Annotated in this window: 117 protein-coding genes, 3 tRNA genes and 1 pseudogene (1 of these 121 running past the window's edge); 86 read left to right on the top strand and 35 right to left on the bottom strand. The window is 67.7% G+C overall.

Annotated features, from left to right (window positions below; all coding sequences use genetic code 11):
* The 7 genes from murC to lpxC all read left to right on the top strand — a co-directional run.
* On the top strand, positions 1-513 hold the 3' portion of the coding sequence (murC, locus tag D103_RS0108415; RefSeq protein WP_018876475.1) for a UDP-N-acetylmuramate--L-alanine ligase. It extends 918 nt beyond the left edge of the window; 513 of the gene's 1,431 nt are visible here — the last part of the coding sequence; its start codon lies beyond the left edge, outside the window; its stop codon occupies positions 511-513.
* Positions 510-1,472 carry a UDP-N-acetylmuramate dehydrogenase gene (gene murB, locus D103_RS0108410; RefSeq protein ID WP_018876474.1) on the top strand — a complete coding sequence of 321 codons (963 nt, stop codon included), beginning with the start codon at positions 510-512 and terminating at the stop codon, positions 1,470-1,472. The genes murC and murB overlap by 4 nt, the downstream gene beginning before the upstream one ends.
* Complete coding sequence (locus D103_RS0108405) at positions 1,469-2,407, top strand: D-alanine--D-alanine ligase (RefSeq protein ID WP_018865655.1); 939 nt, start codon at positions 1,469-1,471, stop codon at positions 2,405-2,407. The genes murB and D103_RS0108405 overlap by 4 nt, the downstream gene beginning before the upstream one ends.
* 65 nt (positions 2,408-2,472) lie before the next feature.
* On the top strand, positions 2,473-3,195 hold the full coding sequence (locus D103_RS0108400) for a cell division protein FtsQ/DivIB (RefSeq protein WP_026280317.1): 723 nt from the start codon (positions 2,473-2,475) through the stop codon (positions 3,193-3,195).
* A 23-nt stretch (positions 3,196-3,218) separates the two neighbouring features.
* Positions 3,219-4,454 carry a cell division protein FtsA gene (gene ftsA, locus D103_RS0108395; RefSeq protein ID WP_018865657.1) on the top strand — a complete coding sequence of 412 codons (1,236 nt, stop codon included), beginning with the start codon at positions 3,219-3,221 and terminating at the stop codon, positions 4,452-4,454.
* 97 nt (positions 4,455-4,551) lie between these two features.
* Positions 4,552-5,709, top strand: a complete 1,158-nt coding sequence (ftsZ, locus tag D103_RS0108390) for a cell division protein FtsZ (protein WP_017942791.1) — start codon at positions 4,552-4,554, stop codon at positions 5,707-5,709.
* Between the two features lie 124 nt (positions 5,710-5,833).
* Positions 5,834-6,754: a UDP-3-O-acyl-N-acetylglucosamine deacetylase gene (gene lpxC / locus D103_RS0108385; RefSeq protein WP_231366535.1), complete on the top strand. Its 921-nt coding sequence runs from the start codon at positions 5,834-5,836 to the stop codon at positions 6,752-6,754.
* 16 nt (positions 6,755-6,770) lie between these two features.
* On the opposite strand, the gene D103_RS0108380 is transcribed toward lpxC, so the two are convergent.
* Positions 6,771-7,211, bottom strand: coding sequence for a DciA family protein (locus D103_RS0108380; protein ID WP_018876471.1), 441 nt, complete (start codon positions 7,209-7,211; stop codon positions 6,771-6,773).
* A gap of 45 nt (positions 7,212-7,256) precedes the next feature.
* Between D103_RS0108380 and D103_RS0108375 the strand changes: the two genes are divergently transcribed.
* The 4 genes from D103_RS0108375 to D103_RS0108360 all read left to right on the top strand — a co-directional run bounded on the left by D103_RS0108375 (position 7,257) and on the right by D103_RS0108360 (position 13,554).
* Positions 7,257-8,147 (top strand): M23 family metallopeptidase, encoded by an 891-nt coding sequence (locus D103_RS0108375; protein ID WP_026279153.1) that lies wholly within the window; start codon positions 7,257-7,259, stop codon positions 8,145-8,147.
* Positions 8,148-8,573: 426 nt separating this feature from the next.
* Positions 8,574-11,372: a preprotein translocase subunit SecA gene (gene secA, locus D103_RS0108370; RefSeq protein WP_018865661.1), complete on the top strand. Its 2,799-nt coding sequence runs from the start codon at positions 8,574-8,576 to the stop codon at positions 11,370-11,372.
* 12 nt (positions 11,373-11,384) lie between these two features.
* Positions 11,385-12,596, top strand: a complete 1,212-nt coding sequence (gene argJ, locus D103_RS0108365) for a bifunctional glutamate N-acetyltransferase/amino-acid acetyltransferase ArgJ (RefSeq protein ID WP_026280316.1) — start codon at positions 11,385-11,387, stop codon at positions 12,594-12,596.
* Positions 12,577-13,554: a Nudix family hydrolase gene (locus D103_RS0108360; protein ID WP_018865663.1), complete on the top strand. Its 978-nt coding sequence runs from the start codon at positions 12,577-12,579 to the stop codon at positions 13,552-13,554. Before argJ ends, D103_RS0108360 begins: the two co-directional genes overlap by 20 nt.
* Positions 13,555-13,587: 33 nt before the next feature.
* Here D103_RS0108360 and zapD read toward each other — a convergent pair whose 3' ends face one another.
* Genes zapD through pilB form a run of 5 tightly spaced genes read right to left on the bottom strand, consistent with a single transcriptional unit; the run spans position 13,588 to position 18,906 of the window.
* Complete coding sequence (gene zapD, locus D103_RS0108355) at positions 13,588-14,358, bottom strand: cell division protein ZapD (RefSeq protein WP_018865664.1); 771 nt, start codon at positions 14,356-14,358, stop codon at positions 13,588-13,590.
* A gap of 56 nt (positions 14,359-14,414) precedes the next feature.
* Complete coding sequence (coaE, locus tag D103_RS0108350; protein ID WP_018876469.1) at positions 14,415-15,059, bottom strand: dephospho-CoA kinase; 645 nt, start codon at positions 15,057-15,059, stop codon at positions 14,415-14,417.
* A 9-nt stretch (positions 15,060-15,068) separates the two neighbouring features.
* On the bottom strand, positions 15,069-15,932 hold the full coding sequence (locus D103_RS0108345; RefSeq protein ID WP_018865666.1) for an A24 family peptidase: 864 nt from the start codon (positions 15,930-15,932) through the stop codon (positions 15,069-15,071).
* 3 nt (positions 15,933-15,935) lie between these two features.
* Entirely contained in the window at positions 15,936-17,147 is a 1,212-nt protein-coding gene (locus D103_RS0108340) for a type II secretion system F family protein (protein WP_018865667.1), read from the bottom strand.
* Between the two features lie 43 nt (positions 17,148-17,190).
* Complete coding sequence (gene pilB, locus D103_RS0108335) at positions 17,191-18,906, bottom strand: type IV-A pilus assembly ATPase PilB (protein WP_018865668.1); 1,716 nt, start codon at positions 18,904-18,906, stop codon at positions 17,191-17,193.
* Between the two features lie 216 nt (positions 18,907-19,122).
* Between pilB and D103_RS0108330 the strand changes: the two genes are divergently transcribed.
* The 32 genes from D103_RS0108330 (at position 19,123) to rplQ (ending at position 34,207) form a co-directional block, all read left to right on the top strand.
* Positions 19,123-19,207, top strand: a tRNA-Tyr gene (locus D103_RS0108330).
* Between the two features lie 56 nt (positions 19,208-19,263).
* Positions 19,264-19,337: transfer RNA gene (locus D103_RS0108325), tRNA-Gly, on the top strand.
* A gap of 75 nt (positions 19,338-19,412) precedes the next feature.
* A tRNA-Thr gene (locus D103_RS0108320) sits at positions 19,413-19,488 on the top strand.
* A 66-nt stretch (positions 19,489-19,554) separates the two neighbouring features.
* Positions 19,555-20,745, top strand: coding sequence for an elongation factor Tu (gene tuf / locus D103_RS0108315; protein ID WP_018865669.1), 1,191 nt, complete (start codon positions 19,555-19,557; stop codon positions 20,743-20,745).
* Between the two features lie 5 nt (positions 20,746-20,750).
* Complete coding sequence (gene rpsJ / locus D103_RS0108310) at positions 20,751-21,062, top strand: 30S ribosomal protein S10 (RefSeq protein ID WP_018865670.1); 312 nt, start codon at positions 20,751-20,753, stop codon at positions 21,060-21,062.
* A gap of 110 nt (positions 21,063-21,172) precedes the next feature.
* Entirely contained in the window at positions 21,173-21,817 is a 645-nt protein-coding gene (rplC, locus tag D103_RS0108305) for a 50S ribosomal protein L3 (protein ID WP_018865671.1), read from the top strand.
* Positions 21,818-21,821: 4 nt separating this feature from the next.
* The gene (gene rplD, locus D103_RS0108300) at positions 21,822-22,427 is read left to right on the top strand and encodes a 50S ribosomal protein L4 (protein WP_018865672.1); all 606 of its coding nucleotides are present in this window, start codon (positions 21,822-21,824) and stop codon (positions 22,425-22,427) included.
* Positions 22,424-22,720, top strand: a complete 297-nt coding sequence (gene rplW, locus D103_RS0108295) for a 50S ribosomal protein L23 (protein ID WP_017941073.1) — start codon at positions 22,424-22,426, stop codon at positions 22,718-22,720. The genes rplD and rplW overlap by 4 nt, the downstream gene beginning before the upstream one ends.
* A gap of 2 nt (positions 22,721-22,722) precedes the next feature.
* The gene (gene rplB / locus D103_RS0108290; protein WP_018876468.1) at positions 22,723-23,544 is read left to right on the top strand and encodes a 50S ribosomal protein L2; all 822 of its coding nucleotides are present in this window, start codon (positions 22,723-22,725) and stop codon (positions 23,542-23,544) included.
* Between the two features lie 12 nt (positions 23,545-23,556).
* Entirely contained in the window at positions 23,557-23,829 is a 273-nt protein-coding gene (rpsS, locus tag D103_RS0108285) for a 30S ribosomal protein S19 (protein WP_018139876.1), read from the top strand.
* A gap of 9 nt (positions 23,830-23,838) precedes the next feature.
* Positions 23,839-24,180 (top strand): 50S ribosomal protein L22, encoded by a 342-nt coding sequence (gene rplV / locus D103_RS0108280; RefSeq protein ID WP_018865674.1) that lies wholly within the window; start codon positions 23,839-23,841, stop codon positions 24,178-24,180.
* 2 nt (positions 24,181-24,182) lie between these two features.
* The gene (rpsC, locus tag D103_RS0108275) at positions 24,183-24,863 is read left to right on the top strand and encodes a 30S ribosomal protein S3 (RefSeq protein ID WP_018865675.1); all 681 of its coding nucleotides are present in this window, start codon (positions 24,183-24,185) and stop codon (positions 24,861-24,863) included.
* 10 nt (positions 24,864-24,873) lie between these two features.
* On the top strand, positions 24,874-25,287 hold the full coding sequence (gene rplP / locus D103_RS0108270; protein WP_017941078.1) for a 50S ribosomal protein L16: 414 nt from the start codon (positions 24,874-24,876) through the stop codon (positions 25,285-25,287).
* The gene (gene rpmC / locus D103_RS0108265; RefSeq protein ID WP_018865676.1) at positions 25,287-25,481 is read left to right on the top strand and encodes a 50S ribosomal protein L29; all 195 of its coding nucleotides are present in this window, start codon (positions 25,287-25,289) and stop codon (positions 25,479-25,481) included. Before rplP ends, rpmC begins: the two co-directional genes overlap by 1 nt.
* 4 nt (positions 25,482-25,485) lie before the next feature.
* Positions 25,486-25,752 (top strand): 30S ribosomal protein S17, encoded by a 267-nt coding sequence (gene rpsQ / locus D103_RS0108260; RefSeq protein ID WP_018865677.1) that lies wholly within the window; start codon positions 25,486-25,488, stop codon positions 25,750-25,752.
* 22 nt (positions 25,753-25,774) lie between these two features.
* On the top strand, positions 25,775-26,143 hold the full coding sequence (gene rplN, locus D103_RS0108255) for a 50S ribosomal protein L14 (protein WP_017941081.1): 369 nt from the start codon (positions 25,775-25,777) through the stop codon (positions 26,141-26,143).
* Between the two features lie 7 nt (positions 26,144-26,150).
* Entirely contained in the window at positions 26,151-26,465 is a 315-nt protein-coding gene (rplX, locus tag D103_RS0108250; RefSeq protein WP_018865678.1) for a 50S ribosomal protein L24, read from the top strand.
* A 17-nt stretch (positions 26,466-26,482) separates the two neighbouring features.
* Entirely contained in the window at positions 26,483-27,022 is a 540-nt protein-coding gene (gene rplE / locus D103_RS0108245; protein WP_018865679.1) for a 50S ribosomal protein L5, read from the top strand.
* Positions 27,023-27,037: 15 nt separating this feature from the next.
* Positions 27,038-27,343, top strand: a complete 306-nt coding sequence (gene rpsN, locus D103_RS0108240) for a 30S ribosomal protein S14 (protein WP_018865680.1) — start codon at positions 27,038-27,040, stop codon at positions 27,341-27,343.
* Positions 27,344-27,357: 14 nt separating this feature from the next.
* Complete coding sequence (rpsH, locus tag D103_RS0108235; protein ID WP_017941085.1) at positions 27,358-27,750, top strand: 30S ribosomal protein S8; 393 nt, start codon at positions 27,358-27,360, stop codon at positions 27,748-27,750.
* 10 nt (positions 27,751-27,760) lie between these two features.
* Positions 27,761-28,291 (top strand): 50S ribosomal protein L6, encoded by a 531-nt coding sequence (rplF, locus tag D103_RS0108230; RefSeq protein ID WP_018865681.1) that lies wholly within the window; start codon positions 27,761-27,763, stop codon positions 28,289-28,291.
* Between the two features lie 10 nt (positions 28,292-28,301).
* On the top strand, positions 28,302-28,655 hold the full coding sequence (gene rplR, locus D103_RS0108225) for a 50S ribosomal protein L18 (RefSeq protein WP_017941087.1): 354 nt from the start codon (positions 28,302-28,304) through the stop codon (positions 28,653-28,655).
* 26 nt (positions 28,656-28,681) lie between these two features.
* Complete coding sequence (gene rpsE / locus D103_RS0108220) at positions 28,682-29,188, top strand: 30S ribosomal protein S5 (RefSeq protein ID WP_018865682.1); 507 nt, start codon at positions 28,682-28,684, stop codon at positions 29,186-29,188.
* A gap of 3 nt (positions 29,189-29,191) precedes the next feature.
* Entirely contained in the window at positions 29,192-29,371 is a 180-nt protein-coding gene (gene rpmD, locus D103_RS0108215) for a 50S ribosomal protein L30 (protein ID WP_017941089.1), read from the top strand.
* 2 nt (positions 29,372-29,373) lie between these two features.
* Positions 29,374-29,805 (top strand): 50S ribosomal protein L15, encoded by a 432-nt coding sequence (gene rplO / locus D103_RS0108210; RefSeq protein ID WP_018865683.1) that lies wholly within the window; start codon positions 29,374-29,376, stop codon positions 29,803-29,805.
* A gap of 3 nt (positions 29,806-29,808) precedes the next feature.
* A complete protein-coding gene (gene secY / locus D103_RS0108205) occupies positions 29,809-31,155 on the top strand; it encodes a preprotein translocase subunit SecY (protein ID WP_018146441.1) in 1,347 nt (448 codons plus the stop codon).
* 15 nt (positions 31,156-31,170) lie between these two features.
* Positions 31,171-31,284 carry a 50S ribosomal protein L36 gene (gene rpmJ, locus D103_RS13990; protein WP_018881305.1) on the top strand — a complete coding sequence of 38 codons (114 nt, stop codon included), beginning with the start codon at positions 31,171-31,173 and terminating at the stop codon, positions 31,282-31,284.
* 66 nt (positions 31,285-31,350) lie between these two features.
* The gene (gene rpsM, locus D103_RS0108200) at positions 31,351-31,707 is read left to right on the top strand and encodes a 30S ribosomal protein S13 (RefSeq protein WP_017941092.1); all 357 of its coding nucleotides are present in this window, start codon (positions 31,351-31,353) and stop codon (positions 31,705-31,707) included.
* A gap of 21 nt (positions 31,708-31,728) precedes the next feature.
* Complete coding sequence (gene rpsK, locus D103_RS0108195; RefSeq protein ID WP_017941093.1) at positions 31,729-32,118, top strand: 30S ribosomal protein S11; 390 nt, start codon at positions 31,729-31,731, stop codon at positions 32,116-32,118.
* Positions 32,119-32,133: 15 nt separating this feature from the next.
* Positions 32,134-32,754 carry a 30S ribosomal protein S4 gene (rpsD, locus tag D103_RS0108190; protein ID WP_018865685.1) on the top strand — a complete coding sequence of 207 codons (621 nt, stop codon included), beginning with the start codon at positions 32,134-32,136 and terminating at the stop codon, positions 32,752-32,754.
* 30 nt (positions 32,755-32,784) lie between these two features.
* Complete coding sequence (gene rpoA / locus D103_RS0108185) at positions 32,785-33,774, top strand: DNA-directed RNA polymerase subunit alpha (protein WP_018865686.1); 990 nt, start codon at positions 32,785-32,787, stop codon at positions 33,772-33,774.
* A gap of 43 nt (positions 33,775-33,817) precedes the next feature.
* Entirely contained in the window at positions 33,818-34,207 is a 390-nt protein-coding gene (gene rplQ, locus D103_RS0108180; protein WP_018865687.1) for a 50S ribosomal protein L17, read from the top strand.
* 121 nt (positions 34,208-34,328) lie between these two features.
* Here rplQ and uvrA read toward each other — a convergent pair whose 3' ends face one another.
* Positions 34,329-37,181: an excinuclease ABC subunit UvrA gene (uvrA, locus tag D103_RS0108175; protein WP_018876467.1), complete on the bottom strand. Its 2,853-nt coding sequence runs from the start codon at positions 37,179-37,181 to the stop codon at positions 34,329-34,331.
* A gap of 173 nt (positions 37,182-37,354) precedes the next feature.
* Between uvrA and D103_RS0108170 the strand changes: the two genes are divergently transcribed.
* The 7 genes from D103_RS0108170 to lnt all read left to right on the top strand — a co-directional run bounded on the left by D103_RS0108170 (position 37,355) and on the right by lnt (position 44,962).
* Positions 37,355-38,725 carry an MFS transporter gene (locus D103_RS0108170; RefSeq protein WP_018876466.1) on the top strand — a complete coding sequence of 457 codons (1,371 nt, stop codon included), beginning with the start codon at positions 37,355-37,357 and terminating at the stop codon, positions 38,723-38,725.
* 109 nt (positions 38,726-38,834) lie between these two features.
* Entirely contained in the window at positions 38,835-39,311 is a 477-nt protein-coding gene (gene ssb, locus D103_RS0108165) for a single-stranded DNA-binding protein (RefSeq protein WP_018865690.1), read from the top strand.
* A 47-nt stretch (positions 39,312-39,358) separates the two neighbouring features.
* Entirely contained in the window at positions 39,359-40,711 is a 1,353-nt protein-coding gene (gene miaB / locus D103_RS0108160; protein WP_018876465.1) for a tRNA (N6-isopentenyl adenosine(37)-C2)-methylthiotransferase MiaB, read from the top strand.
* A 287-nt stretch (positions 40,712-40,998) separates the two neighbouring features.
* Positions 40,999-42,027 (top strand): PhoH family protein, encoded by a 1,029-nt coding sequence (locus D103_RS0108155; RefSeq protein WP_018865692.1) that lies wholly within the window; start codon positions 40,999-41,001, stop codon positions 42,025-42,027.
* Positions 42,017-42,529, top strand: coding sequence for an rRNA maturation RNase YbeY (gene ybeY / locus D103_RS0108150; RefSeq protein WP_018876464.1), 513 nt, complete (start codon positions 42,017-42,019; stop codon positions 42,527-42,529). The genes D103_RS0108155 and ybeY overlap by 11 nt, the downstream gene beginning before the upstream one ends.
* Positions 42,522-43,454 (top strand): HlyC/CorC family transporter, encoded by a 933-nt coding sequence (locus tag D103_RS0108145; RefSeq protein WP_018865694.1) that lies wholly within the window; start codon positions 42,522-42,524, stop codon positions 43,452-43,454. Before ybeY ends, D103_RS0108145 begins: the two co-directional genes overlap by 8 nt.
* A 5-nt stretch (positions 43,455-43,459) precedes the next feature.
* Entirely contained in the window at positions 43,460-44,962 is a 1,503-nt protein-coding gene (gene lnt / locus D103_RS0108140; RefSeq protein WP_018876463.1) for an apolipoprotein N-acyltransferase, read from the top strand.
* A 17-nt stretch (positions 44,963-44,979) separates the two neighbouring features.
* Here lnt and D103_RS0108135 read toward each other — a convergent pair whose 3' ends face one another.
* Both D103_RS0108135 and D103_RS0108130 read right to left on the bottom strand, forming a co-directional pair.
* Positions 44,980-45,519 carry a zinc ribbon-containing protein gene (locus D103_RS0108135; RefSeq protein ID WP_018865696.1) on the bottom strand — a complete coding sequence of 180 codons (540 nt, stop codon included), beginning with the start codon at positions 45,517-45,519 and terminating at the stop codon, positions 44,980-44,982.
* 109 nt (positions 45,520-45,628) lie between these two features.
* Positions 45,629-46,480 carry a DUF2189 domain-containing protein gene (locus tag D103_RS0108130; protein ID WP_018865697.1) on the bottom strand — a complete coding sequence of 284 codons (852 nt, stop codon included), beginning with the start codon at positions 46,478-46,480 and terminating at the stop codon, positions 45,629-45,631.
* A 246-nt stretch (positions 46,481-46,726) separates the two neighbouring features.
* Between D103_RS0108130 and leuS the strand changes: the two genes are divergently transcribed.
* The 8 genes from leuS to D103_RS0108090 are packed head-to-tail and all read left to right on the top strand — an operon-like array spanning position 46,727 to position 54,373.
* Complete coding sequence (leuS, locus tag D103_RS0108125) at positions 46,727-49,318, top strand: leucine--tRNA ligase (protein ID WP_018876462.1); 2,592 nt, start codon at positions 46,727-46,729, stop codon at positions 49,316-49,318.
* Positions 49,315-49,854: an LPS assembly lipoprotein LptE gene (lptE, locus tag D103_RS0108120; protein ID WP_018876461.1), complete on the top strand. Its 540-nt coding sequence runs from the start codon at positions 49,315-49,317 to the stop codon at positions 49,852-49,854. Before leuS ends, lptE begins: the two co-directional genes overlap by 4 nt.
* Positions 49,854-50,891: a DNA polymerase III subunit delta gene (gene holA, locus D103_RS0108115; RefSeq protein WP_018876460.1), complete on the top strand. Its 1,038-nt coding sequence runs from the start codon at positions 49,854-49,856 to the stop codon at positions 50,889-50,891. Before lptE ends, holA begins: the two co-directional genes overlap by 1 nt.
* Before the next feature lie 4 nt (positions 50,892-50,895).
* Positions 50,896-52,200: a glutamate-5-semialdehyde dehydrogenase gene (locus tag D103_RS0108110; protein ID WP_018876459.1), complete on the top strand. Its 1,305-nt coding sequence runs from the start codon at positions 50,896-50,898 to the stop codon at positions 52,198-52,200.
* A gap of 45 nt (positions 52,201-52,245) precedes the next feature.
* Positions 52,246-52,896 (top strand): nicotinate-nucleotide adenylyltransferase, encoded by a 651-nt coding sequence (nadD, locus tag D103_RS0108105; protein WP_018865702.1) that lies wholly within the window; start codon positions 52,246-52,248, stop codon positions 52,894-52,896.
* An 8-nt stretch (positions 52,897-52,904) separates the two neighbouring features.
* Positions 52,905-53,297, top strand: a complete 393-nt coding sequence (gene rsfS, locus D103_RS0108100) for a ribosome silencing factor (RefSeq protein ID WP_026279156.1) — start codon at positions 52,905-52,907, stop codon at positions 53,295-53,297.
* Positions 53,298-53,312: 15 nt separating this feature from the next.
* Positions 53,313-53,783: a 23S rRNA (pseudouridine(1915)-N(3))-methyltransferase RlmH gene (rlmH, locus tag D103_RS0108095; protein ID WP_018865704.1), complete on the top strand. Its 471-nt coding sequence runs from the start codon at positions 53,313-53,315 to the stop codon at positions 53,781-53,783.
* Positions 53,780-54,373 (top strand): nucleoside triphosphate pyrophosphatase, encoded by a 594-nt coding sequence (locus D103_RS0108090; protein WP_018876458.1) that lies wholly within the window; start codon positions 53,780-53,782, stop codon positions 54,371-54,373. Before rlmH ends, D103_RS0108090 begins: the two co-directional genes overlap by 4 nt.
* 21 nt (positions 54,374-54,394) lie before the next feature.
* On the opposite strand, the gene D103_RS0108085 is transcribed toward D103_RS0108090, so the two are convergent.
* A complete protein-coding gene (locus tag D103_RS0108085) occupies positions 54,395-54,817 on the bottom strand; it encodes a DNA polymerase III subunit chi (protein ID WP_018876457.1) in 423 nt (140 codons plus the stop codon).
* Between the two features lie 16 nt (positions 54,818-54,833).
* The gene (locus tag D103_RS0108080; protein ID WP_018876456.1) at positions 54,834-56,327 is read right to left on the bottom strand and encodes a leucyl aminopeptidase; all 1,494 of its coding nucleotides are present in this window, start codon (positions 56,325-56,327) and stop codon (positions 54,834-54,836) included.
* Positions 56,328-56,415: 88 nt separating this feature from the next.
* On the opposite strand from D103_RS0108080, the gene lptF reads away from it, so the two are divergent.
* From lptF to D103_RS0108065, 3 genes are read left to right on the top strand one after another with little or no spacing between them, the layout of a single operon-like run.
* Positions 56,416-57,522, top strand: a complete 1,107-nt coding sequence (gene lptF, locus D103_RS0108075; protein ID WP_018876455.1) for an LPS export ABC transporter permease LptF — start codon at positions 56,416-56,418, stop codon at positions 57,520-57,522.
* Positions 57,519-58,592 (top strand): LPS export ABC transporter permease LptG, encoded by a 1,074-nt coding sequence (gene lptG, locus D103_RS0108070; protein ID WP_018876454.1) that lies wholly within the window; start codon positions 57,519-57,521, stop codon positions 58,590-58,592. Before lptF ends, lptG begins: the two co-directional genes overlap by 4 nt.
* On the top strand, positions 58,589-59,233 hold the full coding sequence (locus tag D103_RS0108065) for a GDSL-type esterase/lipase family protein (protein ID WP_018876453.1): 645 nt from the start codon (positions 58,589-58,591) through the stop codon (positions 59,231-59,233). The genes lptG and D103_RS0108065 overlap by 4 nt, the downstream gene beginning before the upstream one ends.
* Positions 59,234-59,554: 321 nt before the next feature.
* On the opposite strand, the gene D103_RS0108060 is transcribed toward D103_RS0108065, so the two are convergent.
* Entirely contained in the window at positions 59,555-60,094 is a 540-nt protein-coding gene (locus tag D103_RS0108060; protein WP_018865711.1) for an RDD family protein, read from the bottom strand.
* A 59-nt stretch (positions 60,095-60,153) separates the two neighbouring features.
* Here D103_RS0108060 and D103_RS0108055 point away from each other — a divergent pair, with 59 nt between their 5' ends.
* On the top strand, positions 60,154-60,507 hold the full coding sequence (locus tag D103_RS0108055; RefSeq protein WP_018865712.1) for a PilZ domain-containing protein: 354 nt from the start codon (positions 60,154-60,156) through the stop codon (positions 60,505-60,507).
* Between the two features lie 7 nt (positions 60,508-60,514).
* Here D103_RS0108055 and glp read toward each other — a convergent pair whose 3' ends face one another.
* The 3 genes from glp to mobA all read right to left on the bottom strand — a co-directional run bounded on the left by glp (position 60,515) and on the right by mobA (position 62,978).
* On the bottom strand, positions 60,515-61,771 hold the full coding sequence (gene glp / locus D103_RS0108050) for a gephyrin-like molybdotransferase Glp (RefSeq protein WP_018876452.1): 1,257 nt from the start codon (positions 61,769-61,771) through the stop codon (positions 60,515-60,517).
* A 13-nt stretch (positions 61,772-61,784) separates the two neighbouring features.
* On the bottom strand, positions 61,785-62,321 hold the full coding sequence (gene mobB, locus D103_RS0108045; protein WP_018876451.1) for a molybdopterin-guanine dinucleotide biosynthesis protein B: 537 nt from the start codon (positions 62,319-62,321) through the stop codon (positions 61,785-61,787).
* Positions 62,322-62,384: 63 nt separating this feature from the next.
* Positions 62,385-62,978 (bottom strand): molybdenum cofactor guanylyltransferase MobA, encoded by a 594-nt coding sequence (gene mobA, locus D103_RS0108040; protein ID WP_018876450.1) that lies wholly within the window; start codon positions 62,976-62,978, stop codon positions 62,385-62,387.
* Between the two features lie 115 nt (positions 62,979-63,093).
* Here mobA and D103_RS0108035 point away from each other — a divergent pair, with 115 nt between their 5' ends.
* From D103_RS0108035 to D103_RS0108020, 4 genes are all read left to right on the top strand, one after another.
* Complete coding sequence (locus D103_RS0108035) at positions 63,094-64,656, top strand: nodulation protein NfeD (protein WP_026280312.1); 1,563 nt, start codon at positions 63,094-63,096, stop codon at positions 64,654-64,656.
* A gap of 39 nt (positions 64,657-64,695) precedes the next feature.
* On the top strand, positions 64,696-65,508 hold the full coding sequence (locus D103_RS0108030) for a slipin family protein (RefSeq protein WP_018865717.1): 813 nt from the start codon (positions 64,696-64,698) through the stop codon (positions 65,506-65,508).
* A gap of 3 nt (positions 65,509-65,511) precedes the next feature.
* On the top strand, positions 65,512-66,417 hold the full coding sequence (gene xerD / locus D103_RS0108025; protein ID WP_018876448.1) for a site-specific tyrosine recombinase XerD: 906 nt from the start codon (positions 65,512-65,514) through the stop codon (positions 66,415-66,417).
* A 92-nt stretch (positions 66,418-66,509) separates the two neighbouring features.
* Positions 66,510-67,223, top strand: coding sequence for a DsbC family protein (locus tag D103_RS0108020; protein ID WP_018876447.1), 714 nt, complete (start codon positions 66,510-66,512; stop codon positions 67,221-67,223).
* Positions 67,224-67,514: 291 nt separating this feature from the next.
* Here D103_RS0108020 and trxA read toward each other — a convergent pair whose 3' ends face one another.
* A complete protein-coding gene (gene trxA / locus D103_RS0108015) occupies positions 67,515-68,390 on the bottom strand; it encodes a thioredoxin (RefSeq protein WP_018865720.1) in 876 nt (291 codons plus the stop codon).
* Between the two features lie 467 nt (positions 68,391-68,857).
* Here trxA and parE point away from each other — a divergent pair, with 467 nt between their 5' ends.
* A complete protein-coding gene (gene parE / locus D103_RS0108010) occupies positions 68,858-70,744 on the top strand; it encodes a DNA topoisomerase IV subunit B (protein ID WP_018876446.1) in 1,887 nt (628 codons plus the stop codon).
* Positions 70,745-70,868: 124 nt separating this feature from the next.
* The gene (locus D103_RS0108005) at positions 70,869-72,083 is read left to right on the top strand and encodes a hypothetical protein (protein ID WP_231366600.1); all 1,215 of its coding nucleotides are present in this window, start codon (positions 70,869-70,871) and stop codon (positions 72,081-72,083) included.
* Between the two features lie 92 nt (positions 72,084-72,175).
* Here the strand turns inward: D103_RS0108005 and D103_RS0108000 are convergent, their stop codons facing one another.
* The 4 genes from D103_RS0108000 to D103_RS0107985 all read right to left on the bottom strand — a co-directional run bounded on the left by D103_RS0108000 (position 72,176) and on the right by D103_RS0107985 (position 77,027).
* Positions 72,176-72,916, bottom strand: coding sequence for a PEP-CTERM sorting domain-containing protein (locus tag D103_RS0108000; protein WP_018876445.1), 741 nt, complete (start codon positions 72,914-72,916; stop codon positions 72,176-72,178).
* Between the two features lie 376 nt (positions 72,917-73,292).
* Positions 73,293-74,396: an alkene reductase gene (locus D103_RS0107995; RefSeq protein ID WP_018876444.1), complete on the bottom strand. Its 1,104-nt coding sequence runs from the start codon at positions 74,394-74,396 to the stop codon at positions 73,293-73,295.
* 77 nt (positions 74,397-74,473) lie between these two features.
* The gene (locus D103_RS0107990) at positions 74,474-75,622 is read right to left on the bottom strand and encodes a glycerate kinase (RefSeq protein WP_018876443.1); all 1,149 of its coding nucleotides are present in this window, start codon (positions 75,620-75,622) and stop codon (positions 74,474-74,476) included.
* Positions 75,623-75,665: 43 nt separating this feature from the next.
* Positions 75,666-77,027, bottom strand: a complete 1,362-nt coding sequence (locus tag D103_RS0107985; protein ID WP_018876442.1) for a GntP family permease — start codon at positions 77,025-77,027, stop codon at positions 75,666-75,668.
* 127 nt (positions 77,028-77,154) lie between these two features.
* Between D103_RS0107985 and D103_RS0107980 the strand changes: the two genes are divergently transcribed.
* From D103_RS0107980 to putP, 4 genes are all read left to right on the top strand, one after another.
* Positions 77,155-77,757: a Spy/CpxP family protein refolding chaperone gene (locus tag D103_RS0107980; RefSeq protein ID WP_369772234.1), complete on the top strand. Its 603-nt coding sequence runs from the start codon at positions 77,155-77,157 to the stop codon at positions 77,755-77,757.
* 69 nt (positions 77,758-77,826) lie between these two features.
* The gene (locus tag D103_RS0107975) at positions 77,827-78,477 is read left to right on the top strand and encodes a cupin domain-containing protein (RefSeq protein WP_018876440.1); all 651 of its coding nucleotides are present in this window, start codon (positions 77,827-77,829) and stop codon (positions 78,475-78,477) included.
* A gap of 96 nt (positions 78,478-78,573) precedes the next feature.
* Positions 78,574-82,269 carry a bifunctional proline dehydrogenase/L-glutamate gamma-semialdehyde dehydrogenase PutA gene (gene putA, locus D103_RS0107970; RefSeq protein ID WP_018876439.1) on the top strand — a complete coding sequence of 1,232 codons (3,696 nt, stop codon included), beginning with the start codon at positions 78,574-78,576 and terminating at the stop codon, positions 82,267-82,269.
* A 131-nt stretch (positions 82,270-82,400) separates the two neighbouring features.
* A complete protein-coding gene (putP, locus tag D103_RS0107965) occupies positions 82,401-83,876 on the top strand; it encodes a sodium/proline symporter PutP (RefSeq protein WP_018865730.1) in 1,476 nt (491 codons plus the stop codon).
* Here the strand turns inward: putP and D103_RS0107960 are convergent, their stop codons facing one another.
* Positions 83,877-84,215 carry a GIY-YIG nuclease family protein gene (locus D103_RS0107960; protein ID WP_018878065.1) on the bottom strand — a complete coding sequence of 113 codons (339 nt, stop codon included), beginning with the start codon at positions 84,213-84,215 and terminating at the stop codon, positions 83,877-83,879.
* Between the two features lie 14 nt (positions 84,216-84,229).
* Positions 84,230-84,556: a DUF3634 family protein gene (locus D103_RS0107955; RefSeq protein ID WP_018876437.1), complete on the bottom strand. Its 327-nt coding sequence runs from the start codon at positions 84,554-84,556 to the stop codon at positions 84,230-84,232.
* Positions 84,557-84,906: 350 nt separating this feature from the next.
* On the opposite strand from D103_RS0107955, the gene D103_RS14305 reads away from it, so the two are divergent.
* Positions 84,907-85,353 carry a hypothetical protein gene (locus D103_RS14305; protein WP_018876436.1) on the top strand — a complete coding sequence of 149 codons (447 nt, stop codon included), beginning with the start codon at positions 84,907-84,909 and terminating at the stop codon, positions 85,351-85,353.
* A gap of 94 nt (positions 85,354-85,447) precedes the next feature.
* Here D103_RS14305 and D103_RS0107945 read toward each other — a convergent pair.
* From D103_RS0107945 to D103_RS0107915, 7 genes and pseudogenes are all read right to left on the bottom strand, one after another.
* A pseudogene (locus D103_RS0107945) lies at positions 85,448-85,621 on the bottom strand (pirin-like C-terminal cupin domain-containing protein); the annotation flags it as partial.
* 4 nt (positions 85,622-85,625) lie between these two features.
* On the bottom strand, positions 85,626-85,958 hold the full coding sequence (locus D103_RS0107940; protein ID WP_026280307.1) for a DUF3634 family protein: 333 nt from the start codon (positions 85,956-85,958) through the stop codon (positions 85,626-85,628).
* Between the two features lie 107 nt (positions 85,959-86,065).
* A complete protein-coding gene (locus D103_RS0107935; protein WP_018876433.1) occupies positions 86,066-87,013 on the bottom strand; it encodes a nitroreductase family protein in 948 nt (315 codons plus the stop codon).
* A 120-nt stretch (positions 87,014-87,133) separates the two neighbouring features.
* Positions 87,134-87,973: a hypothetical protein gene (locus tag D103_RS0107930; protein ID WP_018876432.1), complete on the bottom strand. Its 840-nt coding sequence runs from the start codon at positions 87,971-87,973 to the stop codon at positions 87,134-87,136.
* A 2-nt stretch (positions 87,974-87,975) separates the two neighbouring features.
* Complete coding sequence (locus D103_RS0107925; RefSeq protein WP_018876431.1) at positions 87,976-90,087, bottom strand: molybdopterin-dependent oxidoreductase; 2,112 nt, start codon at positions 90,085-90,087, stop codon at positions 87,976-87,978.
* A 179-nt stretch (positions 90,088-90,266) separates the two neighbouring features.
* Positions 90,267-91,985 (bottom strand): TrkA family potassium uptake protein, encoded by a 1,719-nt coding sequence (locus tag D103_RS0107920; RefSeq protein WP_018876430.1) that lies wholly within the window; start codon positions 91,983-91,985, stop codon positions 90,267-90,269.
* A gap of 10 nt (positions 91,986-91,995) precedes the next feature.
* Entirely contained in the window at positions 91,996-92,379 is a 384-nt protein-coding gene (locus D103_RS0107915; RefSeq protein WP_018876429.1) for a DUF6394 family protein, read from the bottom strand.
* A 224-nt stretch (positions 92,380-92,603) separates the two neighbouring features.
* Here D103_RS0107915 and D103_RS0107910 point away from each other — a divergent pair, with 224 nt between their 5' ends.
* On the top strand, positions 92,604-92,921 hold the full coding sequence (locus D103_RS0107910; protein ID WP_026280306.1) for a nucleotide pyrophosphohydrolase: 318 nt from the start codon (positions 92,604-92,606) through the stop codon (positions 92,919-92,921).
* Between the two features lie 234 nt (positions 92,922-93,155).
* On the top strand, positions 93,156-93,524 hold the full coding sequence (locus tag D103_RS0107905) for a rhodanese-like domain-containing protein (RefSeq protein WP_018876427.1): 369 nt from the start codon (positions 93,156-93,158) through the stop codon (positions 93,522-93,524).
* Between the two features lie 77 nt (positions 93,525-93,601).
* Here the strand turns inward: D103_RS0107905 and D103_RS0107900 are convergent, their stop codons facing one another.
* The gene (locus D103_RS0107900; protein WP_018876426.1) at positions 93,602-93,808 is read right to left on the bottom strand and encodes a hypothetical protein; all 207 of its coding nucleotides are present in this window, start codon (positions 93,806-93,808) and stop codon (positions 93,602-93,604) included.
* A 199-nt stretch (positions 93,809-94,007) separates the two neighbouring features.
* Here D103_RS0107900 and D103_RS0107895 point away from each other — a divergent pair, with 199 nt between their 5' ends.
* The 3 genes from D103_RS0107895 to D103_RS14380 all read left to right on the top strand — a co-directional run bounded on the left by D103_RS0107895 (position 94,008) and on the right by D103_RS14380 (position 97,887).
* Positions 94,008-94,556 (top strand): glutathione peroxidase, encoded by a 549-nt coding sequence (locus tag D103_RS0107895; protein WP_018867938.1) that lies wholly within the window; start codon positions 94,008-94,010, stop codon positions 94,554-94,556.
* Positions 94,557-94,801: 245 nt separating this feature from the next.
* Positions 94,802-96,982, top strand: coding sequence for a catalase/peroxidase HPI (gene katG, locus D103_RS0107885; protein ID WP_018876425.1), 2,181 nt, complete (start codon positions 94,802-94,804; stop codon positions 96,980-96,982).
* Between the two features lie 581 nt (positions 96,983-97,563).
* Positions 97,564-97,887: a hypothetical protein gene (locus D103_RS14380; protein WP_018867940.1), complete on the top strand. Its 324-nt coding sequence runs from the start codon at positions 97,564-97,566 to the stop codon at positions 97,885-97,887.
* Positions 97,888-98,125: 238 nt separating this feature from the next.
* Here D103_RS14380 and D103_RS0107875 read toward each other — a convergent pair whose 3' ends face one another.
* Both D103_RS0107875 and corA read right to left on the bottom strand, forming a co-directional pair.
* Positions 98,126-98,494, bottom strand: a complete 369-nt coding sequence (locus D103_RS0107875) for a nucleotide pyrophosphohydrolase (protein ID WP_018876424.1) — start codon at positions 98,492-98,494, stop codon at positions 98,126-98,128.
* Positions 98,495-98,816: 322 nt separating this feature from the next.
* Positions 98,817-99,899 carry a magnesium/cobalt transporter CorA gene (corA, locus tag D103_RS0107870; protein ID WP_018876423.1) on the bottom strand — a complete coding sequence of 361 codons (1,083 nt, stop codon included), beginning with the start codon at positions 99,897-99,899 and terminating at the stop codon, positions 98,817-98,819.
* Between the two features lie 182 nt (positions 99,900-100,081).
* Between corA and D103_RS0107865 the strand changes: the two genes are divergently transcribed.
* Positions 100,082-100,567, top strand: a complete 486-nt coding sequence (locus tag D103_RS0107865; protein WP_018867943.1) for a universal stress protein — start codon at positions 100,082-100,084, stop codon at positions 100,565-100,567.
* A gap of 16 nt (positions 100,568-100,583) precedes the next feature.
* The gene (locus tag D103_RS0107860; protein WP_018867944.1) at positions 100,584-100,838 is read left to right on the top strand and encodes a Smr/MutS family protein; all 255 of its coding nucleotides are present in this window, start codon (positions 100,584-100,586) and stop codon (positions 100,836-100,838) included.
* Positions 100,839-100,943: 105 nt separating this feature from the next.
* On the opposite strand, the gene D103_RS0107855 is transcribed toward D103_RS0107860, so the two are convergent.
* Both D103_RS0107855 and D103_RS0107850 read right to left on the bottom strand, forming a co-directional pair.
* Positions 100,944-101,906 (bottom strand): patatin-like phospholipase family protein, encoded by a 963-nt coding sequence (locus D103_RS0107855; protein WP_018876422.1) that lies wholly within the window; start codon positions 101,904-101,906, stop codon positions 100,944-100,946.
* A 250-nt stretch (positions 101,907-102,156) separates the two neighbouring features.
* Positions 102,157-102,594, bottom strand: a complete 438-nt coding sequence (locus D103_RS0107850) for a hypothetical protein (RefSeq protein ID WP_018867946.1) — start codon at positions 102,592-102,594, stop codon at positions 102,157-102,159.
* Between the two features lie 116 nt (positions 102,595-102,710).
* On the opposite strand from D103_RS0107850, the gene D103_RS0107845 reads away from it, so the two are divergent.
* The 3 genes from D103_RS0107845 (at position 102,711) to D103_RS0107835 (ending at position 103,892) form a co-directional block, all read left to right on the top strand.
* Positions 102,711-103,187: a YbhB/YbcL family Raf kinase inhibitor-like protein gene (locus tag D103_RS0107845; RefSeq protein ID WP_018867947.1), complete on the top strand. Its 477-nt coding sequence runs from the start codon at positions 102,711-102,713 to the stop codon at positions 103,185-103,187.
* 193 nt (positions 103,188-103,380) lie between these two features.
* Positions 103,381-103,641: a type II toxin-antitoxin system Phd/YefM family antitoxin gene (locus D103_RS0107840; RefSeq protein ID WP_018146344.1), complete on the top strand. Its 261-nt coding sequence runs from the start codon at positions 103,381-103,383 to the stop codon at positions 103,639-103,641.
* Entirely contained in the window at positions 103,638-103,892 is a 255-nt protein-coding gene (locus D103_RS0107835; protein ID WP_017940358.1) for a type II toxin-antitoxin system mRNA interferase toxin, RelE/StbE family, read from the top strand. Before D103_RS0107840 ends, D103_RS0107835 begins: the two co-directional genes overlap by 4 nt.
* A gap of 201 nt (positions 103,893-104,093) precedes the next feature.
* Here D103_RS0107835 and D103_RS0107830 read toward each other — a convergent pair whose 3' ends face one another.
* Positions 104,094-105,026, bottom strand: coding sequence for a carbohydrate kinase family protein (locus D103_RS0107830; protein WP_018876421.1), 933 nt, complete (start codon positions 105,024-105,026; stop codon positions 104,094-104,096).
* A gap of 590 nt (positions 105,027-105,616) precedes the next feature.
* On the opposite strand from D103_RS0107830, the gene D103_RS14245 reads away from it, so the two are divergent.
* Genes D103_RS14245 through D103_RS0107815 form a run of 3 tightly spaced genes read left to right on the top strand, consistent with a single transcriptional unit; the run spans position 105,617 to position 108,912 of the window.
* Positions 105,617-105,790 (top strand): hypothetical protein, encoded by a 174-nt coding sequence (locus tag D103_RS14245; protein WP_018876420.1) that lies wholly within the window; start codon positions 105,617-105,619, stop codon positions 105,788-105,790.
* Entirely contained in the window at positions 105,787-106,536 is a 750-nt protein-coding gene (locus D103_RS0107820; RefSeq protein ID WP_051074665.1) for an ABC transporter ATP-binding protein, read from the top strand. The genes D103_RS14245 and D103_RS0107820 overlap by 4 nt, the downstream gene beginning before the upstream one ends.
* A gap of 15 nt (positions 106,537-106,551) precedes the next feature.
* Positions 106,552-108,912 carry an ABC transporter permease gene (locus tag D103_RS0107815; protein WP_018876418.1) on the top strand — a complete coding sequence of 787 codons (2,361 nt, stop codon included), beginning with the start codon at positions 106,552-106,554 and terminating at the stop codon, positions 108,910-108,912.
* Positions 108,913-109,328: the final 416 nt, after the last annotated feature.

Raw genomic sequence — 109,328 nt, 5'->3', positions numbered from 1 at the left:
ACCGCGATCCAGGCCGCGCTGGAGCGTTTCCAGGGCATCGGCCGGCGCTTCCAGGTCCAGTCCTGGCAGGCCCCCAGCGGCCCGGTGACCCTGGTCGACGACTACGGCCATCACCCGCGGGAGATCGCCGCGACTCAGGCCGCCGCGCGCGATGCCTGGCCGGATCGGCGGCGCATCACGATCTTCCAGCCGCATCGCTATACCCGCACGCGCGACCTGTTCGAGGACTTTGTCGAGGCGCTGTCAGAGACCGATGTGCTGATCCTGCTGGAGGTGTATGCCGCCGGCGAGGAGCCGATCCCCAGTGCCGACGGCCGCAGCCTGGCGCGGGCCATCCGCTTGCGCGGTCAGGTCGAACCGGTGTTTGTCGAGCGGGCCGACGACGTCGTCGATGTCCTCGGGCGCATGCTGCGCGCGGATGACGTGGTCATTGCCCAGGGCGCCGGCGACATTGGCCGCCTGGCCGGTCTGCTCCCCGAACAGCTGAGCGCGTCCGGCGAGGGGGGCACATGATGGCGGCGCGCGAGATCGAGCCGATGGCGACGCCGTTCGCCGGGGAGCCGCGCGGGCGGCTGCAGGCCCGGGTGCCGCTGGCCGGGCTCACGTCGTGGCGGGTCGGCGGGCCGGCCGACTGGCTGTTCCAGCCGGTCGACCTCGACGACCTGGTGGCCGCGTTGCGCGACCACGCGACCCACGCCCCGCAGATGCCGGTGACCTTCCTCGGGCTTGGCAGCAACGTGCTGATCCGCGACGGGGGTGTCGAGGGGCTGGTGGTGCACCTGTCGGGTGTCCTCAACGAGCGCCGGCGTCTGGACGGTGATCGTCTCCTGCTGGGCGCCGGGCTGGCCTGTGCCCAGGCCGCGCGCTTCGGGGCCCGCGAGGGGCTGGTCGGGGCCGAGTTCCTGGCCGGCATCCCGGGCACGGTGGGGGGCGCGCTGTACATGAATGCGGGGGCCTGGGGCGGCGAGATCTGGCCGCTGGTGGAATCGGTGGCCACGGTGGATGTGCGCGGTGAACTGCATACCCGCACGCCGGCGGGTTACTCCATCGGCTACCGCAGTGTCCGGGGCCCGGAAGACGAATGGTTCACCGGCTGCGTGCTGCGGCTGGCCCCGGGCGACCCCGAAGCCGGAACCCGACGCATCCGCGAACTCCTGCGCGAGCGCTCGGCGAAGCAGCCGCTGGGTCTGCCGTCCTGCGGTTCGGTCTTCCGTAATCCGGAGGGGGATCACGCGGCGCGTCTGGTGGAGGCGGCCGGGTTGAAGGGCCTGCGCCGCGGCGCGGCGGAGATCTCGCCCAAGCACGCCAATTTCATCACCCACGACGGGACGGCCCGCGCCGCCGATATCGAATGGCTGTTGCGCCATGCCCAGGACGAAGTGGAGCGGCGCTTCGGGGTGCACCTGGAGCCGGAGGTCCGGGTGCTGGGCCGCGCCGCGGGTGCGAACGAGACAAGCGAGGGAACGGCATGAGCAAGCGAAGCGCACAAGACTACGGCCGGGTCGCGGTCCTGATGGGGGGCTGGTCCGGCGAGCGCGACATCTCGCTCCAGAGTGGCCAGGCCGTGCTGGCGGCTCTGCAGCGCCAGGGTGTGGATGCCCACCCGCTGGACCTGACCCGCGAGAGTGCTCGCTGCCTGGCGCTGGAGGGCTTCGACCGGGTGTTTATCGTGCTCCACGGCGAATGTGGCGAGGACGGCACGTTGCAGGGCTGCCTCGACATGGCGGGTGTGCCATACACCGGGACCGGCGTGCTCGGCTCCGCGCTGGGCATGGACAAGCTGGCCTGCAAGCGGCTGTGGGCGGGCAGCAATCTGCCCAGCGCGCCCTACCGCCTGCTGACACCCGGTTTCGATCCGGAGGCGGTCGCCGAGGCCCTGGGCCTGCCGCTGATCGTGAAGCCGGCCCGCGGGGGCTCCAGCCTCGGCATCACGCGGGTCGATCGCGTCGCCGATCTGCCGGCGGCGTTCGAGGCGGCCCGGCTGCAGCCGGGCCAGGTGTTCGCCGAGCAGTGGATCCGCGGGCGCGAGTACACCGTCGCGATCCTTGGCAACGAGCCGCTGCCCGTGGTGGAGATCCGTACCCCGGGTGGGTTCTACGACTACCACGCCAAGTACGAGGCCGATGATACCGGCTACGTCTGCCCGCCCCCGCTGGATTCGAGCGCGCTTCTGGAGCTGCAGTCCCTGGCGATCGCGGCCTTCGCGACGCTGGAGGGCTGCGGCTGGGGCCGGGTGGACATCCTGCAGGACGAGCACGGCGAGAACTTCCTGATCGAGGTGAACACCATCCCGGGCATGACCGATCACTCGCTGGTGCCCAAGGCGGCCGCGCAGGCCGGGATCGACTTCGACGAGCTGTGCCTGCGCATCCTCGATTCCAGTTTCGAGTGTGGAGGGCTGCGTTGAACGCACGGCGTACAACCCGACCCGCGCGCCGGCCGCAGTCGCAGGGGCCGTCGCCCTTGCGCCGCCTGGCCGGCCCGGGGCTGCGCCTGATGGCCGGCATGGGCCTTGCCGGGATGCTGGTGCTGGGCGCGCTGGCCTGGCTGCAGTTCGACCCGGATGCCTGGCTGCCGATCGAGCGCATCGAGGTGACCGGCAACCCGCAGCACGCGGATGTCGCGGCCGTGCAGGAGCTGGCCCGCGCCCATGCATCGGGCTTTGTCGGGGTCGAGCTGGAGCGCCTGCGCACGGCGCTGGAGGCCCAGCCCTGGGTGGACACGGTGCGCCTGCGCCGCCAGTGGCCGGACACGCTGGTGGTCGAGATCCGCGAGCCGGTGCCGGTGGCGCAATGGGGCGACGATCACCTGGTCGACCGCCACGGCCGGCTTTTCGGGCCGGTGGCGCTGGATGACTGGGAGGGGCTGCCGGCCCTCGCAGGGACGGATGGGCGGCAGGTGGTGCTGATGCACCGCTACCTGGAGGTCTCCGCGCGCCTGGCCGATGCCGGGCTGGAGGTCACCGGGCTGCAGGAAGGGGCGCGCCATGACTGGAGCATCCACCTGGCGGACGGCGTGCGCGTGCTGATGGGGCGGGATGCCGATCTGAGCCGCCTGGGTCAGCTGGTCCGCGCGGTGCCGGCGATTCGCGACTATCGCGATGCCCCGGTGGAACGGATCGACCTGCGTTATCCGCACGGGCTTGCGGTGGCCTGGGCGGATGCGGCGGATGACGGTGCGGGAGACGCCCGATGACACGAACGACAGGACGCAGAAAGATGATGGCAAAGAAGTCGGAACCCGGTCTGATCGTCGGCCTGGACGTCGGGACCTCGAAGATCGAGGCGGTGGTCGGGGAGCTGACCGAGGAAGGCGAGATCGAGATCATCGGGATCGGCTCCTCCCCTTCGCGCGGGCTGAAGAAGGGCGTGGTGGTGAACATCGAGTCCACCGTCCAGTCGATCCAGCGCGCGGTGGAGGAGGCCGAGCTGATGGCCGGCTGCGAGATCCACTCGGTCTACACCGGGATCGCCGGCTCTCACATCAAGAGCTACAACTCCACCGGCGTGGTTGCGATCAAGGACGGCGAGGTGGTCGCGGGCGACGTCGACCGGGTGATCGACGCCGCGCGCGCGATCGCGATCCCGGCCGACCAGCGCATCCTCCACGTGCTGCCGCAGGAATACATCATCGACGAGCAGGAGGGCATCCGCGAGCCGATCGGGATGTCCGGGGTGCGGCTGGAGGCCAAGGTGCACCTGGTCACCGGCGCGGTGTCCGCGGCGCAGAACATCGTCAAGTGCGTGGAGCGCTGCGGGCTGCGGGTGGACGACATCATCCTGGAACAGCTCGCCTCCAGCTATTCGGTGCTCAGCGAGGACGAGAAGGACCTGGGTGTCTGCCTGGTGGACATCGGCGGTGGCACCACCGACATCGCGGTGTTTGCCCATGGCGCGATCATGCACACCGCGGTGATCCCGATTGCCGGGGATCAGGTGACCAACGACATCGCGGTCGCCCTGCGCACGCCGACCCAGTACGCCGACGAACTCAAGATCAAGTACGCCTGCGCGCTGCGCTCGCTGGCCGACCCGGGCGAGAGCATCGAGGTGCCCGGGGTGGGCGATCGGGCCGCGCGCCGGCTGTCGCGCCAGACGCTCGCCTCCGTGGTCGAGCCGCGCTACGAGGAACTGCTGCAGCTGGTGCAGGCGGAGCTGCGCCGCAGCGGCACCGAGGAAATGATCGCCGCCGGGGTCGTGCTGACCGGCGGATCGTCTCGAATGGAAGGTGTGGTGGACCTCGCCGAAGAGGTCTTCCACATGCCCGTACGCCTGGGGGTGCCGCAACGCGTCACCGGGCTCCTGGATGTGGTGAAGAATCCGATCCACGCGACGGGAGTGGGGCTGCTGCTCTACGCCCGCGAGTCGCGTGCGGAGCAGGAGGCCCGGCCCGTGAGCAGCGGGTTCCAGGGCGTATGGGCGCGCATGAAGCGCTGGTTTTCCGGGCAGTTCTGATGACCAGGACACCGGAATCTTTGGGGGTCGGACCGCTCTCCGGCCATGACGCAGGCCAACAGAAGTACCTGTACACACGCAACGAGAGGACGCAATCATGACGTTCGAACTGATGGATACCTATAGCCAGAACGCGACGATCAAGGTCGTCGGCGTCGGGGGCGGCGGCGGCAACGCCGTGCAGCACATGGTCAACTCGCAACTGGAGGGCGTGGACTTCATCTGCGCCAATACCGATGCCCAGGCCCTGAAGAGCCTGGATTCCAAGACGCTGCTGCAACTGGGTGGCGACATCACCAAGGGCCTGGGGGCCGGGGCGGATCCCTCCGTGGGCCGCGAGGCCGCGCTGGAGGATCGCGAGCGCATCCAGGACCTGCTGCAGGGCGCGGACATGGTCTTCATTACCGCCGGCATGGGCGGTGGTACGGGTACCGGGGCCGCGCCGGTGGTGGCGCAGATCGCCAAGGAGATGAACATCCTGACCGTGGCGGTGGTCACCAAGCCGTTCCCGTTCGAGGGCAAGCGCCGCATGCAGGTGGCCATGTCCGGGATCAAGGCCCTGACCGAGCAGGTCGACTCGCTGATCACCATTCCCAACGAGAAGCTGCTGACGGTGCTGGGCAAGAACACCACCCTGCTGGACGCCTTCAAGGCCGCCAATGACGTGCTGTTCGGCGCGGTGCAGGGCATTGCCGAGCTGATCACCCGCCCGGGCCTGATCAACGTCGACTTCGCCGACGTGCGCAACGTGATGCGCGAGATGGGTATGGCGATGATGGGGACCGGCTCCGGTTCCGGCGAGGACCGTGCCCGCGAGGCGGCCGAAGCCGCGATCGCCAGCCCGTTGCTGGAGGACATCGATATCTCCGGCGCGCGCGGCATCCTGGTGAACGTGACCGGCGGCATGGATGTCGGTATCGGCGAGTTCGAGGAAGTCGGGGAGGCGGTGAAGGCCCTGGCCTCGGAAGACGCCAACGTCGTCGTCGGGACGGTGATCGACCCCGAGATGACCGACGAGCTGCGGGTCACCCTGGTGGCGACCGGCCTGGGGGCCCCGGCCTCGCAGTCCGAACGTCCGCAGGTGCGGGTGGTCGATGCCCAGCCGAAGAAGGCCGTCGGTTCCGACGTCGAAGTCGACCTCGACCAGCCGACCGTCAAGCGCCGCGGTGGCGACAACCTGGCGGTGGACTACAACCAGCAGCAAGGCATTGATGTGCTGGATATTCCGGCCTTTCTGCGCAAACAGGCGGACTGAGAGCGCCGGCACATGCAGGACGAGCGGAATCCTGCAATAATGCGGCAATCGTTGTGTGCATGAGGAGCCCGGGAGGGCCCGGGCTCCCCTTATGCGCTCTCCTGAAAGAGAGAGGCTCAATTCGTTGATCAGGCAAAGAACGCTCAAGAACAGCATTCGGGCGACCGGGGTAGGACTGCATACCGGAGAAAAGGTGGTGCTGACCCTGCGGCCGGCCCCGGTGAACACCGGGATTGTGTTCCATCGCTGCGATCTTGATCCGTCCGTGGAGATTCGCGCCTGTGCCGACAATGTCGGCGACACGCGGCTTTCGACCACGCTGGTCAATGGCGATGTCCGGGTCTCGACCGTGGAGCATCTGCTCTCGGCCATAGCCGGACTGGGCATCGACAACCTGCACGTCGACGTGAGCGCCGCCGAGGTGCCCATCATGGATGGCAGTGCCGGTCCCTTCGTGTTTCTGCTGCAGTCCGCCGGGCTGAAAGAGCAGGACGCGCCCAAGGAATTCATTCGGGTCAAGCGCAGCGTGGAAGTCCGCGAGGGCGACAAATGGGTGCGCTTCGATCCCTACGAGGGGTTCAAGGTCGGTTTCTGCATCGACTTCGAACACCCGATGTTCACCGACGGGAGCCAGCGCGCCGAGCTGGATTTCTCGTCCACCTCCTTCGTGAAGGAGGTCTCGCGTGCCCGAACCTTCGGGTTCATGCGCGACATCGAGGCCCTGCGGGCCAACCAGCTGGCGCTGGGCGGCAGCCTGGACAATGCCGTGGTGCTCGATGACTACAAGATCCTGAACGAGAACGGTCTGCGCTACGACAACGAGCTGGTCAAGCACAAGATCCTCGACGTGGTCGGGGACCTGTACCTGCTCGGCCACAGCCTGATCGGCGCCTTCACCGGGCACAAGTCCGGGCATGCACTGAACAATCAGCTGATCCGCCAACTCGCGGCCGACGAGACGGCCTGGGAAAAGGTCACCTTCGAGGACCCGAACGAGCGCCTGCCGATCTCCTTCGGCCAGCTGGCACCGACGCCGGCGGGCTGAATACCGCGGCGCCGGTTCAGTCCGGCTTCGGCGGGGACGGGCGCGCCGCGCGGGCGAGCCGATCCAGCGCACCGGCCAGTTCGGGATCCTGAATGCGAGAGGCGGTGTCGGCGAGGATCTGCCGGGCCGCTTCCGGGATCTCGCGCCGTTCCAGCCGCGCGGCCGGTTCGGCAGGGCGGGGCACCCGGGACAGCCGGATGCGCATCTGCTCGATGCCCTCGAAGCCCGCGGCACGCAGGGTCTTGAGCAGTTCGCGTTGCTGGAAACGCAGCTCCGTCGCCAGGCCGCGGTCCGCGCAGATCGCGACCAAGGTGTCCTCGCGCAGGGTGAACGCCAGTCGCCGCGCCTTCAGCGCATTGCCGGCGAGGCCCTCGAGGGCGCGCTCCACGCCGCGGTCGCGGCCGGAGTGCGCGGACCAGTCGCGGGCGATGAAACGGGTGATCCGCTGCGGTGTCATCCCGGTAACCCGGTGGCGCAAGGCGGAGAGAACAAGAGGATTCGCATGCAGTTGATCGTACTACGTCCGGACGGCCTTTGTGCACGCCTGCCCCTGTGGGCGATGGCCGTGTCGGGGGGCGTGCTGGTGCTGCTGATGGCGGCCGCGGTGGTGGCGGCCTATCTGGTCGGCCAGAGCCAGCGCGAGGTGGTCCGGATTCCGGTGACCAATACCCTGGATCCCGTGGCCGTCGAGACGGTGGAGCGCGAAGCCGCCCGCGAGGGCCTGAATCATCTGGTTGAACGGGTCGTGGCGCTGGAACGCCAGTTGTCGCGTGTGGATCTGCGCATCCGGTCGGTGGGCGACTCCCTGGGACTGGACGTGGCCGATCTGGCGCCGGAGACCGGGGGCCAGGGCGGACCCCTGCTGGAAGGACCGGATTCACCGCTGGAGGTGCACGACCGCCTGCTGGCGCTGGAGCACCTGCTGGGTCGGCACAGCGCCGCGGTGGACCTCGTGGGCTCCGAGCTGCGCCTGGATGCCTCGCGCGAGGCCCTGTCGCCGCGGCTTCGTCCGGTCGAGGATGATGCCTGGATCAGCTCGGCGTTTGGCTACCGCGAGGATCCGTTCACCGGCAATCGGCGGTTCCACTCAGGGATGGACTTTGCCGGTCGGCCCGGCTCCGAGATCCGCGCGGCCGGTGGCGGTCTGGTGGTGTTCGCGGGGCGGCGCAGCAGCTTCGGTAACCTGGTCGAGATCGCCCACGGCGGCGGCCTGAACACGCGCTACGCCCACAATGCGGAGATCCTGGTCGAGGCTGGCGAGCGCGTGGAGGCCGGCCAGGTGATCGCGACCATGGGCCGCACCGGCCGCGCGACCGACACCCACCTGCACTACGAGGTGGTGGATGCCGGCAAGGCCCTCAACCCCTACAACTTCCTTCCCGATCGGGACTGACACCTAGGGAGACGCTGATCGAATCGCACGTCCGCGCTCGAGTCGCTTTTGCGTGCGAACAAAGCGCGGTGACTGCCGTGCAGTCACTCTGCACAAGGGAACCGCAACGCTGTGCGCGCGCCCGTTTTTGATCAACAACGGGCGTCCGAGCCCCTGCTTTCAGTGGCTTGTGGGGTTGGTGCCCCCTGTTCCCCGATCCTGCGTTGCGCCCCTTGCGGGTAGAACCACTACCCGCTGCACGACGCGCCTTGTCTCGGAAAACAGGGGGCACCAACGCGGACGTGCGATTCAATCAGCGTCTCCCTAGTGGCTGCGCGGCGCGGGATTCGGCGTCGGCGACCTCCCGAAAAGACGTTTCCCCGGCACAGCGTTTCCCCGGCGGATCGTTTATCCTAGGCGGGTTTCAGCCAACCCTTACGGATCCCCATGGTCAAGCAGCTCGTTCAGAAGATCTTCGGTAGTCGCAACGATCGCATCCTCAAGCGCTATACCCGCGCGGTGGAACGCATCAATGCCCTGGCCGACTCCACCGAGGCGCTGTCGCGGGACGAGCTGCGCCACAAGACCCGGGAATTCCAGCGCCGCCTGGGCGAGGGCGAGGACCTGGAGAAGCTCCTGCCGGAAGCCTTTGCCGTGTGCCGCGCGATGAGCGCGCAGGTGATGGGCCTGCGCCATTTCGACGTGCAGTTGATCGGCGGCATGGTCCTGAACGACGGCCGCATTGCCGAGATGCGTACCGGCGAGGGGAAGACCCTGGTCGCGACCCTGCCGGCCTATCTCAACGCACTGACCGGCGACGGGGTGCACGTGGTCACGGTGAACGACTACCTGGCCCGGCGCGATGCTGCCTGGATGGGGCGTCTCTATCACGCGCTGGGGCTCTCGGTGGGCGTGGTCAACAGCTCCGGCGGCCTGGGCGTGGACTCCGCCTCCTATCTCTTCGATCCGGATTATCACGCCGAGGAGGGCGGGTTCGAGCACCTGCGCCCGGTCACCCGTCGGGAGGCCTACGCGGCGGACATCACCTACGGGACCAACAACGAGTTCGGCTTCGATTACCTGCGCGACAACATGGCCTTCTCGGCCGACCAGCGGGTGCAGCGGGCGCTCAACTTCGCGGTGGTGGACGAGGTCGACTCGATCCTGATCGACGAGGCGCGTACCCCGCTGATCATCTCCGGCCCCAGCGGCGACAGCTCGGAGCTCTACGAGCGGCTGAACACCATCCCGCCGCAGCTCACTCGTCAGGAAGACGAGGAGAGCGAGGGCGACTACTTTGTCGACGAGAAGGCCAAACAGGTCTTCCTCAGCGAAGAGGGTCACGAGAAGGCCGAGGAACTGCTGCGCCAGGCGGGTCTGCTGGAAGAACACCAGACCCTGTACGACTCCGCGAGCATCGCGGTCCTGCATCACCTGAACGCGGCCCTGCGCGCGCACGCCCTGTTCCATCGCGACGTCGACTATCTGGTGCGCGACGACAAGGTCCAGATCATCGACGAGTTCACCGGACGCATCATGGCCGGGCGGCGCTGGTCCGAGGGGCTGCACCAGGCCATCGAGGCGAAGGAAGGCGTGCCGATCCAGCGCGAGAATCAGACGCTCGCCTCGATCACCTTCCAGAACTACTTCCGGCTGTACGACAAACTCGCCGGCATGACTGGTACCGCGGACACCGAGGCATACGAGTTCAAGACCATCTATGACCTGGAAGTGGTCGTGATCCCCGGCAACAAACCGCTGGTGCGCGAAGACATGCAGGACCTGGTGTTCCTGACCCAGGAAGAGAAATACACCGCCATCATCAAGGAGATCCAGTGGTGCGTGGATCGCGGCCAGCCGGTGCTGGTCGGCACTGCATCCGTCGAGGCCTCCGAACGCCTGGCCCAGGCCCTCAAAAAGACCGGCATCGCCTTCGAGGTCCTGAACGCCAAGCAGCACGAGCGCGAGGCCTCGATCATTGCCCAGGCCGGCCGTCCCAAAGCCGTGACCCTGGCGACCAACATGGCCGGGCGTGGCACCGACATCGTCCTGGGCGGCTCGCTGGATGCCGAACTGGCCGAGGTGGATCCGGAGGACACGGCCCGGCAGGAGGCCATCCGGGCCGACTGGCAGCAGCGCCATGATGCCGTGCTCGAGTCCGGCGGTCTGCACATCATCGGCTCCGAGCGCCACGAGTCGCGGCGCATCGACAACCAGCTGCGCGGGCGCTCCGGGCGTCAGGGTGACCCGGGCTCCAGCCGTTTCTTCCTGTCGCTGGAAGACAACCTGATGCGGGTGTTCGCCTCCGAGCGCGTGCGCGGGCTGATGCAGCGCCTGGGCATGAAGGAGGGCGAGGCGATCGAGAACGCCTGGGTCTCCCGCGCCATCGAGAACGCCCAGCGCAAGGTCGAGGCCCACAACTTCGATATCCGCAAGCAGCTGCTGGAATACGACGACGTGGCCAACGACCAGCGCCGGGTGATCTATGACCAGCGCGCCGAACTACTGACCACCGAAGACATCAGCGACACCATCGACACCCTGGTCGAGGACGTCGTCAACGCCCAGATCAGCCAGTACATCCCGCCGGGCTCGATCGAGGACGAGTGGGACGTTGAGGGCCTGCAGCAGGCCCTCAACGGCGAGTTCGGGCTGGACCTGCCGGTGCAGCAGTGGCTGGACGACGAGGACGACCTCCACGAAGAGCCGCTGCGCGAACGCATCGTGGGGCATGCCCGCGAGATGCTGGCCGGCAAGCGCGAGCAGCTGGGCGACGAGACCATGAACCGGCTGCAGCGTGACGTGATGCTGCAGGTCCTGGACAGCCAGTGGAAGGAACACCTGGCCGCGATGGACTACCTGCGCCAGGGCATCGGGCTGCGCGGCTACGCTCAGCGCAACCCGAAGCAGGAGTACAAGAAGGAAGCCTTCGCCATGTTCCAGTCCCTGCTGGAACGCATCAAGCACGATGTCGTGAAGTTCCTGCTGCGCATGCAGCTGCGGTCGCCGGAGGAGGTCGAGGCGCTACAGCCGAAGAAGGCCGCGCCGGCCGAGGACGACCTGCAGTTCCAGCACCAGAACCCCGACAGCGCCCTGAAGCCCGATGCCGAAGGCGAGGCGGAGGGCCGCGAGCCGGTCGCCAGTGGCGAGGCCCCCTATCGTCGCGAGGAGCCCAAGCTGGGACGCAACGAGCCTTGCTGGTGCGGTTCGGGCAAGAAGTTCAAGCACTGCCACGGCAAGCTGTAGGGGACGCCCACAATGGCCGTTGGATTGATCGCCCCGGAGGTCCTTCATCCCGTGCCGGGCATCCGCCTGGCCGCGACCGCAGCCGGCATCCGTTACGCCGGCCGTGACGATCTGGTCCTGATCGACGCCGGCCCGGAAGCGACCATCGCCGCGCTCTACACCACCAATGCCTTCCGCGCGGCGCCCGTGGTGGTGGCCGCCGAGCACCAGGCGCGGGGGCACGCTCGCTGGCTGCTGATCAATGCCGGCAACGCCAATGCCGGTACGGGCGAGCCCGGGCTGGCCGCCGCGCGCGCCTCCTGCGAGGCGGTGGCCGGCCTTACCGGGACCGTCGCGGATGCGGTCCTGCCGTTTTCCACCGGCGTGATCGGGGAGCCGCTGCCGGTCGAGTGGATCGTCGCGGCCCTGCCGGTCCTGTACGCCGGGTTGGCGCCCAATACCTGGATGCAGGCCGGGCGTGCGATCATGACCACCGATACCGTGCTCAAGGGCTGCAGCCGCCGCGTCTCCCTGTCGCAGGGCGAAGTGACCCTGACGGGCATCGCCAAGGGTTCCGGCATGATCCACCCGGACATGGCGACCATGCTGGCCTTCATCGGGACCGATCTCGCCATCGACGCCGCCGAACTCGAGGGCCTGCTGCGCGTGGCCAACCGCGACAGCTTCAATGCGATCACGGTGGACGGCGATACCTCGACCAACGATGCGGTCGTGGTGATGGCCAGTGGCGCCAGCGGCGCTGGGCTCGCCACGCCGGCGGATCGGGAGGCGTTTCTCGCCGCGCTGGCGGCGGTGTGTCTGGAGCTGGCCCAGGCGATCGTGCGCGATGGCGAGGGCGCGACCAAGTTCGTCACCGTGGAGGTGACCGGGGCGCGGGAGCGCGAAGAAGCGGCGCTGGTGGCCGAGACGGTCGCGCTGTCCCCGCTGGTGAAGACCGCGTTGTTCGCCTCGGACCCCAACTGGGGCCGGATCCTGGCGGCGGTGGGGCGCGCCGGTGTGCCGGACCTGGCGATCGAGCGGGTCGCGATCCACGTGAATGATGTGGAGATCGTTCGCGACGGTGGCCGGGCCCCGGCCTATGCAGAGGCCGATGGCCAGCGGGCCTTCGGCGCGGACGAGATTCATGTGCGCATCGACCTCGGCCGGGGCCCCGCGGGCGCGCGCAAGTACACCTGCGACTTCTCCCACGAGTACGTGCGCATCAATGCCGAATACCGGTCCTGAACCGGTTGTCTCCCGGCCGGTCGAGGTCGCGATCGGGCTGATCCTGGATGCCCGGGGCCGCGTGCTCGTCACGCGCCGTGCGCGCGGGCAGCACCTGGCCGGGTTTCGGGAATTCCCCGGGGGCAAGGTGGCCGCGGGGGAATCGCCGGCCACGGCCCTGGCCCGCGAGCTGGATGAGGAACTGGGCGTCCGGGTCGGCGCTGCGGTTCAGTGCCTGACCATTGATCACCGCTATTCGGAGCGCGCCGTGCGCCTGCACGTGTTTCGCGTGAGCACGTGGTCCGGCGAACCCGCGCCGCGCGAGGGCCAGACCATGGCGTGGCTGCGCCCGGACACCCTCGACCCGGCGGATTTCCCGGCGGCCAACCGCGCGATGCTCAACGCGCTGCGGCTCCCCGAGCGCTATCTGATCACCCCGTCCCCGGACGATGCGGGCCAGGCCGACGCGATCGCGGAGCGCGTGGTCCGGGCCCTGCGCGCGGGCCGGGCCGGCATGGTCCAGGTTCGGGCGCCGGCGCTGGACGCGTCGGCCTATCGCGACTTCCTCGCGGCCATCGCCGGGCCCGCCGGTGCGCTGGGTATCCCGGTGCTGGCCAACGCCCCGGCGGACTGGCTGACCGGGTTCCCGGAGGTGGGGCTGCATCTGCCGGAGCGGCGCTGGCGCGAACTGGAGACGCGTCCGGACCGGGGTGGCTGGATCGGCGCGTCGGTGCATGACCGGGCCGGGCTCGCGCGGGTCGCCGCGCTGGGGCTGGATTTCGTGGTCCTCGGGCCGGTGGAGGTGACCGCCACCCACCCCGGGGCCGAGGTGCTGGGCTGGGAGCGCTTCACTGCCTGGACGGCCGGTGCGGGCGTACCGGTTTATGCGCTGGGAGGCATGACCCCGGGGCACCTGGCCCAGGCGCGCCGGGCGGGAGCGCAGGGGATTGCCGGCATTCGCGGGCTGCTGGACGGTTGATCCCGTCGCCGGGCAACGAGCCCGGTCACGGTGTCAGATCGCGCAGCAGCAGAGCTGGAAGGGGACGTCGCGACTGGCCGGAACCGGGCGCTCGCGGAAGTCGCCCGGGGCGAAGAAGCGCACGGTAAAGCGCTGGCGTCCGCCGCTGATCTCCGGATAGACCCCGAGGGTGGGGTCGACGGTCACCCGGATCAGCTGCCAGGCATGGCTGGTGTCCAGGCTGCGCTCGAAGTAGCCCTCCTCCGCTGTGACCGGCTCCGCGTGGCCCGAGCGGCGCATGTAGCGCAGCACCTGGGCGGTCGCCTCGGCGACGGTATTGAGCGGCTCGAACCACTCCAGCAGGAGTTCGCTGCGCGCCTGGCTTGGCTGTGCGAGCCAGTAGTGGTAGATCGGCAGGTCGAAGTCGAAGGCGCCGCCCGGCAGGGCCATGCGCTGGCGTACGCTGGAGAAGAACTCGCTGCCGCGCACGCGGTGATCGAGGGCGCCGGCCTGTTCCTCCAGCGCATCATGGAGCCGCTTCTGCGTGTCCATGGTTTCGCGGAAGCGCTCGGCATCCACGCCCGGCTGGTTGGCCAGGCGGTTCAGGTTGACCGTCTGGCGTTCGATCTCGCCCATCAGCTCGCGTTTGATGTCGACGCGGGTCACCAGCGCGTAGATATCGACCAGGGAGACTAGGGCCTCGTGGTGGTCGAACGGCCGCCCCGACTCCAGTGCGTCGGCGAAGCGCGCGTTCAGGGCCTCCAGTCGCAGCAGGAGGCGCACGCGTTCATGCAGCGGTTGTTCGAAGGTCAGGGTCTGGCTCACGGCGTGCCCGTTCGGCAGGAGGGCTGAAGGTGCATGGCCCGGGAATCCCGGCAGTATCAGGTATTCGGGGGGCCGATTTCCACCCGGGAGGCGGTCGTGGCGGACAGCTCGCGCAGGGCGGCGTCGCGTTCTGCTACCTGGTTCGCCAAGTCGGCCTCCGTTGTGGCTTCGCGATTGCGGATTTCGCTGTCCCCGCGCAGGCGGCGCTCCTCGGGATTCATCTGGGCCGCCAGGATGGCCTCCACCTCGGCGCTGCTGCGGCCGTCACGCTGGGTGACGCGGGCGATCTGCTCGTGGGGCTCGCAGTGGACCACGATCACATGGTCGAAGCGGTTCTCCCAGCCGGCCTCGAACAGCAGTGGAACCACGATCAGGGCGTAGGGCGTGTCGGATGGCAGCGCGGCGAGGTCTTCCTCGATGCGGGCCTCCACCGCGGGGTGGACCAGGGCCTCCAGCGCCTGGCGCTCCCCCGGGTCGGCAAAGATCCGGCTGCGCAGGGCGCCGCGGTCCAGGTGCCCGAGGGCATCCAGGACGCCGGGCCCGAAGCGGTTCACGATGGCAGCGTAGAGGTCGTGTCCCGGTGTCTGCAGCTCGCGGTTGATGGCGTCGGCATCCAGCACCGGCACGCCGAGGCTGGCGAACAACCCCGCGACCCGGCTCTTGCCGCAGCCGATCCCCCCGGTGAGTCCGACCCGCAGCATGCCCGTCGCCTAGAATCCCTGGGGGAAGTAGAGGGCCAGCAGCTCGTCTCCCCAGATCAGCGCGAGCCAGCCGGCGGCGGCGAGATAGGGGCCGAACGGGATCGGGATATTGCGATCACGGCCGCGCAGCAGGATCAACGCAATCCCGACTACGGCGCCGACCAGCGAGGCCAGCAGCAGGATGACCGGCAGGGCCTGCCAGCCCAGCCAGGCGCCCAGCGCGGCCAGCAGCTTGAAGTCCCCGAAGCCCATGCCCTCCTTGCCGGTCAGCAGGCGGAAGCCATGGAAGATCAGCCACAGCACCAGGTAGCCGGCGACGGCGCCAATGACCGCCGACTGCAGGTCGGTGAAGGTCCCCGGGATATTGACCAGCAGGCCCAGCCACAGCAGGGGCAGGGTCAGCTGGTCCGGGAGCAGGGTGGTGCGGGCGTCGATGCCGGCCGCCGCAATCAGCACGCCGGTGAACACCAGGGCCAGGAGGCCTGTGGCGTTCGGCCCCAGGTGCCAGATCGTCACGATGAACAGCAGCGCGGTGAGGGCCTCGACCGCGGGATACTGCCAGCTGATGCGGGTGCCGCAGCCAGGGCAGCGCCCGCGCAGAAGCAGATAGCTGAGGAGGGGCACGTTCTCCAGCGCCCGGATGGGGCGTTGGCATTGCGGGCAGCGCGAGCGCGGGCGCACGAGGTCGAAGCGCTCCTCTGCGCCCGGCGGTTCGTGCTCGAGGATGGCGCGGGCCTCGCGTTCCCAGTCGCGTTCCAGCATCACCGGCAGGCGCGCGATGACCACGTTCAGGAAACTGCCGATCAGCAGCCCGAAGACCCCGGCGATCGGCAGGGCCCACGCGCCCAGTTGCGCACCGGTCTCGGCCAGCATCCCCTAGATCACCTGACCCATCTGGAAGATGGGCAGGTACATGGCGATGACCAGACCGCCGACCAGCACGCCCAGAACCACCATGATCAGCGGTTCCAGCAGGCTGGACAGGCTGTCGACGGCGTTGTCGACCTCGTCCTCGTAGAAGTCCGCGACCTTGGCCAGCATGGAGTCCAGTGAGCCGGATTCCTCGCCGATCGCGACCATCTGCACCACCATGTTGGGGAACACGCCGGTATTGCGCATCGACCATTGCAACTGCCCGCCTGCCTCGGTCTCGTCGCGCATGCGCAGGGTCGCCTCGCGGTAGACCGCGTTGCCGGTGGCGCCGGAGACCGAGGTCAGGGCATCCACCAGCGGGACCCCTGCGGAGAACATGGTCGACAGCGTGCGGGCGAAGCGCGCGATCGCGGCCTTGCGCAGGATCGGCCCGAAGGCCGGGGCCTTGAGGATGATGATGTCGAGGAAGCGGGCGAAACGTGGCGAGCGCCGCTTGGCCTGCACGAAGACGAAGCCGATCGCCACCATGACCCCGAGGATCGCCCACCACCAGCTCTGGGTGAACTCCGAGAGGTCCACCACCATCCGTGTGAACACCGGCAGGTCGGCACCGAAGCCCTGGAACAGGGCCTCGAACTGCGGGACCACGTAGATCAGCAGGATCGCGGTGACCACGATGGCCACCACGACGACCGCGGCGGGGTAGAACAGGGCCTTCTTGATCTTGGCCTTCAGGGCCTCGGTCTTTTCCTTGTAGGTGGCGATCTTATCCAGCAGGGTCTCGAGCGTCCCCGCCTGCTCGCCCGCCTCGACGAGGTTGGTGACCAGGTCGTCGAAGTGACGCGGGTGCTTGGACAGGGCCTTGGCAAAGGTCTCGCCGCCTTCCACGTCCGCCTTCAGTTTCAGAACGAGGTCGCGCATCGCGGGTTTCTCGTTCCCGCGGCCGACGATCTCGAACGCCTGCACCAGCGGTACACCGGACTGCAGCATCGTGGTCATCTGCCGCAGGAAGTAGGCGATGTCGGCCGGCACGATCTTCTTGTTGCCGCCGGAGAACAGCGACTTCGGCTTCTTGCGGATCTTGACGACGTTAATGCCGTTCTTGCGCAGTTCGGCGCGCGCGGTGGCCTCGTTGTCGGCCGGGGTCTCGCCCTTGACCCGGTCGCCGTTCTTGTTCAGTCCTTCCCAGGTGTAGATCGTCCCGGAGTCGGCCATCCCCCTGTCCCCCTGTAGCTGGTGACCCGTGCCCCTTGCGGCACTAGTCCTTGGTCACGCGATTGACTTCCTCGAGGCTGGTCAGCCCCGCCATTACCTTCATCAGACCGGCGCGGCGCAGGTCCTCGATGCCTTCCTTTTCTGCCTGTTCCGCCAGCTGCATGGAGTTGTAGCCCTCCAGGATGCCGCGCTGCATCTCCTCGCTGATGGGCATGACCTGGTAGATCCCGAGGCGGCCCTTGTAGCCGTTGGTGCACTGGTCACATCCCACCGCGCGATAGGCAGTCACCCCGGCCTGGATATCGGCGTCGGTGAAGCCCTCCTTGCGCAGGACCTCTTCCGGCAGCTGTTCCGGTTCCTTGCAGTTCGGACACAGGCGCCGCGCCAGGCGCTGGGCGATGATCAGCAGGATCGACGACGCGATGTTGTACGGTGGCACGCCCATGTTGGCGAGGCGGGTCAGCGTCTGCGGCGCGTCGTTGGTATGCAGGGTAGAGAGCACCAGGTGGCCGGTCTGCGCGGCCTTGATCGCGATCTCGGCGGTCTCGAGGTCACGGATCTCCCCGACCATGATCACGTCCGGATCCTGGCGCAGGAAGGCGCGCAGGGCGCTGGCGAAGGTCAGGCCGACCTTCGGGTTCACGTTGACCTGGTTGACCCCGGGCATGTTGATTTCCGACGGGTCTTCGGCGGTGGAGATGTTGCGGTCCGCGGTGTTCAGGATGCCGAGGCCGGTATAGAGGGATACGGTCTTGCCCGACCCGGTGGGGCCGGTCACCAGGATCATCCCGTAGGGCCGGCTGAGCGCCTGCAGATAGGCTTCCTTCTGATGTTCCTCGTAGCCCAGTTGGTCGATCCCCATCGACGCGCTGCTGGGGTCGAGGATACGCATCACGATCTTCTCGCCGTACAGCGTCGGCAGGGTGCTGACACGAAAGTCGATCGCCCGCGTCCGTGACAGCTTCAGCTTGATCCGTCCATCCTGGGGTACGCGGCGTTCGGCGATGTCCATGCGCGACATCACCTTGACCCGCGCGGTGATTCGCGGTGCCAGGGAGTTCGGCGGGTGGGCCACTTCGTGCAACACGCCGTCGATGCGAAAGCGCACGCGGAAGTCCTTCTCGAAGGGCTCGAGATGGATGTCGGAGGCCTTGCGGTTGATGGCGTCCATCAACAGCTTGTTGACGAAGCGCACTACCGGGGCATCGTCCGCCCCTTCGGCGGTGTCCGAGCTGTCCTTGTCGTCGTCGCCCGATTCGATTGCCAGGCTGTCGAGGCCGTCGTCCCCCAGGTCGTCCATCAGCGACGAGGCGGCGCTCAGGGCGCTGTCGATCAAGCGGTCGAGCTTGTGCGACTCGACCAGCACGGCCTCCACCGGCATGCCCGTGGCGAACTTGAACTCGTCGGTGGCGCCAAGATTGGTCGGGTCGGAGACGGCGATGTAGAGCCGGTTGCCGCGCACCATCAGCGGGAGGGCGTGATGCTTCTGGATCAGCTTCTCGTTCAGATGATCCTTGGGCAGCAGTTCCGGCTCGAAGGTCGCGAGGTCGAATACCGGCAGCCCGAATTCCTCGGCGGCGGCCTCCGCGAGCCGGGCCTCCGCCACCTGGCCCTTGCTGGCCAGCAGGGTCATCAGGGGGGTCTGCTGGGACTGGGCCTCCTCGACCAGCTGGGAGGCGATGTCCTCCGCGATCAGGCCGGCCTCGACCAGGCGTTTGGCCAGCCCGGGGAGCCGCGGTGCCGTAGTGGTGTTCGCCATGGGCCTCTGCGTATACAAACCAGTGATGGGCCACACAATACGTGCGTCCGCGGCGGAAGGGAAACGCCCTGGCGGACCACTGGCGCCCCCCGCTGTGCCCCCGATCATAGGAATCAACCCCGCAGAAGACAAGGCTGTTGCGCCGCGGCCGGAAGCGAATGCTCGAGGCGCTTGACGCTGCGCTTCGCGCTGGTTCAGAATACGCGGCTTGATCGAGGAGGGATACCCAAGCGGTCAACGGGGGCAGACTGTAAATCTGCTGGCTCAGCCTTCGGAGGTTCGAATCCTCCTCCCTCCACCATCGAGTTTTTGAAGCCAGCGGCCATAGTGGGCGGTGGTCAGGCAAGCCAGGGTTCTGCGGGTGTAGTTCAATGGTAGAACCTCAGCCTTCCAAGCTGATGATGTGGGTTCGATTCCCATCACCCGCTCCACGTTTGGCCTGTTGTGGTGCGTCCTTGCGGGCGGCCCGGCCGAGGCCCTGGCAGCCATAGCAATAGAGTTATCCGGCTCATGTAGCTCAGTCGGTAGAGCACTTCCTTGGTAAGGAAGAGGTCACCGGTTCGAATCCGGTCATGAGCTCCATATTAATGTCAGCGTACAACCTGCGTCGCTGTTGAGTTTTAGCGTCACGATCCGGGGAAGCGAGAAATGTCCAAGGAAAAGTTCGAGCGTAAGAAGCCGCATGTGAATGTGGGGACGATTGGTCATGTGGACCATGGGAAAACGACGCTGACGGCGGCGATGACGGCGGTGCTGGGCAAGAAGTACGGGAGCGAAGCCCGTGCGTTTGACCAGATCGACAATGCGCCGGAAGAGAAGGCGCGCGGGATCACGATTGCGACCGCGCACGTCGAATACGAAAGCGACATTCGCCACTATGCGCACGTCGACTGCCCCGGGCACGCGGACTATGTGAAGAACATGATCACGGGTGCGGCGCAGATGGACGGCGCGATCCTGGTGGTGTCGGCGGCCGATGGCCCGATGCCGCAGACCCGCGAGCACATCCTGCTGGCGCGTCAGGTCGGTGTGCCGTACATCGTGGTGTTCCTGAACAAGGCCGACATGGTCGACGATCCGGAGCTGCTGGAGCTGGTCGAGATGGAAGTTCGCGACCTGCTGTCCTCCTACGACTTCCCGGGTGACGACACCCCGGTGATCACCGGTTCCGCGCTGAAGGCGCTGGAAGGTGACGAAAGCGAAGTGGGCGCCCCGGCGATCTACAAGCTGGTGGAGGCGATGGACAGCTGGATTCCGGAGCCCGAGCGTGCCGTGGACGGCGCGTTCCTGATGCCGGTGGAAGATGTCTTCTCGATCTCCGGTCGTGGCACCGTGGTGACCGGTCGTGTCGAGCGGGGTGTGGTGAAGGTTGGCGAGGAAATCGAGATCGTCGGTATTCGTGACACCCAGAAGACCACCGTCACCGGTGTCGAGATGTTCCGCAAGCTGCTGGACCAGGGCGAGGCGGGCGACAACGTCGGTATCCTGCTGCGTGGCACCAAGCGTGACGACGTGCAGCGCGGTCAGGTGCTGTGCAAGCCGGGTTCGATCACCCCGCACACGCATTTCGAGGCCGAGGTGTACATCCTGGGCAAGGACGAGGGCGGTCGTCATACGCCGTTCTTCAATGGGTACCGCCCGCAGTTCTACTTCCGTACGACCGACGTGACGGGTTCGGTGGAACTGCCGGAAGGCACCGAGATGGTGATGCCGGGCGACAACGTCAAGATGACGGTGTCCCTGATCAACCCGATCGCGATGGAAGACGGGCTGCGCTTTGCGATCCGCGAAGGTGGCCGCACCGTCGGCGCCGGCGTCGTCTCCAAGATTATTGAGTGAACGAGATGGCTAACCAGCGCATTCGAATTCGTCTGAAGGCCTTTGATCATCGACTGATCGACCGCTCCGCGGCCGAGATTGTCGAGACCGCGAAGCGGACCGGCGCCCGGGTCAAAGGGCCGATTCCGCTGCCGACCAAGCGCGAGGCGTACACGGTCCTGGTCTCCCCGCACGTCAACAAGGACGCGCGTGACCAGTACGAGCTGCGTACGCACAAGCGCCTGATGGATATCCTCGATCCGACCGACAAGACCGTGGATGCCCTGATGAAGCTAGATCTGGCCGCGGGCGTCAATGTTCAGATCAGGCTTAACTAACGTTAAATTTTCTGCCATACTATTGGGCTTTCCGTGGCCCGGCGGAATTTTCGCCGGGCCACGGCTTTAGGGCGCTTGATAGCGCCGTCTGATACGGAAGGGGTTTTGTAATGGCTCTTGGACTCATCGGTCGCAAGCTCGGCATGTCGCGCGTCTTTACGGACGACGGCGTCTCCGTGCCGGTCACGGTGCTGGAGGTGGACAACAATCGCGTGGTCCAGATCAAGCGCACTGAAGGCGACGGCTACAACGCGGTCCAGGTGACGGCGGGCTCGCGCAAGCCGTCTCGGGTAAGCAAGCCGGAGGCCGGTCACTTTGCTGCGGCGTCGGTGGAACCGGGTCGTGGTCTGTGGGAATTCCGCGTGGACGAGGCCGATCTGGAAGGCCTGGCCGCCGGTGATGCGATCACCGTTGACCGGTTCGAGGAAGGTCAGATCGTCGACGTGACCGCGCAGAGCAAGGGCAAGGGCTTCCAGGGTGCGGTGAAGCGTCACAACTTCCGCACCCAGGACGCGACCCATGGCAACTCGCTGGCGCACCGTGCCCCGGGTTCCATTGGGCAGAACCAGAGCCCCGGCCGTGTGTTCAAGGGCAAGAAGATGGCCGGCCACATGGGCGCGGAGCGCAAGACCATCCAGAACCTCAAGGTGGTGCGTGTCGACGCCGATCGCAGTCTGGTCCTGGTTCAGGGTGCCGTGCCGGGCGCGCCGAGTTCCGACGTGATGATTCGTCCGGCCGTGAAGGCGAAGGGTTAAGACAATGCAAGTAACGACTGCCGATACCGGGGCCAGCGTCGAGCTGTCCGCCGTCTGCTTCGAGCGGGAATTCAACGAATCCCTGGTGCATCAGAGCGTGGTCGCGCAGCTCGCCGGAGCCCGCAGCGGCACCCGTGCGCAAAAGACGCGCGCCCAGGTGAGCGGCGGCGGCATCAAGCCGTTCCGTCAGAAGGGCACCGGCCGTGCGCGTGCCGGCACCATCCGCAGCCCGCTGTGGACCGGGGGCGGCAAGGTATTCGCGGCGCGCACCCAGGATTTCTCGCAGAAGCTCAACAAGAAGATGTATCGCGCCGCGATGGCGTCGATCCTCTCCGAACTGCTGCGCCAGGATCGCCTGAAGGTGGTGGCGGGCTTTGCCGTTGAATCCGGCAAGACCCGCGACGGCGTCGCGAAGCTGAAGGAACTGGGCCTGGAGAAGGGTCTGGTGGTCCTGGCCGAAGAGGACGCGATGACCGCCCGCGCCCTCGGCAACGTGCCGCACGTGGACGTGATCGACGTCAACGGCGTCAATCCTGCCAACCTGGTCGGGGCCGAGACGGTCGTGATCACGGAAGGCGCCATCCGCAAGCTCGAGGAGTGGCTGGCATGAATTCGCGTCTGATGCAGATTATTCAGGGTCCGGTGGTGTCCGAGAAATCGACCAACGCCGGGGAAGTCGGGCAGTACGTGTTTCGCGTGCTGCCGGATGCCGACAAGGCCGAGATCAAGGCCGCGATCGAGAAGCTGTTCGAGGTTCGTGTCCAGCAGGTCCGCACGCTGAACCAGCAGGGCAAGAACAAGCGCTTCGGTCGCCAGTTCGGTCGTCGTAACCACTGGAAGAAGGCCTATGTCGCGCTCGCCGAGGGCGAGAGCATCGACATGGGTGAAGGAGAACAGGTCTAGTCATGGCGATTATCAAGACCAATCCGACGTCGGCCGGACGCCGTCACGCGGTTCAGATCCGCGGTGACGGTCTGCACAAGGGCGCCCCGCATGCGGCGCTGGTGGAGAAGCAGACGCGCACGGGCGGCCGAAACAATTCCGGGCGCATCACCACGCGTCACGTGGGTGGTGGGCACAAGCAGCGCTATCGCATCGTCGACTTCAAGCGGAACAAGGACAACGTGCCGGGCAAGGTTGAACGGCTCGAATATGACCCGAACCGTAGCGCTCATCTCGCACTGGTGCTGTACGCGGACGGCGAACGCCGGTACATTATCGCGCCTCGCGGCCTGAAGCAGGGTGACGCGGTGCACAGCGGCTCGCAGGCGCCGATTCGTGTCGGTAACTCCATGCCGTTGCGCTCGATCCCGGTCGGTACGGTGATTCACTGCATCGAGATGAAGCCGGGCAAGGGCGCCCAGATCGCCCGTTCCGCCGGTGCCTCGGCCCAGGTCGTGGCCCGCGAAGGCGCCCACGCCACCATCCGGCTGCGCTCCGGCGAGATGCGTCGCATCCCGTCCGAATGCCGCGCCACGGTGGGCGAGGTCGGGCATACGGAGCACAGCCTGAAGAAGTTCGGGAAGGCCGGTGCCAAGCGCTGGACGGGCGTGCGCCCGACCGTGCGCGGCACCGCGATGAACCCGGTCGACCATCCGCATGGTGGTGGTGAAGGGCGCAACTTCGGGCGTCACCCGGTGACCCCGTGGGGCCGTCCGACCAAGGGTTACAAGACCCGCAACAACAAACGTACCGACGGCATGATCGTGCGTCGGCGCAAGAAGTAACGGAGTGCCAGCATGCCGCGTTCACTGAAAAAAGGCCCGTTCGTCGACCACCACCTGCGCAAGAAGGTGGAAGAGGCGCGCGAGAAGAACGATCGCCGGCCGATCAAGACCTGGTCGCGTCGCTCGATGATTATCCCGCAGATGGTGGGTCTCACCCTCGCGGTTCACAACGGGCGTCAGCATGTTCCGGTGCTGGTCAACGAAAACATGGTCGGCCACAAGCTGGGCGAGTTTGCGTTGACGCGGACCTTCAAGGGTCACATCGCCAACAAGAAGTCGCGCTGAGGACGAACGATGGAGACGATTGCAAAACTGCGCTACGCGCGCATCTCGCCGCAGAAAACGCGGCTGGTCGCCGACCAGGTTCGTGGTATGCGCGTGGAAGAGGCCCTGAACGAGCTGACCTTCAGCCCGAAGAAGCCGGCCGCCATCGTGAAAAAGGTGCTGGAATCCGCGATCGCCAATGCGGAGAACAACGACGGCGCCGACATCGACGAGCTGCGCATCTCGCGCATCCAGGTCGACGAGGGCCCCGTGCTCAAGCGCATGCAGGCGCGTGCCAAGGGCCGCGGCAACCGCATCATGAAGCGCACCAGTCACATCGTGATTGGCGTTAGCGAGAAGGGAGCGAACTAACCATGGGTCAGAAAGTACATCCAACCGGCATCCGGCTGGGCATTTCTCGCCCGTGGTCGGCGACCTGGTACGCCGACGGTCGTGAATTTGGCGAGACGCTGAACAACGACATCAAGCTGCGCGAATTCCTGCAGAAGAAACTCGCGCACGCGTCGGTGAGCCGCATTACTATCGAGCGTCCGGCCAAGGCCGCGCACATCACGATCCATACGGCGCGTCCGGGGATCGTGATCGGCAAGAAGGGCGAGGACATCGAGAAGCTGCGTCGTGAAGTCGCGGCGGAGACGGGCCTGGACCAGGGCAACGTCAAGATCAATATCGAGGAAGTGCGCAAGCCCGAGATCGAGGCCCAGCTGGTGGCGGAAGGGATTGCCCAGCAGCTCGAGCGCCGCATCATGTTCCGCCGTGCGATGAAGCGCGCCGTCGGCAATGCCATGCGCCTGGGTGCCCAGGGGATCAAGGTGCACGTCTCCGGCCGTCTGAACGGCGCCGAGATCGCGCGTTCCGAGTGGTACCGGGAAGGGCGTGTGCCGCTGCACACCCTGCGTGCCGATATCGACTACGGCTTCGCCGAGGCCCGTACGACCTACGGGATCATCGGTGTGAAGGTGTGGATCTTCAAGGGCGAAGTCTTCGGTCTCGAGCCGGTCGAAGGGACGCGCGCTGCGGCCAACGCGAGCTAGGACATAGACCATGTTGCAGCCAAAAAGAACCAAATTCCGCAAGCAGTTCAAGGGCCGGAACCGGGGCATGGCCTCGACCGGTGCCAAGGTCAGCTTCGGCGAGTACGGCCTGCAGGCCGTTGAACGCGGTCGCATTACCGCGCGCCAGATCGAGGCCGCGCGTCGTGCGATGGTGCGTCACATCAAGCGTGGCGGGAAGATCTGGATCCGGGTGTTCCCGGACGTGCCGGTGACCAAGAAGCCGCTTGAAGTGCGTATGGGCAAGGGCAAGGGTGGCGTGGAGTACTGGGTTTGCAAGATTCAGCCCGGCCGCGTGCTCTACGAGATGGAAGGCGTTCACGAGGACGTGGCCCGCGAGGCTATGCGCCTGGCCGCCGCCAAGCTCCCGGTCAAGACGGTCTTCACCCGTCGGCAGGTGATGTAATGAAAGCAGAAGAACTCAGAAAGAAGTCGGATGACGATCTGAACCAGGAGCTGGAAGCGCTCTACAAGGAGCAGTTCGGCCTCCGTATGCAGAAGGCGATCGGACAGCTCGCGCGCCCGGATCGCGTCGGCAAGGTGCGGCGCGAGATCGCGCAGATCAAGACGCTGATGAATGAACGCAGAAGGGCAGGCTAAGAAGATGACCGAAGAAGGTTCCAAGACTCAGCGTTCCGTCGTGGGGCGGGTGATCAGCGACAAGATGGACAAGACCCGGACGGTCCTGGTCGAGCGTCGCGTGCGTCATCCGCTGTACGGCAAGTTCATCCGCCGCAGCACGAAACTGCACGTCCACGACGAGGAGAACGTTTCCCGCATGGGCGATCGGGTTCGTATCCGTGAATGCCGGCCGGTTTCCAAGCAGAAGCGCTTTGCCCTGATCGAAGTGGTCGGGCAGGACGCGCTCTGAATCGGCTGCCAGGAGATAAGTCATGATTCAAATGCAGACCGTGCTCGAGGCCGCCGACAACAGCGGCGCCCGACGCATCCAGTGCATCAAGGTGCTGGGCGGCTCGCACCGCCGGTACGCCCGCGTGGGCGATGTCATCAAGGTGAGCGTCAAGGACGCGATCCCGCGTGGCAAGGTCAAGAAGGGCGATGTGTACGACGCCGTCGTGGTGCGTACCGCCTCCGGCGTGCGGCGCCCGGATGGTTCGATCATCCGCTTCGACCGCAACGCCGCGGTCCTGCTGAACAACCAGCACCAGCCGATCGGCACCCGTATCTTCGGGCCGGTGACGCGTGAACTGCGAGGGGAGAAGTACATGAAGATTATCTCCCTCGCCCCGGAAGTGCTGTGAGGACGTGATGAACAAGATTCGCAAGGGCGACGATGTCGTCGTGATCGCGGGCAAGGACAAGGGTCGCCGCGGGACCATCATCAAGGTCCTGGACGGCAAGGTCCTGGTCCAGAACATCAACATGGTGAAGAAGCATCAGAAGCCGAACCCGCAGCAGGGTGTCGGTGGCGGGATCATCGAGAAGGAAATGCCGATCGATGTCTCCAACGTGATGCTCTTCAACCCGGCAACCGACAAGGGTGATCGCGTGTCGTTCAAGACCCTGGAAGACGGCCGCAAGGTGCGGGTCTTTCGCTCGAACGGCGAGGTCGTGGACGCATAACGCGGGACGGACGGTTTATGGAACGCTTGAGAGAAGAATACGAATCCAACGTGAAGCAGGCCCTGCGCGAGCAGTTCGGCTATGCCAACGTGATGGAGATTCCGCGCATCACCAAAGTGACCCTCAATATGGGTCTCGGCGATGCGGTCGCGGACAAGAAGGTGATCGAACACGCGGTCGGTGATATGACCGCGATCGCCGGGCAGAAGCCGGTGGTCACCAAGGCACGCAAGTCGATTGCGGGGTTCAAGATCCGTGATGATTATCCCATCGGCTGCAAGGTGACCCTGCGGCGCCGGCAGATGTACGAATTCCTGGATCGCCTGATCAATGTGGCGCTGCCCCGGGTACGCGACTTCCGCGGTTTTTCCGCGAAGGCGTTCGACGGCCGCGGCAACTACAGCCTGGGCATCAAGGAACAGATCATCTTTCCGGAGATTGACTACGACCGTGTCGACAAGCTGCGCGGCATGGACATCACCATCACAACCAGCGCAAAGACGGACGCGGAAGCCAAGGCCCTTCTGGAGGCCTTCCGATTCCCGTTCCGGCAGTAAACGAGGTAGGCGCACATGGCGAAGGTATCGATGGTCGAGCGCGAGAAAAAGCGCGAACGACTGGTAAAGAAGTACGCGGCCAAGCGGGCCGAACTCAAGGCAATCCTGGTGGACGACACCAAGTCCTCCGAGGAACGTCTGGCGGCCATGCATGCGCTGCAGAAACTGCCGCGTGATTCGTCGCGCGTGCGTCAGAAGAACCGCTGTGGCGTGACCGGCCGGCCGAAGGGCTATTACCGCCGGTTTGGCCTGGGGCGCAACAAGCTGCGGGAATACGCCATGAAGGGCGAGATTCCGGGCCTGCGCAAGGCGAGCTGGTAAGGAGATTTGAAGCGATGATGACCGATCCGATTTCCGACATGCTCACCCGCGTGCGCAATGCGCAGCGCGCGAACAAGGAGCAGGTCGCCATTCCCTACAGCAAGGCCAAGGAGCGCATCCTGAAGGTCTTCGCGGAAGAGGGTTTCGTGGGCGACATGCAGGTCGAGGGCGAAGCCGCACAGAAGAAGCTGGTGGTGAAGCTGAAGTATTTCGAGGGACGGCCGGTCATCGAGACCGTCGAACGGATTTCCCGCCCGGGTCTGCGGATCTATCGCGGCAAGGACGAACTGCCGCGGATCAACGCGGGCCTTGGTGTCGCGGTGATCTCCACGCCGCAGGGTGTTATGAGTGACCGCGCAGCCCGGGCCGCTGGCCAGGGTGGCGAGGTCCTCTGCAAGATCTACTGAGGAATCAGCCATGTCGCGCATTGCAAATCTGCCGATCCAGCTGCCGAGCGGTGTGTCCGTGGAGCAGACGGACAGCGAGATCAAGATCAAGGGCCCGAAGGGCGAGCTTCAGCTCACCTGCCCGGAGGCGGTGACGGTTACCGTCGAGGACGGCGTCGTGCGGGTGAAGGCCGCCGAGAATGCGAAGAACGTCGCGCTCGCCGGCACCATCCGTGCTCTGCTCGGGAATCACGTCCACGGTGTCAGCCAGGGGTTCGAACGGGCCCTGGAGCTGGTGGGTGTCGGCTACCGCGCGCAGATGCAGGGCGCGAAGCTGAACCTGACCCTCGGGTATTCGCATCCGATCGACTTCGAGATCCCCGAGGGTGTGACGGTGGAAACGCCGACCCCGACCGAGGTCGTGGTCAAGGGGACCGATCGCCAGAAGGTGGGCCAGGTGGCCGCGAATATTCGCGCCTTCCGCCCGCCTGAGCCCTACAAGGGCAAGGGCGTGAAGTACAAAGACGAGCGCATTGTGCGCAAAGAAGCCAAGAAGAAGTAGGTAGGCACCAGTGGACAAGAAAGAGGCCAGACTTAAGAGGGCGCGTCGCGCACGGTTCAAGATCCGTGAGCTGGGGGTGCATCGTCTCTGTATCCACCGGACGCCCCGCCACATGTACGCGCAGATCATTGCCCCGTCCGGCGACGCGGTACTCGCCGCGGCGTCAACGGTGGAGAAGGATCTGAAGAATGCCGGCGGTTCGACCGGGAACGCCGAGGCGGCGGCCCGTGTGGGGCAGGCGATTGCCGAGCGCGCGCGCAAGGCCGGTATTGAACAGGTCGCGTTTGACCGCGCGGGTTTCCGTTATCACGGACGGGTGAAGGCTCTGGCCGACGCCGCACGTGAAAACGGCCTGCAGTTCTAGTCAAACGGGATCGAGCGGAGAGAGATATGGCACGTAACGATGTAAGCGAAGCGCAAGACGGCCTGCAGGAAAAGCTGATTGGCGTGAACCGCGTGGCCAAGGTGGTCAAGGGCGGTCGCCAGTTCCGGTTTGCCGCACTGACGGTGGTGGGCGACGGAGAAGGTCGCGTGGGCTATGGCTATGCCAAGGCGCGCGAGGTTCCGGCCGCGATCCAGAAGGCAATGCAGCAGGCGCGGATGGAGATGCGCAACGTGGCCCTGCACGAAGGGACCCTGCACTACGCGGTCAATGGCCGCCACGGTGCCGCGAACGTCTACATGCAGCCCGCCTCGGAAGGTACCGGGATCATCGCCGGCGGGGCCATGCGTGCCGTGCTGGAAGTGGCCGGGGTGCGTAACGTGCTTGCCAAGTGCGTGGGATCACGCAATCCGATTAACGTCGTGCAGGCCACGATCGACGGGCTCACCACGGTGAGCTCGCCGGAGCGCGTGGCGGCCAAGCGCGGCAAGACCGTTGACGAAGTGACGAGCTAAGCCATGAGCAAGCTGAAACTGACCCTGGTACGCAGCACCGCCGGCCGCATCGCATCGCACAAGGCGTGCGTCCGCGGCTTGGGGCTGCGCAAGACCCACAGCACCTCGACGGTCGAGGCCACCCCGGAAAATCTGGGCATGGTCAAGAAGGTGTCGTACCTGCTGAAGGTAGAGGAAGTCTAACGATGCGACTGAATGAGATTGCAAGCCCCGACGGCGCCCGCAAGCCGGGCAAGCGCGTCGGTCGTGGCATTGGTTCCGGTCTGGGCAAGACTGGCGGCCGTGGCCACAAGGGCCAGAAGTCCCGCTCCGGCGGCTTCACCAAGGTCGGCTTCGAAGGCGGCCAGATGCCGTTGCAGCGGCGCCTGCCGAAGGTGGGCTTCCGCTCCCGCAAGCAGCAGTACGCGGCCGAAGTGCGCCTGAGCGAGCTGGCCAAGGTGGACGGCGACGTGACCCTGGAAAGCCTCAAGGCCGCCGGTGTCGTGCGCAGCGACGCCCAGAGCGCGAAGATCTTCGCCTCCGGTGAAGTCTCCCGTGCCTGCGCCGTGAAGGGCGTGGGTGTGACCAAGGGTGCGCGGGCCGCGATCGAAGCGGCCGGCGGGAGCGTCGAGGCCTAAATAATGGCGCGTGGAGCGACAGCACGTTCCGGTGGCGGACTCACCGGTTTTACCGAGTTACGCCAACGCTTGCTGTTCGTGCTGGGCGCCCTGGTGGTGTACCGCATCGGGACGTTCATCCCCGTGCCGGGCATCAACCCGGTCGCGGTCTCGCAGTTCTTCGAGCAACAAAGCGGCACGATCTTGGACATGTTCAACATGTTCTCGGGCGGGGCGCTGGAACGGCTGTCGATCTTTGCCCTCGGGGTGATGCCCTATATCTCCGCCGCGATCATCATGCAGCTGCTCGCGGCCACCGTGCCGGCCCTGCAGCAGCTGAAGAAGGAAGGCGAGCAGGGGCGGCGCAAGATCACGCAGTACACGCGCTACGGGACCGTGGCGCTGGCGCTGTTTCAGAGTATCGGGATCGGGATTGCGCTGAATGGACAGACCATTCAGGGCATGCCGATGGCGCTGAACCCGGGGCCGATCTTTATCTTTACGGTGGTCGTCTCGCTGGTGACCGGTACCCTGTTCCTGATGTGGCTGGGCGAGCAGATCACCGAGCGCGGCATCGGGAACGGGATCTCGATCATTATTTTCGCGGGGATCGTGGCGGGGCTGCCGGGGGCCATTGGCGGCACCCTGGAGCTGGCGCGGACCGGCGAACTGGCGGCGGCGTTCGTGGTGATCCTGATCGTGCTGGCGCTGGCGGTGACGGCCTTCGTGGTGTTCGTCGAGCGCGGTCAGCGACGCGTGACGATCAATTACGCGAAACGCCAGGTCGGGCGGAAGATGGTGGGCGGGCAGTCCTCCCACCTGCCGCTGAAGTTGAACATGGCCGGGGTGATTCCGCCGATCTTCGCGTCCAGTATCATCCTGTTTCCGTCGACGCTGGGGCAGTGGTTCGGGCAGGCCGAAGGGATGGACTGGCTGCGCGAGATCTCGACGACGCTCGCTCCGGGGCAGCCGCTGTATGTGATGTTCTATGCGGCCGCAATTATTTTCTTCTGCTTCTTCTACACCGCGCTGGTGTTCAACTCCCGGGATACCGCGGAGAACCTGAAGAAGCAGGGCGCCTTCATCCCGGGGATTCGTCCCGGGGTGCAGACGGAACGGTTTATTGACGGGGTCATGACACGGCTGACGGCGGTGGGCGCGGTCTATATCACCGCGGTCTGCCTGCTGCCCGAGTTCCTGATCCTGTACTGGAACGTGCCCTTCTACTTCGGTGGGACGTCGCTGCTGATCATCGTGATCGTGGTGATGGATTTCATGGCCCAGCTGCAGTCGCATCTGGTGTCCCACCAGTACGAAGGGTTGATGAAGAAAGCGAATCTGAAGGGTTTCGGCGGTACCGGGATCCGCTAGACCAGGAGAAAGACCATGAAGGTACGTGCATCTGTAAAGCCGATCTGCCGAAACTGCAAGGTCATTCGGCGTAACGGTGTGGTGCGGGTGATCTGTTCGGATGCCCGCCACAAGCAGCGCCAGGGCTAACGCTTGGCGTAACGGATATTCATTGCTATTATAGCCGGCTTTGCCGGATTTAGATGGAGAGGTTGGATGGCTCGCGTCGCTGGAATCAATATTCCTGACCAGAAGCACACGGTAATCGCGCTGACCGCGATCTATGGCATTGGCCCCACCCGGGCCGGCCTGATCTGCGATGCCGCGGGTGTGCGTCGGGACATCAAGGTGCGGGATCTGACCGATGCCGAAGTCGATGCCCTGCGCGCGCAGATCGACAAGATCCCCGTGGAAGGGGATCTGCGCCGGGAAGTCAGCATGAACATCAAGCGGCTCATGGACCTGGGCTGCTACCGGGGCGTGCGTCACCGCCGCGGCCTCCCGCTGCGGGGTCAGCAGACGCAGACGAATGCACGCACCCGTAAGGGCCCGCGTCGCCCGATTCGCAAGTAATCAGACTGGGATCTCAGGTACATGGCACAAGCGCAGACTCGGACCAAGAAGAAGGTCCGCAAGAATATCGCCGAGGGCGTGGCTCACGTATATGCCACGTTCAATAATACGATCATCACGATCACGGACCGGCAGGGCAATACGATCAGCTGGGCCACCTCCGGTGGCTCCGGTTTCCGTGGTTCCCGCAAGTCCACGCCGTTCGCCGCGCAGATCGCGGCCGAACGGGCCGGGACGACCGCGGCCGAGCACGGCGTGAAGAATCTCGACGTGATGGTGCGGGGCCCGGGTCCGGGTCGCGAATCGGCGGTGCGTGCGCTGAACAATGCCGGGTTCAAGATCACGAACATCAGTGATGTGACCCCGATCCCTCACAACGGCTGCCGGCCGCCCAAGAAACGCCGCGTTTAAGGCTGGAGTTCGAGAATGGCTCGTTACATTGGACCGAAGTGCAAGCTCAGCCGCCGCGAAGGCGTGGATCTGGGCCTGAAGAGCGGCGCACGCGCGCTGGAAACCAAATGCAAGCTGGACAAGCCGCCGGGTCAGCACGGTGAACGTCGTACCCGCCTGTCCGACTATGCCGTGCAGCTGCGCGAGAAGCAGAAGCTGCGCCGGATCTACGGCGTGCTGGAGAAGCAGTTCCGCAACTATTACAAGAAGGCCGCCCAGCGCAAGGGCTCGACCGGCGAGAACCTGCTGAAGCTGCTGGAAGGTCGTCTGGACAACGTCGTGTACCGCATGGGCTTCGGCGCCACCCGCTCGGAAGCGCGGCAGCTGGTGGCGCATCGCGCGATCATGGTGAATGGCCAGGTGGTGAACATCGCCGCCTATCAGGTTCAGCCGTCGGATGTGGTCACGGTCCGCGAGAAGGCCCGCAAGCAGGTCCGCATCCAGGATGCGATGACCCTGGCCGAGCAGACCGGTTTCCCGAGCTGGGTCGAAGTCGACACCAGCAAGTTCGAAGGGACCTTCAAGGCGATCCCGGACCGTTCGGATCTGCCCGCGGACATCAACGAGTCGCTCGTCGTCGAGCTGTACTCGAAGTAATCGTTTTTCGGCCTGGCGCCAGGAGTCACAATGCAGTCGAACGAACTGGTCAAGAAACAGCAGATCGAGGTCGAGGCCGAGAACCGGAATCAGGCCAAGGTCGCGCTCGAGCCGCTGGAACGCGGTTTCGGGCATACCCTGGGCAATGCCCTGCGGCGTGTGCTGCTGTCGTCCATCCCCGGTGCCGCGATCGTCGAGGCCCGGATCGAGGGCGTGCTGCACGAATACACCACGATCGAAGGGGTGCAGGAGGACGTCGTTGACATCCTGCTGAACCTCAAGGGCGTGGCGCTGCGCATGCACAGCCGTGACGAATCCACCCTGACCCTGAAGAAGAAGGGTCCGTGCGTGGTGACGGCGGGTGACATCCAGGTGGACCATGACGTGGAGGTCGTGAATCCTGAACACGTGATCGCGACCATCACCAAGAACGTCGACCTGGACGTGACGCTGACCGCGCGGGCCGGCCGTGGCTATGAGCCCGTGAGCGCCCGACGCCAGTCCGAGGCGGGCGACGATACTGGCATCGGCCGACTGCTGCTGGATGCCAGCTTCAGCCCGATCCGCCGCGTGTCCTACCGCGTCGAGAGCGCGCGTCTGGCGCAGCGTACCGACATGGACCGCCTGGTGCTGGAACTGGAGACCAACGGTGCGATCGCGCCGGATGACGCGGTGCGTCAGGCAGCGACGATCCTGCAGGGCCAGCTGGCCCCGTTCGTCGACCTCCAGGAAGAGGCCGGCGAGGTGGTCGGGACCGCCGGTGGTGCGATCGACCCGGTCCTGCTGCGTCCGGTGGACGAGCTGGAGCTGACGGTGCGTTCGGCGAACTGCCTGAAGGCGGAGAACCTGTACTACATCGGCGACCTGGTTCAGCGCACCGAGGTCGAGCTGCTGCGCGCGCCGAACCTCGGCAAGAAGTCGCTCACCGAGATCAAGGACACGCTGGCGACCCACGGGCTGTCGCTGGGCATGCGTCTCGAGAACTGGCCGCCGCCGGGTCTGCGCGACGACAACGAGTAATCACGGCGCCCTGCGCCCATCGTTTTTCTAGAGGAAGCCTCTCATGCGTCATCGTCATTCCGGCCGTCAGCTGGGCCGTAACAGCTCGCACCGCAAGGCCACGTTTCAGGCCCTGTCCGTGGCCCTGTTCCGGCACGAACTGATCAAGACCACGCTGCCCAAGGCGAAGGAGCTGCGCCGGGTCGCCGAGCCGCTGATCACCATGGCCAAGGAAGACAGCGTGCACGGCCGTCGCACGGCCTTTGCGCGTCTGCGCGACAAGGAGATCGTGGGCAAGCTGTTCAGTGAGCTGGGTCCGCGCTATCAGCAGCGTCCGGGTGGCTATCTGCGTATCCTCAAGTGCGGCAATCGTCCGGGTGACAACGCCCCGATGGCCTACGTGGAGCTGGTGGATCGCCCCGAGGGCGATTCCGGGGACGGCGAAGCCGCCTGAGATTTCGCAGTGGAATGAACTGCACCCTCTCGGGGGTGGCGGTCCCAAGAAAGCCGGCCTCGTGCCGGCTTTCTTGCGTCCGGGGCGGGGTGTTTGCGAGCCGGTCGCGGGATGCGCGGCTTCAGTTGGAGACGGCCCGAGGGCGGGCGGCCGGGGCCAGGAGCGGCGCGAGGAACTGGCCGGTGTGGCTGTTGGGGGTGGCGGCGACGGTCTCCGGGGTGCCGGCGACCAGCAGTTCGCCGCCGCCGCTGCCGCCTTCGGGCCCGATGTCGATCAGCCAGTCAGCGGTCTTGATCACGTCGAGGTTGTGCTCGATCACGACGATGGTGTTGCCGTGGTCGCGCAGGCGGTGGAGCACGCGCAGGAGCTGGGCGATGTCTTCGAAATGGAGCCCGGTGGTGGGTTCGTCGAGGATATAGAGGGTGCGTCCGGTGTCGCGCTTGGAGAGCTCGCGCGCCAGCTTGATGCGCTGGGCCTCGCCGCCGGAGAGGGTGGTCGCGTTCTGGCCGAGCTGGATGTAGGACAGCCCGACCTCCATCAGCATCTCCAGCTTGCGGTGGATGACCGGCACGGGCTGGAAGAAGTCGAGGGCCTCTTCCACAGTCATGTCGAGGACCTCGTGGATGTTCTTGCCCTTGTAGCGCACCTCCAGCGTCTCGCGGTTGTAGCGGTGGCCCTTGCAGACGTCACAGGGCACGAAGACATCCGGGAGGAAGTGCATCTCGACCTTGATCACGCCATCCCCCTGGCAGGCCTCGCAGCGCCCGCCACGGACGTTGAAAGAGAAGCGCCCCGGCTTGTAGCCGCGCGAGCGGGCCTCGGCGGTTGCGGCGAACAGCTCGCGGATGGGTGTGAACAGTCCGGTGTAGGTCGCCGGGTTCGAGCGCGGTGTGCGCCCGATCGGGCTCTGGTCGATGTCGACGACCTTGTCGATGCGTTCCAGGCCGTCGATGCGCTCGTGGGCCTCGATGTGGTGGCGGCCCCCATGCAGGGCGGTCGCGACGGCCGGATAAAGGGTGTTGTTGACCAGGGTCGACTTGCCGGATCCGGACACGCCGGTGACGCAGGTGAACAGGCCCGTAGGGAAGGCGAAATCGCCGCCCTTGAGATTGTTGCCGCGCGCGCCGATCACCCGGATTTCGGCTTCCGGATCGGCAGCGTGGCGCTGTTCCGGGACCGCGATAGATCGTGTGCCCCGCAGGTAGGCACCGGTGAGTGATTCAGGATGCGCGGCGACGGCCTCGGGGGTCCCGGAGGCGACGATTTGGCCCCCGTGGCGGCCGGCGCCCGGTCCGATGTCCACTACGTGATCGGCCTGTCGGATGGCGTCTTCGTCATGCTCGACGACAATCACGGTGTTGCCGAGGTCGCGCAGGTGGCTGAGGGTGTTCAGCAGCCGCGCATTGTCGCGCTGGTGCAGGCCGATGGAGGGTTCGTCGAGGATGTACATGACGCCGACCAGGGCCGAGCCGATCTGCGACGCCAGCCGGATGCGCTGGGCTTCCCCGCCGGACAGGGTGTCGGCGGAGCGGTCCAGCGTCAGGTAGTCGAGCCCGACATCGTTGAGGAAGCCGAGGCGCGCGGAGATCTCGCGCACGATCTTCTCCGCGATCTGGGCGAAACGCCCGGGCAGGCGCAGGTCGCTGAAGAAGGTCTGGGCATTGGCCACGCTCATGTGCGTGACCTCCGGCAAGGTCAAGTCATTGACGAACACATGGCGCGCGGCGGAATTCAGGCGCGTGCCGTGGCAGTCGGGGCAGGGCTGCTCCGCCAGGTAGCGGCCCAGCTCCTCGCGCACGGCAGAGGAGTCGGTCTCGCGGTAGCGCCGTTCGAGGTTCGGGATCACGCCCTCGAACACGCGTTCGTCGGTGCGCAGGCGGCCGTTGGCGGCGGGCGTGGCGAGCTTGACCTTCTCCTTGCCGGAGCCGTGCAGGACCACCGCGCGCACCTCCGCGGGGAGCTCCTGCCACGGGGTCTCTACGTCGAAGCCGTAGTGCCGGGCCAGGCTGGTCAGCAGGCTGAAGTACCAGGCGTTGCGTCGGTCCCAGCCGCGCACGGCCCCGCCGGCCAGGCTCAGCTCCGGCTGCGAGACCACGCGCTCGGGATCGAAGAACTGGTGTACGCCCAGGCCGTCGCAGGTGGGGCAGGCCCCGGCCGGGTTGTTGAACGAGAACAGGCGCGGCTCCAGCTCGCGCAGCGCATACCCGCAGACCGGGCAGGCGAAGCGGGCGGAGAAGATCATCGGTTCGCGTTCCGGCTCGTCCATCCAGGCGATCAGGGCCAGGCCGTCGGCGAGCTCGGTGGCCGTCTCGAAGGACTCGGCCAGACGCTGGCGCAGGTCCTCGCGCACGCGGAAGCGGTCGATCACGATCTCGATGTTGTGCTTGCGCTTCGGGTCCAGCGCCGGCAGGGCATCGAGGTCGTGAATCCCGCCATTGATGCGCGCGCGCAGGTACCCCTGGGAACGCATCGCCTCCAGCATCTTGTGATGCTCGCCCTTGCGTCCGCGCACCACGGGCGCGAGCAGCATGACCTTGTCGCCCTCCGGCAGCTCCAGCACCTGGTCCACCATCTGCGAGATGGTCTGTGCGGCCAGGGTCTCGCCATGTTCCGGGCAGCGCGGTTCGCCGGCGCGGGCGAACAGCAGGCGCAGGTAGTCGTAGATCTCGGTAATGGTGCCGACGGTGGAGCGCGGGTTGTGCGAGGTGCTCTTCTGTTCGATGGAGATCGCCGGCGACAGGCCCTCGATCTGGTCGACGTCGGGTTTCTCCATCATCGACAGGAACTGCCGGGCATAGGTGGACAGGCTCTCCACGTAGCGGCGCTGGCCCTCGGCAAACAGGGTGTCGAAGGCCAGCGACGACTTGCCCGAGCCGGAGACGCCGGTGATCACGATCAGCCGCTCGCGCGGCAGATCGAGGTCCACGTTTTTCAGGTTATGGGTACGGGCGCCGCGAATGCTGATGCTGTCCATGGGGCTGGGTCGACTCCACCGGGTTGCGTCGCGCGGTGTGCCCGGCGATCCGGGGTACCGCAAACCGACCATGTTAACACCCGGGCGTGCGGCGCCATGGTTTCCGCGCCGGGGTTGCCGGTAAACTCCGCTGCCATGAACACCCCTCCGTCCATGCGCCGGTTCCGGACGCCATGAGCCCGCGCGAGTTGCGCGCCACCACCGGGCTCGCGGCGATCTATGGCGTGCGCATGGCGGGCCTGTTCATGGTCCTGCCCGTCTTTATGCTGCATGCCGACCGTATCCCTGGCGCGACTCCGCTGCTGATGGGGCTGGCGCTGGGGATCTACGGCCTCACCCAGGCGATTCTGCAGATCCCGTTCGGGCTGCTGTCCGACCGCGTGGGGCGCAAGCCGCTGATCCTGGCCGGCCTGCTGCTGTTCGTTGCCGGCAGCCTGGTGGCCGCGCTGGCGGAGACCATCCACGGCATCATCCTCGGGCGTGCCCTGCAGGGGGCCGGCGCGGTGGCCGCGGTGATCCTGGCCCTGACGGCGGACCTGGTCGGCGAGGAGCGTCGGATGCGGGCGCTGGCTGCCATCGGCTTGACCATCGGTCTGACCTTTACCGCCGCGATGGCCCTGGGCCCCTTGGTGGACCGTGCGGCGGGGCTGGAGGGGGTCTTCGGCCTCTCTGCGCTGCTCGGGTTGGTCGCGATCGTGATCCTGTTCCTGTGGGTGCCGAGCCCGGATCGGGTGCGCAGGCATCCGGACATGGTGCCGGTGTGGTCCGCGTTGCCGCGGGTCCTGCGCGCCCCCGACCTGCTGCGCCTGAATCTCGGCATCTTTGTGCTGCACCTGGTGCTGGCCGCGAACTTCCTGGTGATCCCGGTCCTGCTGCTGGAGACCCTGGCGCTGCCCGGGGCGAGTCACTGGAAGTTCTATGTGCCGGTCCTGCTGGCGGGGTTCGTGCTGATGCTGCCGGGGATCATCTTCGGCGAGCGGCGGCGGCGCGTGCACGCCGTGCTGCGCGCGGCGATCCTCCTGCTGGCCGGGGTGCAGGTCCTGCTGGCCCTGCTGGTGCTGGACGGTGGCGGCCTGTGGACGCTGGGCGCCTTGATGATCCTGTTCTTCGCCGCGTTCAATCTGCTGGAGGCCGGATTGCCGTCCCTGGTGGCACGCGTGGCGCCGGTGGCCCACAAGGGCACCGCGATGGGCGGCTTCGCCACCGCGCAGTTCCTCGGGATCTTCGCCGGCGGGATGCTGGGGGGCGCCTTGCTGACGGTCGCCGGGCCGGTCGGCGTGTTCCTCGCCGGGGTGCCTTTGCTGCTGCTGTGGTGGTGGGGGGCGCGCGGGATGCAGCCGCGCTACCGCTCCAACCGCGTGCTGGCGCTGCCCGCCCACTGGTCCGGTCGCGAGGCCGAGCTGCTGCGCCTGATCGCGCACTGGCCGGGGGTGCACGAGGCCGAGCTGTCGCCGGACGCCGGGTCCCTCTACCTGAAGGTGGAGCCCGGCGGTCCGGATACCCCCGAGCTGGCGGCCTGGCTGGCGCGCCCGCCCTCCCGGTAGCGCCGGCAGGACGTGCCCGCTCCGCGTCGTGGACCGGTGCACTGTCGCGGCGGGGGCGGGCTGCTACACTATCGGGTCTGTCTCTCCATGCCCGACTGAAGGAGGCCCCATGGCCCGCGGCGTCAACAAAGTCATCCTGCTCGGCAACCTCGGGGCCGACCCGGAAAAGCGCGAGACCCCCAACGGGGTTACCGTCACCAACCTGCGTCTGGCAACGTCGGAACAGTGGACCGACAAGAATTCCGGCGAGAAGCGCGAGAACACCGAATGGCACCGGGTGGTGATGTTCGGGCGCCTGGCGGATATCGCCGCGCAGTATCTGTCCAAGGGCTCGCAGGTCTATATCGAAGGCAAGATCCAGACGCGCAAGTGGCAGGACCAGTCCGGCAACGACCGCTACAGCACCGAGGTGGTCGCCAACGACATGCAGCTGATCGGCGGTCGCGGGGGCGGCGGCGGTGGCGGGTTCGATCAGGACCCGGGCTATGGCGGCGGCAATGCCTATGGCGGTGGCGGCCAGCAGGGTGGCAACCGCAGCAGCGCCCCGGTCTCCGGTGGCTTTGATGACGACGACGTCCCCTTCTAGAACGCACGGCGATCCCTGACCGGCCCAACCAGCGAAGTACCGAGAGCATGATCCGCAAGGTCTATATTCAGACGCACGGCTGCCAGATGAACGAGTACGACTCCGATCGCATGCTCGACGCGCTGCGCGAGCTGCACGGGGCCGAGCGTACCGACGATCCGGAGCAGGCCGATGTCCTGTTGATGAACACCTGCTCCATCCGCGAGAAGGCGCAGGAGAAGGTGTTCTCGCTGCTGGGGCGCTGGCGCCAGATCAAGGAGCGCCGGCCGGAGGTGATCATCGGCGTGGGGGGCTGTGTCGCCAGCCAGGAGGGCGACGCCCTGCGCGAACGTGCGCCGTATGTGGACCTGGTGTTCGGCCCGCAGACGCTGCACCGCCTGCCGGCGATGATCCAGTCGGTACGCCGCGAGCGGGCGCCGGTGGTGGACATCTCCTTCCCCGAGATCGAGAAGTTCGACCGCCTGCCCGAGCCGAAGGCCGATGGCCCGACCGCGTTCGTCTCGGTGATGGAGGGCTGTTCCAAGTACTGCAGCTTCTGCGTGGTGCCCTATACCCGCGGCGACGAGATCAGCCGGCCGTTCGACGACGTGATCGCCGAGGTGGTGGCGCTGGCCGCGCAGGGCGTCCGGGAGATCAACCTGCTGGGGCAGAACGTGAACGCCTATCGGGGACCGATGGAGGATGGCGATACCGCCGACCTCGCGCTGCTGATCCACTACGTCGCCGCGGTGGACGGGATCGAACGCATCCGCTTCACCACCTCGCACCCGGTGGAGTTCTCCGATTCGCTGATCCAGGCCTTTGCCGACGAGCCCAAGCTGGTCAGCCACCTGCACCTGCCGGTACAGAGCGGCTCCGACCGCATCCTGGCGCAGATGAAACGCGGCCACACGATCCTGGAATACAAGTCCAAGATCCGCCGCCTGCGCGAGGCGCGCCCGGACCTGGACCTGTCCTCCGACTTCATCGTCGGCTTCCCCGGCGAGACGGATGCCGACCACGCGGCGACCATGAAGCTGATCGAGGAGCTGCACTTCGACTTCTCCTTCAGCTTCATCTACAGCGCCCGCCCGGGCACACCGGCGGCCTCACTGCCGGACGACGTGCCGCTGGCCACCAAGAAGGCCCGCCTGGCCGAGCTGCAGGCCCTGATCGAGCAGCACGGGCGCGAACGCAACCAGGCCATGGTCGGCAACATCGAGCCCGTGCTGGTCGAGGGCCCGGCCAAGCGCAATCCCGGCGAACTGGCCGGACGCACGGCGAACAACCGCATCGTGAACTTCGCCGGCGACCCCGGCCTGATCGGGCAGATGATCCCGGTCGAGATCACCGATGCCCTGGCGCATTCCCTGCGCGGCCGAACCGTGGAGCGGGCCATGTCTGCGGCCGTCGGCGCCTAGGGAAACACTGAACAATGTGCATGTTCGCGTTGGCACCCCATGTTTTCCGAGTCAAGGCGCGGTCCGCAGGCGGTAGTGGTTCTACCGGCAAGGGCCGCAACGCAGGATCGGGGAACATGGGGTGCCAACCCCACAAATCATTTGAAGCCGGGGCTCGGCCGCTTTTGCCCGCGGACGGCGTTGCGGCTCGTTCATGTAGCCAGGCTACACTTCACTCACCGCGCCTGGTCAGCGAGCAAAAGCGACTCGAGCGCGAACATGCACATTGTTCAGTGGTTCCCTAGCGCATGGCCAATCGTCTGGATTTCACCCTGGAACCCGGTGACCAGGAGACGCTCGCGCGGATCTCCGGGCCGCTGGATGCCCATCTGCGCCTGATCGAGTCGCGCCTGGGCGTGGCCGTGCACAACCGCGGACCGCGCTTTAATCTGACCGGTCCGAAGACCGCGGTGCAGGCCGCCGGGGCGCTGATCCACGACCTCCATCGCATGGCGCAGGAGGAGCCGGTCAGCCTGGAACAGGTGCATACGGCGCTGCAGACGGCGCATGTCGAAGGCCTGGCCGAGCCCGACGGCAATGCGGGCGATCCATCGCTGCGCCTGAAGCGCGCGGTGATCCGCGGGCGCGGCCCGCGCCAGGCGAAATACCTGGCGGCGATTGCGCAGCACGACCTCAGTTTCGGCATCGGGCCGGCCGGTACCGGCAAGACCTTCCTCGCGGTCGCCGCCGCCGTCGCGGCGCTGGAGCAGGACCGCGTGCAGCGACTGGTGCTGGTGCGCCCGGCGGTGGAGGCCGGCGAGCGCCTGGGGTTCCTGCCCGGCGACCTGGCGCAGAAGATCGACCCCTACCTGCGCCCGATGTACGACGCCCTCTACGAGTTGATGGGCTTCGACCAGACCGCGCGCCTGATGGAGCGTCAGGTGATCGAGGTGGCCCCGCTGGCCTACATGCGCGGGCGCACGCTGAACGAGGCCTTCATCATCCTCGACGAGGCGCAGAACACCACGGTTGAGCAGATGAAGATGTTCCTGACCCGCATCGGCTTTGGTTCCACGGCGGTCGTCAACGGCGACATCACCCAGGTCGACCTGCCGCGCGGCCAGCGCTCCGGGCTCAAGCACGCGATGCAGATCCTGAACGACGTGGAGGGTGTACATATCACCCGCTTCCAGGCGGGTGACGTGGTGCGCCATCCGCTGGTGCAGCGCATTGTGGAGGCCTACGACGCCCACGACAGCGCCTCCGGCAAACCGGATGCGGCGCCCGAGTCCGGTGCCGGCGCCGCTGTGGACGGGCAGGACGCCGATGGGGCTTGAGGTTGCGGTGCAGTACGCCGTGCCGCGCGCCGGCCTGCCGGCTGCCACCACCCTGCACCGCGCGGCCCGCGCGGCCTGGCGCGGGGCCGGCGAGGCTGCGGTGACGCTGCGCCTGGTGGATGTCGACGAGGGGCGCACCCTGAACCATGTCTTCCGCGGCCGCGACTACGCGACCAATGTACTGTCCTTCCCCGCACCGGAGCTGCCGCCCGGTCTGCCGCCCGAGGCGAACGCCTATCTCGGCGATGTCATCCTGTGCGCGCCGGTGCTGGCGCGCGAGGCGGTGGAGCAGGGCAAGCCCCTGGCCGCCCACTACCACCACATGGTGGTGCACGGGATGCTGCACCTGCAGGGGATGGATCACCAGACGCCGGACGAGGCCGCGCGGATGGAGGCCGTTGAGCGCTCCATCCTGACCGGGTTAGGCTATCCCGACCCCTACGCCGAGCATCCGGCCCGCGCGCTGACGCCGAACCCAGCCGGAAACGCCCCCGATGCCTGAACCCGAACCCGACGAGCAACCGATCTGGCGGCGCTGGCTGGCCCGCGTCGCCGAGACCCTGCGTCCGCGCCGCGAACCGGCTACCCGCCGCGAGCTGATCGAGACCCTGCGGGGCGCCCACGCCCGCGAACTGGTCGACCCCGAGGCCCTGACCATGCTCGAGGGCGTGCTCAACGTGGCCGACATGCAGGTGCGCGACATCATGATCCCGCGCGCGCAGATGGAAGTGGTCCGCCGGGATGCGGGGCTCTCCGAGTTTCTCCCCGACGTGGTGGCCTCCGCGCACTCGCGGCTGCCGGTAGTCGGGGATCACCGTGACGAGGTCGTTGGCGTCCTGCTGGCCAAGGACCTGCTGCGCTTCTTCGGCGAGCCCGACGATGCTGCCTTCGACATGCAGGAGATCCTGCGCCCGGCGGTGTTCGTGCCGGAGAGCAAGCGTCTGAACGTGCTGCTGAAGGAGTTCCGCCTGAGCCGCAACCACATGGCGATCGTGGTGGACGAGTACGGTGGCGTGGCCGGACTGGTGACCATCGAGGACGTGCTGGAGCAGATCGTCGGCGAGATCGAGGACGAGCACGATGTCGAGGACTACCTGACCCAGATCATGCAGCACCCCGGCGGGCGCTACACCATCAAGGCGCTGACGCCGATGGAGGAGTTCAACGCCTACTTCCAGACCGCCTACAGCGAGGCCGACTTCGACACCATCGGAGGCCTGGTGCTGTCGCACTTCGGGCATGTGCCGCGGCGTGGCGAACAGATCGTGGTGGATGGCATGCAGTTTCGCGTATTGCGGGCCGACAACCGGCGTCTGCATCTGCTGGAGATGCGCCTGCCGGAGCCGGATGGCCGCGTGACCACCGGCGAGGGGGCGCAGCCATTCGATGGCCCGGCCCCGGAGCCGGGCGACCACCGCGCCCCCTGACGGTCATGCCGATCCGTGTCGCGGACTTGCCGCCCTGGGCCGCGGGGCTGGTGGCCCTGCTGGCCGGGGCGGGGGCGACCCTGGCCTTTGCCCCGGTGGGCTGGTTCCTGGCGGCCCCACTGGCCCTGGCCGCCTGGTTTGCCCTGCTGCCCGGGGTGACCCCGGGCCGGGCCGCCGGGATCGGCTATGCCTTTGGTCTCGGGTTTTTCGGCGTCGGGGTGACCTGGATCTTCAACAGCCTGCTGGTGTTCGGCCAGGCCCCGCTGGTCGTGGCCTCGCTGATTACCGTGCTGTTTGTGCTGGCCATGGCGGTCTATCCGGCGCTGCTGGCCGCGCTGGCGGCGCGCTTCCTGCCGCTGGGGCGTCCGGCCGGGATGCTGGCGCTGGCCGGTGGCCTGGTGCTGATGGAGCTGGCGCGCTCCTGGCTGTTCTCCGGCTTTCCCTGGCTCCTGTTCGGGCACACCGTGCTGGACACACCGCTGCAGCCCTGGCTGCCGCTGGCCGGCGAGCTGGGGGCGGGGCTGGTCGTGGCACTGCTGGCGGTGGCCGTGGTCAGCGTGTTCCGGGCCGGGCAGCGCGGGGCGGGCGCGGGGCTGGTCGGGGTGCTGGTGCTGGCTTCGCTCGTGCCGGGGCTCGCACGCTGGGTAGAGCCGGGCGGCGAGGCGCTCTCGGTGGCCATGGTGCAGGGCAATATCGATCAGGCACGCAAGTGGGATGCCGACGGCATCGAGTATTCGCTGGGGATCTACCAGGAACTGACCCGCGAGGCAGGGGACGTGGATCTGGTGGTCTGGCCGGAGACCGCGATCCCGGCGTTCTATGTGGAAGTGCAGCGCCCGCTGGGGCAGCTCGCGCAGTCGCTGGCGGAGCACGATGCCGAGCTGCTGGTCGGGGTGTTCGACCATGCTTCGGCCGGCCGTCACGTCTACAACTCGGTGATCAACGTGACCACCGGCGCGGGGTACAACAAGCGCCAGCTGGTCCCGTTCGGCGAATATATCCCGCTGCGCGGCCAGCTCGACTGGCTGGACCGGCTGCTGGCGATCCCGATGTCCGACCTGTCCCCGGGGACCGGTGACGGGCGCATGCGGGTGGCCGGCCAGACGGCCGGGGTCAGCATCTGTTACGAGTCTGCGTATTCGCGCCACATCCGGGCCGCGCTGCCGGAGGCGGGATTCCTGGTCAATGTCTCCAACGACGCCTGGTTCGGCGACAGCCTGGCGCCGGCCCAGCATCTGCAGATCGCCCGGGTGCGGGCGGTGGAGACCGGGCGCCCGATGATCCGCGCGACCAATACCGGGATCTCGGCCCTGATCGATGCCGATGGCCGCATCCTGGAACGTTCGGGCTCGTTTACCCGCGAGGTAGTCACCGGCACCCTGCAGCCGCGCCAGGGCGTGACGCCGGCGACCGCCACCGGGGCGGGGCCGGCCGTGCTTGCCGCGCTGGTGCTGGTGGTTGCCGGTGCCGCCGTCGGGCGCCGGCGCGGCGCCCGCGGCGCCGACTGAACCTGTCCCCGGAGGGGTTACTCCGCCTCGGTGCCTCCGGGGCCGCGGCGGAAGGTGGTGTTGTGGCAGTTGGAGCACGGGGGGATGCGGCCGACCCGGGTCATGTGCAGCGGATGGCCGCACTTCTTGCACAGCAGCTCGCCCGGGCCGGTGATCTCGCCGGTGTGCCACTCGCCCATCACCTGGGCGCGCGCGGTCAGTTCGGTGATCTCGATCCGGGTGCGGTCGGCGATCCGCTCCAGGGCGTTCTTGATGCCGGCCTCGATCAGGCCCAGATCGATCTGCAGCCAGCCGCGCCAGTCAGAGCTGCGACTGTCCAGGTAGGCGCCGAGGTCCTGCAGGTCGCGGCGCAGGTAGTCCATCACCTCGTGGGCCTCTTCGCGGGTCAGGTCGCTGGCCTTCTGCACACGGTCGCGGGCGTTCTCCAGGGCCTCGGTGATGGCCTTGCTGGTCTTGTCTTCCAGTTTCTCGAGGTCCTCGGTGACCTCGTTCAGCATGCGGTGATAGGCATCGCTCAGGCGCGATTCGCGCTCCTGATCCTTCTGTTCTTCGCTCATCGGCCTCTCCTTTGCGAGCGTAGATGGTGGCGTGTCCCTAACGTTAGCACGAGCGCGGTGGTCCCCGGAGCCCGCGCCCCGGGGACGACCGCGCTTGGCCTGTCGGAGCTCAGCTTGCCTCGACCATATCCCGGTAGCCATGCCACATGGCGAAACCCAGCCACGGGAAGATCACGATCAGGGCCAGCAGGCCGGTTGCGATCGACACCATGAACAGGGCCGTGATGATCAGGGCCCACAGAATCAGGGTGCCCGGGTTGTGGTTGAAGGCCTTCAGGCTGACACCAATGGACTCGATCAGGCTCTTTTGCGGGGCATCGGCGCGCACCCGGTGATCCAGGAGGGCCGGGATGGTCGCCAGGCTCAGGGCGAAGACCACCAGCCCGAACACGATGGCGGCCAGCACGACCCCCACCAGCGAGATGATCCCGGCGCCGCTGCCGAGCATCGCACCCACCAGATGGTGCAACTGCCCCATCATGGCGAGTTCGCCGATGTTGAGGACCGCGATCCACATCCACACGAAACTGGCCCAGATCACGAACAGCACGGCCAGGAGCGCGGCGAAGCCCCAGATCGAGCCACCGAGGGTGCCCAGCCAGCCGAGTCCGGCACCGCCCGGCTCGCCGCGTTCCTTCTGCAGCGCCAGGTAGTTCACCCCCACCGCGAGTACAGGGCCGAGCAGCAGGATGCCGGCGAGGAAGGAAAAGGCCATCCACGGCTGGTTCCACGACAGGCCCAACAGGACCAGGCTGGCCAGCGCAATCACCAGGCCGTGTACGAGGGCCACCGGCGTCTTCCAGAGGTCGCGCCAGCCCTTGCCGAGCCAGGTGCCGAGGTCCTCGGGCGCGACTTCACGGATCGCGGGCGAGTCGGTCTCGGGCGTGTGTTCGGGATGGGTCTCGCCCAGATCCTCCGGGTAGGCCCGCTGCACAACGGGGATCTCGTCCTTCTCGTGCATGTCCTTCCTCCTTGGAACGTCAGGTTCAACGTTTCCGGTTGCTTTACCCAGTGAGGCAGTCCGAGCCGGGGGCATGTTCCTGAATTGACGTGACGCGGTTCACAGGCCGCCGGTGATCCGGGTGTCCCTCCGGATCTCTGCCCTGCGCCGCGCGAGGCTGCGGGGCGCTGTTTCCCTTGGAGGGGGTGGGGGGCGCTGGTATTCTGCGCAGTTCTTTGTTTTCGGCGATCAGGACAGGTGAGGCGCATGCAGGAGCACTATTCCCCCGAGGCGGTCGAGGCGCAGGCACAGCGCCAGTGGGAGGAGGCCGACTGCTTCCGCGCGCGCGAGGACGCCGCCGGCGAGCCGTTCTACTGCCTGTCCATGTTCCCCTACCCCTCGGGCAAGCTGCACATGGGGCATGTGCGCAACTACACCATCGGTGACGTGATCGCCCGCTTCCAGCGCATGCAGGGCAAAAGCGTGCTACAGCCGATGGGCTGGGATGCCTTCGGCCTGCCGGCGGAAAACGCGGCGATGCAGAACCACGTCCCGCCGGCCGCGTGGACGCGCCAGAACATCGAGCAGATGCGCACCCAGCTCAAGCGCCTGGGCTTTGCCTACGACTGGTCGCGCGAGTTCGCGACCTGCGATGCCGACTACTACCGCTGGGAACAGTGGCTGTTCGTGCGCCTGCTGAAGAAGGGCCTGGTCTATCGCAAGAAGGCGACCGTGAACTGGGACCCGGTGGACCAGACCGTACTCGCCAACGAGCAGGTGATCGAGGGCCGTGGCTGGCGCTCCGGCGCGCTGGTCGAGCGCCGCGAGATGCCGCAGTGGTTCCTGCGCATCACCGACTACGCCGACGAGCTGCTGGAGGCCCTGGACGACCTCAACGGCTGGCCGGACCAGGTGCGCACCATGCAGCGCAACTGGATCGGGCGTTCCGAGGGCGTGGAGCTGGAGTTCGCGGTGGATGGCGGCGAACCGCTGACCGTCTATACCACGCGTCCGGACACCCTGTTCGGCGTCTCCTACATGGCGCTGGCCCCGGAACACCCGCGGGTGCAGGCGCTGGCGGAACATGATGCCGAACTGGCTGCGTTCGTCGCTGACTGCGCGCAAGGCGGGGTGGCCGAGGCCGATCTGGCGACCATGGAGAAGAAGGGTCGGTCGCTGGGCTTTACCGCCCGCCATCCGCTGACTGGTGCGGAGGTCCCGGTCTGGGTCGCCAACTTCGTGTTGATGGAATACGGCACCGGCGCGGTGATGGCGGTGCCGGCACACGACGAACGCGACCACGAGTTCGCGACGAAATACGACCTGCCGATCTGGCAGGTGATCGCCCCGGCCGACGGTACCGAGTGCGACGTACAGGCCGCGGCCTTCACCGATCCCGGTGTGCTGGTGAACTCCGGCGACTTCGACGGGCAGGCCTCCGAGGCGGCCAAGGCCGCGATCGCCGAACACCTGGAGCAGGCCGGGCTGGGCCGGCGCCGGCGCAACTACCGCCTGCGCGACTGGGGCATCTCGCGCCAGCGCTACTGGGGCTGCCCGATCCCGGTGATCCACTGCGACGACTGCGGGGCGGTGCCGGTGCCGGAGGCGGACCTGCCGGTGCGCCTGCCGGAGGACGTGATCCCGGACGGCGCCGGCTCGCCGCTGGCGCGCATGCCCGAGTTCTTCGAGGCAACCTGCCCGGAATGCGGCAAGCCGGCACGGCGCGAGACCGATACCTTCGACACCTTCTTCGAATCCAGCTGGTACTTCGCCCGCTACGCCTGCGCCGACAATGAAACGGCCATGCTCGATGCGCGCGCCGATCACTGGCTGCCGGTGGATCAGTACGTCGGCGGGATCGAGCACGCGGTGCTGCATCTGCTGTATGCGCGCTTTTTCCACAAGCTGCTGCGCGACGAGGGCCTGCTGGCCTCCGACGAGCCATTCACCCGGCTGCTGACCCAGGGCATGGTGATCGCGCCGACCTTCTACCGCGAACGCGGTGACGGCGGGAAGGACTGGATCAACCCGGCCGATGTCGAGCTGGAGCGCGCCGAGGACGGCTCGGTGAAGGCCGCGCGCCACCGCGAGGATGGTCAGCCGGTCATGGTCGGCGGCATGGAGAAGATGTCCAAGTCGAAGAACAACGGCGTGGACCCCCAGGCCCTGATCGAGCGCTTCGGCGCCGATACCGCGCGGCTGTTCACCATGTTCGCGGCCCCCCCGGACCTGTCGCTGGAGTGGTCCGATTCCGGCGTGGAGGGCGCGCATCGCTTCATCAAGCGCCTGTGGCGGGCGGTGCACGAGCACGTGAATGGTGATGCCCCGGGTGCCCTGGACGTGGACGCCCTGGACGACGCCGGGCGCGAGCTGCGGCGCAAGCTGCACGACACCATCGCCAAGGTGACCGACGACATCGGGCGGCGCCAGACCTTCAACACGGCCGTGGCCGCGAACATGGAGCTGCTGAACGACCTCGGCAAATTCCCGAAGGATGGTGCGCAGGCCGTGGCCGTGCGTCAGGAGGCCCTGGAGGGCATCGTGCGTATGCTGGCGCCGATCATCCCGCACGTGACCGAGACCCTGTGGCAGGCCCTGGGGCACGACGACCTGGTGGCGGCAACCCCGTGGCCGGCCGTCGACGAGGCCGCACGCCAGGCCGCGCAGGAGACCCTGGCGGTGCAGGTGAACGGCAAGCGCCGCGCCGAGATTGCGGTGCCGGCCGGCGCCGACAAGGACGCGATCGAGAGTGTTGCCCGCAACGACGAGAACGTTCAGCGCCATATCGAGGGGCAGAACGTGGTCAAGGTGATCGTGGTCCCGGGCCGGCTGGTCAACTTCGTGGTGAAGCCGCAATGACCGGCCTGCTGCGTGCGGGGCTGGTGCTGGTGCTGGTGGCCGCGCTGGCTGCCTGTGGATTCCAGCTGCGGGGCAGTGGCGAGTGGCCGGAGGCGCTGCAGCCAGTGCAGATCACCGGCATCAATACGCGCGACTCGCTGTACCGCGAACTGGCCGTGACCCTGGGCGCCTCCGGCGTGGAGATCGTCAATCAGCGGCCGGAAGGGCAGGGTGCGATCCTCGAGATCCGCTCGGTCAACGATCAGCGCCGCACCCTGTCGGTGACCGAGGCTGCCCGGGTCTCCGAGTACGAACTGATCCGCACGGTCAACGCCCGCCTGCGCCCGGTGGACGGCGAGGCGGTGGACCTGGGGCCGCTGCGCGCCTCGCGCATCTACCTGTTCGACGGGACCGCCGTGCTCAGCCGCGGTGAGCGCGAGGCCACCCTGCGCGAAGCGATGGACCGTGACATCGTCAGCCAGCTGCAGCGCCGCATTGCGGCGCTGACCGAGCCGGACGGTACGCTGCGCGAGGCGGTGGAGGACCCGGCCCCGTAATGGCGCTGGATATCGCCCGCCTGGAGCAGGATCTCGCCCGCGGGCTGGCGCCGATCTACCTGCTGCTGGCCGAGGAGCCGCTGCAGGCGATCGAGGCGGCCGACGCGATCCGCGCGGCCGCCCGCGAGCAGGGCTTCCTCGAGCGCACGGTGCTGGACCTGACCGCGCAGTCCGACTGGGGGCCGTTCGAGGCCGCGATCCGCGACCGCTCGCTGTTCGCCGAGCGCACGGTGCTGGACCTGCGCCTGGCCACCGGCAAACCGGGCAAGACCGGTGGTGACCACCTGAAGGCCTATGCCGGCGAGCCGCAGGACGATCTGGTGCTGCTGTTGCAGCTCCCCAGGCCGGACCGCGACATGCGCCGGGCCGCCTGGTTCAAGGCCCTGGAAAACCGCGCGGTGGTGATCCATGCGCGTCCGGTGCCGCCGGCCCAGCTGGGCAGCTGGATCCGCGCGCGCCTGCAGAAGAACGGGCTGCGCATCACCGACCCGGCGCTGGCGCTGCTGGTCGCGCGGGTGGAGGGCAACCTGCTGGCCGCGCGTCAGGAGATCGAGAAGCTGGCGCTGGCCGGCGTCACCGAGATCGACGAGACCGTAATGGCGGAGGCCACCACCGATTCGGCGCGCTTCGAGCTGTTCGCCCTGGCGCCGACCGCGCTGCGCGGCGATGTCCGCCATGCGCTGCGCATGCTGGAGGGGCTGCTTGAGGAGGGCCAGGCCGAGCCGCTGATCCTCTGGGCGCTGGCGCGCGAATGCCGGCTGCTGGTGCAGGCGATGGAGCGCAAGGCCGCCGGCGCGCCCGACAAGGAGGCCTTCCAGGGCAGCTTCGGCGATGGCCAGAAGGCCCTGCGCCAGGCGATGTCGCGGTTGAGCCTGACGCAGGCGCGGGGCCTGCTGGCCGAGGCCGCGCGCGTGGATCGCGTGATCAAGGGTCAGGAAAACGGCAATGCCCGGCAGGGGTTGCTAGACTTGGTGGCCCGTATGGCGGGGCGCCCGCTGACCGTGGCCGAACCCGCCCTGAACCCGGAACGAGTCTGACCGCATGAACGCTGCCGTGAACCCCACCGAATCCGTAGCCGACGATGTGATCGCCCAGGTCGAGGCGCTGGGCCGTGCCGCGCGCGTGGCCTCGCGGCGCATGGCCGAGGCCGAGCCGGGCGCGAAGAACGCGGCCCTGCACGCGATCGCCGAGGGCATCGCCGCGCGCCGTGCCGAACTGGCGGAGGCCAACAGTCGCGACCTGGAGGCCGGACGCGAGCGCGGCCTGGACGCCGCGATGCTGGACCGCCTGGCGCTGACCGATGCCCGCATCGACACCATGATCGAGGGCTGCCGCCAGGTGGCGGGCCTGCCCGATCCGGTGGGCACCATCTCCGACATGGCCTATCAGCCAAGCGGCATACAGGTCGGCCAGATGCGCGTACCGCTGGGCGTGATCGGCATCATCTACGAGTCGCGCCCGAACGTGACCATCGACGCCGCCGCGCTGTGCCTGAAGTCCGGCAACGCCGCGATCCTGCGCGGCGGCTCCGAGGCCCTGCACTCGAATCAGGCCCTGGCCGCGATCATCCAGGCCGGGCTGGAGCAGGCCGGGCTGCCGCGCGAGGCGGTGCAGGTGGTGCCGACCACCGACCGCGCGGCGGTGGGCGCGCTGCTGCGCATGCCGCAGTACGTGGACGTGATCGTGCCGCGCGGTGGCAAGGGCCTGATCGAACGCGTCAGCAACGAGTCGCAGATCCCGGTGATCAAGCACCTGGACGGCGTCTGCCACGTGTACGTGGACGGCGGGGCCGATCTCGACAAGGCGCTGGCGGTCGCGGTGAACGCCAAGACCCAGCGCTATGGCACCTGCAACACCATGGAGACGCTGCTGGTCCACGCGGATCAGGCCGAGGCCTTCCTGCCGCGCCTGGCGGCGGCCCTGGGGGAACACCAGGTGAGCCTGCGAGGCTGCGCGCGCACCCGGGCCATCCTCGCGCACACCGGGACGGACATCGCCGAGGCCACCGAGGACGACTGGGTGGCCGAATACCTGGGGCCGATCCTCGCGATCCGCGTGGTCGACGACCTCGATATGGCGATGGACCACATCAATACCTATGGCTCGCACCATACCGACAGCATCGTGACCGAGGACTACACCCGGGCCCGGCGCTTCCTGCGCGCGGTGGACTCCAGCTCGGTGATGGTGAATGCCTCCACCCGCTTCGCCGACGGCTTCGAGTACGGCCTGGGTGCGGAGATCGGCATCTCCACCGACAAGCTGCACGCGCGCGGCCCGGTGGGCCTGCACGGGCTGACGACCCTCAAGTACGTGGTGTTCGGCGACGGTCATGTGCGTGGCTGAGAAAGACGCGCGATTGGATCAGCGTCTCTCTGGGGCACGCCCGGCGTGATCGGGATCCTCGGCGGCACCTTCGATCCGATCCACTTCGGGCATCTGCGTCCGGCGCTGGAGATCCAGCAGCATCTGGGCCTGGAACGGGTACACTTCATCCCCTGCCACGTGCCGCCGCATCGCGCGAGCCCGGGCACCGGCAGCGACGACCGGCTGGCGATGGTGGAGAGTGCCATCGCGGACGTGCCGGGGTTTGTGGCCGATCGCCGTGAACTGGATCGCGAAGGGCCGTCCTACACCGTCGACACCCTGCTCAGCTTCCGCGAGGAGCTGGGGCCGGAGGCACCGCTGGTGCTGATCATGGGCATGGACGCCTTCGCCGGCCTGCCGTCGTGGAACCGCTGGAAGCAGATCTTCGATCTGGCGCATATCGTGGTCTCGCATCGTCCCGGCAGCCCGGCCTCGCAGGATCTGGGGGGCTGGCTGGGTAATGCCGCAACCCGCGACCCGGCGGTGCTGCGCAATGCCCCGGGCGGGCGGGTCTATTTCCAGCCGGTGACCCAGCTCGATATCTCCGCCACCGCGATCCGGGATGAACTGCAGGCCGGGCGCAGCCCGCGCTTCCTGCTCCCCGGCGCCGTCAATCGCTACATCCACGACCGCGGCCTGTACCGGGCCGTGTCGAACCGCAATCACGGGATATGACCGACAGCATGAACAGTGAACAACTCCTGGAGCTGGTGACTACCGCTCTGGACGACATGAAGGCCCAGAACATCCGCAGCATCGACGTGCGCGGCAAGACCACGCTGGCGGACTACATGGTGATCGCCTCCGGGACCTCCGGGCGTCACGTGCAGTCCACCGCGGAGTCGGTGGCAATGAAGGCCAAGGAGGCCGGCATCCAGCCGCTGGGGGTCGAGGGCCAGGAGAGCCAGGAGTGGGTGCTGGTGGACCTGAACGACGTGATCGTCCACGTGATGCTCCCGGAGACCCGCGACTTCTACAACCTGGAAAAGCTCTGGCTGGCCGAGGAGGCCGCGGATACCGAAAAGGCCGCGCCCGAGGACCCCAGCCTGGAGCGCGTCCGCCGCCTGCGCGGCTGACCGGGGCGCGCCGCCATGCGCCTGGACCTGATTGCGATCGGCAAGCGCATGCCCGACTGGGTGGCGGCCGGGTTCGACGAGTACGCCGGTCGTCTGCCGCGCGAGCTGAACCTGAACCTGCAGGCCCTGGCCGGTCCCTCCGGGGCCAAGTCCATGGATACGGCCACGCTGCTGCGGCGCGAGGGCGAGATCCTGCTGAAGGCCATACCCGAGGGCGCCCGCGTGATTCTGCTGGACGAGCGCGGCAAGGGCGTGGACACCAGGGGCGTCGCGCGGCGCCTGGCGGACTGGCAGCAGGACGGGCGCGATGTCGCGCTGGTGATCGGCGGGGCCGCGGGGCTGGATGAGGCCGTGCGCACCCGTGCGGAATGGGCCTGGTCGCTGTCGCCGCTGACCTTCCCGCACATGCTGGTGCGGGTGCTGGTCGCCGAGCAGCTCTACCGCGCCTGGTCGCTGCTGAACAACCACCCCTACCACCGCGCGTGACGCCCGTGGCTCATCCGCTGCTGCTGGCCTCCGCATCCCCGCGCCGCCGCGAACTGCTGGAGCAGATCCAGCTCGCCTACGAGGTGGCCCCGATGGACGTGGACGAGACCCCGTTACCGGGCGAGTCCCCAGAGGCGCTGGTCGAACGCCTCGCCATCGCCAAGGCCAAGGCGGCCATCGCGTGCGGCATCCCGGGGCAGTGGGTGCTGGCCGCGGATACCGTCGTCGCGGTGGGCGACGAGGCCCTGGGAAAGCCCGCGGATTGCGCCGATGCCGAGGCCATGCTGCAACGCCTTTCCAGCGGGGAGCACCGGGTGGTATCCGGCATGGCGCTGGGCCGGCCCGGTGCATCCATGCGGGCGCGTACCGTGACGACCCGCGTGCGCATGCGCCCGCTGACGTCATCCGACATCGCGGCCTACTGGGCGACCGGCGAGCCGCGTGGCAAGGCCGGCGCCTATGCCATCCAGGGCCGCGGCGCCGCCTTTGTCGAGTGGATCGAGGGGTCCTACACCAATGTGGTCGGTCTGCCCCTGTTCGAGCTGGAGGCCTGGCTGCGCGAGATTCCCGATCCGCCACCGCGCGTCTGAACCGCCGCCGTCAGCGTCCCTTTACTGGATGTTGTGGTGCTCCAGCGGGTAGCCGCGTTCCTTGAAGTAGCGGTAGCGGGCGCGGCCCGCCTCGCGTTCCGACTCCTCGCCACCGACGATATCCGCGACGCGCTCGAAGCGCCCGCAGTACTCTGGCACCTCCGGCGCCAGGTTGATCAGCACATCACAGCGATCCGACGGGGCATGGGCCTCGTGCAGGGAGACCGGGACGTCCGCATCGCGCACGTCGGTGCTGTGCGGCAGGAACGCGGTGTCCTCGAAGGTCCACAGCCACTCGTCCAGCGTGCGCGTCAGGTCCGGCGAGCCGGTGTGGATGTGCACGCGATGGCCCTGGCCGCTGGCCTTTTTCGCCAGGCGGCAGGTGAAGCGCAGGCGCGCCTCCGGGGCCGGGTCCTGCAGCAGGTAGAAGCTGACGTGGGTCATCCGCGCCCGACCCGGATCAGGCCTGGTCGAGCAGGTAGCGCATCAGCATCGGCACTGGGCGGCCGGTCGCGCCCTTCTCCTTGCCGCTCTTCCAGGCCACGCCGGCGATGTCGACATGCGCCCAGGTGTAGTCCTCGGTATAGCGCGACAGGAAGCAGGCGGCGGTGATGGTGCCGGCGGGGCGCCCGCCGATATTGGCCATGTCGGCGAAATTGCTCTTCAGCTGTTCCTGGTACTCCGGCCACAGCGGGAGCTGCCAGCCGCGATCGCCGGTCTCCTCGCCGGCGGCCAGAAGACCCTTCGCCAGGCGCTCGTTGTTGCCCAGGATTGCCGCGCCCTGATGGCCCAGGGCGATGATGCAGGCCCCGGTCAGGGTGGCGATGTCGATGACCACCTTCGGCTTGTAACGCTCAACCCAGGTCAGGGCGTCGGCCAGCACCAGACGGCCCTCGGCGTCGGTGTTCAGGATCTCGACGGTCTGCCCGGACAGGGTGGTGACGATGTCGCCCGGGCGCGTCGCGCGGCCATCGGGCATGTTCTCGGCACTGGTGACCACGCCGACCACGTTGACCGGCAGCCCCAGCTCGCAGCAGGCTTCGATCACCCCGAACACGCTGGCCGCGCCGCACATGTCGTACTTCATCTCGTCCATCTCGGCGCCGGGCTTCAGCGAGATGCCGCCGGTGTCGAAGGTGATGCCCTTGCCGACCAGCACCACCGGGGCGTCGCCCTTCTTGCCGCCGGAGTACTCCATCGCGATCAGGCGCGGCGGGCGCTCGGAACCCTTGCCGACCGCCAGGATGGCCCCAGCCCCGAGCTTCTCCAGGTCCTTCTCGTCCAGGACCGTGGCCTTCAGCTGCTTGTATTGCTTCGCCATCTCGCGGGCGGTGTCGGCCAGGCTCTCCGGGTAGCAGACATTCGGCGGGGTGTTGCCCAGGTCCTTCGCGCGGTTCACGCCGGTGGCGATCGCCGCGGCCTCGGTGCAGGCCTGCTTCGCGGTCTCGGCGTCCTTGCGCTCCACGCACAGCTGGATCTTGTCCAGCTTCACCGGGGTGGTCTTCTCCTTGCCCTTGAACGGGGTGAAGCGGTAGGCGGCCTCCGAGATCGCCGCGACCAGGGTGTGCACCACCCAGGCGATGTCCTTGCCGCGCGGCTGGAAGTCCGCGACCGCGATCGCGGCGCTGGTGGCCGGGCGCTCGACCAGTGCGGCGGCCAGGGCCTGCGCCGCCTTGCGCGCGGCGCGGGCGTCGAAGTCCTTCTTCGCCCCCAGGCCGATCAGGAGTGCGCTACCCTTCCCCTGATTGCCTGGGCTGCCACCGCCGGGCAGCAACAGCCGGCTGCCGGCCTCGCCATCCATCTCGCCGGCCTTCAGCAGTGCCGCGATCTCGCCGTCGCGCGCGGCATCCAGGGCACTGGCGCCCGCGGCCGGATTGCGCTTGTGATTGATGCCGGCGGCGCGGATGCCGGCGCGGGGTTTGTCGAGGGTCGAAGTGGTGACGGAGAATTGCATGAATGCCTCCCGAAAATGAGTTCCATCATGGTACCAGCGCCACGCGGCGACCGACCACGCGCCGCGCGGGCCGCGGGGTAATGCGCGCATGATTCTGCGCCGTGCCGAACGCTTCATCGCCCGCGAGCTGCTGGTCACCCAGACCGCGGTCACCATCGTCCTGCTGCTGGTCATCATCGGCGGCGTGCTGGCGCGGGTGCTGCGGGACGTCGCCGAGGGCACGATCCCGGTCGATTTTCTGCCGCCGCTGGTGGCCTTCGGTGCCTTCAAGGGCATTGTCTTCCTCTGGCCGGTGGCGCTGTTTCTGGCCTTCATGCTGGTGCTGGGCCGGTTGCAGCGCGACAGCGAACTGGTCGCGCTGCAGGCCAGCGGCATGTCCTTCGCCGCGCTTTATCGCGCGCTTTTGTGGGTGGCCGTGCCCGCGACGCTGCTGCTGCTGGTGCTGATGATGCTGGTGGTGCCGCGTACCGAGGCCCAGATCGATCAGTTCCGCGACCTGGCCGAGCAGCGCTCCGACCTGGTCGGGATTACCCCCGGGCGTTTCCTGCGCTCGCGGGTGGGCGAGCAGGTCTTCTTCGCCGAGCGCCTGAGCGAAGACCGCGAGGCGCTGCTGGAGGTGTTCATCTACCGGGAGGTGGAGGGCGAGGCGCAGGTGACCGTGGCCGAGCGCGCGATCCCCGATCCCGGGGCGGAGGGCAGCGGCTTCCTGATCCTCGAGAACGGCTACCGCCACGTCGGTGTGCCGGGCGAAAGCAGCTTCCGCATGCTCGAGTTCGAGCGCCTGCGGACCCAGATCACCGAACCGGACGCCGGGGCGGGGCGCCGCTCGCTGAACGCGATGTCGACGCTGGCTCTCTGGGAGGAGCGGCATCGCCCCGACCACCGCGCGGAGCTGGAATGGCGCCTCGCCATGCCGCTGTCGATCCTGGTGCTGAGCCTGATCGCGCTGCCGCTGGCGCAGGTGCCGCCGCGCACCGGCCGTTATGCGCGTATCCCGGCGGCGATCGGCGTCTACGTGCTGTATGCCAACCTGTTGATCCTGGGGCAGGGCCAGCTGGCGGACGGGCGCACGCCGCTGGCCCTGGGCCTGTGGTGGACGCACGGCTCGATGCTGGTGCTTTGGCTGGTGCTCGCCTGGCGCAAGGGCATGCTGGGCCTCGGCCGGGCCATGGAGCGTGACGAGGTGACGCCATGACGACGGTGCTGGGGCGCTACATCATGCGCCAGGTCCTGATCGGGACCGCGCTGGCCGTGGTCCTGCTGGTGGCGCTGGATGCGGTGTTCGCGCTGATCGACGAGCTGCGCGACACCGGGCGAGGCAACTACGGGCTGACCGAGGCGCTTCTTTACGTGGCGCTGACCCTGCCGCGGCGGATGTACGACATGCTGCCGTCGGCGGCGTTGCTGGGTGGTCTGTTGTGGCTGGGCAATCTGGCCGCGAACAGCGAGCTGACCGCGATGCGCGCGGCCGGGATGACACTGGGCCGCTTTATCGGCTGGGTGATGCAGGCCGGCCTGGTCGTCGTGGTGGCGATGGTGGTGGTGGGCGAGTTCTTCGCCCCGGCCGCCGAGAGCCGGGCGCAGAACCTGAAGGCGACCGCCTTCGACGAACAGCTGAGTGTGAGCCCGATCGGTCTTTGGGCACGCGATGGCCGGCGCATGGTGCAGGCGGATACCGTGTTGCCGGACAATCGGCTGATCGGGGTGCGCATCATCGAGTTGGATGCGAACCGCGAGCCGCGCGAGATCACGCGCGCCCAGAGCGCACAGTACGAGGGTGGGGTCTGGCGGCTGCAGGAGGTGGAACGCTCGCGGCTGTCGCTGGAACGTGTCGAGTCCGAGCGTCTGGAGACCGAGACCATCGAGCGTCTGATCGCACCGGAGTACTTTGACGTGCTGGTGGTCGAGCCGGGCCAGATGGCGGCGCAGAATCTGGCGCGCTATATCGACTACCTGCAGGAGAATCGCCTGGACTCGGCCCCCTATGAGGTCGCGTTCTGGCAACGCCTGACCCTGCCGGCCAGCACCTTCGTGATGCTGCTGCTGGCCATCCCGTTCCTGTTCGGTTCCCAGCGCGAGGGCGGGGCCGGCCGGCGGTTGTTCATCGGCATCGCGATCGGCGTGTCCTTCGCCATCGTGATGCGCGCGATGACCCACCTGGGGCTGGTCTACAACCTGCCGCCCTTCGTCGCCGCCAGCCTGCCGGTCGTGCTGTTCCTGATCCTGGCACTGGTGGCGCTGTATCGCATGGGGCGCCAGACATGATGGCCTGGCTGCGCGCGGGCTTCCTGCTGGGGCTGGTCGCCATGCTGGTGGCCTGCGGGAGCGGCGTCCCGGGCGACTTCGATCCGCTCCCGCGCCAGGCGACAGTACTGGCCTTCGGCGACAGTGTGACCCACGGGACCGGGGCCGGAGCGGGCGAGGACTACCCGGCGCGCCTGGCGGCGATCACCGGCTGGACGATCGTCAACGACGGGGTGCCCGGGGATCGCGCCAGCAGCGCCCGCGAGCGTCTCGCCCCGAGCCTGCGCGCGCACGAGCCCGATCTGGTGCTGATCTGGCTGGGTGGCAACGATTTCCTGCGCCAGCGCGACCCGGCCGCGGTGCGCGAGGATCTGCGTCTACTGGTGGAGACCGTTCGCGACCATGGAGCCCAGCCCCTGCTGCTGGGGGTGCCGCGGGCCTCCGCCCTGGGCGCGGCCACCGGCCGCCTGCGGGACGACCCGATCTACCGCGAGCTGGCGCACGAGGAACAGGTGCCCCTGATCGAGGGCGTGCTCTCGGGGGTGCTGTCCGAGAGCGATCTGCGCGCGGACCCGGTCCACCCCAACGCCCGCGGCTACCGCCGCATCGCCACCGAGATCGCCGAGGCCCTGGACGACCTCGGCCTCTGGCTCGCCCCCTGATGGTTGTGCACCACGAAGCGCACGAAGGCACGAAGAAGGGCCAGGTCAAAAGCGATTGAACCACAGAGAGCACGGAGGGCACGGAGAAAAACGGTGTTTGTTTGGCGGCGGGCAGTGTGCCGACGTGCGCAACAGATCGCATCAAGCCTGCGGACCGACCACCCCCGGTAGATTTCGCGTGGCTCGACCCGTCCCGGCGAGGTTCGATCCGAAAGCCTTTCGGCTTTCTCCGTGTCCTCTGTGTTCTCCGTGGTGAATCCGCCCTTTGCCCTTCTTCGTGCCTTCGTGTGCTTCGTGGTGAAACAAACAACCGGATTGAGGTCAGGTCTTGCGGTTCTGTTTCCAGCGGGGTTTGGCGAGGCCGGGGATGCGCACCAGTTCGGTGCCGGTGAGCCAGTCGTGCAGCATCCAGCGCCGCGGGTGGAACTGCGACAGGCCGATCGCGAACAGCGCCGCCGCGGTAACCACGGTAACGGCGACCGCGCCGTATTCGCGCACCGCCCAGATGGCCATCAGGATCACCAGCCACTGGGCGACCGCAACCAGATAGCGCAGCGTCGCCTGCCAGGCATTGACGGCGTGCCCGCCCTCGGTGCGCAGCTGGATGTTCCAGGCCTGCATGCCGAGCGTCTGCCCGGTGCGCGTCCAGAACCAGTAGAAGAACCCCCAGGCCACGATCAGGTTGAGCACGAAATGGGCGCGGGGCGAGTACAGCCCGGTGGTGTTGCCGAGGATGACCACCAGCAGGCCGAGGACCATCCAGATCGCCACCAGCAGCAGGGCGTCGTAGACGATGGCGGCCAGGCGGCGCAGCAGGCTGGAGGGCTGGCCGTCGATGGACGAGGCGGCGGTTTCGGTCATGGGCGTTCCGGGTGGTTCTGGATTTGGCCGCGGGTGCGGAGTGGGCGTAGTCTTGCCGCATGGAGCGACGCTTTCAACGTATCCCCCTGGAATTTCCGGCTACCCTGCTCACCGATGGCGGGGGCGGCCCGGTCCGGGTGGAGGATATCTCCCTGAAGGGCGTGCTGCTGGAGGGCGCGGATCTTCCCGCGATGGCCGATGGCGACGAGGTCAGTGTCGACATCCCGCTCAGCGAGGAGGCGCGGATCACCTTCGAGGGCCGGGTGCGCTGGCACGAGGGCCTGTGGCTGGGCGTGGAGATCGAGGCCATGCCGCTGGAATCCGCCTCCCACCTGCGCCGTCTGGTCGAGCTCAACCTCGGTGACGAGGCCCTGCTGGAGCGCGAATTCGCCGCGCTGATCCAGGCCGACTGACTCGGCCTCAGGGGGTCGGAAAGATCTCCCGGAACGGCAGGACCTCCACCCAGTCACCCGCACGGGCCCCGGCGGATTCGCGTGGCAGGACGACGTAGGCGTTGGCCTCGCTCATCGCGCGCAACTGATGTGAACCCTGGCCGCCGGCGGCGCGCACCACCCAGCCGCGTTCGTCGGTCTCCAGCACCGCGCGCTGGAAATCCTTGCGCCCGGGGGTCTTGTGGAGGTCTTCCAGCAGGCGTGCGTTCAGGGTCTGCGGTGCGGTCGCTGCGCGCCCGGCCAGCTGCTGCAGGGCCGGGCGCACCAGCAGGGCGAAGGTGGTCATTACGGCCACCGGGTTGCCCGGCAGACCGAAGAAGTGGGCCTGGCCGAAATGCCCGAAGGCCAGGGGGCGCCCGGGCTTGATGGCCAGCTTCCAGAAGCCGACCTGGCCGGAGGCCTGCAGCACGCGGGTCACATGGTCGGCATCGCCGACCGAGACCCCCCCGGTGGTGATGATCACGTCGGCCGTTGCCCCGGCACGCGTCAGGGCCTCGCGCACCGCATCCTCGGTGTCGCGGATTACGCCGTAGTCCTGCACCTCGACCGGGTAGGCCGCGAGCAGCGCCCGCAGGGTGTGGCGGTTGCTGTCATGGATCTGACCCGGGCCCAGTGGCTGATCCACGGGCACCAGTTCGTCCCCGGTCGAGAAGAAGGCCACGCGCGGCCGGCGCAGTACCTTCACCCGGGCAATGCCCTGGCTCGCCAGCACCCCGATCTCGGCGGCGCCCAGGGTTGTCCCGGCGGCATACAGCGGGGTACCGGCGGCGGTGTCGCCACCCGGGCCGCGGATGTTGTGGCCCGTGGCGAGGTCGCCGTTGTGCAGTAGGATGGTGGCGTCGTCCCGTTCCACCTGCTCCTGCATCACGACCAGTTCGGCCCCGTCCGGGATCACCGCGCCGGTCAGGATGCGCACGCACTGGCCTGGTTGCAGTTCGCCATCCCAGGGGTGCCCGGCCGCCGAGGTGCCCACCAGTGCCAGGCGCGCACCCTTGGCGGCGTCCGTCGCGCGCAGGGCGTAGCCATCCATCGCGGAGACCGCGGCCGGCGGCACGTCGATGCGCGCGGCCAGGGGCTCCGCCAGGGTCCGCCCGAGGGCCTGCTCCAGCGCCACCGTCTCCAGTTCCTCGAGGCGCTGGCAGGCTTCCAGGATCGCGGTACGGGCCTGTTCCAGGGTCTTGGCGTTGGGATCGAACTCGTCGCAGCCGGGGGCAGCCTCGGGCATGGGGGTCTCCGGGTCAGGGGTGGATGTCCAGGTAGTCGATGACGAAGGCCGCCACTGCGTCGGGGTCATTCACCGGCAGCAGCGGGCCGTCGAAGTCCAGTGTGGCGGCATCGGTGGCGACCGCGACCACGCCGGGGATCTCGCGGTACAGCGGGGCCTTGCCCACCGACGGCCGATGCACCTCGATCTTGGGCAGGTCCCATTGCTTGAAACCCTCGACCAGGATCAGGTCGGAGCGACGCGGGTCCAGGCGCGCGCAGAGCATGTCCAGGTCCGGCACGCGGCCATCGTCGGTCTCCGGGGTCTCCACCATCAGGGCGTAGCGCCGACCGGAGGCCACCAGCATCTGGTCGGCGCCGGCATGGCGCAGCTCATGGCTGTCCTTGCCCGGCTTGTCCACGTCGAACTCGTGGTGGGCATGCTTGATCATCGCCGGACGCAGGCCGCGGGCTCGCAGGGCCGGGATCACGCCCTTCAGCAGAGTGGTCTTGCCGCTGCCGCTCCAGGCGGCGAAGCCGATGCGCGGGAGGTTGGAGGTGGACTGGATCATGGTGGCCTGCCTGCGTTAAGCGCGTCCGAGTATAGCGAGATCCGGCCGGGGCGCGAGGGGCGTTCAGCCCATCAGGTCCCCGGGGGTGTTGATGTTGGCGAATGCCTCCGGCTGATCGGAGAAGTCCACCGTGATCGCGCCGATCTCGTGAAACCAGCGTCCCACCGCCAGCGAACCATGCGCGAGATCCGCTTGCAGGCGCGGCGCCACCGTCGGCCCGAGGAGGGCAAACAGCGGCTGCAGGCGGTTGCCGTCGTGGGCAATGGCGGCCGGCGCCGGGTGGGCCTCCAGGGCCTGGCACAGGCGGTACTCCAGGTCCAGGGGCAGCGCGGGTGCGTCCACCGGCGCGCACAGGATCGCGTGGTCGGGGAAGGCCGCGAAGGCCGCGGCGATCCCGGCCAGCGGGCCGCGATAATCGGCGTGGGAATCGGTCAGGACGGGAAACCCCAGCGCTTGATAACGGTCGATATCGGTATTGCTGCTGATGGCCAGGCGCGGCGCCTGGGGGCGCAGGCGCGCGATGGCGTGTTCGATCAGGGGGCGGCCCCGATACTCGACCCAGCCCTTGTTGCGCCCGCCCATGCGCCGGCCCTGACCGCCGGCCAGGATCACGGCGGCGAGATTCTCGGGCGGGGTCTGCTTTGCCTGCGGGTCCATGCGGGTCTGAGGGTTCGGCGCGGGTCCGGCCTTTGGTTTATCGTGGTGGGCGAGTCGGCTGTCGCGTGTGCGCACGCAGTGTACGACGAATCCACCCTGACGGGAGAGGAAGCCCATGCGGGTTTCATTTGGACGCAAGGCAGGAGCGGGCGGAGGGCGCCGCTGGCGCCACCTGCTGTGGTTGACCCTCCTGGTGCTCGGGGCCGGCTGGCTGGCCGCCTCGAGCCTGGCCCAGACCGCGGATCGCCACGGCCTGTTGCTGACGGTGAATGACGCGATCGGCCCGGCCACCGGCGACTACATCCGCCGGGGGATCGAGCGGGCCGAGGCCGAGGACGCCGAGATCCTGGTCCTGATGCTGGATACCCCGGGCGGTCTGGATTCCAGCATGCGCAGCATCATCAAGAACATCCTGCAATCGGATGTGCCGGTGGTCACGTATGTCCACCCGGCGGGTTCCCGCGCGGCCAGCGCCGGCACCTACATGCTTTACGGGTCGCATGTCGCGGCCATGACCCCGGCCACCAATCTGGGCTCGGCCACCCCGGTGCAGATGGGCGGCGGCGGGCTCCCGGGCATGGACCCGCCGGAGCCGGACGAGGACGCGCGCGACGATACGGAAACCGACGAGGCCAATGGCGAGGCGCGCGACGACGAAACCGACGCGGCGGATGAGCCTGCGGATGAGAATGGAGCCGCCAACGGCGAGGTCGAACCCGCCAGCGAGGAGGAACTGCTGGAGGACGACCCGGCCCCGCGCCGCGGCGGCGACGCGATGGAGCGCAAGGTGCTGGAGGACGCGGTGTCCTATATCCGCGGCCTGGCGGAACGCTACGGACGCAATGCCGACTGGGCGGAAGAGACCGTACGCGAGGGCTCCAACCTGACCGCGACCGCCGCGCTGGAGCAGAACGTCATCGACTTCGTGGCGGACAACCTGAGCGACCTGCTCGCCCAGATCGACGGGCATACCGTGCGTATGCACGACGGCGAGCGCACGCTGGCGACCGAAGGGCTGGAGATCGTGCGCATGGATCCGGACTGGCGTACCCAGTTGCTGTCCGTGATCACCAACCCGAACATCGCCTATATCCTGATGCTGCTGGGGATCTACGGCATCATCTTCGAACTGGCCAACCCGGGCGCGATCTACCCCGGCGTGATCGGTTCGATCGCGCTGATCCTGGCGTTCTTTGCGCTGCAGGTGATGCCGGTGAACTATGCGGGCCTGGCGCTGATGCTGCTGGGCATGATCTTCATGATTGCGGAGGCCTTCGTGCCCAGTTTCGGGGCGCTGGGCATAGGAGGCATCGTGGCATTTACAACCGGTTCCATCATCCTGTGGGACGACCCCAACCTGAACGTGGCCCTGCCACTGGTGATCGGCACGGCCATCGCCATCGGCATCCTGTCCGTCTGGGTGCTGGGACGGCTGTTCAGCCTGCGCGGCAAGAAGCCCGCCACCGGCTATGAAGAGATGATCGGGATGATCGGCGAGGCGCGCGAGGACTTCGATCGCAGCGGTCGGGTCTGGGTCCACAGCGAACAGTGGAACGCGGAGACCTCGGCACCGATCCGCGAAGGACAGAAGGTGCGGGTTACCGCGATCGACGGCCTGAAGCTGCGGGTCGAACCCGTGACTGAAGAAGACACCCCGGGCACTGCCACGACCGGCTGACCGGTCGCCGCCAAGCCCATAACGCAGAAGGAGCAGGACATGAACGATCTCGGTTTCTTTGTCGTCCCGCTAGTCATCCTGGTCGCCATCATCGTGATGTCGATCAAGGTGCTGCGCGAGTACGAGCGCGGCGTCATCTTCTTCCTCGGCCGCTTTCAGTCGGTGAAGGGTCCGGGTCTGATCATCGTGATCCCGGGCATCCAGCAGATGGTGCGCATCGACCTGCGCATCATCACCCTCGACGTGCCCAGCCAGGACGTGATCTCGCAGGACAACGTGACGGTACGCGTGAACGCGGTGCTGTACTTCCGCGTGGTGGATTCCGCCAAGTCGGTGATCCAGGTCGAGGACTACTACGCCGCCACCAGCCAGCTCGCGCAGACCACGCTGCGCTCGGTGCTCGGCAAGCATGATCTGGACGAGATGCTCTCCGAGCGCGACAAGCTGAACAACGACATCCAGGAGATCCTCGATGCCCAGACCGACGCCTGGGGCATCAAGGTCACCAATGTCGAGATCAAGCATGTCGACCTGGACGACTCCATGATCCGCGCGATCGCGCGCCAGGCCGAGGCCGAGCGCGAACGCCGCGCCAAGGTCATCCACGCCGAGGGCGAACTGCAGGCGGCCGAAAAGCTGGTGCAGGCGGCGCAGCAGATGGAGGCCAGCCCCTCTTCGCTGCAACTGCGCTACATGCAGACGATGTCCGACATGTCGACCAACGGCAACGCCAACACCATCTTCTTCCCGCTGCCGCTGGAACTGACCAAGGTCTTCGAGAACCTGGCCGGCAAGTTCCGCGCGGAGAACCCGGACGCCCCGGGCAATGCCGGGAAACCTGGTGGCCAGTAACGCGTGAGCGTCGCCACGGCGGCATCTCCGGCCCTCGACCGTTTCCTGGACGAGCTCTGGGCGGTCGAGGGTCTGTCCGACCACACCCTGTCGGCCTACCGGCGCGATCTGGAGGGTCTGGCGCACTGGCTGGAACCCAGGGGGGCAAGCCTGGAATCCGCCCGTGCGGCCGATCTCCTGGGCTATGTCAGCGCCCGCATGCAGGCCGGGGCACGGCCGAAGTCCATCACCCGGGCACTGTCCAGCATCCGGCGTTTTTATCGCTATCTGGTCCACCAGGGCGAGCGCGAGGATGATCCGAGCGCCGGGATCGAGTCCCCCCGGGCCGGGCGCCCGTTGCCGGACAGCCTGTCCGAGGCCCAGGTGGAGGCCCTGCTGCGGGCCCCCGATATCGACGATGCGGTCGGGTTGCGGGATCGCGCGATGCTGGAACTGATGTATGCCACCGGACTGCGGGTCTCCGAACTGGTGGGGCTGGAGCAGTCGGAGGTGAACAGTCGGCAGGGCGTGGTGCGCATTACCGGCAAGGGCGACAAGGAACGCCTGATCCCACTGGGCGAGGAGGCGGCCCACTGGCTGGCTCGCTATCAGCGCGAGGCACGGCCGGACCTGATGGACGGTCACCCGCCCTGCGAGGCGGTGTTCGTCACCCGGCGTGGCGGCGGGCTCACGCGTCAGGCCTTCTGGTACCGCATCAAGGCTCACGCGCGCCGTGCCGGCATCGAGTCGCCGCTGTCGCCGCACACCCTGCGCCATGCATTTGCCACGCATCTGCTGGACCACGGGGCGGACCTGCGCGTGGTGCAGATGCTGCTGGGCCACAGCAGCCTGTCGACCACACAAATCTATACCCACGTCGCGCGCGCCCGCTTGCAGAGCCTGCATGCGGAACATCATCCCCGCGGCTGACGTCTATTACCGGACTCCGCCAGATGGCCCGGGGATACCCCCGCGAGGCTGGTAAACTGGCGCCGCTTTTTTGTATCGATACGAGAGAATCCATGTCCCTGAAACGCGCTCTTCCCCTTGCCGCGGCCCTGGCCGTCATCAGTACCCCGCTCATGGCCACCGAGGCCATCGAGGAATACATGGCCCGGGTCATCCCGGATACCGAGATCGACAGCATCCGCGAGACGCCGATGGAAGGTGTCTTTGAGGTCCGTTACGGCACCGATATCCTCTATGTCTCCGAGGACGGGCGCTATCTGATCCAGGGCAACATGGTCGACCTGGAGACCCGCGAAAACCTGACCCAGTCCGCGCTCAGCGGCGTGCGCGCGGACATGTTCGCCGCCATCGACGACAGCGAGCTGGTGACCTACTCGCCGAACGGAGAGACCCGGGGCGTGCTGAACATCTTCACCGATCCGAACTGCCCCTACTGCCGCGAGATCCATCAGGACCTGCCGGAGTATCTGTCGGCCGGGATCAAGGTGCGTTACCTGATGTTCCCGGTGCTGGGACGTGATTCCCCGGAGATCATGGACCGTATCTGGTGCGCGGAGGATCGCGAAGAGGCGATGGACCGGGCCAAGGAAGGCGACAAGCTGAACGATATCGACGGCAGCTGCGCCACGCCGCAGGATCAGCACATGGCCATGGGGCAGCAGCTCGGCCTGCGCGGCACCCCGGCGCTGATCACCGAGGGTGGCCAGCAGCTCTCCGGTTACCAGGAACCGCAGGCCGTGATCGAGCGCATCCTCGGCAGCAACTGATCCGGACGTCGACCGGGCCGCAGCCAGCGGCCCGGCTCGACCCACCCGGGAAGGGCCCCTTTGTGGGAGCGAGCCTGCTCGCGAATCCCCGCCCGCGCTTGCCCTGCACACCGTGGTTCCCGTCGCAGGTGCAGTTCGGATCGATGGTGGTTGATCAACGCCAATCGCCGAGGGGGCTCGGCTCCTACGGGGGGCCTGCCGCGTGCTGCAGGAGGCCAGCCCTCTGGCCGACGGGGCGACTTCGAAGTCGTAGCCGTCTGCAAGGATGCTGTGACGGCAACCGGAGCCCGGTCAGTACAGCAGCGAGGCCATCTGCCGGCGGAACTGTCCTACCAACGGGTGATCGTTGCCGAGGACCTCGAACGCGGCCAGCAGGCCCTTCTGGCCGGCCCCGTCGTTGTAGGAGCGGTGCTGTTTCATCAGTTGCAGGTACAGCCCCAGCGCCTCCTCGGCGCGGCCGGACAGCATCGCGTAGGCGGCCATCTGCTCCAGTGCCTCGGGGCGCGGATCGCCTTCCTGCAGCTCCTGTGCCAGCGCCTGCGGGTCGATGCCGGCGGCCGTCTTGGCGAATACCAGGCGGGCACGCAGGGCCTTCGCCTCTTCCTTTTCGCTCTGGTCCAGCGGGAGCTTGCCGAGCTCGGCCTCGGCGGCCTCCGGGTCGCCGGCCTGGGCGAGCGCGCGGGCCAGCTCGATGCGCAGGTCGCCGTTGTCCGGGTCCTCTTCCAGCGCCGCGCGCAGCGTGGCGAGGGCCGCGTCCGTGTCTCCGGCCTGAGCCTGTTCGCGGGCCTTCTCGATCAGCTTGTCGGAGGGCTTCTCCAGGTACTGGTCGATCATCGCGCGGATGTTCGGCTCCGGCTGCACGCCCATGAACTGGTCCACCGGCTTGCCGTGGCGGAAGATCATCACCGTGGGCAGGCTGCGCACACCGTACTGCTGCGCCAGGGCCTGCTGCTCGTCGCTGTTGACCTTGGCCAGGCGGAACTTGCCGGCGTACTGCGCGGCCAGTTGCTGCAGCAGCGGCATCAGCTGCTGGCAGGGCCCGCACCAGGCGGCCCAGAAATCCACCACGACCGGGCGCTTGTGGGATTCGTCCAGCACGGCCTGCTGGAAATCCTCCTGGGTCACGTCGAGGATGTCGTTGCCAGTGATGCTCGCGGCTTCTTCCATCGGAAACCTCCTGTGAAGACGGGGATACGGAATCTGTCCTGCATTGTTGGGATCGGCCCCGGGATTGCAAGCAGCCTTTCCCCCGCGGGCTTTGGTACGCTGCGCACAGTCCGGGACGAGGGGACACGCCGGTAACGAAACCCGCCACCCTCGTCATCGCGGGGCGCGCAGCGCTGTGGCGATCCATGCGTGTGGCCCCGGCGCCGGCAGGCGCGGACGTCGGGGCTTGCGTTGAGGGGTTCCTTCGTCGCCTTTGGTTCCTCGCAAGGACGAGGTAAAGGCACCGTCATCGCGAGCGCCGCAGGCGCGTGGCGATCTCCGTGGACGGTCCCGGCGCTGGCCCGGACCAACGCCGGGGGGTTCGTTGGGAGGTTGCTTCGTCGCTTCGCTCCTCGCAATGACGGTGCATGATGGCCGAGGCGGTGCCCGGCGCGGGGCACGGTCCATATCAATAAAGGGGTTCCTGTGTGAGCTATTCCGCATCCGATATCGAGGTCCTCGAGGGGCTGGACCCGGTGCGCAAGCGCCCGGGCATGTATACCGACACCACTCGCCCGAACCACCTCGCCCAGGAGGTGATCGACAACTCGGTGGACGAGGCGATCAGCGGCCACGCGAAGCGGATCGACGTGATCCTGCACAAGGACGACTCGGTCTCCGTGTCGGATGACGGCCGCGGCATGCCGGTGGATCTGCACCCGCGCGAGAACCGCCCGGGAGTCGAGGTGATCCTCTCCACGCTGCATGCGGGCGGGAAGTTCTCCGACAAGAACTACCAGTTCTCCGGCGGTCTGCACGGGGTGGGCGTCTCGGTGGTCAATGCGCTGTCACAGCAGCTCGAGGTGCAGATCAAGCGCGACGGGCGCGAGTACCGTATGGCCTTCGCCGGCGGCCACAAGACCCAGGACCTGGAGGCGGTGGGGGAGGTCGGCAAGCGCAATACCGGCACCACACTGCATTTCTGGCCGGACCCGCAGTACTTCGATTCGGCGAAGTTCTCGGTGCCGAAGCTCAAGCACATCCTGCGCGCCAAGGCCGTGCTGTGCCCGGGCCTGACGGTCACGTTCCGCGACGAGACCACCGGCGAGGCCTGCGAGTGGTGCTATCAGGCGGGGCTGCGCGACTATCTGGTGGAGGCCCTGGATGGCCTCGATCGTGTGCCGGAAGAGCCATTCATGGGCTCGGTCTCCGGGGCCACCGAGGCTGCCGACTGGGCCGTCACCTGGCTGCCGGAGGGCGGCGAGGTGGTCAGCGAGAGCTACGTGAACCTGATCCCGACGACTCAGGGTGGCACGCACGTGAACGGCCTGCGCACCGGTCTGACGGATGCCGTGCGCGAGTTCTGCGAGTTTCGCAGCCTGCTGCCGCGCGGGATCAAGCTGGCGCCGGAGGATGTCTGGGAGCGGGTCTCCAGCGTGCTGTCGTTCAAGATGCAGGACCCGCAGTTTGCCGGACAGACCAAGGAACGCCTGTCCTCGCGCCAGGCCGCGCCGTTTGTCTCCGGCGTGGTCAAGGATGCCTTCAGCCTGTGGCTGAACCAGCACCCGCAGCAGGGCGAGCGTATCGCCGAGCTGGCGATCCAGAACGCGCAGAAGCGCAGCCGTGCCGGGCGCAAGGTGGTGCGCAAGAAGGTCACTCAGGGGCCGACCCTGCCGGGCAAGCTGGCCGACTGCGCCAGCCAGGACCTGGAGCGCACCGAGCTGTTCCTGGTCGAGGGCGACTCGGCCGGCGGCTCCGCCAAGCAGGCGCGTGACCGCGACTTTCAGGCGATCATGCCGCTGCGTGGCAAGATCCTGAATGCCTGGGAGGTCGATCCCGACCAGGTGCTGGGTTCCCAGGAGATCCATGACATCTCCGTGGCCCTGGGCGTGGATCCGGGGCAGACCAGCCTCGACGGGCTGCGCTACGGCAAGGTCTGCATCCTGGCCGACGCCGACTCCGACGGCGCGCACATCGCCACCCTCCTGTGCGCGCTGTTCCTGAAGCACTTCCGCCCGCTGGTGGAGCGGGGGCATATCTACATCGCGATGCCGCCGCTTTATCGCGTGGACGTCGGCAAGCAGACCTTCTACGCGCTGGACGACGACGAGAAGGCCGGCGTGCTGGAACGCATCGAGGCGGAGAAGATGAAGGGCAAGGTCTCCGTGACCCGCTTCAAGGGCCTCGGCGAGATGAACCCGCTACAGCTGCGCGAAACCACCATGAACCCGGACACCCGGCGCCTGGTGCAGCTCACGCTGGACGCCGCCGACGACACCCAGCAACTGATGGACATGCTGCTCGGCAAGAAGCGCGCCTCCGAACGCCGCGCCTGGCTGGAAGGCAAGGGCCACCTGGCCGACGTCGCCGTCTAGGAAGCACGGAGCAAGGTACACGCTCGCGCTCGCGCTCGCGCTCGAGTCGGACGCAGCGTGGATCCGAATTTCCCGGGCCGCCTGGGCTATGATTCCCGGGGCATCGATCGAGCGGGGTTCGGATATGGCGGGTTGGCGGGGGGTAACGGCACGCGGCCTGGCCGTGCTCGGGCTGCTGGGTTTCGGGGTCTTGTTAGGCGGCTGCGCGACGGTGGAATCTCGGGTGGTCGTGGCGCAGGCGGAACGGCCTGATGTCCCCGCGACGAGTCCGCTGCGTGAGGGGATCGGGTACGTGGGGGTGCGCAACGAGGTGTCGCGCTCGCGGTTAACGCCGGGGTTCCTCCAGGGGCGCGTCGAGTCCTACTTGCGCCAGGCTGGCGTGTTCGACCCGTCCGATGACAGCCCTTATTTCCTGCAGATGGACGTTTTGGAGCATGACGAGCCCTGGGCTGGTCGCGAGATGACCGTGACCCAACGTGTGCGCTACACGTTGAGCGAGCGCGAGACCGGCGAGGTCGTGTATTCGCAGGAACAGGAGAACGCGCATACCGCCCAGGCCGGCGAGGCCTGGCAGGCCAGCGACCGCATCCGGATTGCCCGCGAGGGTGCGCTGCAGGCCAGTGTGGACGAACTCATCGAGCGACTCCTGCAGCAGGCCTGGGCGCAGCCGGTACCCGAGCCGGGGGGCGAGGTCGTCGCGGAGACCCGGGCGGAGCCTGCCGAAGAAGTGGCCGAGTCGCGACTGCCGGCGTCGCCAGTCCGGGGGCGGGTGCGCGAACCGGCGCCGGTTGCGCCTGTCGAGTCGGCGGCGGCCCCGAGGCCGGCCCCCGAGGTTGTCGAGCCCGCACCGGCCCCGGCGAGCCCGCCCGCAGCGTCCCCGATGGATTCCACGGATGATCCCCTACTGGACGGCATGTGGCGGTTCGCCAATCCGCTCCATGGCTACGAGCTGCGCTTCGACATGAAATTCATGACCGCGCAAACGGCCCCGGAGGGCGGGACCGGGGTCTGGGCCACCAACTCGGGTGCCGACGGCCGTGTCTGGTATGTGCGCAGCCACGTCCAGTACAACGTTGCGGGTGACGGGATCCGCGAAATGGCGACCGGTCTGCGGGGCTGGTGGCGCGAGGGGGACACGGTGAAGGTCGGCGTGATCGCCCGCAACCAGGTCGAATGGGAGATTTCCCAGGGTGACCTCAGCCGCATCCATGTCGGGTTGCAGAGTCCGCGGCCTGCGGTTTATACGCTGGAGGCGGTGGACGGCCTCGCCTATCCGCCACACCGGACGCTGCGCGCCTTCGAGGCGGATCGCTACCGCCTGGTGCAGTCCATGCGCTGATGCGACGCCCGGTTTACCCGGCCGCGCAGTTGTCTGGTTTTCTGGCGCGCAGGCGCCCCCGCCGACGGCGGGGGTAATGGTGGACTCCGGGGTTACCCGGCTTTCGGGTCACGCCGGCGCATCACGATGCCGAGTGCCAGCAAACCGATGGCCATCAGGGCGATGGCTTCAGGTTCCGGGACCGGGGTGGGATCCCCGCGCAGGAACTGGATGGAGTTGACGACCAGTTGCGCTCCCGCGCCGGTATCGGCATAGGCGTCGAACAGCGGCCCCAGGAGCAGGCTCTGGCCATTGTTGCCGAGGACCGCCGCGGATCCGCCGGCCAGGCTGCCGAGACCGGTTGCGCCCGCGCCGGCCGTCCAGCCGCTGGACCAGACGCCCCAGCCCGGATTCTGCAGGTCGATCAGGTCCGGGAGATCCAGGAAGATCGGATGGCCGTCGATTTCGAGGGTCGCGTCGTTTGTGCCGGTGCGGTTGTCGGCACCCATGAAATCGAAGAAGCCGGAGCCGGTGTTCCAGGTGGTGCCCAGCACCAGCCCGTCGCCGGCCAGATAGCCGGAAAGACTGGTCTGGACGTCGGAGAACCTAAAACCACCCTGCTCGCCGAAGATCACCATGTCGTACTGGTTGTTGGCGATCAGGCTGTTGAAGGTGGTGGTGTTGTTCGTGAACGTGGTTGTGCCACTCAATCCCAGGGTGTCGAGCGCACTGGGTACCACGCTCGTGCCCGCCGTTGCATCCTCGAAGTGCAGGATCGCGAAGGCGTGGGCGGCAGAGATATTCATTGCCAGGACAAGACCACCCAGAACGGTGGCAAGCGACTTCTTGTTCATCTTTCTTCCTTGTCGACAGGTGACCCGAGGCCGAGGGTCTCGCGTCATGTTCCTTTATGCGGTTCGGGGCGGGTGCCCCGGAGCAAAAATCGTAGCCCGGCGGTCTGCAAGCAATTCAGGGGCCATATCAACAAGATATTGATTTATTGATCGTAAAAGTTCGGGCTTGGGCGGTGCTGGTTGGGATGTGTAAAAAATACTGACGCCGCAGCCGCGTGCCAGGGGCAGTGGGTGTCGAGTGGCCCCTTGTCGCGCCTCAGCGGAGCGAAGGGGTTACCCGACGCCGACTCTTGCGCGCTGCATGGCGAGCGCGAGGTGACTCGAGACCCGGGCTGAGGTGTGCAGGGCCCTGGAACCCGGGTCTCGTGCCTGCGGATCAGGTCAGTGCGGGGTAGTCCGTGTAGCCGCGCGCGTCGCCGCCGTAGAAGGTGGCTTCGTCCCACTCGTTGAGCGGGGCGCCCAGGCGGAAGCGTTCGGGCAGGTCCGGGTTGGCGATGAATGGGCGGCCGAAGGTGACCAGGTCGCAGCGCCCGGCCGCGATGCGCTGGCGGGCCTCGTCGGCGGTGTAGGCACCATTGCCGATGTAGGTGCGGCTGAAGCGCGAGCGGATCGCGTCGATGATGGATTCCGGACGGCCCGTCTCGTGGTTGCCCTGGAACGAGTCCTCCACCACCTCGATGTAGGCGATGCCAGTGGCGTCCAGGGCCTGGGCGAAGGCGCTGTAGGTGGCCAGCGGGTCATCGTCGCGCATGCCGTTGAAGCTGCCGGTGGGGCTGACGCGGATGCCGACCCGCTCCGGGCCCCAGACCTCGATCACCGCACGCACCACCTCCAGCGGCAGGCGGATACGGTTCTCCACCGAGCCACCGTAGGCATCGCCGCGGTGGTTGCTGCCGCTGCGGAGGAACTGGTCCAGCAGGTAGCCGTTGGCCGCGTGGATCTGCACGCCGTCGAAGCCGGCGGCCTTCGCATTCTGCGCGCCCTGGCGGTACTGCTCCACGATCCCGGGCAGTTCGTCCAGCTCCAGCGCGCGCGGCTCCTGCACCTCGACCATGCCGGAGTCGGCACTGATGAAGGTATAGGCACCCTCGGGCTGGATCGCGGAGGGCGCGACTGGCAGCGCGCCATCGGGCTGGAGCTCCGGGCGCGAGATACGGCCGACATGCCACAGCTGCGCCTGGATGCGCCCGCCGGCGTTGTGCACGGCCGTGGTCACCTTGCGCCAGCCCTCCACCTGTTCCGCCGAGTGGATGCCGGGGGTGAAGGCGTAGCCCTTGCCCTGTGGCGACACCTGGGTGGCCTCGCTGATGATCAGGCCGGCACCGGCGCGCTGGGCGTAGTACTCGGCGTTGAGGTCGGTGGGTACGTCTCCCGGCTGGGCCGCGCGCGAGCGCGTCAGCGGCGACATCAGTACCCGGTTCGGCAGTTCCAGCGGGCCCAGGGTATAGGGGCGAAAGAGCGCGTCATCCTGCTCGGTCATGGGTCATTCCTTGGTGGGTGTTTTGGCGTCCGGGCCATCGGACCGGATCTGCCCTCGCGCGTTCCGTGGGGTGATGTTCAGCCCGGTGCGGACGGCGAGTTCGCCGACTGACGGGCCTCGACCAGGGCGCGGGTGCGCTCGGCGATGTAGCGCGCGGGGTGGGCCAGGGCTTCGTCCAGGGTGATGCTGCCATCGCACAGGGCGCGGGCATCGCTCAGGCCAAAGGCCGCCAGTTCGGCCGCGTCGCAGGCGATGGAGCCGGCCACCGCCACGACCGGCACCTGCTGCTCGCGGGTGCGGCGTACCACCTCGGCGACGACCTTGCCGTGCGAGGTCTGGCCGTCGAGCTGGCCCTCGCCAGTGATGACCAGGTCGGCCTCCCGCAGCGCGGCATCCAGTCCGATCAGCTCGGCCAGGTAGCCGGCCCCCATGCGAGCGCGACCGCCGAGGACGCAGTCCAGCGCGAAGCCGAGCCCGCCGGCGGCGCCGGCCCCCGGGGTGTCGACGGGCCGTTGCAACTGCCCCGCGGCCTCGATGGCGGCGGCCAGGCGCTCCATGTGGGCATCCATGGCCGGGATGTCCGCGGTCTTCAGGCCCTTTTGCGGTCCGAACACGGCCGCCGCGCCATGCGGCCCGGTCAGCGGGTTGTCGACGTCGTTCAGGACGGTGATGTCGACGCGGGCCAGGCGCGGGTCCAGTGTGTCGAAGTCCACCCGTTGTAGATCCGCGAGGCCCGCGGGGTGGGGCGGCAGGCGCTGCCCTTGCGCATCGAGGAAACGCACGCCCAGCGCGGCCAGCATGCCCGCGCCGCCGTCCACCGTGCCGCTGCCGCCGAGACCGATCAGCAGGTGTTCGGCGCCCGCGTCCAGGGCGGCCAGCATCAGTTCGCCGACCCCGAAGCTGTGGAGCTGCCAGGGGTCGTGGCGATCGTCGGGGATCCGGTCCAGGCCGCAGGCAGAGGCGACATCGATCACCGCGCGCCGCTCGCGATGATCGCAGCCCCAGCCAGCGCTCAAGTGGTTGCCGGTGGGGCCGGTCACGTCGGACAGGTGCCAGGCCCAGCCGAGGGTATGGCTGACCAGGCGGGCCGTGCCCTCGCCACCGTCGGCCATGGGCAGGGCGCGTACCCGGGCAGCCGGGCGGGCCGCGTGCACGCCCCGGGCCATGGCGGCCGCCACGTCCTCGGCCTCGAGGCTTCCCTTGTAGCTGTCCGGGCACACCACCACCCGGAAATGACCAACGCGAGCGTGCCGATTAGTCCGCGTCCCCCTAGACAAAGATGAGCCCCAGGATGTAGATGGTGATCATCGCGCTGATGCCCTGCAGCAGCGTAGCGGTGGTGAACGCCTTGTACGCGGTGGACACCTTCATGCGGCTGAACTGGGTGACCACCCAGAAGAAGCTGTCGTTGGCGTGCGAGACGGTCATCGCGCCGGCACCCACGGCCATCACCGCCAGGACCATGCCCATGGTGGAATCCAGGCCCAGCGAGGCCAGCATCGGCGCGATCATGCTGGACGCGGTGACCAGTGCCACGGTGGACGAGCCCTGCGCGGATTTCAGTGCGGCCGCGATCAGGAACGGTACCAGCAGGCCCAGGCCCAGCCCGCTCAGCAGGTCGCCCAGCTGATCGCCGATCGGGGTCTCGCGCAGCACGTTGCCGAAGGCGCCGCCCGCGCCGGTGATCAGGATGATCGGCGCGGCCAGCAGGATCGCGTCCACCGTCATCTGGTGGAAGCGGTCCTTGATGCCGGCCCCCTTGATCAGCAGCAGCGCGAAGATCACGCCGATCGCCAGCGCCACCACCGGGGTGCCGAGGAAGATCAGGGCCGCGGCGAGCATGCCGGGGTCGGTATCGCGGGTGGCCAGCGCGGCCACCGAGCCGATGGAGATCAACACGATCGGCGCCAGGATGGGCATGAAGGCGCCCAGGGTCGTCGGGCGATGTTCCAGCTTGATCTCTTCCTTCTCGATCTCCTGACCAGTGGCCTCGCTGATCGGGTCCGGTTCCAGCAGCTCGTCGTCGTTGGCCTTCGCGTAGCGGCTGGCCCACAGCCAGCCGACGGCGGCCGCCACCGCGGACACGAACAGGCCGACCAGAATCACCAGGCCCAGCGCATCGGCGATGCCGACATTGCTGGCGGCCGCGATCGGGCCGGGGGTGGGCGGTACGAAGTTGTGGGTGGCGAACAGGCCGGTGGCCAGCGCGACACTCATGGCGACCACCGAGATACCGGCGGTCTTGGCCAGGGCATTCTTCAGCGAGTTCAGGATCACGTAGCCCGAGTCGCAGAACACCGGGATGGACACGATGTAGCCGATGATCGAGACCGTCAGGGTGGGGAAGCGGTCGGACAGCGTGTGGATGATTGCCTCCGCCATGACCACGGCGGCGCCGGTGCGGTCGAGGATGACCCCGATGATCGTGCCCAGCGCGATCACGATGCCGATATAGCCCAGGGTGCTGCCGAAGCCGTCGTTGATGACGCTGATGGCCTCGCGCGGGGCGATGCCGCCGATGATCGCCATCACAAAGGCGGCGATCAGCAGGGCCAGGAACGGGTGCACGCGCAGTTTCGCCGTGGCGAACACCAGCGCGGCAACGACCACAATCAGTCCGATAATCAGCATGTCGCGTCCTTTCTGTTTTGGTTGTTTTGGGTGCCGCTCTGGAGTCTAGACGTCCCGTAGTGATCCCGCGCCCCGAGATCGCCAGCGATCTACAATGCGAACACTTTTTACCGTCGAGGGTTCCATCATGCATCGCGTACTCCGTTCTTCCGGGTGGTTGGTTGTGGGGCTTGCACTGGTCGTTGCGGCGCCGGCTGCGGCCAATCCGTACGCCGAATTGCAGGCACGCGAGATCAAGGCACTCTCCGCGCAGGAGACCGAGGATCTGCTCGAAGGTCGGGGTATGGGCATGGCTCTGCCGGCCGAGCTGCATGGCTATCCGGGGCCGATGCATGTGCTGGAGCTGGCCGACTCGCTGGAGCTGACGCCCGAGCAGCGGCGCGAGACCGAGCGCCTGTTCGAGGCGATGCGGGAGCAGGCGCGGGATCTTGGCCGGCGCATCGTGGAGCGGGAGCGGGAGCTGGATGCGCGCTTCGCGGAGGGCGGGATCAGCAGCGCGACCATTGAGGCGCTGACCGTCGAGATCGGCGAGCTGCGTGGCCGCCTGCGCCACGTGCATCTGTCCTACCACCTGGAGATGGACGCGCTGCTCGACGCGGAGCAGAAGGCGCGCTATCGCGAGGCCCGCGGCTATCAGGGCGAGTCCGGTGGCTCGCCAGGGGCGTATTCCGGGGGCGGCCATCACGACCATCACGGTCATCATCCGGGGCACGAAGGGCACCACCACTGAGGGCCTGCTCCCTGTCCAGGAACTAACAGCGGGTCGCGTGTTCGACTGGGGAGATGAACGGAGCGCGCGATGGAAGCCCTGAATCTGGATCTGCAGCAGCCGGTGGTGGAGGAGACGGCCGCCATGTCGTGGAGCGGCAGCCGCGCCTACGGCGTGGTGCGCAAGCCGCTGGAACGCGAGCTGGCGGAAGCGGGCCGCGCCACCAGCGTCGTGCAGTTCCAGCCCGGAGCCCGCTTCCCGCCGCACACCCACGCGCTGGGCGAAGAGATCCTGGTACTCGACGGCGTGTTCTCTGACGAGGCCGGGGACTATCCCGCTGGCACCTACCTGCGCAACCCGCCCGGTTCCCGCCACGCGCCGCATTCGGACCCCGGCTGCACATTGTTCGTGAAGCTCGAGCAGTTCGCCCCGGAGGACCGCGACAAGGTGGTGGTGGATACCCGTTCGGCGCCGTTCCAGCCGGGCATTGGCGGGCTGCGGGTCGTGCATCTGCACAGCTTCGGGACCGAGCACACCGCACTGGTGCACTGGCCAGCCGGCGAGCACTTCCAGCCCCATCGGCACTGGGGCGGGGAGGAGATCCTGGTGCTGTCCGGCGAGTTCATCGACGAGCACGGGCGCTACCCCGCCGGCACGTGGATGCGCAACCCGCACCTGAGCGAACACAACCCCTGGGTGGAACAGGAGACCCTGATCTACGTGAAGACGGGGCATCTGTGACCCTGAGGCCCCGAGGACCCCGGACGCGCCCGTCTATGCTTCCAGTCAGAGGCCGGCGCCCGGTCGAGCCAACCCCGGCACCGCAGGAGCAGGCCGATGACGCAGCCCCACACCCGCCCGCACCCGACACGCGACCCGGCGTCCGATCCCCACCGCGCCCGCATCCGTGAGGCCTACACGGCCGACGAGGCGGCCGTACTGCGGGAGTTGCGTGGCGGCATCCGGCTGGATGCCGAGGCCCGCGCCCGCATCGCGGCGGAGGCCGCGCGCATCGTCGAGCGGGTACGCGCCGAGACCACGCCGTCGATGATGGAGAGCTTCCTGGCCGAGTACGGCCTGTCCACCGAGGAGGGAGTCGGCCTGATGTGCCTGGCGGAGGCGCTGCTGCGGGTGCCGGATGCCGAGACCATCGATGAGCTGATCCAGGACAAGATCGAGCCCTCCGACTGGGCGGCCCACCTCGGGCATTCATCGTCCCCGCTGGTGAATACCTCGACCTGGGCGCTGATGCTGACCGGCAAGGTGCTGAACGATGATCCGCAGCGCCCGGCCGCCGCGCTGCGCGGCCTGATCCGGCGTGTCGGCGAGCCGCTGGTGCGCACGGCCGTCGCGCAGTCGATGAAGCTGCTCGGTCGCCAGTTCGTGCTTGGCGAGACCATCGCCCAGGGCATGCGCAATGCCCGCGAGAGGGAACACGAGGGCTACACCTATTCCTACGACATGCTGGGCGAGGCCGCGCGCACCGATGCCGATGCCCGCCGCTATCACCAGGCCTATGCCACGGCGATCGCCGAGATCGCGAACCAGGCGCAAGGCGACGTGCGCTCCAGCCCCGGCATCTCGGTCAAGCTCTCCGCGCTGCACCCGCGCTACGAGTACACCCAGCGCGCGACGGTCATGGCGGAGCTGGTGCCGCGGGCGCAGGAGCTGGCGCGTCAGGCCGCGCGCGCCGGCATCGGGTTCAATATCGACGCCGAGGAGCAGGACCGTCTGGACCTGTCGCTGGACGTGATCGAGGCCCTGCTGGCGGACCCGGAGCTGGAGGGCTGGGACGGCTTTGGCGTGGTCGTACAGGCCTACGGCCGCCGCGCGGCCCCGGTGATCGAGGCGCTGTATGCGCTGGCGCAGCGGCTGGACCGGCGCATCATGGTGCGTCTGGTCAAGGGCGCCTACTGGGATACCGAGATCAAGCAGGCCCAGGAGCTGGGCGTGGAACGCTTCCCGGTCTTCACCCGCAAGGTCAACACGGATGTCAGCTACATCGCCTGTGCGCAGATGCTGCTGGACCGGCGCGACCGCATCTACCCGCAGTTTGCTACCCACAATGCGCACACCTGCGCGGCGGTGCTGGCGATGGCCGGCGACGCCCGTGACGGCTTCGAATTCCAGCGCCTGCACGGCATGGGGGAGTCGGTGCACGCGATCGTCAAGGCGACGGCCGGCACCCGCTGCCGCATCTACGCGCCGGTGGGGGCGCACCGCGACCTGCTGGCCTACCTGGTGCGGCGCCTGCTGGAGAATGGCGCCAACAGCTCGTTCGTCAACCAGGTGGTGGACAGCAGCATCCCGCCCGCGGAGATCGCGCGCGATCCCATCGCCGACCTGGACGCGCTGGGCGACGCCGTGGCCAACCCGGCCATCCGTGACCCGGTCGATCTCTACCGGCCACAGCGACAGAACTCGCGCGGGTACCGCGTCAACGAGCCGGCCTCCATCCTGCCGCTGCTGGCCGCGCGCGAGGCGTTCGCGCAGACGCAGTGGCAGGCCGCACCCATGCTGGTGGAAGGTCACGCGGCGCAGGGCGCGCCGCGCGTTGCGGTCTCCCCCTCCGATCCCGGTGCCGTGGTCGGCGAGGTCCGCGAGGCCACGGCGGCGGAGGTCGAACAGGCGCTAGACACGGCCCTGTCCGGGTTCGTCGACTGGTCGGCGCACCCGGTGACGGCGCGCGCCGATCTGCTGCGCGCGATCGCGGACCGCTACGAGGAACATGCCCCGGAACTGATCGCACTGGCCAACCGCGAGGCCGGGAAGACCGTCTGGGACGGCATTGCCGAGGTGCGCGAGGCGGCCGATTTCCTGCGCTACTACGCGGGCGAGGCCGAACGCCTGGGGCAGGAGGCGGAGCTGGAGCCACGCGGCGTGTTCGTCTGCATCAGTCCGTGGAATTTCCCCCTGGCGATCTTCACCGGGCAGGTCGCCGCGGCCCTGGCCATGGGCAATACCGTGGTCGCCAAGCCGGCCGAGCAGACCCCGCTGATCGCCGCCCGCGCGGTCGAGCTGATGCGTGCGGCCGGTCTCCCGCAGTCGGCCCTGCAGCTGCTGCCGGGCGATGGCCCGACGGTGGGCGGGCCGCTGACCGCCGACCCGCGCATTGCCGGGGTCTGCTTTACCGGCTCCACCGAGGTCGCGCAGTTGATCCACCGCAGCCTGGCGGACAACGCCGGGCCGGATGCGGTCCTGATCGCGGAGACCGGCGGGTTGAACGCGATGATCGTGGACAGCTCCGCGCTGACCGAGCAGGCGGTGCGCGACATCCTGGCCTCCGCCTTCCAGTCCGCCGGGCAGCGCTGCTCGGCGCTGCGCATGCTCTACGTGCAGGACGAGGCCTACGACCGCCTGCTGGAGATGCTGCAGGGCGCGATGGACGCGCTGAGCATCGGCGATCCCTGGCAGCTGGCGACCGACGTCTCGCCGGTGATCGATGCTGAGGCCCAGGTGGATATCTGCGACTACCTGCGGACGCAGGAGGAGCAGGGGCGGCTGCTGAAGTCCCTCCCGGTACCGGAGCACGGCCGCTTTGTCGCACCGTCCATCGTCCGGTTGTCCGGGATCGGCGAGCTGGAGCGCGAAGTGTTCGGGCCGGTGCTGCACGTGGCGCGCTTTCGGGCCCGCGAGCTGGATGCGGTGGTGGATGCCATCAACGCCCGCGGCTATGGCCTGACCTTCGGTCTGCATACCCGCATCGACGACCGCGTGCAGCAGGTGGTGGAACGCCTGCGCGTGGGCAACCAGTACGTCAATCGCAACCAGATCGGCGCCATCGTCGGCTCGCAGCCGTTCGGCGGAGAGGGGCTCTCCGGCACCGGGCCGAAGGCGGGCGGGCCGCTGTACCTGACGCGCTTTGCCCGTCGCACGTCCATTGCCGCGGAGCGGCCGGACCCGCCGGAGGCGGGCGCGCAGGCGGAATGGGTGGCCCCGCAGCGCCTGCAACAGGCCCTGGATGCCCTGGACGCGAGCGGCTGGGCCGAGCGTACCGACCGCATGCACGTACTGCGCAAGGCGCTGCCCGAGCGCACGGGGCTGCTGCGCAAGGCCCTGGCGGAGACTGCGGCCTTCGACACCAGCCCGCATACGCTGCCGGGCCCGACCGGCGAGAGCAATCGTCTGCGCCTGTACCCCCGCGGCCCGGTGCTGTGCCTGGGGCCGGGTGCGGAGGTCTCGCTGGCGCAGGCGGTGCAGGCGCTGGGGGCGGGCTGCCCCGTGATCATGCTGGCACCGGGGGCCGAGCGCGCGGCGCGCGCGTTGCGCGGGGAGGGTGTGCCGCTGGTCGGGATCGATGGCGCGCTGGAACCGGACGCGCTGGCTGCGCTGGAGGGGCTGGTCGCGGTGGCCGCAGCCGGCGTGAGCGACTGGACCCGAGCGCTGCGTCAGGCGCTGGCACAGCGGGACGGGCCGATCGTTGCGCTGGAAACCGCCCTGATCGCGCCCGAACGCTTTGTGGTGGAGCGCCACCTGTGCATCGATACGACGGCCGCCGGCGGCAACGCCAGCCTGCTGGCGGCGGCCGACTGAGCAGAGCGTGAGGATCACGCCGCACTGACGACGCGAGGCCGCCGGGCGGCACGGCGTCCTCTACACTTGATCGAGACGCGACCGAGTACCACAACAACAAGGGCCATCGGCCTGATACGAGGAGACTCTCCATGGAGATCAACATGCCGATGCCCACCCTGGTGACCTTTGCCGCCTATCTGGCGGCGATGCTGATCCTCGGGATCGCGGCCTACCGCACGACCACCACGCTGTCGGACTATGTGCTCGGCGGGCGCCGCCTGGGACCGGGGGTGGCCGCGCTGAGTGCCGGGGCCTCGGACATGAGTGGGTGGCTGCTGCTGGGGCTCCCCGGTGCGATCTACGTGTCCGGCCTGTCCGAGTTGTGGATCGGGGTCGGGCTGGTGGTCGGTGCGCTGCTGAACTGGCTGTTCGTGGCCGGGCGTCTGCGCCGCTTCACCGCGCTGGCGAAGGACTCCCTGACCATCCCGGACTTCCTCGAGAACCGCTTCGAGGACCGCACGCGTATCCTGCGCGTGGTCTCCGCGATCGTGATCCTGGTGTTCTTCACCCTGTATATCTCGGCCGGGCTGGTCGGGGGCGGTCTGCTGTTCCAGAGCTCGTTCGGCATGGATTACGAGACCGCCGTGTGGGTCGGCGCCATCGTGATCATCAGCTATACCTTCCTCGGCGGCTTCCTCGCGGTCAGCTGGACCGACTTCCTGCAGGGCATCCTGATGTTCCTGACGCTCCTGGTGGTGCCGATGTTCGCGGTGGTGCTGGTCGGTGGCTGGGGCAGTGTGCAGAGCGAGGTCGCCGCCGTGGATCCGACGCATGTGCAGGTGCTGCAGGGCATGACCTTCCTCGGCATGATCTCGCTGCTGGCCTGGGGGCTGGGCTATTTCGGCCAGCCGCATATCCTGGCGCGCTTCATGGCGCTGCGCTCCGAGCGCGACGTGCCGCGCGCCACGCTGATCGGCATGACCTGGATGGTCCTGGCCCTGATCGGCGCGGTGGCCACGGGCTACATGGGGATCGCCTACTTTGCCGACGCGCCGCTGGCAGACGGCGAGACCGTGCTGATCGAGCTGATCCGCGCGCTGTTCAACCCGTGGGTGGCGGGCATCCTGATGGCGGCGATCCTCGCCGCGATCATGAGCACCATCGACTCGCAGCTGATCGTCTCCGCCAGTGCGATCACCAACGATTTCTACCGCGGCATCCTGCGCACCGAGGCGGGGGCGACCGAGCTGGTGTGGATCAGCCGTGCCGCCGTACTGGGCGTGTCGCTGGTGGCCCTGCTGCTGGCAATGGCGCCGGAGGCCGGGGTACTGGACCTGGTGGCCTACGCCTGGGGTGGCTTTGGCGCGGCCTTTGGCCCGGTGATCATCCTCGCGCTGTACTGGTCGCGGATGACGCGCAACGGGGCGCTGGCCGGCATGGTGGTCGGCGCGGTTACCGTGATCCTCTGGAACCAGGCCGAGGGCGGGCTGTTCGACGTCTACGAGTTGCTGCCCGGCTTTATCTTCGCGACCGTGGCCATCGTCGTGGTGAGCCTGCTGACCGGCAAGCCTTCCGCCTCGGTGCAGGAGCAGTTCCGGCACTCGCGCCAGCAGCCGCTGGAGTAGTCACGTCGCCGAGGGCAGCCGGCAGATGCTGGCGGCGTGTGCCCAGTCGCGGGCGAGGGCCCGTTTTGCGGCGGGGCTGTAGCGCTTGATGCGCAGCTCCATGCGCAGCGCCTCGCCACGAGAGGCAAAAGGCCGCGCGGCGAGCAGCTGCCTGGGCCGGTGCATCCGGGTGAAACGGGCACCGCGGCCGCTGCCATGGGCCGCCATGCGGGCGGCCAGGCGCGGTGTCACCCCGGTGTAGATGCGCCCACCCGCGCATTCCAGCAGGTAGACGAACCAGGCCCCGGCGTGCTGGCCGGTCTCCCCGGGTGTGGGAGCGGGCGCGGGCGCGCAAGCCACGGGCACGGCTTTGGTCAGCGCCGCTTCTTGCGGCGCTTGCGGCCTACCTTGATGCGCTGCAGGGCGTGCTGCAGTTCGGATCTGGCCTCTCGGGGTATCGAGGCCGATCCGCGCAGTTGCAGCCCCTGCTGGCGGCGCACGGCGGTCAGGCGACCCTGCTGGATGCCGTAGCGGCGAACCACGTCCCGTACCGTGTGCTGGAACGACTTTGGCGGGTCGCCACGGCGGACCCGCGGCTGTCCGTCCTCGATCTCGATGCTGAAGATGATGCTGACCTGCCAGATCAGCACGGCACCGGCCGCCAGCAGCAGCGCGATCATCAGTAGCAGGGCCAGCAGCATGCAGGTGTCTCCTTCCTTTGCCCAAGCGGGCCGCGCGGTACGCGGTTTGCGGTCCTCGCGGCCGTCGGCCGCGTGCCCATAGTGTCGGTCCCGGGCCGCCGGAACACCACCCCCGCCAGGGCAGCATGCCGGCAACCCGGTTCCGGCGGACCGGATCGTGCTTGCCGATCAATGCAACCCGGACGCGGGGCCGGATGGCGCACGCGGCGCGCCATGGGGCGCCCTGGCCGATCAGCGGCAGGGCCTGGCATGGTCCCTGCTTTTCCACCGGTCCGAGCCGGGACTCGCGTTCCGGAAGTGCACACTGTCCGCTACTAGCGCCGGACGGATGAAACCCCAGGAGCCGAGCCATGCTTGACGGAATCGGAGCCAGCGCCGCATTCAATCGTCCCCAATACGGGAACACACCCGGTGGTCAGGGTAATGGGCAGTCCCCTGCCCATGCCGCTGCACAGTCGACGCAGGAGGCGCGCACTGCCAGCGGGCAGGAGACCCGGGCCAACCCCGCAGATGCCCCGCATGCCCAGGGCCCGGCACAGGCGCCCGCCCTGTCCGCACCGGCCATCCAGGTGCTGGCCACGTCGAGTACAACGTCGATCACAACGGACAGCGCCCGCATGGGCGCGATGGCCCCAGCGGCGGGCCTGGCCAGCTTTGCCGGTTCGGCTGTTGCGCCGGGCGTGCAGCCGGCGTCGGTTGACGCGGCTGCCGGGTTTGGCGAGACGCTGCAACCCGACGGCACACTGGATGCTACCGATCAGGCCAATCGGGGTTCGCAGGTGGATACCGAGATCTGACCCGGACGCCCGGGTCGGCCCCGGTTCCGCTGACCTGCGCGGCGTAATCGAGAGCATCCTGTGGCGCAACTCTCGCAGGTACCGGCCCCGGTAGTCAGGGCAGCGGGATGAACTCGTGTTCGTCGCCGGGGACCTTCGGGAAGCGGTCGTCCTGCCAGTCCTGCTTGGCCTGTTCGATGCGTTCGCGGCGGCTGGAGACGAAATTCCATTCGATGTGGCGCTCGCCTACGGGGGCGCCGCCTACCAGGGCGATGGTCGAGGCCGTGGTGGTGTTATCCCGTCGCGCGCATGCCGCCGCCACCGCCGCCGCCCGGCGGGGGTGTCCAGACGTTGCGAAAGGCCTGGTGTGTCTTCTTCGGGAGATCGCGGGAGAAACGCAGCTGCACGCCGGCGTCGGTGCGCACGGCGGTGATCCGGCCGCGCTGCAGCCGGAACTGGCGCGCGACCTCCTCGCAGCCGCGCAGGAACGCGGTCGGCGGCTTGCCGCGCCGCACGCGGGCCGCACCATCGCGCAGTTCCACCGCAAACACCTGCCGTGCATGCCAGAGCATCAGCGCCAGGCCAAGGCCCAGCAGGGCGAACATAACGAGCAGGGTGAGCAGCATGACGATTAATGGCGGCGGACGGGAGGTGAACGGGGGTTCAGTGTAGCGCACGCCATTCATGCCCCTGCCGCGTGTCGTCTCGAATGGAGCGCGAGCGGGCGGTGCCCTCAGCGCTTCAGCATCTCGTCCAGCGGGCGTCGCGGCGTGGGGTGGGGCGTGCCGTCCGGGCGGCCGAGCGCGAACAGCAGTTGTGGCTGGCCCTCGCCCAGCAGTTCGGCGAGTTTCGGGCGCCATTCGGCCAGCTGGATCGGCTGATTCAGATAACGGGCGCAGAGCCCGTGCCGCGCGGCCTCGAGCAGTACGCGCTGCAGGGCCTGTCCGGCCGTCAGCCACTGCATCGGGCCCTCGATCCCGGTGCCCAGTGCCAGCAGCACCGGGGCGGCCCGGGCCGCGCGGGCCTCGTCTCGGGCCATCGCCCGGGCGGATACCAGGTGGCGCACGCTCCAGCGCGTCAGACCGCCGCTCAACCGACCGACCGCCAGGCCGTCGCCGCGCGAGGGCGTGCGCATCCAGTGCGTCAGCTCGCGCCGCCAGGCCGGGTTCTTCCACTGTGCCGCCGTCGCCGCCCGGACCAGCTCGGCGACCTCCCCGCGGCATTCCGGGTCCGTGACCGGGCGCAGCCAGGCCCCTTCCTGGCGGGCGGCCTGCACGAGGGTTGCGATGATGTCCGGGGCGGGTGCGTCGGGACGAAACCGGCCGCGCCAGGAGTGGCGTGCGCCAATACAGTCCCGCAGGGGTGCCAGCTCCTGCCGGTCCGGCCCGCCGTGGTGCCCGGTCAGCAGGCGTACGAACGGGCCGTCGCCCGCCTGTTCCGGGCGCACGTTCAGGCCCTGGCCGTCCGCGGCGGCGGCCACGCGCAGGTTCAGCACCGCGCAGCCACAGCTGATGATGCGCTCGCGCCCGGTCGGGTCGTTCACGGGCAGCGAGCGCGCCGGATCGGTCCAGACCTCGATTCCCGCGCGATCCACGCGGAACCGCCAGGGCTGGGTGTTGTGCGAGGAGGGCGCCTGCCCGGCCAGGCGCAGCCACTCGCGGATGACGGGGTCGATCTCCATGCCGCCAACATACCCCCGCCCTGCGCAGCTGGCGACTGCTGCCGGGGCAGCCGCAAGCAGATCACGACGTTGTTCCTGTCCCGCTCGGGCTGCCGGCGGTTATGGGCCGGGCGTCAGGGGTTACAGCGTGTGGCCGGTCAGGTGCTGGTAGAGGGCGAAGCCGGCGTCGCGATCCTGGCAGCGCAGGATGGCGGCGCGGCCCGGGGTGGACGGGTCCGGCTGCAGATTCACGCCGGCTGCCTCGGCGGCTCGGAAGTCGGCGTCCCGCAGTTCGATCTCGCCGAATACCGAGATGACGAAGCCGCCGGGGATCGGCGGGGGCGGGGTGAACGGTTCGCCGTCTGCCAGCGCCACCCAGGCCGGGATGAAGGCCGGGCCGTAGAAGTCAAAGAAGCCGTTGGAGCCGCGCAGGTGGGCCTCGATCGGTCGCTCGCCAATCAGCTCGATGTTGCAGATGCCGCTGTATCCGGTCAGGTTGCGCCGCACCCAGTCGGCGATCCACGGCTCAACCTCGGGCACGGCGGCGCCGATCTCCCAGTAGATCGGACGTGCGGCGTCCTTCTCGTCCGAGCCGCGGGTGTGGGCGAACCAGCGCACCTCGCCGTTCTCCACCAGGCAGTCGGTGCTGGTGTGGGCGCCCTCCAGGCGCTGGCACCAGAAGCTGCCGGGCTCGGCCGGCACCTCGCCAGCGGGCAGGGCACGCGCATCCAGCCCCATGCCGGCGAGGTTGGTGATCGGCTTCACGAACACCGTGTCCGCCGCGTCCAGCCCCAGGTCCGTGGGCGCGACCCCGCAGGGCGCGGCGGTCAGGCCCGCATCCAGGGCCAGGCGCAGCTTGTCGTAGACATGCCGATGCGCGGGGTTCAAGCGCCAGGCGGCGGCATCCGACACCGCCACCTCGCGACGCGGCTGCGGCCGGAAGAGGTGCCGGCGCTCGGGCAGAACACCAACGAAGGGCACGGTCAGCCCGCCTCCGGCAGGCGTTGCTCGTGCCCGGCGTGCAGGCGTTCCACCTCGCACAGCAGCGACTTGAACGCGGGGAAGCCGCTGATCGGGTCGAGGTTGCGGGCGTCGGTCAGCTCGTTGACGTTGGCGTGGTTCCAGCCGTGCTGGCAGTGCGCCACACCGGGCTTGATGCGGTCGGTGACCTTCGCCACGAAGGCGACCCGCCCGCGCGGCGAGCGCACCTCCACGGTGTCGCCATCAGCGATGCCGCGCGCCGCGGCATCCTCGGGGTGCAGCTCCACCAGCGGCTCCGGCATTGCCCGGCGCATGCGCTCCAGGTACTGGTGCTGCGAATGGGTAGCGTGCTTGTGGCGCGCGCCGCTGGTCAGCACCAGCGGATAGTCGCGCGCCAGCTCCGGCGTGGAAACCGGGCTCTCGGCCGGCTCACGCCAGACCGGCAGCCCGTCGTGCCCGGCCTCGCGCAGCTCGGCGGCGTCGAACTCCACCTTGCCGCTGACCGTGCGGAAGCCGTGCAGGCGGTACTGGCGGTCGCCCTCCTCGAAGCCGTGCTCGACCATGTCGTCCAGCGCCTTGGCGAACACGGTCACGCCGTCCGGGTCGTTGTACACCTGCTCGCGGATGGTCTCGGGGATGCCCGCGGCGGCCTCGGCCCAGCTCGCCTCCAGATCGCCGTTCCAGAACTGCTCCGCCATCCCCAGGCGCACGCCCAGCTCGAGGAACACCTCGGCGTCGGCGCGTGCCTCGCCGCGCGGGTCCACCGCCTGATGCCGGTAACGCAGCTCGCCCCGGAAGTTGCAGCCGGGATAGGCGATCAGCGCCGGGCGCTCGAGGCTGGTGGCGGCCGGCAGCACGATGTCCGCCATGCGCGTGGCCGGGTTGTGGAAGAAGTCCGACACGGCGAAGAAATCCAGCGCCCCCAGCGCCTGTTCCATGCGCTTCGAGTTCGGCCACATCGCGGTGTTGATGCCCATCGCCAGCAGCGAGCGCACCTGCTGCGGCCGGCCGTCGAGGATCGCGTCCGGCAGCAGCATGCTCTGCGCCGCCGGCCAGTGGGCCGTCCACACCGGGAAGGTCTCGTCGCCGATGCGCGGCGGCAGGTTCTGTTTGCAGTGGTCGAACAGGTCGATCGGCTGCGGCGTGACCTTGTCGTTGAAGAAGCGGTTGCCGCCCTCGCGGTCGATGTTGCCGGTGACCGCAGCCAGCAGGGTAACCGCGCGGTGATTCTGGAAGCCGTTGGAATGCTGCACGGTGGCGGTGGGCGAGAGCATGATCTGCGCCGGGGCGCGGGTCGCGTAGAGCTCGGCGGTGCGCCTCAGATCGTCCTCCTCGATGCCGCAGATCGCCGCCACCCGCTGCGGCGGGAATCCGGACACGTATTCGCGAAAGGCCTCCACCCCGTTGCCCCATTCGTCGAGGAAGGCCTGGTCCTGCCAGCCGTTCTCGAAGATCAGGTAGTGCATGCCCAGCGCCAGCGCGCCATCCGTGCCCGGGCGGATCTGCAGGTGTACCTCGGCCTGTTCCGCCAGCGGGGTCACGCGCGGGTCGACCACCACGGTGGCGCAGCCGGGGCGTGCCGCGGCCAGCGCATGCTGATGGAACGGCGGGATGGAGCCGCGCGGGTTGGTGGACCACACCAGCAGGCAGCGGGTTGCATCCGAGGCCACGGTGGAGGAGGTCTTGATCTTGGTGCCGAAGGTCACCTCCTCCGCCACCTTGGTGGCGGAGAAGCAGCAGCCGCTCTCGGTCAGGTAGTTGGGCGAGCCGAAGGCATGCGCCAGGCGCTGCAGCTGCGGCCGCGCCTCCTTGGTGTAGCCGGCAAAGAACGCCGCCGCCGGGGCACCGTGCGCGTCCCGGGTCGCGCGCAGGCGCTCGGCGATGGTATCCAGCGCCTCGTCCCAGGAGATCCGCTCGAACTCGCCGCTACCGCGCGGTCCGGTGCGCCGCAGCGGGTGCAGCAGGCGTTCGGGATGGTTGCGTCGATCCAGCTGGACGTAGCAGCGCGGGCAGTCGGGGCCGTCGATCTTCACCGGCTCGCCGTTCGTGTCGAGGTGCACGTCGATCGCGCAGTTCGCATCGCACTCGTAGCAGGTACTTTTTACGCTCGCCATCGCGTGACTTTCCTTGGTCTGCCGGCAGTCCCGTTCGCTGGACCGCGATTATGCCGGTAGTCCCCAGCCCTCTCGAGCAACGCCTGAAATCATGGGACTTCCGGTCTGCCGAGCGGGCGGTTCAGCGTGCCGCCGAAGGCCGGCATGGTTCAGTTTCCCGGGAATAGCCCGGAACAACTTTAGGCGGTCTGGCCGCGGGCGGAGCGCAGCGCGCGGCAGATCCAGCCTTCGGGGCTGTCCTCGCCGGTCAATAGATAGCGCAGGGCATGCTCGTCGCGCAGAGTGTGGGAGATTGCCAGCGCGCTGGCGAAGCGGCCGCAGAACAGCATGTGGTCGCCGGGCTGCAGGGGTGTATCGTCGTCCGGTGCGGGGATCTCCGGTGTGCCGCCTTCGCGCCGCAGCAGCAGGACGATGCAGGCATGGCGCTGGCGTTCCGGGTGATCGGCGCGCAGCAACTGGCCCAGGGTGACTGGTTCGTGCTTCAAGTGTTGCAGGAGTGCCGGGGCCGATGCCTCGTCCAGTTGTTCGGTCCAGATGGCTGGTACACGGTCACCCACCACCGCCGTGATGGCGCTGACCCGTTCGTTGGCCCACTCGGTGGACTGCTCGCGACTCAGTTCCAGGAAACGCGGTAACAGCGGCGAGGTCAGGTGCGCCAGAATGGCCTCGGCAATGACCCGGTCGTGGCGCATCACCATTGGCAGGTCCGCAGCTCCGAACAGCAGCGAATTACGCTCGTGGTTCTGCCGCCCCACCATGAAGAGGTCCGGGTTTAGTTCGCGCGCGGTCATCACGATGGACAGGTTGTAGTCGTCGCGCTCGGTGCCGGCCACGATGCCCGAGGCGCTCTCGATGCCGGCCTGTTGCAGGGTGTCCGCCTCGGTGCCACGCCCCTTGATGCAGTCCGGCGGGCAGTCCGCACCCTCGGGATCGGTGTCGATCAGAGTCACCTCCACGCCTTCCTGCGTGAGCCCGGCATGGACGGCCTTGCCGAAGCGGCCGAAGCCGCACAGGATCCAGCGACCGCAGGGCGGATCGATCGGCATCGGCAGCGGGCTCCCGGGGATGCTGCCCAGCCACTCGTGAAGCAGGTGGTGCGCGGGGGAGTGCAGCGCCAGGGTCAGCCGTTGGCCGAAGATGTCGAAGGGGTTGATGATCTGGTCGGTCCCGAACGAGGCCATGTTCTTCTCCGTGTCATGGCTCTCGGCACGGCAGATCACGGGCCGGTCCGGGTTCAGGAGTTTGGCGGCAATCGCGATACGCAGGTTCACCGAATCGTCGCTGGTGAGTGCCACCACTCCCTGGCAGTGGGGGTTGAGCAGCCCGGCTTCCAGCAGACGGTTGGCCACACTGGCATCCGCGCACAGGCCGGGGATCTGCAGCGGATAATCCTCCAGTACCAGCTCGTTGATACGGTCCGGATTCTGGTCGATGACCACCGTGAAGCCATTGCGCCCGAGCAGCGAACGCACCACCAGAGCGCCGGTGTCGCCATACCCGCAGATGATATGAAACGGTCGCTGCAGCTTGCGGATGGTGCGGTCGAACGCATGCTGACTGACCGCCAGACGGAAGGCCGGGTCCTGAATCAGCGCGAGGATCTTGCCGATCGCGTAGAGCCAGGCCACCACCGACAGGTAGACGGCGAACACCGTCCACATCCGCTGCGCCTCGGAAAAGGCGTGGGGGATCTCGCCGAAGCCGATGGTCGTGGCCATGTAGGTGACGAAGTAGAACGCATGAAAGAAATCCATGCGCCAGGGCTCGCCCTGGTCGTCTACGCCGGGTATCAGCACCAGGCCGAGAACCGATATCGCATAGGCCGCCGTCAGCGCGAGCAGGGGCGCCCGCATGCGTCGGAGGAACAGGAACAGCACCTTGTTGATCGTGGGGGCCACGGCTTCGTTTCTAGCGGCGCAGGGCCACCGTATCCGCGATGAGCAGCAGCACCGAGATCAGGTTCGCCACCATGGCCCCGCCCGCCAGTGAAACGATGCTGGCCATGAACATCGCATCCATGCCTCCGGCATGCACGTGACTGGCGTAGCCCCAAACTACCGCGGCCGCGAACAGCTGCAGCACCGCCACCAGCGAACTGGCCAGCAGCAGTGCACCGGTTTGCGTCCGGTCGCCCAGTTTCAGGGCGGTGGCCACGACGTTCACCACGATGGCCGCGAACAACTCGTATACGTTGTGATGCGCCGGATTGTCGATCTCGCCGAGAAAGAACCCGAAGTTCAGGGTGAACGCCAGGATGATGAAAAAGCCGAAGATCACCTTCTCCAGGTTCATGCCAAGCTCCTTTTCGTTCGAGGGCGCGGCGCCCGACCGGTCGCTGGGGACCTGTCATTGGCAAGTCGCAGCCTGCAGCATGGCCCAACAAAACCCGGATGGCGAGGGTGGGACGTGAATCGTCGGCGGTTGCAATCGCCAGGGCCGCGTGGCCGTGATTACTGGAGCATGCGGGCCTTGTGTACGATGCAGGCATGCCCAAGGGTCGATACCACGGGGAGACGATGAAAGGGTATTCGCAAGGAGCGCAGGGGCTGGAAGAGTTGATCGTGCAGCTGGAGGCATTCGTCGAGGAGCGCGGTCGGGTGCAGTTCAATTCGCCGAAGAACCTGTCGATGGCACTGGTGGGTGAAGTCGGCGAACTGATTGAACCCTTCCAGTGGCTTACCCAGGAGCAGTCGCGGCACCTGTCCGCCGAGACCCATGAGGCCGTGCGCCAGGAGATCGCCGATGTGCAGATCTACCTCCTGCTGCTGGCCCGAAAGCTCGATATCGATCTGCTGCAGGCGGCCCGCGACAGACTGCAGACCAGTCCCCGCTAATACCCGAATCGATAGTGCTATCCCCCCCCAGCCGGGATGATGAGCTGTCCCGGGCCGCAGCCAGCTTTGGCAGGGGCTCCACCTGCGAGCAGGCTTGTATGTTTACCCGTGGCAGGCCTAGAAAAGGGTAGGGCATGCTTTTTGTCTTTCGCGGGATGGGGCCAAGGCGTTTCGCGGGGGTGGGTGGCGCTATGCTCGGGGTGGGTACAGGCATCCGGACAGGAGGTGATCGCGATGGATTGGAGCCAGTGGCGACCGTTCGGCCGCGTGCCGGAGATGAGTCCGGAGGATCTGGCGCGGGCGTTGGAAAACGCCGAGGTGCAGTTGCTGGATGTGCGTACCGGGGTCGAGCACCGTTGGAGCCGCATCCCGGGTGCCCGCCATCTCCCGATTACGCGGTTCTCCGAGGCGGCGCTGTCCGGCCTGGAGCTGGATCGCGGACGCCCCGTGGTGGCCATCTGCCTCAGTGCACACCGCAGCATCCCGGCCGTACGCAAGCTGCGGGCGCACGGCTACGATGCCCGTCAGCTTCAGGGTGGCATGTTCGCCTGGTGGCGGGCCGGGCTGCCGTGCGAACGAGGCCGCACGGACGCCGGGGAATGAAGGCCGTCCGGCGCGGCCCTTTCGGTCAGGAACCGCGTTTCAGTTCCGTTCGCTGCGGGCGGCCGACCCCGGACACTTCAATCGGCGTCATCATCGTCCTGCTTGCCGCCCGGGGTGACGGCGCGTCCCACCGCCCCGGCGGTCTTGCCGGTGGCCTTTACGGTTCCGGTTGTGACACTGACAGCGGCGCTCCCGGCAGTGCCGGCAACCTTCACGGCGGTGCAGCCAGTCGCCAGCGGCAGGATGACGGCAAGCAGCAGGAGCGGGCGGGCGTAGACAATCATCGGCGGAAGCCCTTGTTGATGGTTGCCCACAAGGGTACGCACGACATGCCCGCAAGGCCATGGCCGGCGCGGACAGGCGCTTCGGCCCGGCGGCTGTGCGACGGCATCGCGATCCCCGCCTGGCCGTGACCAACCGGCCTTCCGCAGAACCCGAAGGCATGCCGGTGGTCTGACCGTGGAGACCCCGTGGAGATGTGTCATGTCCCGTTTCGCGCCCCTGTTCGCCGCCCTGTTCCTGGTGCTGCCGATGGCCTGTGCAAGCGCCACGGAGCCGAATACCGAAGCCCTGTTCCATCACGAGCTGGGTCGCCTGCATTCGTCTGAAGTGATCAACCTGCAGGAGCGTTTCCAGGGGCAGCCGCTGCTGATCATCAACACGGCCAGCCATTGCGGTTACACCGACCAGTTCGGCGGTCTGGAACAGTTGCACCGGGACTACCGGGACCGGGGGCTGAAGGTGGTCGGCTTTCCTTCCCATGACTTCAATCAGGAGGCCGACGACGAGGCCGAGACCGCCCGGGTGTGCTTCGAGAACTTTGGCGTCACCTTCGACATGTTCAGGCCGATTGGCGTGCGCGGCGCGGATGCCCATCCGATCTTCCGCGAGCTGGCGCGCCAGGCCGACGCCCCGCGCTGGAACTTCTACAAGTACGTGGTGGACCGGGAGGGTCGGGTGGTCGCGCATTTCCCCAGCCAGGCGGGCCCCGGCTCCGCCGATCTACGCCGCGCGATCGAGAGCATCCTGTAGCCGCACGCGCTGTGCACTCGCCCGTGGAGCGATAGTGACGGGCTATCCCGATCATGGTGAATCTCAACTGGCACCAATGACTCGGGCGGCCTACCTTCAGGGATACACAAACAGCACGCCGTTCTCCGGCTGCAGCCGGGAAGAGACGGAGAAGGCGTGCGGTCCCTCACGGAAGCCGGCCATCACGAAAGGATAGTGGCTTCCCGAACACGAACACGCTCTACGCAGCGAACAAGGAGAAGGATATGGGTGAGCATCAGAACATGGGCAAATGCCCGGTCATGCACGGCGGCGAGACGGCCGCTGGTCACTCGGTGATGGACTGGTGGCCGGAATCGCTGAATCTGGACATCCTGCACCAGCATGACCGCAAGACGAACCCGATGGGAGAGGACTTCGACTACCGGGAAGAGGTGAAGAAGCTCGACTTCGAGGCCTTGAAAAAGGACATGCACGCGCTGCTGACCGAGAGCCAGGCGTGGTGGCCGGCCGACTGGGGACACTACGGCGGGCTGATGATCCGTATGTCCTGGCACGCGGCGGGTACCTACCGCATCGCCGATGGCCGGGGTGGCGGTGGCACCGGCAACCAGCGCTTCGCGCCGATCAACAGCTGGCCGGACAACGCGAGCCTCGACAAGGCGCGCCGCCTGCTGTGGCCGCTCAAGAAGAAGTACGGCAACAAGATCAGCTGGGCCGACCTGATCATCCTGGCCGGTAATGTGGCCTACGAGAACATGGGCCTGAAGACCTTCGGCTTTTCCTTCGGCCGCGAGGATATCTGGCACCCCGAGAAGGACACCTACTGGGGCGCGGAGAAGGAGTGGCTGGCGCCCTCCGACGAGCGCTACGGCGACGTCGAGAAGCCCGACACCATGGAGAACCCGCTGGCGGCCGTGCAGATGGGCCTGATCTATGTGAACCCGGAAGGCGTCAACGGCAAGCCCGACCCGCTGAAGACCGGCGAGCAGGTCCGCGAGACCTTCGCCCGCATGGCGATGAACGACGAGGAGACCGCGGCGCTGACCGCCGGCGGTCACACCGTGGGCAAGTGCCACGGCAACGGCGATGCCGGCGCGCTGGGGCCGGAACCCGAAGGCGCCGATGTTGAGGAGCAGGGCTTCGGCTGGAAGAACCCCAATATGCAGGGCAAGGCCACCAACGCCATCACCTCCGGTATCGAAGGCGCCTGGACCAAGAACCCGACCCAGTTCGACATGGGCTATTTCGAGGCCCTGCTCGACCACGAGTGGGAGCTCAAGAAGAGCCCGGCCGGGGCCTGGCAGTGGGAGCCGGTGGACATGAAGGAGGAGGACAAGCCGGTCGATGCCACGGACCCCTCCATCCGCCATAACCCGATCATGACTGATGCGGACATGGCGATGAAGATGGATCCCGTCTACCGCAAGTACATGGACGCCTTCCGCAAGGACCCCGAGTACTTCAAGGATTGCTTCGCCCGCGCCTGGTTCAAGCTGATCCACCGCGATATGGGCCCGAAGACCCGCTACATCGGGCCGGACGCGCCGCAGGAGGACCTGATCTGGCAGGACCCGGTGCCGGCCGGCAACACGGACTATTCCGTGGAGGCCGCCAAAAAGAAGATCGCCGCGAGCGGGCTGAGTATCGCCGAGATGGTCGCGACCGCCTGGGACAGCGCCCGTACCTTCCGTGGCTCCGACATGCGCGGTGGCGCCAACGGCGCCCGCATCCGCCTGGCGCCGCAGAAGGACTGGGAAGGCAACGAGCCCGAGCGCCTGGCCCGCGTGCTCAAGGTCTACGAGCAGCTCTCCGCCGAGACCGGCGCGAGCGTGGCCGACCTGATCGTGCTGGGTGGCAGCGTGGGCATCGAGCAGGCGGCCCGGGCGGCCGGTCACGATGTCCTGGTGCCGTTCATCCCGGGCCGGGGTGACGCCAGCGCCGAGATGACCGACGCCGACTCCTTCGAACCGCTGGAGCCGCTGGCCGATGGCTTCCGCAACTGGCTGAAGAAGGACTACGTGGTCAAGCCGGAAGAGATGCTGCTCGACCGCGCCCAGCTGATGGGCCTGACCGCGCCGGAGATGACCGTGCTGATTGGCGGTATGCGCGTGCTGGGTACCAACCATGGTGGTAGCAAGCATGGCGTGTTCACCGACCGTGAGGGCCAGTTGACGAACGACTTCTTCGTCAACCTGACCGACATGGCCTACGCCTGGCAGCCCGCGGGCAACGGCGTGTACGAGGTGCGCGATCGCCAGAATGATCAGGTGAAGTGGACCGCCAGCCGCATCGACCTGGTGTTCGGCTCCAACTCCATCCTGCGCAGCTACGCCGAGGTCTACGCCCAGGACGACAACCAGGAGAAGTTCGTGAAGGACTTCATCACGGCCTGGACCAAGGTGATGAACGCCGACCGCTTCGACCTGGAGCAGTTCCAGCAGTAAGCACGGCCCGAGCCGGGCGGTTCGCCCGGTTCAGATCCATAGGCGCCCGGGGTTTTCCCCGGGCGCTTTTTTTGTTGCGCAGGGTGGAACCTCTCGGCGTAGGCCCTGACGCCCGCCGGATCCGGCGCCCGGGCTGTCCCGGGAGATCGCCACGTCGCTGCGCTCCTCGCCATCACGGTGCTTCACTGGCCGTCATCGCGAGCTCCCGCGGGGGCTGCGGCCATCCGCAGGTCGTCCCGGGCTCCGGCCGGCATGATCGAGGGTTTGCTGCGGAAGGCGGCCTGCAGCAGAAACTCCGGTCAGCGGCCCACTCTGGCGGACGCGTGATCTCGTGCTCCAGAACGGCGGTGTAGCGTCCTGACCGGGTCGTTCCAGCCCATGTGTCGTTTTGCGTCATTGCGGGTGGATGGCGTGTCCGCGCCTGCGCGAGAAGTGGATCACGGCGTTTGGCAGAAACGAGACCTTCGTTGCCGGATGTCGTTCTGGCATTCCGCTTGCTGTTCCTTCAGTGCAGTCAATTGAACGCCAGCATGGCCTTGATCGATTGACTGCAATTCGATCCAATCCTGAAGGAGAAACGCATGATGTCGACTTTCCAGAAAACTGCGATCGCGATGGTCCTGGGTTCCATGTTTGCGCTGGGCGGCCTCGGTGCCGCGCAGGCCCAGACGGGTGGAGATGCCGGCGCGGGCGCCGATACCGGAGCCCCTGAAGCCGGTGCTGGCGCTGAAGGCGGTGCGGGTGCGCCCGAAGGTGGCGCGGGCGCCGGCGGCGGTGCGCCGCAAGGCGGAGCCGGCGCGGGTGGTGGCGGCAGCATGGGCGGAGGTGCCGAGGCGGGCGCCGGCCCCATGGATGATGACGACGACGAAGACGAAGATGACGACGAAGGGGCCCCTGACTGGTAAGCCCCACTCCCTCGCCAAGCCGGGCACCCCGCCCGGCTGGCTTCTTTCACGTTCGAACACCCGGCTTGAAACCCGTTCTGGTCGGAGTCCGCAAGCGATCGGGTCTGGCTCACCGCAGGGCCCGCACTCCGAAGGCCTGTGCCCACCCCGGCTTTGCTGAGGCCAAGAGAACCGTGGAGACTCCCGCCAGGGAGATACTTTCCGCGATCTGAAATGGATCGTTGGCCCGGCCTGTGGATTACAGGTCCGAGTATTTGCGGGCGTTGCCGCGGGCCTTGTGTACCGGGTATTTGCGGATGTTGATCTCCAGCTTGTCGCGGGCCGCTTGCAGAAGGTCGATATCGAGCTTGCGGGCCAGCAGCAGGAGGTAGATCTGGACGTCCGCGATCTCCTGGCGTACCGCCTCGTGGGTCTCGGGGGACAGGTGTCGCGACTGTTCCTGGGTCAGCCACTGGAAGTGTTCGATCAGTTCGCCGACCTCGCCCGCCAGCGCCATCGACAGATTCTTGGGCGAGTGGAACTGGGCCCAGTCACGTTCCGCGACGAAGGCCTCCACCTGGGCGGTCAGTTCGTCCAGTTCCGGTGTGCCGCTCGATGGGACGTCCATGGATCCTCCGTTCGGTCGGTGCCGCTGCGTTGCCGGCATCGTAACGGAGTCTGCGGCTGGACGTAATCGCGGCTCCGCGGTGCTAGCTGTGATCTCTCAACAGGTTGTCGCTTGGGGCGCGGCCATACTCGGAAGGGCAGGGGCAGGCTTCCGGCGGAACGAACAAAGATCCTGTGTTATTCCTTCCAATCTTCATGGCTTCCTGTGAATCGCTTTTGGCAGTTCGCGCGTCGGGGTTTCGGTCTGGAGATCGCCACGGCCGCTTTGCGACCTCGCGATGACGGGAAGGGGGGAGCGGCGCCGCGATGTTGGGGCGGGGACGTTATAGCCAGCCGCGGCGGCGGAAGAGGTAGAGCATGCCGAGGACGACGGCGAGCATAAAGCCGAGCAGTACGGGGTAGCCGTAGTAGGTGTAGAGCTCGGGCATGGACCAGGGGCTGTCCGGGTTGTCGAAGTTCATGCCGTAGATGCCGACCAGGAAGGTCAGCGGGATGAAGATGGTGGCGATGATGGTGAGTACGCGCATCACGTCGTTGGAGCGCTGGTTGATCGCGGACATATAGGCCTCGATCAGGGTGGCGGCCATCTCGCGGTAGGACTCCAGCAGATCCATGATCTGGATGGTGTGGTCGTGGGCGTCGCGCAGGTACGGGAAGAGCTCCGGGGTGAAAGGCTCCATGTCGTCGCGCATCAGACGGGCGATTACGTCGCGCGTGGGCCAGAGCTGGCGGCGCAGCACGAGGAGTTCGCGGCGCAGGATATGGATCTCGTTGAGGGTTTGGCGGTCGGGTTGTTCGAGGACGGTTTCCTCCAGCGTTTCCAGGCGTTCGCTGATGTGCTCCAGTACCGGGAAGGCCTGGTCGATGACGGTGTCCATCAGGGCATAGGCGAGGTAGGCGGCCCCCAGGCGATTGAAGTTGCGGTTGGCGCCGCGCATGCGTTCGCGGACCGGGCCGAAGGGGTCATGCTCGCCGCTGTGAATAGTGATGACCAGGCGGGTATTCACCACGAACACATTGACCTGGTCGAGTTCGATGTTGCCGTTGTGATGGCGCGGCTGGCGCAGGATGGCGACCAACTGCTCCTCGAAGAAGTCCACCTTGGGGCGCTGGCCCTGGTGGCGTACATCTTCCAGCGCCAGCGGGTGCAGGTCGAAGGCCTCGCCCAGATCGTGCAGCTGACGCGGACTGGGCGCGCCCTGCAGGTGCAGCCAGACCAGGCCACCCTCGTGCGGTTGTGCGCCCTCGCGCAGGGTGCGCTGCGGGTCGAGTTCGACGAGCTGTTCGTGGTGGTAGTGCCAGGCGGAGACGACCGCGTCGCCCGTGTGCGGGTGTTCGGTGGCGTGGACCCCATGGCCGGGGGCGGCGCCGGGCTTGAGGTAGGTCTTTTCGAACAGGCGGGTCATCGCGAATTCCGAACGGATTGTTGTCCCCAGTATAGGGGGCTGGAATGGGGTGCGCGCGGGGGGCGAGTCTGGCAGTCTGGTCGGCGACTGAACGGCCCGGAGCGGGCCGGGTCCCACGGGGGAGAAGCGCAAGTGTGTACCTTAATCAGTGTTTCCCTGGCGGCGTTTCCAAGGAGTGCGGTATGGAATTGAAGACCATGTTGGTGCCAGTGGATGGTTCTGCCAATGCGTGGCGCGCGGTGGAGGTGGCCGCGGACCTGGCGGCCAAGTATCACGCCCGAGTGGTGCTGGTCAGCGTGCTGCTGCAGGGCGAGGTGCCGCCGCATATCCGAAAACTCTCCGATCTTCCGGACCCGGATGATCCGCCCCTGGCGATGGGCGGCGCGGCGGTCGGCTCCGCGGTGCCGCCAAAGGTGCTGCGGGATATCGCCAGGAAGCTGGTGGAGCAGGCGCACGAATACTTCACCGAACTGGGCGTGACCGACATCGAGCACCATATCGAGGATGGCTCTCCGGCCAAGGTGATCCTGCAGCAGGCCGAGTACCACGACGTGGACATGGTGGTGATGGGTTCGCGCGGGCTGGGCGGCCTGCAGGGGCTGCTGTCCGGCAGCGTGTCGCACAAGGTGCAGCAGCTTGCCCGCTGCATCGTGGTGACGGTGAACTGAGCCCGGCTTTGTTGCGATGTCGCGGTTATCGGTCGATCTGCACGAGTGCTTTCGCAATGGCCGCCGGATCGACGCCGAGCTCAACGGTGCGATCGAGCAGGCCTGCGATAAGCGCATCAAGACGGTAGAGATTATCCACGGCAAGGGCAGCGGGCAGTTGAAGAAGCGCGTGCTGCGTTTCCTGCAGCAGCCGGAGATCAAGGCCCGCTACCACCGTGTGGAGAAGGACTCGAAGAACCACGGCCGGCTGTTCGTGCATTTCAAGCACTGAGCAGGCCGTTCCCTCTTTTCCGCTGTAGGAGGCCAGCCCTCTGGCCGATGGGTTGTGCCGGCGCTGGATCGGCCAGAGGGCTGGCCTCCCACAGGGGGTATGGGCTTACGGCCTTTGGTCGCCCAGCTTGCGCTCGGCGAGTGCATAGCCGAGGTCGATCATCTCGGCGGCGCGGTGGAAGTCGAACACGCCGCAGGCGTTGACCGGGACCTCGATCAGGTGCTCCGGGTTGTAGGCGGCGATACGAAAGCGCGCGATGGTGCCCTGCATGGCCTCGATGGAGTGGGAGACGATGTCGATCAGCCCCAGTGCGCGGGCCTCCTGTTCGCGGCTCAGACTGGGGTCGGTCTCGCCCAGGCCCAGCTTGTCCTGCCAGTCCTGCAGCCAGGTGCCGACCCGGTCGGGCAGGGCCTCGGCCAGGCGGTGATTCAGCAGGCCCCGGCTATCTGGTGCGCCCACGTGCGAGTCGGAAGTCCCGGTGCGTTCGGGGCGGATCAGTTCTTCGCCGACGCGGCCATTCAGGCTGACCGCCAGGGTGATGTCGGTGTCGTCGTTCAGGGTCGGCGCGATCGGGACCGGGTTCAGCAGGCCACCATCCACCAGCAGCCGCCCCTTGTGGCGCACCGGGGTGAACACGGTGGGGATGGCAATGGACGCCCGGATGGCGTCGAACAGGGAACCGGTATTCAGCCAGACCTCGCGTTCGCGCTCGATGTCGGTGGCCACGGCGGTAAACGAGATCGGCAGCTGTTCGATGTCGGTGTCGCCGAGCATGGCGCGCAGCTTCTCGATCAGGCGGTCGCCGCGAATCAGGCCAGCGCCGCGAAAGGAGAAATCCAGCAGCCGCCAGACATCCTGGCGGCGCAAGGTCTTCACCCAGTCCTCGTAGGCGTCCAGCTGGCCGGCCGCGTAGATGCCGCCGACGACCGCGCCCATGGAAGCGCCCGCGATGGAGCGGATCTGGTAGTCCGAGTGTTCCTCCAGCCAGCGGATCACGCCGATCTGCGCCAGGCCGCGGGCGCCGCCGCTGCCAAGGACCAGGGAGATGGACTGGGGCTTTCGCGTCATGGTGGCCGCCGTGCCTGTCTGGGGTGTTGGGGGGAACGCGCCGATCGCTTCGCGGAGCTGCTGTTACCGGTTTTCCTTGAGGATATGTTGGGGGTGTGACGGGATTTTTCCAGCGTAGAGGCTTGGTTCCAACGAATGGGTCTCACGGCAGGGGTTTGCTTGCAGGCGGACGCCCCTGCCGGCGTCCGACTCTGGCCGGGGCTTCGCCTGCAAGCAGGCTCCTACAGGGGGTGGTGTGCGGCGATGGGGGCTATTCGGGGGAGCGGTTCGGGTCCAGGAGGTGATCGTGCAGGGCCTGGGCGGCTTCGCCGGCAGGTTCTTCCACCCGCAGCTGCCAGACGTGGGCCGGGTGATCCGGTGACCATTCGCTGAAGACTACCAGCCCGGTGTACGGGCCGCGCCCGCGGATGGTGCCCAGCGTCAGGCGGCCTTCGGTATCGCCGAACAGGTGCACCTCGAACTCGGGGGCGGGCGGCGGCAGCCTCCAGTGTCCATCGCGGCCGGTCTCGCGGAAAGCTTCGTCGGAGGGTTCGGCATCGTCGCCGAAGTGGCGGCGCAGCAGCGGTACCGACAGCCGGTGCGGGAGGCCCAGTACGGTCTCGATGCCGCTGCGGCCGTGGTCCACCGCCTGGGCGGCGGACTCCAGCGGGTCGCGTGGGGCCAGCCATTTCTGCAGAAGTTTGCGCATGCCGGGATGATCCGCATGCCGGCGCCGGTCTGCAAGCGGAGATGGTCGCGTGACGGCTTGGAGGGGTGCGGCTGTAGGCGTTACCGTGCGGGCAGGTTACTCAAAAGGAGCCAGTCATGGGTTTTGCACTGTCCGAGATGCAGCTGTCGAGTTCCGCGTTCGGCCCCGGCCAGCCGATCCCCAAACGCCATAGCGGGGAGGGCGAGGACACCTCGCCGGCGCTGCAGTGGCACGGCGTGCCGCAGGGTACCCAGTCGCTGGCGGTGATCTGCCACGACCCGGATGCGCCGCTGATCCAGCCGGGCACTTATGGCTTTGTGCACTGGGTGCTGTACAACCTGCCGCCGGATCTGGATGGCCTGTCCGAGGCAACCGATCTGGGCGCGACGGGCCAGACGGATTTTGATCGCACCGGCTATGGCGGGCCGATGCCGCCCGAGGGCCACGGCAAGCATCACTACTTCTTCTGGCTGCTGGCGTTGGATGCCGACCTGCAGCTACCGCCGGGGTTGACCCTGTGGCAGTTCCTGGAACACGCCGAGCCCCACGTGATCGGCATGAATCGCCTGGTGGGTACCTATCAGCGGGGCTGAGGCCTTGTAGGAATGTCTTGTGGGAGCCGGCTCGCCGGCGAAGCCCCTGCCAGAGTCGGACGCGGGCAGGGGCATTCGCGTGCAAGCACGCTCCCACAGGGGCCCTATCCTGCTTGTGACGGTTCGGTCTTGACCGGGTGGGGCGGCGGGCGCACGATATGTACCACTTTATGTACGTTTCGGGTAACTGGCGATGACGACGCTGACCGCTACCGAGGCCCGCAAGGGTCTGTTTGACCTGATCAAGGGCGTGAACGAGCAGCACGCGATCTACCACATCCGGCATCGCAACGGCGATGCGGTGCTGATGTCGGAAGACGAGTACGCCAGCCTGATCGAGACCCTGGAACTGCTCTCGGAACCCGGCTTTCGGCAGGAATTCGAGCAGGGCCGCCGCGAGGCGGATGAGGGCGATACGCTGGGATTCGAGGAGGTGTTCGGGGAGAAGCAGTGACCTGGACTATTCGGTTCACCCGTCAAGCCGAGAAGGACTTGCGGCGTCTGACGCCGAAGCTGCGTGACAAGGTGAAGCAGATCCTGCGCAACCGGGTGGCGGTCGACCCGTACTGTGGCAAGGCGCTGGTTGGTGATCTGCGCGGATACTACTCCCTGAGGATCAGCTACAAGGACCGTCTGCTGTACACGATTCGGGACGAGCAGTTATTGGTGATCGTGATCCGGGCGCGTACGCATTACGGCGAATAGCCTTGTAGGAATTTCTTGTGGGAGCCGGCTCGGCGGCGAAGCCCTGCCAGAGTCGGGCGCAGGCAGGGGCTTCGCGTGCAAGCACGCTCCCACGGGGGCAGGGGGCGGAGCGGATGCCATCCACAAAAAAGGCCCGGCCGAGGAAACTCGGGCCGGGCCTTTTGCGTTCCCGGGCGGGTGCCCGGGGCGGCGTGAGGTCGCTTAGTAGCGGTAGCCGAAGGCCTTTTCGAACTTGTCGGCGAACTCGTCGGCGGTGAAGTGGTGGTTCTGGGTGCCGGAGTGGGCGATCTTGATCGAGCCGATCAGCGAGGCGATGCGGCCGGTGGTCTCCCAATCAAAGCCCTTTTCCAGGCCGAACAGGATGCCGGCGCGGTAGGAGTCGCCACAGCCGGTCGGGTCCTTGATTGCGGCCGGCTCGACCGACGGGATGGTGATCTTCTTGCCGCCGGTGTAGATGTCGGAGCCGTCGCCGCCACGGGTGACGATCATCGCGTCCACCATCTCCGCCAGCTGCTCCATGCTCATGCCGGTGCGATCGGCGGTCAGCTGCGCCTCGTAGTCATTGAACGCGGCATAGGTGGCGTTCTCCATGAAGCGCTTCAGGTCGTCGCCGTCGAACATCGGCAGACCCTGGCCCGGGTCAAACATGAACGGGATGCCGGCGTCGGCGAACTGCTGGGCGTGCTCGATCATGCCGTCACGGCCGTCCGGGGAGACGATACCGACCTTGATGCCGTCGGCGTCGGTGACCTTCTGCTGGTGCGAGAAGCCCATCGCGCCCGGGTGGAAGGCGGTGATCTGGTTGTCGTCCTGGTCGGTGGTGATGAAGGCCTGACCGGTGTAGGTGTCCCGCAGCTCCTTCACGAACTTGCGCGAGATACCGTGCTTGTCCATCCAGTCGGCGTAGGGGGCGAAGTCGCCACCCACGGTGGCCATCACGGTCGGGTCCGCGCCCAGCAGCTTCATGTTATAGGCGATGTTGCCGGCGCAGCCGCCGAACTCGCGACGCATGTCCGGGACCAGGAAGGACACGTTCAGCATGTGCACCTTGTCCGGGAGGATGTGGTTCTTGAAGCGGTCGGGGAACACCATGATGGTGTCGTAGGCCATGGACCCACAGATCAGAGCGGACATGTTGACTCCTTGCGTTGTTGAAACGGGTTGGCGTGGCGTCCGAAAAAGACGGCACAGCGGCCTGGCGGCGCGCGATTTCGGGGTTCGCTGCGCGCCCGCAACAGGCCGGACGGTGCGCATAGGGTAAATATTTGGGCGCAAAACAACAAATCGGGGGGGATGGAAGCAGGGGTCGCGCTGGCTTTGTGCTCGATTTCAGCGATTGCCACGTCGCCTTCGGTTCCTCGCAATGACGTTGCTTTTGCCCCCGTCATTGCGAGGAGCGCAGCGACGAAGCAATCTCCAAAAGCTGGCAGGGCGTCCACGATTCGCCTTCGGGGGCAGCGTCAGGAGATTCCTCGCTTTGTTCTCCCTGCGGGCCGACCTGCGGCCGTTCAACGCGCTGCGCGCTTTTGTGCCACGGCCCCTGAAGGGGGCCTCGCAATGACGGGACGGTAAACAACGTCATCGCGAGGAGCCGAAGGCGACGTGGCGATCTCCGGACGTAACCCCGACGTTGGCCCGGCCGGGGCGGCGGCACAGCTTCTGGCGACGTGATGCGGGGGCTTTGTGGCAGCATGGAGCTATTCCCGCGACTGAGGGCAAGGCCGATGAATCCGCGCGTATTGATCCCGATCCTGATCATCCTGCTGTTGCTGCTGAGTCTGTGGTCCATGAGCCTGGACGGGGACGGCGGCATCCTGCCCGGTGCGCCGGATACCGGGGCGGCACCGTCCGGCGAGCGGCCGGTCCTGCTGGCGGGCCCGCTCACTCCGATGGCATGAGCCCAGCCGTGGCTCGAGCCCCGGACGCCGGTGCGGCCACGCGGGAGGTGATCTTTCGCGCGGCGGGGGTGACCAAGGTCTACCGCATGGGCGAGGTGACCATTCACGCCCTGCGCGGGGTGGACCTGGAGCTGTATACCGGCGAGCTGGTGGTGATGCTGGGGGCCTCGGGCTCCGGCAAGTCGACGCTGCTGAACATCATGGGCGGGCTGGATACCGCGACCGAGGGCGAGGTGCGCTACCGCGACCAGGATCTGGCGCAGGCCTCCGAGCGCACGCTGACGGCCTTTCGCCGTGACCATGTCGGCTTCGTGTTCCAGTTCTACAACCTGATCGCCAGCCTGACCGCGCGCGAGAACGTGGCGATCGTCACCGAGATCTCGCGCGACCCCATGCCGCCGGAGGAGGCGTTGGCGCTGGTCGGGCTGGAGGACCGCATGGACCACTTCCCCTCGCAGCTCTCCGGCGGCGAGCAGCAGCGGGTGGCCATTGCCCGCGCGATCGCCAAGCAGCCGGCCGTGCTGCTGTGCGACGAGCCGACCGGTGCGCTGGACTCGAAGACCGGCATCCGCGTGCTGGAGGCCTTGCAGCACATCAACGAGCGCCTGGACACGACGGTGGCGATCATCACCCACAACGCGGTGATCGGCGAGATGGCGGACCGGGTGATCCACCTGAGCGATGGGCGCGTGAGCGAGATCCACGAAAATGCCACGCGCCAGTCCCCGGCCGAGCTCCACTGGTAGCGACCGCGGCCGACCATGCGCGCCCTGAACCGCAAGATCCTGCGTGATCTCGGCCACCTGAAGGGGCAGGCGGCGGCGATTGCGCTGGTGATCGCCAGTGGGGTGATGACGCTGGTGATCGCGGTCACCAGCCTCGACGCCCTGACCATCACCCAGGAGCGCTTCTACTCCGAATACCAGTTCGCCGACGTGTTCGCGGAGATCACGCGCGCGCCCGAGAGCGCGGTGGAACGCTTCCGCGACGCGCCGGGCATCAACCAGATCGAGACCCGCGTGCAGGCGCCGGTGCGTCTGGAGGTGGCCGGCTTCGACGACCCGATCCGGGGCACCATGCTCTCCCTGCCGGACGGGGGCGAGCCGCTCCTGAACCGGCTCTACCTGCGCGAGGGCCGGCTGCCCGAGCCGGGCCGCGAGGGCGAGGTGGTGGTCAGCGAGGCCTTCGCCGAGGCGCACGGTCTGGGCGCCGGGGATGCCCTGCGCGCGATCATCGACGGGCGCCTGACCGACCTGCAGATCAGCGGCATCGCGTTGTCGCCGGAGTTTGTCTATCAGATCAGCCCCACCGACCTGCTGCCCGACTACGAACGCTACGGCATCCTGTGGATGAACCGCCGCGCGCTGGCTGCCGCCTACGGCATGGAGGGGGCATTCAACGCGGTGGCCGTAAGCCTGGGGGCAGGCGCGGACCCGGCCCCCGTGATCGAGGCGATGGACCGGGAACTGGCGCGCTACGGCGGCATGGGGGCCTATGGCCGCGACGACCAGTTCTCGCATCGCTTTCTGTCCGAGGAGCTGACCCAGCTGCGGGCGCAGGCGGCGATCCTGCCGACCATCTTTCTGGCTGTCGCGGCCTTTCTGCTGAACGTCGTCGTCGGCCGCATCATCCGCTCCCAGCGCGAGCCGATCGCCGTGCTCAAGGCCTTCGGCTACGGCAATGGCGCGATCGCCGGGCACTATGCCCTGCTGACCGGCGGCATCGTGCTGGTGGGCTGTGCGCTGGGGCTCGCGTTCGGGGCCTGGGCCGCACAGGGTCTGGCCGGCATCTACGCGGAGTATTTCCGCTTCCCCGAGATGAGCTTTCGCCTGCAGGGCTGGGTGATGGTGCTGGCGGTCGGCGTGGCCATGGGCGCGGCGATGCTTGGCACCTTCCGCGCGGTCTGGCAGGCGGTGCGCATGCAACCGGCCGAGGCCATGCGTCCGCCGGCCCCGGAACGTTTTCATCGCGGCTGGCTGGAGCGCTCGGCGGCCTGGGGCGCGTTCGACCAGCCGACCCGGATCATCCTGCGCAACCTCGCGCGCCACCGGCTCAAGTCCGTGCTGTCGGTGATCGGCATCGGCCTCTCCGGCGGTCTGCTGCTGATGGGCGCCTATCAGCTGAACGCGGTGACCCAGATGCTGGACACCCAGTACGGGCAGGTCCTGCAGATGGATATCGACCTGCAGTTCACCGACCCGGTGCCGGCGCGCGCGGCCGGCGAGCTGCGCCACGAGCCGGGCGTGCTGGCGGTGGAGACCTTCCGCGCGGTGCCGGTACGGCTGGTGGGCGTGAACCGCGAGGAGCGCGTGCGCCTGCTGGGGCTGGACGCCGAGCCGCGCCTGCGGCAACTGCCGATGGGAGGCGGGCGCGGCCGACTGCCCGACGAGGGCATCCTGCTGACGGACTATCTGGCCGAACAGCTCGGGCTGCGCGTGGGCGACCCGGTGGAGGTAGAGATCCTGGAAGGCCGTCGCCGCACGGTCACGGTGCCGCTGGCCGGTGTGGTAGAGGAACCCATCGGTGTCGGCGCCTATATGCACCGCCCGGCGCTGAACCGCCTGATCGGCGAGGGGCCGGCCGTCTCCGGCGCCTGGCTGCTGACCGACCGCGCACAGGAGGATGCGCTGTTCCGCAGCCTGTCCGACCGCCCGCGGGTCGCCAGCGTTGGTCTGATCGCGGAGGCCGAGCGCAACATCCGCCAATACATCGGCGAGACCATCATCGTGTTCGCGATGGTGTTCGTCGCGCTGGCCGTGTCCATCGCCTTTGCCGTGACCTACAACAACGCACGCATCACCTATGCCGAGCGCGCCCGCGACCTGGCCACGCTGGAGGTGCTGGGCTACTCGCGCGGCCAGGTCAGCTGGATCCTGCTCGGCGAGATCGCGGTGCTGACCCTGGCCGCGATCCCGGTCGCCTGGCTGACCGGCACGGGCTTCGCCTGGCTGCTGAACCAGGCCTTTGCGATGGACCTGTTCCGCGTGCCGCTGGTGATTACGCCGCAGGCCTACGGTTTCGCCGCCCTCGGCATCCTGGTCGCGGCCAGTCTGACCGCCTTCCTTGCGTGGCGGCGCCTGCAGCAGCTTGACCGCGTGCAGGCCCTGAAGGCGGCGGAGTAGCGGTCGCTATTGCCCGCCTCTTTGTGGCTGGCCCTGGTTCGGCATCCGGTGTTTACGGTGGTTCCGGTCCGCTGCCTGCCGAGCGCTGACTCGCCAGCGCGCCGCGAGTTACTTCTTTGCTCGTGCAAAGAAGTAACCAAGAAACACGCCCGACTGCCGCGACCCCGGCCCGCTGTGCGGGCCGGGGTTTCCCTCGCTCCGAGGGTTTTCGCGGGCGGCGCTGAACTCGCTACGCCTTCGGCTCCGCTCAGACATCCAGCGCCTCTGATCCCGCGAAAACCCTCTCCACTCGGCGCGACGACAACGGGGGGGTCAAGGTCAAGACAACGGTGGTCCCGACGGTCTTGCCAGTAGGTGAAGGCTGGGTCTTCGGACATCTTGGGCACGCACGGCCTTTGGCCGTTGCGTGCCGCGCC

Origin of the sequence: Thioalkalivibrio sp. ALE31, assembly GCF_000377405.1 — a bacterium.
Lineage (GTDB): Bacteria > Pseudomonadota > Gammaproteobacteria > Ectothiorhodospirales > Ectothiorhodospiraceae > Thioalkalivibrio.
The sequence above is the reverse complement of the archived record's forward strand: the minus strand, read 5'-3'. Positions and strand labels throughout refer to the sequence as shown.

Bases quoted from the DNA above. Each gene is read 5' to 3' on its own strand.
- murB (WP_018876474.1), top strand. From the start codon at position 510: ATGATGGCGGCGCGCGAGATCGAGCCGATGGCGACGCCGTTCGCCGGG.
- D103_RS0108405 (WP_018865655.1), top strand. From the start codon at position 1,469: ATGAGCAAGCGAAGCGCACAAGACTACGGCCGGGTCGCGGTCCTGATG.
- ftsA (WP_018865657.1), top strand. From the start codon at position 3,219: ATGATGGCAAAGAAGTCGGAACCCGGTCTGATCGTCGGCCTGGACGTC.
- ftsZ (WP_017942791.1), top strand. From the start codon at position 4,552: ATGACGTTCGAACTGATGGATACCTATAGCCAGAACGCGACGATCAAG.
- D103_RS0108380 (WP_018876471.1), bottom strand. From the start codon at position 7,211: ATGACACCGCAGCGGATCACCCGTTTCATCGCCCGCGACTGGTCCGCG.
- D103_RS0108375 (WP_026279153.1), top strand. From the start codon at position 7,257: ATGCAGTTGATCGTACTACGTCCGGACGGCCTTTGTGCACGCCTGCCC.
- secA (WP_018865661.1), top strand. From the start codon at position 8,574: ATGGTCAAGCAGCTCGTTCAGAAGATCTTCGGTAGTCGCAACGATCGC.
- argJ (WP_026280316.1), top strand. From the start codon at position 11,385: ATGGCCGTTGGATTGATCGCCCCGGAGGTCCTTCATCCCGTGCCGGGC.
- D103_RS0108360 (WP_018865663.1), top strand. From the start codon at position 12,577: ATGCCGAATACCGGTCCTGAACCGGTTGTCTCCCGGCCGGTCGAGGTC.
- coaE (WP_018876469.1), bottom strand. From the start codon at position 15,059: ATGCTGCGGGTCGGACTCACCGGGGGGATCGGCTGCGGCAAGAGCCGG.
- D103_RS0108345 (WP_018865666.1), bottom strand. From the start codon at position 15,932: ATGCTGGCCGAGACCGGTGCGCAACTGGGCGCGTGGGCCCTGCCGATC.
- D103_RS0108340 (WP_018865667.1), bottom strand. From the start codon at position 17,147: ATGGCCGACTCCGGGACGATCTACACCTGGGAAGGACTGAACAAGAAC.
- pilB (WP_018865668.1), bottom strand. From the start codon at position 18,906: ATGGCGAACACCACTACGGCACCGCGGCTCCCCGGGCTGGCCAAACGC.
- tuf (WP_018865669.1), top strand. From the start codon at position 19,555: ATGTCCAAGGAAAAGTTCGAGCGTAAGAAGCCGCATGTGAATGTGGGG.
- rpsJ (WP_018865670.1), top strand. From the start codon at position 20,751: ATGGCTAACCAGCGCATTCGAATTCGTCTGAAGGCCTTTGATCATCGA.
- rplC (WP_018865671.1), top strand. From the start codon at position 21,173: ATGGCTCTTGGACTCATCGGTCGCAAGCTCGGCATGTCGCGCGTCTTT.
- rplD (WP_018865672.1), top strand. From the start codon at position 21,822: ATGCAAGTAACGACTGCCGATACCGGGGCCAGCGTCGAGCTGTCCGCC.
- rplW (WP_017941073.1), top strand. From the start codon at position 22,424: ATGAATTCGCGTCTGATGCAGATTATTCAGGGTCCGGTGGTGTCCGAG.
- rplB (WP_018876468.1), top strand. From the start codon at position 22,723: ATGGCGATTATCAAGACCAATCCGACGTCGGCCGGACGCCGTCACGCG.
- rpsS (WP_018139876.1), top strand. From the start codon at position 23,557: ATGCCGCGTTCACTGAAAAAAGGCCCGTTCGTCGACCACCACCTGCGC.
- rplV (WP_018865674.1), top strand. From the start codon at position 23,839: ATGGAGACGATTGCAAAACTGCGCTACGCGCGCATCTCGCCGCAGAAA.
- rpsC (WP_018865675.1), top strand. From the start codon at position 24,183: ATGGGTCAGAAAGTACATCCAACCGGCATCCGGCTGGGCATTTCTCGC.
- rplP (WP_017941078.1), top strand. From the start codon at position 24,874: ATGTTGCAGCCAAAAAGAACCAAATTCCGCAAGCAGTTCAAGGGCCGG.
- rpmC (WP_018865676.1), top strand. From the start codon at position 25,287: ATGAAAGCAGAAGAACTCAGAAAGAAGTCGGATGACGATCTGAACCAG.
- rpsQ (WP_018865677.1), top strand. From the start codon at position 25,486: ATGACCGAAGAAGGTTCCAAGACTCAGCGTTCCGTCGTGGGGCGGGTG.
- rplN (WP_017941081.1), top strand. From the start codon at position 25,775: ATGATTCAAATGCAGACCGTGCTCGAGGCCGCCGACAACAGCGGCGCC.
- rplX (WP_018865678.1), top strand. From the start codon at position 26,151: ATGAACAAGATTCGCAAGGGCGACGATGTCGTCGTGATCGCGGGCAAG.
- rplE (WP_018865679.1), top strand. From the start codon at position 26,483: ATGGAACGCTTGAGAGAAGAATACGAATCCAACGTGAAGCAGGCCCTG.
- rpsN (WP_018865680.1), top strand. From the start codon at position 27,038: ATGGCGAAGGTATCGATGGTCGAGCGCGAGAAAAAGCGCGAACGACTG.
- rpsH (WP_017941085.1), top strand. From the start codon at position 27,358: ATGATGACCGATCCGATTTCCGACATGCTCACCCGCGTGCGCAATGCG.
- rplF (WP_018865681.1), top strand. From the start codon at position 27,761: ATGTCGCGCATTGCAAATCTGCCGATCCAGCTGCCGAGCGGTGTGTCC.
- rpsE (WP_018865682.1), top strand. From the start codon at position 28,682: ATGGCACGTAACGATGTAAGCGAAGCGCAAGACGGCCTGCAGGAAAAG.
- rpmD (WP_017941089.1), top strand. From the start codon at position 29,192: ATGAGCAAGCTGAAACTGACCCTGGTACGCAGCACCGCCGGCCGCATC.
- rplO (WP_018865683.1), top strand. From the start codon at position 29,374: ATGCGACTGAATGAGATTGCAAGCCCCGACGGCGCCCGCAAGCCGGGC.
- secY (WP_018146441.1), top strand. From the start codon at position 29,809: ATGGCGCGTGGAGCGACAGCACGTTCCGGTGGCGGACTCACCGGTTTT.
- rpmJ (WP_018881305.1), top strand. From the start codon at position 31,171: ATGAAGGTACGTGCATCTGTAAAGCCGATCTGCCGAAACTGCAAGGTC.
- rpsM (WP_017941092.1), top strand. From the start codon at position 31,351: ATGGCTCGCGTCGCTGGAATCAATATTCCTGACCAGAAGCACACGGTA.
- rpsK (WP_017941093.1), top strand. From the start codon at position 31,729: ATGGCACAAGCGCAGACTCGGACCAAGAAGAAGGTCCGCAAGAATATC.
- rpsD (WP_018865685.1), top strand. From the start codon at position 32,134: ATGGCTCGTTACATTGGACCGAAGTGCAAGCTCAGCCGCCGCGAAGGC.
- rpoA (WP_018865686.1), top strand. From the start codon at position 32,785: ATGCAGTCGAACGAACTGGTCAAGAAACAGCAGATCGAGGTCGAGGCC.
- rplQ (WP_018865687.1), top strand. From the start codon at position 33,818: ATGCGTCATCGTCATTCCGGCCGTCAGCTGGGCCGTAACAGCTCGCAC.
- uvrA (WP_018876467.1), bottom strand. From the start codon at position 37,181: ATGGACAGCATCAGCATTCGCGGCGCCCGTACCCATAACCTGAAAAAC.
- D103_RS0108170 (WP_018876466.1), top strand. From the start codon at position 37,355: ATGAGCCCGCGCGAGTTGCGCGCCACCACCGGGCTCGCGGCGATCTAT.
- ssb (WP_018865690.1), top strand. From the start codon at position 38,835: ATGGCCCGCGGCGTCAACAAAGTCATCCTGCTCGGCAACCTCGGGGCC.
- miaB (WP_018876465.1), top strand. From the start codon at position 39,359: ATGATCCGCAAGGTCTATATTCAGACGCACGGCTGCCAGATGAACGAG.
- D103_RS0108155 (WP_018865692.1), top strand. From the start codon at position 40,999: ATGGCCAATCGTCTGGATTTCACCCTGGAACCCGGTGACCAGGAGACG.
- ybeY (WP_018876464.1), top strand. From the start codon at position 42,017: ATGGGGCTTGAGGTTGCGGTGCAGTACGCCGTGCCGCGCGCCGGCCTG.
- D103_RS0108145 (WP_018865694.1), top strand. From the start codon at position 42,522: ATGCCTGAACCCGAACCCGACGAGCAACCGATCTGGCGGCGCTGGCTG.
- lnt (WP_018876463.1), top strand. From the start codon at position 43,460: ATGCCGATCCGTGTCGCGGACTTGCCGCCCTGGGCCGCGGGGCTGGTG.
- D103_RS0108135 (WP_018865696.1), bottom strand. From the start codon at position 45,519: ATGAGCGAAGAACAGAAGGATCAGGAGCGCGAATCGCGCCTGAGCGAT.
- D103_RS0108130 (WP_018865697.1), bottom strand. From the start codon at position 46,480: ATGCACGAGAAGGACGAGATCCCCGTTGTGCAGCGGGCCTACCCGGAG.
- leuS (WP_018876462.1), top strand. From the start codon at position 46,727: ATGCAGGAGCACTATTCCCCCGAGGCGGTCGAGGCGCAGGCACAGCGC.
- lptE (WP_018876461.1), top strand. From the start codon at position 49,315: ATGACCGGCCTGCTGCGTGCGGGGCTGGTGCTGGTGCTGGTGGCCGCG.
- holA (WP_018876460.1), top strand. From the start codon at position 49,854: ATGGCGCTGGATATCGCCCGCCTGGAGCAGGATCTCGCCCGCGGGCTG.
- D103_RS0108110 (WP_018876459.1), top strand. From the start codon at position 50,896: ATGAACGCTGCCGTGAACCCCACCGAATCCGTAGCCGACGATGTGATC.
- rsfS (WP_026279156.1), top strand. From the start codon at position 52,905: ATGAACAGTGAACAACTCCTGGAGCTGGTGACTACCGCTCTGGACGAC.
- rlmH (WP_018865704.1), top strand. From the start codon at position 53,313: ATGCGCCTGGACCTGATTGCGATCGGCAAGCGCATGCCCGACTGGGTG.
- D103_RS0108085 (WP_018876457.1), bottom strand. From the start codon at position 54,817: ATGACCCACGTCAGCTTCTACCTGCTGCAGGACCCGGCCCCGGAGGCG.
- D103_RS0108080 (WP_018876456.1), bottom strand. From the start codon at position 56,327: ATGCAATTCTCCGTCACCACTTCGACCCTCGACAAACCCCGCGCCGGC.
- lptF (WP_018876455.1), top strand. From the start codon at position 56,416: ATGATTCTGCGCCGTGCCGAACGCTTCATCGCCCGCGAGCTGCTGGTC.
- lptG (WP_018876454.1), top strand. From the start codon at position 57,519: ATGACGACGGTGCTGGGGCGCTACATCATGCGCCAGGTCCTGATCGGG.
- D103_RS0108065 (WP_018876453.1), top strand. From the start codon at position 58,589: ATGATGGCCTGGCTGCGCGCGGGCTTCCTGCTGGGGCTGGTCGCCATG.
- D103_RS0108060 (WP_018865711.1), bottom strand. From the start codon at position 60,094: ATGACCGAAACCGCCGCCTCGTCCATCGACGGCCAGCCCTCCAGCCTG.
- D103_RS0108055 (WP_018865712.1), top strand. From the start codon at position 60,154: ATGGAGCGACGCTTTCAACGTATCCCCCTGGAATTTCCGGCTACCCTG.
- glp (WP_018876452.1), bottom strand. From the start codon at position 61,771: ATGCCCGAGGCTGCCCCCGGCTGCGACGAGTTCGATCCCAACGCCAAG.
- mobB (WP_018876451.1), bottom strand. From the start codon at position 62,321: ATGATCCAGTCCACCTCCAACCTCCCGCGCATCGGCTTCGCCGCCTGG.
- mobA (WP_018876450.1), bottom strand. From the start codon at position 62,978: ATGGACCCGCAGGCAAAGCAGACCCCGCCCGAGAATCTCGCCGCCGTG.
- D103_RS0108035 (WP_026280312.1), top strand. From the start codon at position 63,094: ATGCGGGTTTCATTTGGACGCAAGGCAGGAGCGGGCGGAGGGCGCCGC.
- D103_RS0108030 (WP_018865717.1), top strand. From the start codon at position 64,696: ATGAACGATCTCGGTTTCTTTGTCGTCCCGCTAGTCATCCTGGTCGCC.
- D103_RS0108020 (WP_018876447.1), top strand. From the start codon at position 66,510: ATGTCCCTGAAACGCGCTCTTCCCCTTGCCGCGGCCCTGGCCGTCATC.
- trxA (WP_018865720.1), bottom strand. From the start codon at position 68,390: ATGGAAGAAGCCGCGAGCATCACTGGCAACGACATCCTCGACGTGACC.
- D103_RS0108005 (WP_231366600.1), top strand. From the start codon at position 70,869: ATGGCGGGTTGGCGGGGGGTAACGGCACGCGGCCTGGCCGTGCTCGGG.
- D103_RS0108000 (WP_018876445.1), bottom strand. From the start codon at position 72,916: ATGAACAAGAAGTCGCTTGCCACCGTTCTGGGTGGTCTTGTCCTGGCA.
- D103_RS0107995 (WP_018876444.1), bottom strand. From the start codon at position 74,396: ATGACCGAGCAGGATGACGCGCTCTTTCGCCCCTATACCCTGGGCCCG.
- D103_RS0107985 (WP_018876442.1), bottom strand. From the start codon at position 77,027: ATGCTGATTATCGGACTGATTGTGGTCGTTGCCGCGCTGGTGTTCGCC.
- D103_RS0107980 (WP_369772234.1), top strand. From the start codon at position 77,155: ATGCATCGCGTACTCCGTTCTTCCGGGTGGTTGGTTGTGGGGCTTGCA.
- D103_RS0107975 (WP_018876440.1), top strand. From the start codon at position 77,827: ATGGAAGCCCTGAATCTGGATCTGCAGCAGCCGGTGGTGGAGGAGACG.
- putA (WP_018876439.1), top strand. From the start codon at position 78,574: ATGACGCAGCCCCACACCCGCCCGCACCCGACACGCGACCCGGCGTCC.
- putP (WP_018865730.1), top strand. From the start codon at position 82,401: ATGGAGATCAACATGCCGATGCCCACCCTGGTGACCTTTGCCGCCTAT.
- D103_RS0107955 (WP_018876437.1), bottom strand. From the start codon at position 84,556: ATGCTGCTGGCCCTGCTACTGATGATCGCGCTGCTGCTGGCGGCCGGT.
- D103_RS14305 (WP_018876436.1), top strand. From the start codon at position 84,907: ATGCTTGACGGAATCGGAGCCAGCGCCGCATTCAATCGTCCCCAATAC.
- D103_RS0107940 (WP_026280307.1), bottom strand. From the start codon at position 85,958: ATGCTGCTCACCCTGCTCGTTATGTTCGCCCTGCTGGGCCTTGGCCTG.
- D103_RS0107935 (WP_018876433.1), bottom strand. From the start codon at position 87,013: ATGGAGATCGACCCCGTCATCCGCGAGTGGCTGCGCCTGGCCGGGCAG.
- D103_RS0107925 (WP_018876431.1), bottom strand. From the start codon at position 90,087: ATGGCGAGCGTAAAAAGTACCTGCTACGAGTGCGATGCGAACTGCGCG.
- D103_RS0107915 (WP_018876429.1), bottom strand. From the start codon at position 92,379: ATGAACCTGGAGAAGGTGATCTTCGGCTTTTTCATCATCCTGGCGTTC.
- D103_RS0107910 (WP_026280306.1), top strand. From the start codon at position 92,604: ATGAAAGGGTATTCGCAAGGAGCGCAGGGGCTGGAAGAGTTGATCGTG.
- D103_RS0107905 (WP_018876427.1), top strand. From the start codon at position 93,156: ATGGATTGGAGCCAGTGGCGACCGTTCGGCCGCGTGCCGGAGATGAGT.
- D103_RS0107900 (WP_018876426.1), bottom strand. From the start codon at position 93,808: ATGATTGTCTACGCCCGCCCGCTCCTGCTGCTTGCCGTCATCCTGCCG.
- D103_RS0107895 (WP_018867938.1), top strand. From the start codon at position 94,008: ATGTCCCGTTTCGCGCCCCTGTTCGCCGCCCTGTTCCTGGTGCTGCCG.
- katG (WP_018876425.1), top strand. From the start codon at position 94,802: ATGGGTGAGCATCAGAACATGGGCAAATGCCCGGTCATGCACGGCGGC.
- D103_RS14380 (WP_018867940.1), top strand. From the start codon at position 97,564: ATGATGTCGACTTTCCAGAAAACTGCGATCGCGATGGTCCTGGGTTCC.
- D103_RS0107875 (WP_018876424.1), bottom strand. From the start codon at position 98,494: ATGGACGTCCCATCGAGCGGCACACCGGAACTGGACGAACTGACCGCC.
- corA (WP_018876423.1), bottom strand. From the start codon at position 99,899: ATGACCCGCCTGTTCGAAAAGACCTACCTCAAGCCCGGCGCCGCCCCC.
- D103_RS0107865 (WP_018867943.1), top strand. From the start codon at position 100,082: ATGGAATTGAAGACCATGTTGGTGCCAGTGGATGGTTCTGCCAATGCG.
- D103_RS0107860 (WP_018867944.1), top strand. From the start codon at position 100,584: ATGTCGCGGTTATCGGTCGATCTGCACGAGTGCTTTCGCAATGGCCGC.
- D103_RS0107855 (WP_018876422.1), bottom strand. From the start codon at position 101,906: ATGACGCGAAAGCCCCAGTCCATCTCCCTGGTCCTTGGCAGCGGCGGC.
- D103_RS0107850 (WP_018867946.1), bottom strand. From the start codon at position 102,594: ATGCGCAAACTTCTGCAGAAATGGCTGGCCCCACGCGACCCGCTGGAG.
- D103_RS0107845 (WP_018867947.1), top strand. From the start codon at position 102,711: ATGGGTTTTGCACTGTCCGAGATGCAGCTGTCGAGTTCCGCGTTCGGC.
- D103_RS0107840 (WP_018146344.1), top strand. From the start codon at position 103,381: ATGACGACGCTGACCGCTACCGAGGCCCGCAAGGGTCTGTTTGACCTG.
- D103_RS0107830 (WP_018876421.1), bottom strand. From the start codon at position 105,026: ATGTCCGCTCTGATCTGTGGGTCCATGGCCTACGACACCATCATGGTG.
- D103_RS14245 (WP_018876420.1), top strand. From the start codon at position 105,617: ATGAATCCGCGCGTATTGATCCCGATCCTGATCATCCTGCTGTTGCTG.
- D103_RS0107820 (WP_051074665.1), top strand. From the start codon at position 105,787: ATGAGCCCAGCCGTGGCTCGAGCCCCGGACGCCGGTGCGGCCACGCGG.
- D103_RS0107815 (WP_018876418.1), top strand. From the start codon at position 106,552: ATGCGCGCCCTGAACCGCAAGATCCTGCGTGATCTCGGCCACCTGAAG.